This window comes from Frateuria terrea, from assembly GCF_900115705.1.
Lineage (GTDB): Bacteria > Pseudomonadota > Gammaproteobacteria > Xanthomonadales > Rhodanobacteraceae > Frateuria_A > Frateuria_A terrea.
In genome coordinates this window covers 1-113,270 of the sequence record NZ_FOXL01000007.1, presented here as the reverse complement: position 1 = coordinate 113,270, position 113,270 = coordinate 1, and the positions used below count along the sequence as shown (strand labels likewise).

Sequence of the window (113,270 nt, the reverse complement as noted above, 5' to 3'; positions counted from 1 at the left end):
GGCCGCCCGGCTGGATGCCGAGCCGGACCTCAACCTGGCCGACGTCGCCTGGACGCTGGCAGCGGGGCGCAAGGCCTTCGCCCATCGCGTTGCCGTGGTCGCGCGTGGCGTGCCCGAGGCGGTGGCGAAGCTCGCCAGCCTGGAGACCACGGCAGCCGTGGCGCGCAGCCACCCGGCGCGGCCCGGCGACGTGGTATTCCTCTTCCCCGGCCAGGGCGCGCAGTATGCCGGCATGGGGCGCGAGCTGTATGCGCGCGAGCCGGCGTTCCGTTGTGCGTTCGATGCGTGCGCGGAGGCGCTGCGTGGGGAGCTCGGTTTCGACCTGCGCGAGAAAACCTTCGCCGACGACGCCGAGGCCCTGCGCCAGACCGCGGTGACGCAGCCGGCGACATTCGCCCTGGAATACGCCCTGGCGCGCCTGTGGATGGACGCCGGTGTCGTGCCGGCGGCCATGATCGGCCACAGCGTGGGCGAGTTCGTCGCCGCCACGCTGGCCGGCGTGTTCGAACTCGACGACGCGCTGCGCCTGGTCGCGCGACGCGGCGCGTTGATGCAGGCGTTGCCAGCCGGCGGCATGCTGTCGGTGCGGCTGCCGGCGTCCGTGTTGGAGGCACGCCTGCCAGCGGATCTCTCGCTGGCGGCGGAAAACGCGCCGGGTGCCTGCGTGGTCGCCGGCCCGCATGCCGCCATCGCGCGGTTCCAGGCCAGGCTCGAGACCGAAGGTACCGCCTGCCGGCCCCTGCGTACCTCGCACGCATTCCACTCGACCATGATGGATCCGGTGCTCGCGCCGTTCCGCACCGAGGTGGAGAGCGTCGCGCGGCAGGCGCCGCGGCTGCCGCTCGTATCGACCGCCACCGGCGACTGGCTGGGCGCGGAAGAGGCCACGTCCGCCACCTACTGGACCGAGCATCTGCGCCGCGCCGTGCGGTTCTCCACCGCACTGGGCCGCGTGCTCGATGCGCCCTCGCGCGTACTGCTCGAAGTCGGGCCGCGTGCCACGCTGGGCACGCTGGCGCGCCAGCATCCGGGCGCCCAGCGCGGCCACATCGCCACGCTGGCGTCGCTGTCGGATACGCCGGCGACGGAGCTGGCCTCCTTGCGACTCGCTGCCGGCCAGCTGTGGTGCCGCGGCATCGCGATCGATCCGGCGCAGTTCGACCGCCGCACCGCGCGTCGCCGCGTATTGCTGCCGACCTATCCGTTCGAGCGCCAGCGCTACTGGATCGACGCCCGCGCCGCGGAGGCGCCTGCGACGCCCGAGGTTTCCACCGTTCACGCCATCGCACCGCCGCAGCCCGAGGAGCTCTCCATGCCGACCCCTGCAGCCCCCAGTGCCGACCGCCGGCCCGCCCTCGTTGCGCAACTGAAGAGCGCCTTCGAGGACGTGGCGGGCATGGATCTCAGCGATGCCGACGGCAGCACGCATTTCATGGAACTGGGCCTGGACAGCCTGATGCTGACCCAAATGGCGCTGCACCTGTCCAAGGTCTTCCCGGTCAAGGTGACGTTCCGCCAGCTGATGGCCGACTACTCGACGCTCGACCGGCTGGCCGAGCTGGTCGAGGCCCAGCTGCCGGCCGATACGCCGGCGCCGGCTGCCGTCGCGGCAACGGTAGCAGCGGCTGCACCGCATCCGGTGCAGCCGCCGGCGTCCGGTCCGGCGCTGCAGCCGGCGTCCGCGTCCGCGCATGGCGACTACATGCGGCAGGTGATCGAGCAGCAGATGCAGCTGATGGCGCAGCAACTGGCCTTGCTGGCCGGGCAGGGCACGGCTGCCGCCGCGGTGGCGGCGCCGCCGGCCGGCGCTCCCACGCTGGCTGCAGTGGCGGCTTCCACGCCGACCGGCGCCTCGCCGGCGGCCATCGTCACCGACGAGGAGGCCGCGCTTGCGCACACCCGCTACGACGTCAGGAAGGCATTCGGCGCGATCGCCCGCATCGACCACGGCGCGTATGAACTGTCGGCCCACCAGCAGGCGCGGCTCGACCGCTTCGTCGAGCGCTACGTGGCGCGCACGCGCAAGTCGAAGGAGTACACCCAGGCGCACCGCCCGCACATGGCCGACCCGCGCGTGGTCAACGGCTTCCGGCCGATGCTCAAGGAGATCGTGTACCAGATCGTGATCGCCCGCTCCAAGGGTGCGCACCTGTGGGACCTGGACGGCAACCAATACGTCGATGCGCTCAACGGCTTCGGCATGAGTCTGTTCGGGTGGCAGCCGGACTTCGTGCTCGATGCAGTGCGCGAGCAACTGGACCTGGGCTACGAGATCGGCCCGCAACACCCGCTGTCCGGCGAAGTGGCGAAGCTGGTCTGCGAAGTCACCGGGCACGACCGCGCGGCGCTGTGCAACACCGGCTCGGAGGCCGTGCTCGGTGCCCTGCGCATCGCGCGCACGGTGACCGGACGCGAGACGGTGGTGCTGTTCTCCGGCTCCTACCACGGCATCGTCGACGAGGTGATCGTGCGCGGCACGCGCAAGCTCAAGGCGGTGCCAGCGGCGCCGGGGATCCTGCGCAACACCGCCGAACACGTGCTGGTGCTCGACTACGGTACGCCCGAGTCGCTTGAGATCATTCGCGAGCGCGCCCACGAGCTGGCCGCCGTGCTGATCGAGCCGGTGCAGAGCCGCCGCCCGGACTTCCAGCCGGTCGAGTTCCTCAGGGAGGTCCGCGCGATCACCGCGGCCTCCGGCACGCTGTGCATCTTCGACGAGATCGTCACCGGCTTCCGTGCCCATCCAGCCGGGGTGCAGGGCTTGTTCGGCATCCAGGCGGACCTGGCCACCTACGGCAAGGTGGTCGGCGGCGGTTATCCGATCGGCGTGATCGCGGGCAAGCGCCCCTACATGGACGCGCTGGATGGCGGCGCCTGGCAGTTCGGCGACGACTCGCAGCCGACCGTGGGCGTGACCTATTTCGCCGGCACCTTCGTGCGCCATCCGCTGGCGCTGGCCGCGGCCAGGGCGGTGCTGGAACACATCAAGCGCGAAGGGCCGGCGTCGCAGGAACGGTTGAACCAGCGCACCGCAGCGCTGGCCGCCGAACTCAATGCGTTCTGCGAAGAGCGTGGCGCCCCCATCGCGATCAAGCAGTTCGCCTCGGTGTGGAAAACCCAGTTCCTGGAGGAGCACCCGCTGCAGGACCTCCTGTTCGCGATGATGCGCAGCCGCGGCATCCACATCCTGGACAACTTCCCCTGCTTCTTCACCAGTGCGCACAGCGAAGCAGACTTCGTGGCGATCGCGCAGGCCTACAAGGAATCGGTGGTTGAGCTGCAGGAGTGCGATTTCCTGCCGCGCCGCGCGGCGACCTCGCGCACGGTGATGGACGCCGCCCGCCCGCCGGTTCCCGATGCCCGGCTCGGCCGCGACCCGCAGGGCAACCCGTGCTGGTTCGTGCCCAACCCCGAGCAACCCGGCAAATACCTGAAGGTGGGCGTATGAATCCCGACTCGCCCGCACCGGCCGCGCTCACGGCGGTCGACTACGATCCGTTCGCCACGGTCGCGTTGACCCGCGTGGTGCCCAGCACCGAAGCGCAGCGCGAGATCTGGCTTGCCGCGCAGCTGGGCGACGACGCGTCGCTGGCCTTCAACGAATCGGTCAGCCTGCGCCTGCGCGGGCGGCTCGACACGCACGCGTTGCATGGTGCCCTGCGCGACATGCTCGGGAGGCATGACGCCTTGCGGTCCACTTTTGGCCCCGACGGCGAAACGCTCTGCGTGCTGGAGCAGCCCGAACTGCCGCTGCCGCTGGCTGACCTTGGCGGCCTGGACGATGCCGCGCGCGACGCTGCGCTGGCCGGGCGCCTGCGCGCCGTGGTGGAAACGCCGTTCGTGCTCGAGCAAGGCCCGCTGCTGCGTGCCGAACTGCTGCGCCTGGGTCCCGACGATCACCTGCTGCTGCTCACCACACACCACATCGTGTGCGACGGCTGGTCGTGGTGGGTGATGGTGCGCGAACTGGCCGCGCTGTATGGCGCCCGCACGGGCCAGGCGACGGAGCCGCTGGCTCCGGCCGAATCGTTCGCCGACTATGCGCTGACGCTGGCGCGACAGCCCGACGGCAAAACGCTGGCCGCCGATGAGGCCTACTGGCTGGCGCGCTTCGCCGACGCGCCGCCACCGCTGGAACTGCCGACCGACCGCGCTCGCCCGCCGCGACGCAGCTTTGCCTCGGCGCGCATCGATCACGTCCTCGACGCCGCGCTGGTCGGCGCGCTCAAGCGCCTGGGCGCGCAACGCGGCGCCAGCCTGTTCGCTACCCTGCTCGGCGGCTTTGCCGCAGTACTGGCGCGGCTGGCGGGACAGCACGAGGTGGTCGTGGGGATGCCGGCCGCCGCACAGTCGCTGGACGGCCACGACCATCTGGTCGGTCACTGCGTCAACCTGCTGCCGCTGCGCTGCTCGCCCGATCCGGCCGCGCCGCTGGCGCGCCTGCTCGACGACACGCAGGCCACGCTGCTCGATGCGCTCGACCACCAGCGCTACACCTTCGGCACGCTGCTCAAGAAGCTCGGCGTGCCACGCGATCCGGGCCGGCTGCCGCTGGTCAGCGTGATGTTCAACATCGACCAGGCGCTCGACCAGCAGGCCACCGCCTTCCCCGGGCTGGCGATGAGTTTCGCCAGCACGCCGCGCAGCTTCGAGAACTTCGAGCTGTTCATCAACGCCGTGCAGGAACACGGCCAGCTGCGGCTGGAGTGCCAGTACAACCGCGACCTGTTCGACCGGGCCACCGTGGCCCGCTGGCTGGGCGCGTACGAAACCCTGCTGCGCGCCGCCACGGCGCGTCCGGACGCCCTGCTTGGCGAACTGCCGCTGGTCGACGAGGCGGGACGTCGCGCGCTGCTCGCGCTGCAGCCGGCACCCACGCCGGTCGCGCTGCAGCGCATGCACGCGCCGTTCGAGGCACAGGCCGCGCGCACGCCCGGCCGCGTCGCGGTGCGCTGCGGCGACGCCGCGTTGACCTACGCCGAATTCGACGCGCGCGCCAACCGCATCGCGCACCTGCTGCGCGCGCACGGTGCGCGGGCCGGTGCGTTGGTGGGCATCGCGCTCGACCGCGGCATCGACATGCTGGCCGCGGTGCTCGGCACGCTGAAGGCCGGTGCCGGCTACGTGCCGCTCGACCCGGGATTTCCCGCCGAGCGGCTCAACTTCATGGTCAGCGACGCCAGTCTCGCCGTGCTGGTCACCCAGGCCGCCCACGCCGGGCGCTTCGACCTGCGCGGACGTCCCGTGCTGGCGCTGGACCAGGCCAGCGAGTTGCTGGCGGCGCAACCGGCGAGCCGTCCGGACGAGGAAGAGGCCAGCCCGGATGCGGTCGCCTACGTGATCTACACCTCCGGTTCCACGGGCCAGCCCAAGGGCGTGGAGATCCCGCATCGGGCGGCGGTGAACTTTCTCGCCAGCATGGCCGAGCGGCCCGGACTGCTCGCGGACGACCGGCTGCTGGCGGTCACCACGCTGTCATTCGACATCGCGGTGCTGGAGCTGTTGGGCCCGCTCGGCGTGGGCGGCGAGGTGGTCCTTGCGCGGCGCGAGGAGGCGCTGGACGGCCAGGCGCTCAAGGGACTGCTCGCGGGCAGCCACGCCACGCTCATGCAGGCCACGCCCGCCACCTGGCGCATGCTGCTGGAAAGCGGCTGGTCGCCGGCTGCGGGTTTTCGCGCGCTGTGCGGCGGCGAGGCGCTGGCGCCGGACCTGGCCGCGCAACTGCTGGCCCGTTGCACCGAAGTGTGGAACCTGTACGGCCCCACCGAGACCACGGTGTGGTCCACCTGCTGGCGCGTGGAGGATCCGCGCGATGGCATTGCCATCGGCACGCCGATCGCCAACACCACGGTGTGGATCCTCGACGAGCAGCGCCAGCTGTGCTCGTTGGGCGTGCCGGGCGAGATCTGGATCGGCGGCGCGGGCGTCGCGCTGGGCTATCGGCATCGACCGGAACTGAGCGCCGAGCGTTTCGTCGCCGACCCGTTCGCCGGCACGCCGGGCGCGCGGATGTACCGCACCGGCGACCGCGGGCGCTGGCGTGCCGACGGCACGCTCGAGCACCTGGGGCGGCTCGATTTCCAGGTCAAGCTGCGCGGCTTCCGCATCGAGCTGGGCGAGATCGAAGCGCACCTGCTCGGCCGGCCGGAGGTCGCCGATGCGGTCGTGAGCACGCGTGAAATCCATCCCGGCGACGTGCGTCTCATGGCGCATGTCGTGGCGGCCCCGGGGACCGCCATCGACGAGCCGACGCTGCGTGCGCACCTGCGCATGGCTTTGCCCGACTACATGATCCCGCAACACTTCGTCGTGCTGGACGCGATACCTCGGCTGCCCAACGGCAAGACCGACCGCGCACGTCTGCCGGTGCCTGCGCAGGCCCCATCTGCCGCGGAGGTCCAGGCGACTGCGCGCGACGAGCTGGAGGAGCGGATCCTGGCCGCCATGGCCGCGTCGCTCGGTGGACGGCTGGGCCCGGAGGACAATTTCTTCGAGCACGGTGGGCACTCGCTGCTCGCCGCGCAGCTCATGGCCAGGCTCAACCGCGAGTTCGAGCTGGCCCTGCCCATGCGCACGGTGTTCGAGGCGCAGACCCCGGCGCGCCTGGCTGCGGCAATCCGCGCGGCCAGCGAGGCCTCGGCCCGAGCGGATGCGCGGCACATCGCGCGGCTGGCCGATCGCCACCGCGCGCCGCTGTCGCTGATGCAGCAGCGCCTGTGGTACCTGGAGCAGCTGCATCCGGGGCGGGTTGCCTACAACACGCCCTCGGCGCACCGCCTGCGCGGACCGATGAACGCGGCCGCGTTCGAACGCGCGCTGCAGGAAGTGATCGACCGCCAGGCCATCCTGCGTACCTCGATCGGACAGGACGACGATGGCGCCTTCCAGCGCATCCACGACAGCTTGACGGTGCAGCTGCTGCCGGCAGAGATGCTGCCGGGGACGTCGCTGGCCGAACGCGAAGAGGCGCTGCTGGAGCGTCTGACCGCGCTGATCGCCGAGCCCTTCGACCTCACGACGCCGCCGCTGTTCCGCGTGCGGCTGTTCAGGCTCGACGAACAGGACCATGTGTTCTTCTTCATGGCCCACCACATCATCTGGGACGGCTGGTCGTTCGACCTGCTGTACACCGAGCTGTCCTCCGCCTACGCCGCGTTCTGCGCGGGCCAGCCGATGCCGCTGCCGCCGCCGGCGATCGAATACGGTGATTTTGCCGCCTGGCAGCGTGACTGGATGCAGGGCGAGGAACTGGAACGCCAGCTGGCGCATTGGCGCGAACGGCTGGCCGGCACGCTGGAGCCACTGGAACTGCCGGCGGCACGTGCGCGCCCGCCGCGCCCGTCCGGTGCCGGCGCCACCGAATGGATCCGCCTGCCGGCAGCGGGCATGCAGGCGGTGCATGCGCTGGGCCTGCGCACCGGCACCACCGCGTTCATGGTGCTGCTGGCGGCCTACTACGTGTTCCTGCACCGCAGCGGCGGCCAACGCGACCTGGTCGTGGGCGTGCCGGTGCGTGGACGCGACAGCGCCGAGCTCGAGGCGGTCATGGGCTTCTTCGTCAACGCGCTGCCGCTCAGGCTCCAGGTCGACCCGCAGGTGTCGTTCGAGGACGTCCTGCAGCAGGTGCGCGCCGTGGTGCTCGATGCCTTCGCCTGCCCGGACGTGCCGTTCGAACATCTGGTCCGTGCGCTGCGGGTACCGCGCGACGACAGTCGCTCGCCGATCTACCAGGCCAGCTTCTCGTTCCAGGACGTGCGCCAGCGCAACCTGTGCTGGGCCGACCTGAAGCACGAGCACCTGCCGGTGTTCCAGCCCGGTGCCGCGGACGACCTGGGCCTGTGGTTCATCGAGCAGGAGCACGGCCTGCTCGGCGGCCTCACCTACAGCACCGACCTGTTCGACGCGGCGACGGCCAGGCGCCTGCGCAAGAACTACGAGGCGGTACTGGCCTCGGCGCTGGCCGATCCGGCGCAGCCGGTGTCGCGGCTGGCGCTGTTGCCGGCGGACGAGCTGGCGCAGCTGCATCGCTGGAATGCCACCGCGCGGGACGCCGTTGGCCACAGCGTGCACGGCCTGTTCGAGGCGCAGGCACGGCGCACGCCGGAGCGCATCGCTTTGCGCGAGGGCGGCACCACGCTCACTTACGCAGCACTCGATGCGCGCGCCAACCGCATCGCGCATGCGTTGCGCGAGCGCGGCGCCCAGCCGGGGGCGCTGGTCGGCATCGCCCTGGACCGTGGCGCCGACATGGTGGCCGCGCTGCTCGGCGCGCTCAAGACCGGCGCGGGCTACGTGCCGCTCGACCCCGCGTTCCCCGCCGAGCGCCTGGCCTTCATGCTCCAGGATGCCGGGCTGGCCGTGCTGGTCAGCGAGCAACGGCTGCTTTCGCGCCTCCCGGACGGCGAGCACGCCGCGCTGTTGCTGGATGAGGCCGCGGCGCTCGACGGGTGGCCGTCTACACCGCTGCCGGCGGAGGCGGCGCTTGATCCCGATGCGATCGCCTACGTGATCTACACCTCCGGTTCCACCGGCAAGCCCAAGGGCGTGGAGATCCCGCATCGGGCGGCCGTGAACTTTCTCGCCAGCATGGCCGAGCGGCCCGGACTGCGCGCGGACGACCGCTTGCTGGCGGTGACCACGTTGTCCTTCGATATTGCCGTGCTGGAGCTGTTCGGGCCACTGAGCGTGGGCGGCGAGGTGGTGCTCGCACGGCGCGAGGACATGATGGACGGCGACGCGCTGAAGGGCCTGCTCGCAACCAGCCGGGCCACCGTGATGCAGGCCACGCCGGCCACCTGGCAGGTGTTGCTGCAGGCCGGCTGGTGCGGCAGCCCGGGTTTCCGCGCGCTGTGCGGCGGCGAGGCGCTGGCACCGGATCTGGCCGCGCAACTACTGGCCCGTTGCACCGAGGTGTGGAACCTGTACGGCCCCACCGAGACCACGGTGTGGTCCACCTGCTGGCGCGTGGAGCATCCGCGCGATGGCATTGCCATCGGCACGCCGATCGCCAACACCACGGTGTGGATCCTCGACGAGCAGCGCCAGCTGTGCTCGTTGGGCGTGCCGGGCGAGATCTGGATCGGCGGCGCGGGCGTCGCGCTGGGCTATCGGCATCGACCGGAACTGAGCGCCGAGCGTTTCGTCGCCGACCCGTTCGCCGGCACGCCGGGCGCGCGGATGTACCGCACCGGCGACCGCGGCCGCTGGCGTGCCGACGGCACGCTCGAACACCTGGGGCGGCTCGATTTCCAGGTCAAGCTGCGCGGCTTTCGCATCGAGCTGGGCGAAATCGAATCGATCGTGCGCGAAGAGCCCGCCATCGGCGAATGCGTCGCGACCGTCCACGAGGTCGACGCGCAGGACCGGCGGCTGGTGCTGTACGTGGTATCCAGCGAGGCGCAGGACAGCCTGCTGCCGCGCCTGCGCGCCCGCCTCGCCGCACAACTGCCCGGCTACATGCAACCGCAGCACGTGATGCTGCTGCCTGCGCTGCCACGCACGCCCAACGGCAAGATCGACCGCAAGGCGTTGCCTGCGCCGGAGCTCCACACCGGCGTGGCGCCGTCGGAGGACGAGGCGGCCTGGCTAGCCGATGCCGATCCGCACCAGCGCTATCTCGCGGCGCTGTGGTGCGAACTCATCGGCGTGGGGCAGGTGTTGCCCAGCGACAACTTCTTCGACGTCGGCGGGCACTCGCTGCTGGCGATGGAGCTGGCCGCACGCGTGCGCCGCGAAACCGGGGTGCGCATCAATCTGCTGGACATCGCCACAGGCACGCTGGCTTCGCTGGCCGCCGCGCTTCCCGAAGGCCAGGACGCGGCGGCCAAACAGGAATCGCCGGCGTTCGGTGCGCGATTGCGCCGCCTGCTGCGGTTGCGGGGGCGGCACCGGGATCAATGATGGCCAAGGCCGCCGCGGGTGCCGGTCGCCCCGGCGGGGCAAGTACGGCGCGCGGCCGTGCCGCTTGCCGGGCCGTTCGGCTGCAGTGCGTTGAACATCGGGCGACGGCAGCGGCGATGATCGCCGGCAAGGCGGCAAGGCGGCACGGCGGCGTTTTCAAGCGGGCTCGGTCAGCCTCGCTTTTCCGGCGCCGGCTTTGCGGCGTGCTTCGGCAAGCACCTCGGCGCACTGCGCCAGGGTCTCTTCCGCCACGCAGGTCCAGTCGCGCGAGAACCGCGTGCACAGGGCGGCCTCGTCCCAGCGTCGCGCGAGTGCCAGCTCCAGGCCATGCGCGAGGTCCGCGACGTCGCGCGGGCGGATCAGCACGCCGCTGGCGGCATCGACCACCTCGGGAATGCCGCCTACGTCGGAGGCTACGACCGGACGCCCGCAGGCAAGCGCCTCGACCAGCACGTTCGGATGGCCCTCCGAATAGCTCGGCAGGGTCACGACGTCGGCGGCCGCCATCCATTGGGCGACGGCTTCCGGTGCCAGCGGGCCGGCCATCCGGACGTTGCCCCTGCCTGCGGCGAGGGCGTCGAGCTCGTCCCGCATGGGGCCAGCACCGACCAGCGCGAGCTGCAGCCCCGGACGCCGTGCGGCGAGCTGCCCGACCGCGGCGAACAGCTCGCGCAATCCCTTCTCGGGCACCAGTCGACCCACGTAAAGCACCAGCCTAGCGTCCTCTGCGACGCCCAGCGCGCGGCGTGCGGCGGCGCGATCGGCCAGGTGGAAGGTCGCCGCATCGCAGCCGTTGGAAATGACGCGAACCCGCGCGGGATCGGCCCCGTAGCGCTGCACCGCCAGCCGGCCGAGGTCCTGGCTGACTACCAGCAGGCGGCCTGCGGCACGCACCACGTAGCCGGTCAGGCGCCGGCTGATGGCATCACGCACGCGGATGTCCGAACCGCGCGCGCCGGCGACCAGCGGCACTCCTGCGCGCCGTGCCGCCAGCATCGCGCCGTAGGCATCCGGGTAGAGCCAGTAGGACAGCACGACGTCCGGCCGGAAGCGCGCCAGCGCATCGCCGATCGCGCGGGCGCACAGCCAGCCGTTGAGCGGACGGGCCACGCCGGGCAGGGTGGGGTAGCACGGATACTCGACGTCGCCATCCAGCCCGTCCGGCGCGCCCGGTGCATGCGCCACGTAGCTGCCCGGTTGCGCCCAGCGCGGATAGACCGCAATCGGACTGACCACGCGCACGGTCGCCAGTCGCGCCAGCGGCTGCACGGTCTGCACGATCGGCCGGCCGCGCGTGGGTTCGTCGCGGATCGGGAATTGCGAGGTAACGACCAGTACGCGCATGGCAGTTCAGGCGTCCAGGTGGTCGGGTGCGCCGCGCGCCGTGTCGGTGGCGGCGACGGAGAATGTTGCCTCCAGGCCGCGGCGCAATCCGATGCGTGGCATCCAGCCCAGCGTCGCGTGCGCCGCCGTGGTGTCGAAGTTGGCGAGCGGGCGCAGCGAGCGGGCCCGGTAGCGGGTCAGTGGCACGTCGCGCCCCAGCATCCGGCCCAGCAGCTCGACGCCCGCGGCCAACGCCATAAAGATGCTGGCGGGAATCCGGACTAGCCGCAGTTCGCTGCCCAGCCTGGTCTTGGCCATGTCCAGGTAATCGCCCTGGGCCACCGTGTGCGGATCGACCAGGTTGAAGATGCGGCCGGTCGCGTCCGGGCTGCCGGCCGCCAGCAGCAAGCCGTCGACCACGTCGTCGACGTACACCAGCGGCAGCGTCTGCGAGCGCGGCCCCACCGCGATCCAGCGACCGGCGATGGCGAGCGTGCCGTTGGGGGTCACCCGCTCGGCGCCGGGGCCGACGATCTGGCCAGGACGCAGGATCACCGCCGGCAAAGCGCGCTCGCGGATCGCCTCGATCACCATTGTCTCGGCAGCCAGCTTGGTCTGCGTGTAGGCGCCGCGGTCGCCGGGGCGTGGCTCGTAGGCCGATGCCTCGGTCACCGCCACCGCCGGGTCGCGTCCGGCGTGATCGAGCACGCTGAGCGAGCTGACGTAGACCACTCTGCGGACCATGTGGCGGACGCAGGCATCGATCACGTTGCGCGTGCCCCAGAGCGTGCCCGCCTCGAAGTCGCGCGCGTCGCCGCGCATCGCGGCGCCGACGTGGTAGACGGTGCGCACGCCGGCCACCGCGTGCTCGACGATGCGCGGGTCGCCCAGGTCGCCGATCACCACCTGCAGATCCGGCGTCGTGTCGAGCACCGCATGGGGCGAGCGCACCAGTACGCGCACCCGTTCGCCGCGCGCGCGCAGGGCAGCGACCACGCGCCGGCCGAGGAAGCCGCTGGCGCCGGTGACCAGCGCATCGGCCGGGGCCAGTGGAGCCAGGCGGGCGTCGAGTTCGCGGGCGCGTTCGGCATCGGCGCGGACGCAGGCCGCTTCCATCAGGGCGATCGGGCGGCGGCCTTCCTCCGCGCTCACCGGTGGCGGCCGCCCCTCGTGCAGGGCACGGGCGAATGCCTCGGCGCCCTGCTGGATGCCTGGCGAGGCGCGCAGGTGGCCCGTGGCGAATCGCAGCACGTTCCACGGCACGCGGAAGACCTCGCGCAGGCCGTGGGTGAATGCATTGAGCACGATGCCGATGAACTTCGGACCCGGCAGCAGCCGCGCCAAGCGGCAGATCTGCAGGAAGCGGTCGGCCTCGATGGTGCCGCCGGTGCCATGCACGACCAGGCGGTTCTGCATCGGCCGGGCGTTCCACGACAGCAGCAAACGGCCGGTGCCATGGGCACAGGTGGCGGTGGCGTGCCATTCGTCGAACTTGAGGTTGGGCTGGCGGCCGGTGGACCGGTATTGGACGTCCAGGTGGCCGATCGGGCCGAGCAGCGACTCCAGTACGTACAGGCCGTGCACGCCGAGGTCGCGGAAAGGGTAGGAGCCCTGCCGCACCATGGCCGGCATCGGGCCGCCCGCGTAGGCCGGATAGTCGGAGCTGCGCACGATGTCGACCGCGAGCGGCTCGCCGCATGCGCCCGATTGCACCAGCCGGCGCGCTTCCATCACCACCGGATCGAACAGGTCCGAATGGTCCACCGAAAGCACCCGGCCCCTGGCCTGCGCGCGTTCGATCATCGCGTCGCATTCGGCGACCGACTCGGCCATGGGCTTCTCGACGAACACATGGCAGCCCAGGTCGAGCGCTTGCAGGGTCAGCTGGCAGTGGCTGGACGGCGGGGTGAGCACGTGTACCGCGTGTGGCTCGCATGCCGCCACCAGCTCGTCCAGCCCCGGGCCGACGAAGTCGATGTTGTAGACGGCGGCCAGCGCCCGGGCGGCCTCGAGGTTCGGGTCGCAGATGCCGACGATGTCGACGAACTCCAGCCGGCTGAGCGCAGCCAGGTGATAGCGCGCCACGTAGCCGGCGCCGACGATGCCTACGCGCAGTTTTCCCTGGATCGGATTCATCGCGGTTCCTCGCAGCCCTCCCATGCCGACTGGCGCGACGCGAGCGCCGCACTTACCTGGTCCAGTACTTCGCGGACGCGGTTGTCCCATGTCTGGTCCGCCACCGCCGCCATCCGCTCCGCGGCGGCGCCGGCCGGGTCTTCGTGCAACGCCTTTTCGAGCGCGGCGAGGAACATTTCGCGGCCCTCGGCGATATGCACCCACCTGGCGAACTTGTCGATTTCCGCGTTGCCGACGCTGACGACGGGTTTGCCGGTAGCCAGGTACTCCCTGAGCTTCAGCGGATTGGCGTGTTCCACCTGGCGGTTGTGGCGGTAGGGGATGATCGCCACGTCGAACGCCTTGGCCCAGGCCGGCAGATCCCGGTAAGGCTGTGCGCCGACCAGTTTCACGTTGGGCAATGCGCGCAAGGACGACACGTCGGTGGCCGCGTGTCCAACCAGCAGGAACATCCATTGCGGGCGCATCCGTGCGAGCCATTCCAGCATTTCGAGGTCGATCCATTCGTGGATCGAGCCGAAGTAACCGACCACTGGCCCCGGCAGGCCGCTAGCGGCTTCGGGTAATGGTGTGGCCGGATCCATGGCGCGCCCGAACAGCGCCACGTCCACCCCGTGCGGCGAAAAGCGCGTTTGTGCATTGAGGGCCCGTTTCGCGGCGACCAGGGCAGGCGGCGCGACGAAAACCAGGTCCGCGCAACGGGTGAGCGCGTCGTCGCGCAAGCCGATGATGGCCGCGTCCACGCCCGGGTGGGCGGCATAGTCGTCGATGCAGTAATAGACACAGAGCTCTTCGCCGAGCCGGCGTGCGAGAAAACCCGGGTGCGGTACGACGAACCAGGAGATATGCCGGGTGGTGCCCAGTGCGCGCATGGCCCGGCGCACGGCCCAGCGGCCGAAGGCGCGATTGAAGGCATCCACGCCCGGAACGCGGCGGAACGGTAGCTGCGGCACGGTGCAGTGCCAGAGGTTCTTCTCGACCTGGGTAGGCCGGCGCAGTGCCGCGGCGAGCTTGCGCATCGCACGCCGGATATCGCGTCCGCTCGCCTGCGGCGCGCGCATACCCGGCGAATCGACGTAAAGCAGTGGCGTGACCGCGGCCAGGCGGGTGGCTACGTGGTGGCTGCTGGTACGGTTTTCCGCATACCAGTCATTGCCGAAATAGACGATGCCGCAGCCCGCTAGCATGGGAGTGCGGCGGCGCGGGTGGACTGGGGGAGGCACGGGCCATCCGGCCTGGTGGCGTCGGCACGCCGTACGGTCCTGTCTTCCGCAGCCCTGGTTCGCATCGCGGATGATCCTTTTGCCCTAAAGCAACCACCGGAAGCGATTAACTACCAAGCCTGGCGCAATAGCGTCCGGTGCAACCCTGGAGAAAGGTAATCCATGCCCTTTCACGAGTACATAGACCGCGGATGAAAATAAATGGGGATCGGCGGCCTGCAAACTTATCCGCCGATAACGAAGAGTTGCCGCTATTGTGAAGTTTTCGTGCAATTGCTCCCCTGTTTCGAAGGGAGGTGCGATACTCGCCGAACGGGGTGGTATCGCGGCATGCGTGGGGTCCGGCACCTGAGGCCGGCGTAGGCCGTACATCCTGCTGTACTGGTGTGTCAGTTGCGCATGGAGCGTTGCCTTGACTACCGAAGCAGCCAACGATTTCGGACGGGCCGTGCCGCAGCGACCGGGAAAACGGCAACGGCTGGCCGCCTTTTGCAGCGCTGTCGGCGTACTCCCCGGTTTGACGTCTTTGCGGCGCATATTGCGCAAGGACCTTCGCATCCTGGCCTATCACCGGGTGCTGAATATCTCCGATCCGGACGCATTCGCGTTCGACCTGAATGAAGTCAGCGCCTCGCCGGAGCAGTTCCGCCAGCAGATGGAACTGGTCAAGCGGCATTATGACCCGGTCAGCTTCCGCGAGTTGATTGCCGCCATCGAAGGCGGCCAGCCGCTGCCACCCCGGCCGCTCATCGTCACCTTCGATGACGGCTACGACGACAACTACCACATCGCCTTCCCCATCCTGCGCGAGCTGGGCCTGTCGGCGATGTTTTTCGTCTCGACCGGGCACATCGACAGCGGCATGCCGTATGCCTACGACTGGCTGGTGCACATGCTCTGCCGCACCCGCGCGACCCGGCTGAAGGTGGCCGAGCTGGCGTTCGACAAGGCATTGCCCGCCACGCTGGCCGGCCGCCGCGAGCTGGGCAAGGAGTTGCTGTTCCATCTCAAGGGGCTCGATGCGGCCACCCAGGCGGCGATCATCGCCCGCCTGGGAGACGACTGGGGCATGCCGCCGGCCAGGCACCCGCAATGCCGTCCGATGACCTGGGACCAGTTGCGCGAGATGCGCGCGGCGGGCATGGAGGTCGGCTCGCACGGGGTCGACCACAACATCCTCGCCAAGCTCTCGCCGGCCGCCATGGCGGCGGAGGTTCGCCAGTCCATGCGGACGCTCGAGCGCGAGCTCGGCCCACCGATCGAGGTGCTGTCCTACCCGGTCGGCGGCCCCGATTCATACAACGAGCAGGTCATCGAGGCGGCCCGCGAGGCAGGCTTCCGCATGGCATGCAACTACGTGACGGGGGTCAATCGCCTGCCGGTGCCGGCGCACTACGAACTGCAGCGGCTTTCCGTCGAGAGCGAGATGGACATCGACTGGTTCGCCGCCATGACCTCGCTGCCCGAGGTCTTCGCACATCCCAAGCGCGTGCGTGCCGGCTAGGCCCGCGCGGACTCCTGGCAGACGGCGGCCTCCATGTTCCCCATCATCGTGCTGTACATCGCATTGGTGCTGCTCCGGCCGCAGGAATATCCAGCGCTGGAAGACGCCCATCTGCCGCTGCTGCCGGTGACCCTGGTGCTGGCGCTGGGCAGCTGGCTGCTCTCCGGCAGCAAATCGTTCGCGGCGCCCCAGTACGCGCTGCTGGGTTCGTTCCTCGCCGTGATGATGCTGTCCGAAGCGGCCAACGGCTGGTTCGGCGGTGTGCTGGCGCAGTTGCTGGGCTTCGGGCCGGCGCTGGCTGCCTTCGTCATCCTGGCCAACGCCATCACGAGCACGCGGCAGGTGCTGCTGGTGATGGCCATCTTCGTGCTGTGCGCCACCGTGCTGGCCCTGCATGGGATCGAGCAGGCCAAGACCGGCATCGGCTGGACCGGCGTGCCGCTGATCCAGGACGGGCGCATCCAGTACGTGGGGATCTTCAACGATCCCAACGACCTCGGCATGCTGTTCGTGCTGAGCTTGCCGATGGCGGTGTACCTCAGCGGCCGCGGCGGCGCCTTCGGCCTGCGCAGGTTGTTCTGGCTCGGTGCCGGAGCGATGCTGCTCTACGGGATCTACCTGACCGACTCGCGCGGCGCGCTGCTGGCGGTGGCAGCGGTGCTGGGCCTTTGGATGTGGCGCAGGCATGGCATCGTGGCCGCCGCCTTGCTGGGCGGCATCGGCCTGGCCGGATTGCTGCTGCTGCCTTCGCGGCTGAACGACCTCAGCCCCGACGAGGAATCCGCGAGCGGCCGGGTGGATGCCTGGTACGAGGGGTTCCAGATGTTCTTCTCGCACCCGGTGTTTGGCGTCGGCGCCGACAACTTCACCGACTACAACCACCTCACCGCGCACAACTCGCTGGTGCTGGTGCTGGCCGAGACCGGGTTCGTCGGCTTCACCCTGTGGCTGGGCTTCGTCGGCTACTGCTTCCTGATGATGCTGACCGTGCTGCGGCACCAGCCTGAGCTACCCGACGCCAGCGCGACCGCAACCTGGAATACCGAGCGGGCGATCGCCATGACGCTGCTGCTCTCGCTCAGCGGCTGGCTGGCGACGGCGTTCTTCCTGAGCCGCAGCTACACCGTGGTGCTCTATCTGCTCACCGCGCTGGTGGTGGCGGCCTATGCCAATACGCGGCGGCAGTTCTCCTCGCTGCCGGGTTTCGATCTCGGGCGCGACTGGGTGCGCCTGGCAGGCATCGCGGCGATGACCGTGGTCGGGCTGTATGTCGTGGTCCGCGTACTGCTGGCATTCCAATGAACGCTTCCCCGAGCGCCCTGCGCAACACGTTGTTCTCCTCGGCGGGCATCTACACCGAGTACGTGCTCGGCATGCTCACCTCGATCATGATCGCCCGGCACCTGGGCCCGGACAGCTTCGGTCTCTACAGCCTGGTGATCTGGCTGGTCTCGGTGGGCATGACGATGACCAATGCCGGGTCTTCCAGCGCCGCGATCAAGTTCGTGGCGGAGCTTCGGGGCGGCGGGCAGGAGACGTTGATCCGGCCTTTGCTCGCCTACCTGCGGCGCACCCAGCGCACCTGCCTGCTGCTGGTGCTGCTGGCGGCCGGCCTGTTGTCGGCATTGGCCGGCGGCAAGCTGGTGCCGGGTTTCAACCGGCTGCTGCTGTTCGGCCTGCTCGCGCTGACCATCAGCCTGCGCGCGCCCTACATGTTCAACATCTCGCTGGGCAAGGGACTGGAGAATTTCCGCGCCACTGCGACGGTGGCATTGATCGCGACGCCGCTCAACCTGGCCATGGTGGCTGTCGCCTGGTGGCTGGATGCCCCCATGGGCGTCTTCCTGGCGGTGTACGCCATCTCCAGCATGGTGTTCTACGGCGTTTCGCACTACCAGACGGCGCGGCTCGTGCCGGCTTCATCGGTGACGTGCCTGCCGCCGGAACTGAAGCAGCGGATCGTGCGCCACATGCGCTACGTCGCCGTCACCGTGACTGTCAGCTTCGTGGCGGCGAGCGACGTCGAGGTGCTGTTCCTCAACCTGTTCGCCTCGCCCGCGGCCGCCGGCCAGTTCAAGGTGGCGTTCCAGCTGGCCACCGGGGCGGCGCTGCTGCTGCCGGGCGTGGTCGGCGCGCTGATGCTGCCGATGATGGCCAGTGCGCTCAGCCGGGGAATGTCACTGGCCGGGCGGCGTTTTGTCGGCGCCACCACCTACCTGACGCTGCTGGCCGCGCCGCTGGTTGCCTTCGGCTTCGTGTTCGCCCCGGCGGTGATCGGGCTGCTCTATGGCGCCTCGTACGCGGCGGCGGCGCCGGTGTTCGCCATCTGCCTGTTCGGCGGATCGCTTGGCACCGTCTCGCAGGCGGCTTCGAGCCTGTTGATCAGCGCGGACCGGCAACGCAGCATCATGCTGCTGGTGATCGCCAATGCAGCGGTCAAGTTCCTGCTGGACGTGGTGCTGACCCTGCACTTCGGCCTCGCCGGCGCGGTCGCCGCCTGCACGATCGCCAATGTCCTGACCGCCGTCGCGGTGATCGCCCTGGCCATGCGCGTGAGCCGGCTGCAGCCGGACTGGCCACGACTGGCGCGCATCGTGGCCGCGGCCTCCCTGGCGGCCGCAGCGGCATGGCCGCTGCGGGGACTGTCGACGCCGTTGCCGACACTGGTGCTCGGCGGCGCGACGTTCGCGCTGGCCTACGTGCTGCTGACCTTCGCGCTGGGCTGCTGGAGCCGCGGCGACATCGAGCACATGCAGCGGCTGCACCAACGGGTTCCGGCGTTTCCCGCGCTGGTCGCACTGCTCGCGTGGGCCGGCAAGCGAGCCGGCAAGGATGCCTGAGATGGACGTCCATTCCACATTGCGTTCCGAGGCTGCCGTGAACATCACCCACTTTGTCGAATCGCTCGATCGCGGCGGCCTCGAGCGCGTGGTGATCGACCTGGTGCGGGCGCAGCGGGATGCCGGCTACCGCTGCCAGGTGGTCTGCCTGTTCGAGGCCGGTGCGCTGGCGCCCGAACTGGTGGAGCTGGGCATCCCGGTATTGAGCTGCGGCAAGCGCCGCGGGCTGGATCTGCGCGCCATCCTCAGGGCGCGGCAGTGCCTGCGCCGGCATGGCACGCAGATCCTGCATACGCACAACGCGATCTCTCACTACTACGCGGTGCTGGCCTCGCGCGGCCTGCCACTGCACCGGGTGGTCAACACGCGCCATGGCATGGGTGCGACCCGCGCCGCGGCGCAGCGCAGCTCGCGCGGGCGCTCGTGGCGCGACGACCGGCTGGAGTGGCTGTACGGCAAGTCGATGGCGTTCACCCATGCCATCGCCACCGTCTGCGAGACCGCCCGCAGGGAATTTCAGCAGCGCGCGGACCTGCCGGCGCAAAAGATCCTGGCGGTGCCCAACGGCATCCACGTCGACCGCTTCGCGCCGGCGTCGGCGGACGAACGGCAGCGCTTGCGGGAAACACTGGGCGTGCCGGAGGGCACCCGCCTGGCCGGCTTCGTCGGCCGCCTGACCTGGGCCAAGGACCACGCCACGCTGATCCGCGCCTTCGGCCTGGTACGGGAGCGCTGCCCCGATGCCGCGCTGGTGCTGATCGGCGACGGTCCGCTGCGAGGCGAGCTGGAAGCATTGGCCCGGGCCGAGGGCGTCGCCGAACGGGTATTCTTCCTGGGCGATCGCAACGACATCCACGCCCTGCTGCGCGGGCTCGACCTGTTCGTGATGTCCTCGGTCACCGAGGGCTACTCGGTCGCCTTGCTGGAAGCCTGCGCCTCGGCGCTGCCGATCGTGGCCACCAACGTCGGGGGCAACGCCGAAATCGTCCGCGACGGCGCCAACGGCACGCTGGTCGGTGCGGGCGATCCGGCGGCACTGGCCGCAGCCATGACCGGGCTTCTCGCCAACGATGCGCGCGCCCGGGCGATGGGCCGGGCCGGCCGCGACTGGGTGCTGCGGCACGGCTCGTTCCGCACGATGGCGCAGCGCTATTCCGAAATCTACGGGTATGACCCTGGCGAGAGCCAGGCGAACGCGCCCCACGCGCCGGCCTGTCCCGCCGGCATCCCGCGTACTGACGACCGGGTGACCTGATGAACCTACGGCCGGGAAAAATGCAGGTGCTCGGATGGTTGCCAGGGGCACTGATCTCCACCCGAGGCGCCCGCGCGGACAACGCGCTCTACCTCACCTTCGATGACGGCCCGGACGGGGCCTGCACGCCGGCCCTGCTGGATCTCCTGCGCGAGCACCAGGCCTGTGCCAGCTTTTTCCTGGTCGGGCGCAACGTCGAGCGCCACCCGGAGCTGGTGCGGCGGATGGTGGCCGAGGGTCACCGGCTCGGCAACCATTCCTACACGCATCCGTCGTTCGACCAGCTGCCGCTGGCCCGGCAGCTGGACGAAATCGACGCGACCGATCGGTTGCTGGCCGGCTTCGACGGCGTGCGGCGGCACCGCTTCCGGCCGCCGCGCGGCGTGTTTTCGCTGCCGCTGGCGCTGCACTTCGCCGCGCGCGGACGCAATCTGACCTACTGGTCCTACAACAGCATGGACTACCTGCGGCGCCCGCCCGCGGAACTGATCGAGCGGATGCGCGAGGCGCCGCCGCGGCCAGGCGAGGTGATCCTCATGCACGACGACGGCAACTGCGCGATCCGCATGCTGGAGACCTTGCTCGGGGAGTGGAAGGCCGCGGGCTTCAGGTTCTGCGCACTTCCCCAGGCGCGATCGGCGGGCAAGCGCCTGGCGCGCCAGGCCACCTCCTCCTCGGCGAACTGAGCCCGCGCCGTGTCCTCGCCATCCCAGCCAAGGAGTTGTCGATGACCAGCCACGCCGTGGTGCTCGTGCTGTCGTTCGCCGTGGCCGCCGTGCTCGCGCTGGTGGCGGGCTATGCGCTGCTGCGCACGCGCAACATGCATATCTGGCTCGGCGATTACCTGCGCCGCCGGCGTCCGCCCGCCGTGGAAGGGCCGGTGCACGTGATGTTCTGCTTCGTCGACCATTTCGAGCCGATGTGGGGCAAGGTGGACTTGCCTACCCAGCGCCGCCGCGTGGATCGCTGGTGCCAGGACTACCGCACGCTCGCGGCCCGCCACCGCGACGCCGACGGGCGCCCGCCGCAGCACAGCTTCTTCTATCCCGAAGAGGAGTATGCGCAGGAGCACCTGGACAAGCTCGCAGCGCTTTGTGCGGACGGCTTCGGCGAGATCGAGATCCACCTGCACCATGACAACGACACCGAGGCGAACTTCCGCGCCACCCTCGGCCGCTTCTGCGAGACCTTGCACGAGCGCCACGGCGCGTTGTCGCGCGACCCGGCCAGCGGGCAGTTGCGCTTCGGCTTCATCCACGGCAACTGGTGCCTGGACAATGCGCGCGCAGACGGCCGCTGGTGCGGCCTGAACAACGAGCTGATCCTGCTGCGCGAACTGGGTTGCTATGCCGACTTCACGTTACCCTCCGCACCCAGCGATACGCAGACGCGCACGGTCAATGCGATCTACTACGCCACCGACGATCCAGGGCGACCCAGGTCGCACGACTACGGCGCGGCCGTGCGTGCGGGCGGCAGCGCTTCGGGCGATCTGATGATCGTGCAGGGGCCGCTCGGCCTGAACTGGCGCGAGCGCAAGTGGGGCGTGCTTCCGCGCATCGAGAATGCGGATGTCCGCCATTCCTGTCCGCCCACGCCGGCGCGCGTGGATGCCTGGGTACGCACCGGCATCCATGTCGAGGGACGCCCCGACTGGCTGTTCGTCAAGGTGCACACCCATGGCACACAGGAGCGCGACATGGACACGCTGCTTGGCTCCCCGATGGAGGCAATGCATGCGCACCTGGAGCGTGCCTACAACGACGGCCGCCGGTACGTGCTGCACTACGTGACTGCGCGCGAGGCCTACAACATCGTCAAGGCCGCCGAGGCGGGCCACGCGGGCGATCCGGGCCGGTTCCGCGACTTCCAGCTGCCGCCGCCGCCGCACTCGCGCTGGCGCGCAGGCGGTGTGGATGTCCCGGCAGCCCCCGCCGATGCAGGCGTGGCGTAGGAGGACCCGGCATGTCGCCATACCTGGTCAGCGTGGTGATGCCGGTCTACAACGCCGAGCCGTGGATGCGCCGATCGATCGACTCGGTACTGCGGCAGACGCATACGTCGCTGGAACTGATCGCCGTGGACGATGGCTCCAGCGACGGTTCGTGGGCCGTGCTGCAGGATTACGCCGGCGCCGATGACCGGGTCAGGCCGATCCGCCTGGAACGCAACGGTGGCGTCGCGGCCGCCCGCAATGCCGGCATCGCGGCGGCCACAGGCAGCCACGTCGCCTTCCTGGACAGCGATGACTGGTGGCATCCGCGCAAGCTGGAGTGGCAGCTCGCACAGATGATCGCCGCGGGCGTGCAGGTCAGCTACGGCCCGTACGACCGGGTGACGCCGCAGGGGCGGCTGCTCTCGCAGGTGCGGCCGCGCGAGGCGGTGGACTACCGCGACATGCTCAAGAGCAACCACATCGGCCACCTGACCGGCATGTACGAGCGCAGCCTCGGTGCCGCCGGGTTCCGGCGCGTGGGTCACGAGGACTACGTGTTCTGGCTCGAACTGGTGCGGCGCGCGGGCCGGGCCATCTGCATCAGCACGCAGGAGCCCCTGGCCTGGTACCTGGTGCGCGATGGCTCGGTTTCCTCCAACAAGATCCGCGCCGCCGCCTGGCAATGGCGGATCTACCGGCAGATCGAGCGCCTCGGCTGGCTGCCGTCGGCGGTCTACATGTTCCATTACACGTGGCATGCCGTGCGCAAGCGCAATTGATGCGGCGCGGGGCCACCGGCCAAGGGAGGGTGCACTGATGGCGGACTTTCGCTTTCGCGCGGTGGCCATGATCGTGGCGCTTTTCCTGGCGGCCATGCCGGTGGCGCGGGCGAAGGTGAAGCTCGACCTGTCGTACGTGGACAGGCATTCGGCCGAATACCGGCGCTTCCGGGACTTCGTCGATCGCGCCGTGGCGGGCGATCCGGGCTACGGCTTCTCCGCGACGGATGCGGCCTACATGTATCGGCTGACGGGCGAGCGACCCTACGGCGCGCTCGCGGTGAAGATGGTCGATGCGCAGGTACGCGACGCCGAAGCGGCAATCGCCGCTGGCCACGCGCCCCCTGTCGCCGAGGACTCCTACCTTGAAGTGGGCCCGATGCTGCGCGACCTGGCGCTGGCCTACGACTGGTGCGGCGACCTGGCGACGCCCGCCATGAAGGCCCGCTGGAAAGCCTACGCCGACCAGGCGGTGGCCAACGTGTGGCATCCCTACGCAGCCCACTGGGGTAGCCGCTGGATGCCCGGCAATGGCTGGGCCATCGACGATCCGGGCAACAACTATTTCTACAGCTTCCTGCAGGCGACCATGTACTGGGCCCTGGCCAGCGACAACGCCGCGCTGAAGGCCTATCTGCAGGACGACCGGCTGCCGCTGCTGACGGGGTATCTTGCCAGGCTGCCCAAGGGTGGCAGCCGCGAGGGCACCAGCTATGGCGCCTCGCTGCGCACGCTGTTCGGGCTCTACCGGCTCTGGCGCGACGCCACCGGCGTCGACCTGGCCAATGCCAACAGTCACCTGACCGACACCATCCATTACTGGGTGCACGCCACGGTACCGACCCTGGACCGCTTCGCGCCGATCGGCGATCAGCCGCGCGTGTCGGTGCCCGAGCTCTACGACTACGAGCGCCAACTCATGCTGGAGGCGCGCTCGCTGACCCGCGATCCCGCCGCCGCCAGCGTGGCCTCGTGGTGGTTGCACCACATCTCGATCAGCCGGATGACCAACGGCTTCAACGACCGGCACGACCTGCTGCCCGCGGGCGATGCGGGCACGGCACCGCGCGAGCTGGTCTATCACGCAACGGGAGTGGGGCAGTTGTTCGCCCGCACGGACTGGGGCACGGATGCGATGTGGCTCGACTTCACCGCCGGACCTTACGAGCAGAGCCATGCGCATCAGGCACAGGGCGCGTTCACGCTGTTCGCGGGCGACTGGCTCGCCGTCACCGAGAACATCTGGAGCCACAGCGGAATCCAGCAGGGCACCGAAACCAACAACGTGCTGCGCTTCGAACGCAAGGGCGAGCCGGTGCCGCAGGTTGCCCCGAGCACCTCCACGCTGACCCTGGTCGGTACGGGCGCGCGTGGCGAAGTCCACGCGGTCGCCGACCTCACGCCCGCCTACGGCGGCAACCCCGCGGTGCGCACATGGCGGCGCCGTATCGATTTCCTGGATCGGGTGCTCACGGTGGACGACAGCTTCGTGGTCGGTCCTGATACCCAGGCGGTGTTCCAGGTCAACGTACCGGCGCGGCCGACGATCGAGGGCAACACGGCGATCGCCGGCAAGTTGCGCATGACGGTGCTGGCGCCCGCCAACGCGAGCCTGACGGCAGTCGACTGGACCAAGGCGGACCGTGACTACACCAGTGGCTGGCGTATCGATGTGCGTGGCCCGGGGGGGCGGTTCGTCGTACGGCTGGAGCACAGGTAGCGCGCCGGTGGTGTACGGATCGTCAGGTCGCGGCTGCTGCCTGCCGTGCTTCCCGCGCCGGCGCCAGCTGGGGGAAGTGCGTGCACAGCCAGCTTTCGATGTCGTCGAGCAGCCGCCTGCGGTCGCCCACCAGGATGTAGGTGTGGTCGACCTCCCTGCGGAAGCTGACGGTGACGCCCGGGTGGTCGGCCAGCGCCCGCCCATAGCACTCGCCGAACTGTCGGCGGTGATTGAAGTACCAGCTCGATCCGCCGCTGTAGATGAAGTAGAGCTTGAGGCCGCGTTCGAGCATGATCGTGAGTTCGTCGCGCACGCGCGCCTGCGGTGGAAACTCCACCTGGAAGCCCGGTCCGGCGGCCGGCGCGGCGCGCAGCCGCCGCCCGACATGGCGCGCGAGATGGCGCGCCACGCGCGCCGGGTTCAGCAAACGCGGAAGGTAGTGCCGCAGCTTGAAACCGGTGCTGCGGTAGGCATAGCCGTCCAGGAACACCGCGCCAGCCACCGCCTCGCTGCTGTGGGCGACCAGATGGGCGTTCTGCGCACCCGAACACAGGCCGATCAGCACGAACCGGCTGCAGCCAGCCTGCTTGCGCAGCAAGGCCATGGCATCGGCCACGTCGCTGCGCACCTGCTGCTCGCGCGCGAGCGACTCGCCGCTGGCGCCGCTGTCGCCCAGCGTCGACAGATCGAAGCGCAAGGTGGGAAAGCCGCGGGCGTTCAGTTGCCGGGACAGCTCCACGTGCAGGCGGAACGGTCCGATGCGATGGACCAGGCCCGCGTTCAGCACGATCACGCCGGTGCTGCGCGCGTCCGCGGACGGCAGGCCGGTGATGCCGGTAAGGTGGTTGGCGCGGCCGAACCGGGCGGCCTGCTCATGCATGGATGACCTCCTGTACGCGGCGGCTCACGATCTCGATGAGTTCGTGCGACTGGATCGCCGTCTCCAGTCGCGCCAGCTCGTTCCACGGCGTGTGCTGCGACAGCGACGCCACCTCGGCGCCGGCCGCCGCAAAGCGATGGCGATCGGCAGCCGCACCGGCGACTACGGATTGCAGCAGCAGCGTGCGACGGTGCAACGGATCCAGGCACAGCTCCGCCAACTGCTGGCGCAGGCATATGCCGACGGCAAAACCCTGCCACTGGTCGGCCAGCGCCTTGACCGGCCGCGGCGCGACGAAGCGGTCGGCATCGAATCGAAGCGCGGCCTGCAACGCATCCAGAGCGGCGACGTGTGCCGCGCCATCGAGCACCGGATCCCACAGGATCAGCTCGTCCAGCCGCGCGTTGTCGGCGGCGGCGAGGGCAAGGCTGGCGCCGAGGCGCGCACCGAAACCGACGATCCGCTCGCAACCGCTGCGCAGGCGCAACTCTTCTGCTGCGGTGGCGACGTCTTCCAGGCAGCGGAGCCATTCGACCTCCTCACTGCCGCCGGCCGAATCGCCGGTGCCGTAGTAGTCGAAACGCAGCGCGGCCGTTCCCTGGCCGGCCAGGACATGCGCCAGTTGCCGGTAAAGCCGGTGGCAGCGGATCAGGTCCTGTCCCAGCGGCGGGCACAGCAGCACGGCGGTCTTCGCCCCGAATGCGCCGGGATGGTAAAGCCCGAACAGGCCTCCATGAGGCCCGAAGTGGCAGGGGATGTCCGGTTCAGGTCGCCTGGTCATCGGTTGTAGATGACGCCGAAGTAGATCTGGTTCTCGTGGTAGCTCTGGCCGGGCTGGTCGCTGTGCCGACGCTGCCGGAGCAGGGACGCCCGCCAGCCCCAGTGCGGGGTCCGCCGCCCCACCAGGTCCAGTCCGTAGTTGAGGGTGGTGTCGCGGCGCGCGAGCCGGTCGTAGTCGAGCCGCTCGCCTGCGGCGACGACCGACAGCGTGAGCGTGGGACGCAGCCGGTAGTCGAGGTCGATGGTGGCGCCGCGGGTGGTCTGGTCCTGGCTGGGATCATTGACGTAGCCCAGCTTGCGGTACAGCGGCGCAACGGAGACGTCGAAGCGTTCGCTCCTGAAGGCATAGGTCAGCCGTAGCCGGCGTTCCATGTAGACCTGCGAGTCGACGGTGGTGTTTCCCACATCGATGCCCGTGCCGGCGCCCTCGAGAATGCCGGTGGGTTGCAGGAGCATGAGATCCTGCGCCGCGTCGGAGTACTCGCGTGCCGCGGAGAGCGACAGCGTGGTGCGTTCGGTCGCGTGGTAGTCCAGCGCGAGGCGCGCCAGCGGGCTGGAGGCCGTGGGTGTGCCGGCGCGCCTGAAATCCAGCCGCGCCCAGCCCAGGGCGAGGTCGAGGTTCAGGTGCGAAAGCTTGCTGACGTAGCGGCCGAACAGCTCGTCGCGGTCGTAGTCGGGGGTGGCGGCGTCCTGGGCCAGATAGACCCGCTGGGCCTCGAAGTTCGCCGACAGCTGGTCCGTCGGGTTGATGTCCTCGATGATGCCCAGCGAGCCCTGGGTCCGATGGGAGTTGAAGCCCTTGGTCTTCTGCGCGTAGCTGTTGATGTAGCGCAGCTGCGCCTGGCCGCGCGTCGATTCGCCCATGCGGAAATGCAGCGTCGGGCCGAAGGTGAACACGTTGGTCTGTTGCTGGTTGTCCGGCGAGGTGCTGGCAAGGCGATCGATCGGCTGTACGCCGGCGTAATCCTGGACTGCCAGGTCCAGACGCGCCGGCAGGATGGTCCAGTTCGCCTGGCTGGCCAGCTGCAGCTGGGTCTGGTCGGTATAGCGGCTGCCGAGGTAATCGCGGTATGCGAGGTTGCCCACGATGTTCGCCTGCAGGTCCTGCCCTTGTTGCAGGTAGGCGAAGCTTGCGCCGGGGATCAGCACGTTCTGGCTGATGGGGTCGGTGGTGGTCAGCGCGATGTTGTCGCTGTGCTCGATGCCGCCGTAGAGCATGTAGTCGAGTTGGCCGGCGACCGCGGGGAAGCTGACGCCGCCGAGGGCCAGTGCGATGGCGCGCGCGAATGTGGTAGGTGACGACATGGGCTCTTCCTGGAGGTGGAGCGTCGCAAACCGTCTGCTGCAGGAACGTTGGTGCTTGGGAGCTTTGCTGGCTACCCGGCTGCGATGGCGCATGCCGGCGCCGGCAAGTCAGGGCGCGTGGTTGAACACCACCCCCGCGAGCTTGCCGGGGTCGAAGCCCGCCGTGGCCTGGCTGATCGCCTTGGGCGTGTCGCGGCCGTAGCCGGCGACGACCACCACGAAGTCGGCGAGGTCGGACAGGATTCGCGCGTCGGGCGATCCTTCGACCGCCGGCCCATCAAGGAAGATGTAGCGATCCGGATAGCGGTTGCGCAGCTCGTCAAGCGCCGTCCGCATCGGCGCCGAGGAGAAATATTCGGCGCCGTTCTCGCGGGCCTTGCCGGTCGGGATCAGCCGCATGCGGGGGACGCCGGTCTGGTAGATCATCGGCTCGATGCCGCGGTCCGGGGCATCGAGGAAGTCGATCAGGCCGCCGGATGCCGGATCCACGCCAAGCGCCTTGTGCTGTCCGGGGTAGCGCAGGTTGCAGTCGATCAGCAGGCTGGTCTTGGTCTCGTCGAAGGCAAACGCGGCCGCGAGGTTGCGCGCCACGAAACTGCTGCCCGAACCCGGGCTCACCGCCACCATCAGGGCAACAAAGTTCTGGCCGTCGGCCAGGCCCAGCAGGCGGGTCCTGACCTCGCGGAAGGCATCCGATTGCCGACGCACCGATTCGTCCCGGTGGATCAGGCGCCGACGCTCCAGTTGCGCCGGCGCCAGCACGTTGGCCTCGGCCATGCCGGCGATCGCGTGGCTGGATGAGTTCCGATGGGCCAGGCCGGTGGTGTGCGCCGTCGTCGCCGCGCGCTCGTCCAGGCCGGTCGCCGAATCCATGGTGTTCATGCGTGCCCCCGCAGCTTGAGCCAGAAGACCACCAGGTAGGCGGTGAAGACCGCAAGCACGATCAACGCCAGCAGCCCGTTCTGCATGACCTGGCGGCGCCGGTCCTGGAAGGTGGAGTAATAGGGCACCGTCGCCAGCGTGGTCACCCCGGTCAGGTGCTCCAGTTGTTCGGCCGAGCGGATCCTGGGGTCGTAGCGGGCAATGCCGAACAGAAGGCCGAAAGGCACCGCCAGGGCGAGGATCATGCCCGCCAGGCCGAAGTGCATGAAGCGCAATCCGGAAGGCACCAGTGGCATGGCTGCCGGATTCTGCACGACGAACGTCAGGCCACGCTGGCGCGCTTCGAGGTTCATCGAGACGCGCGCGTTTTCCCGTCGCTTGAGCAGGTCCTGGTAGACGTCGCGGTTGACGTCGTAATCGCGGGTTAGCTCGGAGGTGACGTTGGCCGATTCGGCGATGTGCTTGCTGCGCTCCAGTTCGGCACGGAGCATCGCTTCGGTCGCGCCCAGGCGCGCAGAGGTCGCCGCCAGGTCTCCGCGCAGTGCCGACAGGCGGCTCTTCAGTTGCTGATACAGGGGGTTGAACTGGGCATGGCTTTCCAGGGCGGTGGGCGTGCCCGCCGCCTGCCCGGCCTGCTTGCGCTGCTCGGCCTGCGCGAGTTGCTGCTGCACGTCTTCCATCTGGTGGCGGACGCGCACCACATCGGGGTATTCGGCGGTATAGCTAAGCAGCAGTTTGTCCAGCTGCGCCTGCAGTTCGGCCAGCTGGGCGCGGTATACGCCCTCGGTGGTCTGCACGGCGGTAACTTCGGATTCGCCTGACAGCTGCGCCACCAGCGAGGCCTCCTGCGAGCGTTTTTCCATCAGGTCCATGCGGGTGTTCTCGACCTGCGCGCGCAGGTCGTTGATGCGCGAGAGCGTGGCCTGGTCGCTGCCGGGGCGGGCGTCGGCGTTGGCCTCGCGGTAGGCCTTCAGTTTGTTTTCGGCGCCGGTGAGCTTGCGCCGGTAGGCCTCGACCTGGCTGTCGATGAATTCGAATGCTTCGCGGCTCTCGCGCTGCTTGGAGGCGAGGCTTTCGCTGATGAACATCTGGCCGAACTTGCGGGTCACCAGATAGGCACGCCGCGGATCGGAGTCGAAATAGCTGATGGTCAGCAGGTTGTCGCGCGAGAACTGCACGCTCGTCCGCGCCTTGATGTCCTCGATGATGCGTTCCTTCTGCACCGGCGTCGGATGCGTGGCGGCCCATCCGCCGACCTCCAGTACCTGCTCGATGACCTTGTTGCCGAGGATCACCGCGCGGGCGATGCCGGCACGATCGGCGTTGCCGGTGGGCGTGGCGGCGCCCTCCATCAACGGCGTGATGATGCTTTTTTCCTGCACCAGGATGGTGGTGGAGGCAACGTACTTCTTCGGCCAGAGCAATCCCGCCACCAGGGCAGCCAGCGCAATGGCCGCGAATATCCCGCCCAGTGCCAGGCGATGCCGCCCAGCCTCGCGGACCAGTATGGGGACCAGGACCTGCAGGGAGGTGGGTTGCTCGTTCATGGCAGTCCCTGTCGTGATGAACCCGGGTGTATGCCGCCTGTCAGAAGGCTCGCTGCGGCACGGTGACCACGTCGCCTGGCTGGACCGGATAGTTTGTCGCCAGCTCGCCCTTTTGCAGGATCTTGCCAAGCTGCACGGCATACGACTGGGTAGTGCCGTTGCCGCTGTGGCGGTACAGCTCGGTCTTGTCCGGTGCGGCGAATTCCGTGGTGCCCCCGGCAGCCAGGACCGCATCGAGGATGGTCATGCCCTGCCGGTAGGGCAGCGATACGGGGGTGCGTACCGCACCGGTGACCCGCACGCGGGAAAGGTATTCATGGCTGCGCAGCTCGGTGAGGATCACCGCCACCTGCGGGTCACGCACGTACGATTTGAGCTTCCCCTGGATGGTCGCGGCCACCGCTTCGGGCGTCTGGCCGCCGGCCTGGACGTCACCGATCAGCGGCACCGTGATCTTCCCATCCGGGCGGACCGGCACGGTGACGCTGAGATCGGGGTTTTGCCAGACCGAGATCTGCAATTGGTCGTCCACGCCGATGTGGTAGGCGTCCACGGCCATGAGGTCGGGGTTCAACATCGGCGCCGCGTGTGTGCCGCCCGAAGAGGCGCAGCCGGCCAGCACAGAGACAAACAACAACGCGACTAGTCGGCAGCAAGCATTCATGGCAGCGGCCTGGGCGATTGTTTTTGAGACTTTGACGTTAGCATAGGGTAAAGACAGGCGCTGCAACCAGTTCGTGAAAACGCCGTCACGGGTTTTAAGCGTCTTTTTTCACGGTAGTGGAGCATCGAAAGTCCCGTCCGGTGATCCGATAATGGCGGGCCGCTTTCGAGAACGCCGGACGGCGGCATTCGGGCTCAAGCGTCCGGGTAAAGCCGGTCGTTCTTTTCTTTCCGGTCGGGCACGAGCGCGGCGGCGATCGTGCGCCTATACTCCAGCCTGCTGGGGGCAACCTTTCGGTAAATCGGGGTAATGGAATGATCGTCGATTACCTTGAGGGTTCGGCGGCGGCCAGGCTCGATGCCGATATCTGCATCGTGGGCGCCGGCGCCGCAGGCATCGCGATCGCCCGCTCATTCATCGGCACGCCATTGCGGGTATGCCTGCTCGAAAGCGGCGGGTTGGCGGGTGAGCGCCGCAGCCAGGCGCTCTACGAGGGGCATTCGATAGGCGGCTTGCCCATCGATCCGGGTACGTCGCGAATGCGGGCGTTCGGGGGCAGTTGCAACCTGTGGGGTGGCGGCTGCATACCCCTCAGTGCGCTGGACCTGTGTCCCCGCGACTGGGTGATGTACAGCGGATGGCCCATCGCGGCAGCCGAACTGGAGCCTTATTACCAGCGCGCCCGCGCGATTTGCGGCATCGATGCGCATGCGCTCGATGGCAATGGCTTCAATTCATCGCCCGCAACTGCGCCGATACGTTTCGACGCCGACAAGATCACCAACCAGATTTTCATACGTGCGCCGGTGCTGTTCGGCCGCGATTATCTTGGCGAGCTGGAGCGTGCGCCCAATATCATCATGCTCCTGCACGCCAACCTGCTGGAGTTGGACATCGCGCCCGACGGCGAGACCGTGCAATGCGCCCGCATCGGCTCGCTCGGCGGACACCGTGGAGTGGTGTGCGCGCGCCATTACGTGCTCGCCTGCGGCGGGATCGAAAATGCCCGGCTGCTGCTGCTTTCCGACGCGGTGGTGCCCGGCGGGCCGGGAAACGCCTGCGGCCTGGTCGGGCGCTACTTCATGGACCATCCCAGCGGCAAGCTGGGTGCGATCATGGCCGGCGCACCCGATCGGTTGGTGCGTCCCTACGATCGGGAGCGTGTCCGGGGAACCGTGCCGTTGCCGGAAATCTGCTTGTCGGAGCAGTCGCAGAGAGCGTATCGGCTGCTCAATGGACGGGTCCATCCGTTTGCGGTGGAGGGCCCCGTGCCAAGAGGCCTGGGCGCCATGCGGGGGCTACGCAAGGTGATGCGCCCGGCGGCCGGCGACGAAGGAAGCCAGCTGGAGGCCGACCTGCTCGCGGCCACCCGCAACGAGGCACTGCCCGAGGCAGGGGCAGCCACCGGTTCGAGGGCCCGGCTCTTCCTGCAGTTGGGCATGGGCGTGGGCGACCTGGCTCGCGCGCTGGCGCGCAAATGGGCCGACAAGCCGGCGGTGCGCAGTAGTCACGTGGACCTGGTCGGCTATTTCGAACAGGCCCCCAACCCGGACAGCCGTGTCACGCTCGGTCATGACCGCGATGCGCTCGGCCAGCGCAAGGTGTGCGTCGACTGGCGACTCACCGAGCTGGATCGCCACACCTATCGCATCGCAGCCCACCTGTTCGGCGACGAACTGGCGCGCGCCTGCGGCGGACGGTTCCAGCCCGAACCGTGGGTCGACGCCGACGACAGCGCGCCGCCCCGCGTGCAGGGCACCGCGCACCACCTGGGGACCACGCGGATGGCTGATGATCCGCGCCAGGGCGTGGTCGACCGGCACTGCCGCGTGCATGGCATGGACAACCTGCACATTGCCGGCAGCTCGGTGTTCCCCACCGGCGGCTGGGCGTTTCCCACCTTCACCATCGTGGCGCTGAGCCTGCGGCTGGCCGACCGCCTGCAAACCCTTTGTGCGGGGCCCGCGATCACGGCGGCCCTGAGCATCTGAAAGGCTGCCCGGCGAGGCACAGGTGCGGTTACCGCAGGGGTTCGGCTGGCTCGATGCGTCTGCGGCGACCAGGCCGCGCCTGCCCCGTACAATGGCACCATGAGTGCGACCGTCGACCCTGCCGATTTCCGCCTGACCATCGCCCCGATGATGGACTGGACGGACCGGCATTGCCGTTATTTCCACCGCCTGCTGTCACCCCATGCGCGGCTGTACACCGAGATGGTGACCAGCGCCGCGCTGGTGCGCGGCGGCCAGCTGCGTCTGCTCGAGCATAGCCAGCAGGAGCATCCGGTGGCCCTGCAGCTGGGTGGCAGCGAACCGGCAGAGCTCGCACAGGCCGCGCGGCTGGGCGCCCAGGCCGGTTACGACGAGATCAATCTCAACGTGGGATGCCCCTCCGACCGCGTGCAGTCCGGGCGTTTCGGCGCCTGCCTGATGCGCGAGCCGGCATTGGTCGGCGAGTGCGTGCAGGCGATGCGCGCGGCGGTGGACCTGCCGGTGACGGTCAAGTGCCGTATCGGCGTGGACGACCAGGACGAGTACGCCGACTTGCAGCGTTTCACCGGCATGATGGTCGCCGCCGGCGTCGAGGTGCTGGTGGTGCACGCCCGCAAGGCCTGGCTGCAGGGCCTGAGTCCTAAGGAGAACCGCGAGATCCCACCGCTGGACTACCAGCGCGTGTATCGGCTCAAGCGCGAGTTCCCGCAGCTTGTCGTCGTGATCAATGGCGGCATCACCTCGGTGGATGCCGTGCAGGCGCACCTGGCGCAGGTCGACGGCGTGATGCTTGGGCGCGCGGCCTACCACGATCCCTATCTGCTGGCGCAGCTGGAAGCGGCGCTGTACGGCACGCCGATGCCTTCGCGCGAGGGCGTGCTGGCCCACTTGCGCCCCTATGTCGAGGCCGAACTCAAGCGCGGCACCGCGCTCAAGCACATCAGCCGGCACCTGCTGGGCCTGTACCAGGGCGAGCCCGGCGCGCGAGCGTTCCGGCGCGTGCTGAGCGAAGGCGCGCACCTGGCCGGTGCGGGCTGGAGCCTGCTCGAACGGGCCGCCAGCGGCCGTCGGGATGCGGCATGATCCGGCCGGCCATCGTTCAGGCCCGCTTGCCTAGGCTGGCACGTATTTGGCTTCCAGCTGCCGCCTTGCCGACCATGTTCCGACGACTGTTCCTTGCCTGCCTGCCGGCCATGTTGCTGCCCGCCTTCGCGCATGCCGCGCCGCAGGACAAGGCGCCGATGACGCTGGAAGAGGCGGTGGCCAAGGTGCAGCAGGACACCGGCGGTAAGATATTGTCCGCTGACCCGCGCAAGTTCGGCCGGCGAACGGAGTACCGCATCAAGGTGCTCACCCCGGAAGGACACGTGCGGACCGTTTCGATTTCGTCCGATGCCCCGCGCACGGGCGCAGGCAAACACCCGGCCGGCAACGGCGCAGGCAAGAAGGAGAAACACTGATGCGCATCCTTTTGGTGGAGGACGAGGCGCCCTTGCGTGAAACCCTGGCCGCGCGCCTGAAGCGCGATGGCTTCGCGGTCGATGCCGCGCAGGACGGCGAGGAAGGCATCTATCTGGGCCGCGAGGTTCCGTTCGACCTGGCGATCATCGACCTCGGATTACCCAAGATGTCCGGCATGGACCTGGTCAAGGCCCTGCGCGAAGCGGGCCAGCGCTACCCGATCCTGATCCTCACTGCCCGCGGCTCCTGGCAGGACAAGGTCGAGGGCCTCAAGCACGGCGCCGACGACTACCTGGTCAAGCCGTTCCACGTCGAGGAACTGCTGGCGCGTATCAACGCGCTGGTGCGCCGCGCCAGCGGCTGGTCCAAGCCGGTGCTGGCGTGCGGGCCGATCAAGCTCGATACCACGGCGCAGACGGTGATGGTCGAGGGCAAGCCGGTCGACCTCACCAGCTACGAATACAAGGTGCTCGAGTACCTGATGCTGCACGCCGGCGAGCTGGTCTCCAAGGCCGACCTCACCGAGCACATCTACCAGCAGGATTTCGACCGCGACTCGAACGTGCTGGAGGTCTTCATCGGCCGCCTGCGCCGCAAGCTCGATCCGGACAGCACGCTCAAGCCGATCGAAACCGTGCGCGGCCGCGGCTACCGCTTCGCCATTCCCCGCAGCGACGGCGACGACGACTGAGTACCGGCCCATGGTCATGCGGCGGCCATTGAACACGCATGATTTGCGCGGCCGCAGGCCACGGGCGGGCGCCGGATGGTGAACGCGCCGCGCCCGTTCTCGCTGGCTGCGCGCGCGGCGATCGCCACCGGCCTGGTGCTGGCCGGCTTCCTCGGGCTGGTCGGCCTCACGCTGTCGCGCGCCAACCACGAGACCGCGCTGAACAACCTGCACGACCGTCTGCAGAACTACGTGATCGCCTACCTCGCCGGCACCGAGGTGTCCCGCTACGGCAAGGTGCTGCCGCCCGACGCGCCGCCGGATCCGAGTTTTTCGCAGCCCGGCTCCGGGTTGTACGCGGTGGTGCTGGGTGACCAGGGCTTCCGCTGGGAGTCGTCCTCGGCGATCGGTCGCGACTTCAACTTTCTCAAGACGCTGCAGCCGGGCGAGAACCGCTTCGCCGGTCCGGTCGAGACGCGCATGGGCCGGCTCTACTACTACGCCTTCGGCGTGGCCTGGGACGTGCCCGACAGGAAGCCGCTGCGGCTGACCTTCATGGTGGCGCAGACCGAGGGCCAGTTCGAAGGCGAGAACGCCGTCTACCAACGTACCCTCATCGGCATGCTGTCGATCCTGGGCGTGATGCTGATCGTGCTGCAGCTGTTGCTGCTGCGCTGGAGCCTGACGCCGTTGCGCAAGGTGGCCACCGACATGGCGCGGGTCGAGCGCGGCAAGAGCGACCACCTCGACAGCCAGTACCCGCTGGAGCTGACCGCGCTGACCGACCGCATCAATGCCTTCATCGATTCGGAGCGCGAGCAGCGCACGCGCACCCGCAACACCCTGGCCGATCTCGCGCACAGCCTGAAGACGCCGCTGGCGGTGATCCGCTCGAGGCTGGAATCGGCAGACAACGAACCGGGGCTGCGCGGCGACGTGCTCGACCAGGTGCGCCGCATGGACGAACTGGTCGCCTACCAGCTTGCCCGCGCGGCCACCTCCGGGCGCCAGACCTTCGCCAGCGCCGTGCCGGTCGCCGGCCACGCCGAGGACCTGGTGCGCAGCCTGGAGAAGGTCTACGCCGCCAAGAACGTCTTGTGCGAGTTCGAGATGGACGAGGGCGCCGCGTTCTACGGCGAGCAGGGCGATCTGCTGGAGCTGATGGGCAACCTGCTGGAGAACGGCTTCAAGTGGGCCGGCCACCGCGTACTGCTGGTGGTCAAGGCGCAGCCGCAGGCTGGTCGCCAGCGCCCCGGCCTGTGGCTGAGCGTGGAGGACGATGGTCCCGGCATCGCCGAGGACAAGATCGAGAAGGTGCTCCAGCGCGGCGTGCGCGGCGACGAGCGCGTGCAGGGACACGGCATCGGCCTGTCGATCGTGCAGGACATCGTCAAGGCGTACCGCGGGGAGCTGGTGGTCGATCGATCGGCGGAGCTGGGCGGTGCGCGCTTCAGCGTCAACCTGCCGGCAAGCTAGCGACCGAGGCTGTCTCCGCTGCTCTCGTCAAGAGGGTGGAACGCCGATCCGGTTACTGGATTGCCCCCGGCAGCAGCGACTGCCAGCCGAGGCTGCCGTGGTGGCTTGCACGCGGGTGTGGTGTCGCGATGCCACCGCCACCACCGCCGGTATCGGCATCGTCCGTGCCGTTGCCGGCGGGGCCGGGCAGGGTGCAGTCGTGGCTGGAACCGGGCGCGTCGCCGCTGGAACCGCCGCCATCGTGGCTGCCGCTGTCGATGGTGGCATGCGGCGCGGTGGGGTCCTGCGTGGTCACGCCCATGGCCGCAGCGGTGCCCACGCTGGCAAGCGCGAGCAGGCATCCGAGCAGGCAGCGTTTCAGTCCCATGGTGACCAACCCCTTGATCCACCAGCCAAGGGCCGGATCGTCGCAGAAACGTGAGGACGTTGCCAGTGTCCGCCACGGCGCGCGTGCGCGGGGCGTGACGCAGTGCCGTCCGGCTAGAATCCCACCGATGCGCGAGATCTTTCCGTTCCCCGCCCGAGCTGCCGGGCCCGATTTGAGGAGTGTGCGGCTGATGCAGGCACAACAACTGCTGGCCGCCCTGGCCTCGGGCGAGGCGGTCTCGGGGGCCCAGCTCGCCGATCGCACGGGCGTTACCCGCGCGGCGATCTGGAAGCAGGTCGAAGCACTGCGTGCGCGTGGCGTGCCGGTCGAAGCGCGAGGCGCCGCCGGCTACCGGCTGCCATGGCCGGTGCAACTGCTGGATGCAGCGCGCATCCGCGCGGCCCTGCCGCGGAGCTGTGCCTCGCGGCTGGGCGCACTCGAAGTGCACTGGGAACTCGATTCCACCTCCAGCGAACTGCAGCGCCGGCTGGCCGAAGCGGCGGATCTCAGCGTGGTGCTGGCCGAGACGCAGACCGCCGGCCGCGGTCGGCGCGGACGTACCTGGTTGTCGCCGCCCGGGCTCAATCTCTACCTTTCATGCATCAAGCGCTTCGATCGTGGCTTTGCCGCGCTGTCGGGGCTGTCGCTCGCCGTGGGCACGATGGTGCTGCGGGCGATCGACTCGCTGGGCATCGAGGGCGCCGGGCTCAAGTGGCCCAACGACGTACTGGCTGCCGGCGGGAAGCTGGCCGGCGTGCTGGTGGAACTGAGCGGGGAATACCAGGGGCCTTGCGCGGCGGTGATCGGCGTGGGGCTCAACCTGCGCCTGACCGAAGCGCTGCGCACCCAGGCCGGGCAGCCGGCCTGCGACCTCGCCACGCTGGCCGGCGAGCCGCCGGACCGCAACCTCGTGGCGGCGCGGCTGATCGCGGCTCTGGCCGAGGGCCTGCGCGAATTCGAGCGGCACGGCTTTGCGCCCTTCGCGGACGACTACGCCCGCCACGACCTGCTCGCCGGGCGCAGGCTCAAGCTCAGCGGCGCACAGGGCCATGTCGAAGGCACCGGCGAGGGCGTCGACGCGCGCGGCGCATTGCAGGTGCGCCTGCCTGACGGCCAGCTGCGCTCAGTCGACAGTGCCGATGTCACGGTGCGTCGCGCATGAGGTTGCTGCTGGACCTGGGCAACACCCGCCTGAAATGGGCGATGGAAGATGCGGGCCGCTGGGTCGCCCAGGGCGCCGCCGCCTGGAACGACGGCCTGGAGCTGCTCGCGGCCACCTGGCAGGAGCTGCCCGCACCGGCATCGGCTTTTGGTGCGTCCGTGGTCGACGATGCGCGCGAGCAGGCGGTTGCCGCGCAGGTGCAGGCGCTTCATGGGCTCCCGGTCGACTGGTTGCGCACGCCCGCCAGTGCCTGCGGCGTACGCAATGCGTATCCCGAGCCCGGGCGGCTGGGGGTGGACCGCTTCCTCGCCATGGTGGCGGCCCATGCCGCCGGCGCGGGCGATTGTGTCCTGGTCGGTGTCGGCACCGCGCTCACCCTGGATGCACTGGCCGCCGATGGCCGTCACCTGGGCGGCCTGATTGCCCCCGGCCCGCGACTGATGCAGCAGGCGCTGCTCGGCGCCACGGCCCGGGTGCGCCCTCGCAACGACGGCGTGCTGGTGGACGTGGCCGACAACACCTCCGACGCCGTGGTCTCCGGCTGCTGGCAGGCTGCCGCGGCGCTGGTCGAGCGCTTCGTGGCGCGCATGGCCCCGCGGCTGGGCACGGCGCCGTCGGTGCGGCTGGACGGTGGCGACGCAGCCGGGCTGGTGCCGTTGCTGGGCATGCCCGCCAGCATGGTCGAGCACGGCGTGCTGCGCGGCCTGGCGGTGTGGGCGCAGACACAACCGGGCTCCGCCGCCGGCCACTAGAATGGCCGGGCTACAAGGGGGAGTCCGATGTTCCTGCGCCTGCTGTTCGTCCTGCTGGTCGCGCTCAATATCGCGGTAGGCGCCTGGTTGATGCTCGGCCAGGACGACGCGCATGGTCGCAGCGTCACCGATCCGGGCGTGCCGATGCTGCATCTGCTGTCCGAGCAGTCGGCCGCGCCGGTGGCCGGCCGGCCGCCGGTGGCGTCGACGGCCCCGGCACAGGCTGCCAGTGCGGCCGTTGCACTGGAAACCCGTTGCCTGGCGATCGGACCATTCGGCACTCCGCAGGACCTGCGCACGGCCCGCGGTGCGCTGGCCGGGCCGGGCGTGCGCATGCGCTCGCGGCAGGAACAGGCCACCGAAACGGGCGCCTGGTGGGTCTATCTGCCCGCGCCGGGCACCCGCGCCCAGGCGCTCGCGCTGGCGCGCCGGCTGGATGCGGCGCACGTGGGCGACTATTTCGTGATGAGCTCGGGCGACCAATCCAACGCGATTTCGCTGGGTCTGTTCAAGGATCCGGCCAACGCACGCAAGCGCCGCGACGAGGTCGCCGCGGCCGGCTTCGCCGCGCAGATCCAGGAGCGTACCGAGCAGGTGCCCGAATACTGGCTGGACCTGGTCGTGGCCGATGGCGCGCGCTTGGACTGGCGCGGCCGCGTGCGCACGGCCGGCGTGGGCTCGCACAGCACGAGCTGCTTCTAGCCGAGGGCCCCGGTGGGCGGGCCTCCACAACGCCGCCGTCGTGCCCTGCTAGACTGCTCAGCCTTCTCAGGGCCGGCATAGCTCAGTTGGTAGAGCAACTGATTTGTAATCAGTAGGTCGCGGGTTCGACTCCTGCTGCCGGCACCAGTGGAATCAAAGGTCTGCGTCCAACGACCGCGGGCCTAGTTGCTTCAATAGGCAACTCTCAGGCAACCGGCCGAGATTCCGTTATCCACAGAAGCCGAAAAGTTATCCACAGAGCCTGTGCGCAACGTTGTGGATAAGTCAGCTTGTGGCTACTACACTGCTCAATGTATGGGCTTGACGCTGCCACGTGCCGTCTTGAAGCTCGACAGATTTGGCGCGGCTCATCTTCCCGAGGTGAGCAAGGAATGCGATTGGGGAGGTTCGTGCCATCGGGCGCGACCCATGGAGGATGTGCAATGGCCACCATTATCGACGTTGCAAGGTACATCACCGATCGGCTGGGGCCGATGTCGGCAATGAAGCTGCAAAAGCTCGCTTATTACTGCCAAGCCTGGACTTTGGTGTGGGACGAGCAGCCGTTGTTCAACGACGAGTTCGAGGCATGGGCAAACGGTCCCGTGTCTCCGACTTTGTACGCACATCACCGCGGCCAGTTTCAGGTCGATTCCAGCAACTTCCGTTATGCCGATCCCGGTGCTCTGTCGCCTGAGCAGCGCGTAAACATCGACAAAATCATTGGCTTCTACGGTCAACAAACAGCTCAGTGGCTGAGTGATCTCACCCACCAAGAACAACCTTGGTTGCAGGCGAGGGGCAATCTTGCCCCTGGCGCCAATAGCAATGCGTTAATTTCCAAAGCGGCAATTCACGAGTATTACTCGGCGCTTTGAGGTCGCAAACGAATGTCACGGAGTGACGAGCGAAGACGCCGGAAAGCGGAAAAGGTTGCCAAGTTCGAAGCGGGTAAGGCTGCACTGATTGCGAAGGTAGCGCCTGCCCGCGAACCTGTCCTTGCAGCATTACCTCAAGGTGCGAAAGGCCCTCGGGTAGATCCGACTGCCCGCGACACCGTGGACTCTCGGGACACCTTCCGCCCTGACTCCGGGGGGTCTCGCCTCGCCTTGCGTATGAGCTGGTGCATCACCGATGCGGACAGGGATGGCGAATGGTCGTGGAGCGAGCCGAGGGCGTGGTCAGACGATGAATGGGCGAAGATCATCAAGCCTGGGCTCGACAACCAATCGCAGCTTACGTGGAGGGAGATCTATGCGGCTTCGTCGGGTAGTGGCCACAAAATGCATCACGGGCACGAGGTAGGCGACATATGCGCCGAAGCGCAGGCTCGTTGGCTTGAGCGCGGTTTAGAACAGTTCGACACGCTTTTCCGGTTCCGGATTGGTGGTCAGAAAAAACGGGCTTGGGGCTATATCGTCCAAGCTCATTTCCGCCTTGTTTGGTGGGAGCGGAATCACAAGATCTATCCTGTCGACTAGTGCGAGCGTAAACCGACGGCACCTTTCGCTGTAGGTGAAACCCTACGAGACAACGCGGCAAAGCCTGATAGCGTCACACCCCCGAACAGCGCACAACGGCCCGGCCGGCCCTTTGCCGGCGCTCTAGGGGAATCCGATGTTCAAGCGACTCACACTCGCCGCCTTGCTGTGCGCCGCCGCGTTGTCCGTCAACGCCGGCGGCCAGTCTGTTACCTCAGCGTCTGCCAGCCGCGCCACGGCGACCGCAAAGACACAGCAACCGCACCTGATCGAGAGCGGCAGCTACACCAACAGCGCCGGTGTTCGTATCCATAGCCCTGCACACACGGACACCGGGACCGCGCCCGCAGGCGCATCGGCACAGTGCCGTGATGGCTCGTACAGCTTTAGTCAGAGCCACAGGGGCACGTGTTCGCACCATGGCGGCGTTGCTCGCTGGCTCTGAGGGGATCAACCATGGGTCGAATGAGAGCTTTACGCCTGACTGCGTGCGCATCGTTGGCTCTGGCGAGCACCGGCTGCGCGCGCTACGAGACGAAGGTAATGCACCCCTGGCTCGGGGCCTCCCAAACTGAACTGGTTGGTAAGTGGGGGTACCCAACCTCTGCCGGTGACATCGTGAACATTGATGGCGATACCACGGTCTACACGTACCGCTCAGTTCTGGGAGGGTGGGCTGGACCGCCCGGTACTTGCGTGGTGTCGTTCACCATGCGGAACCAGACCGTTATCGCCTGGAAGTACAACGGTGCGAATTGCCCAAACATCCGGCGCGAAGGATAGGTAACCACCTACACGCTGCTGCGGCCACAACCGATTGGCCACCGGCCGCAGCAGCGGCAATCTAGACGAGCCCCGCGAGTCAGGCCCGAGCCGACGGCCGCCCAGGCGCAAGCCGGCAGCACAAGTCAGGTGGAACCGATGACCGGGGCTACCTTGTTGCCTGGGTGTTCCCTATGCGGTTCCTGTACCCCGTCGAAGAAGGCGCGATCGGCTGGCGCGTGCGCCACGGTGCGACGTACCTGGCTGAAAGCCTGACGCTCGGCCAAGCAATCAAGCATGCGCGCCAGGCCGGCCAGGAGCAGCACGAGCGCACCGGTGCCGCAGTGAAGGTTGAGCTGGTGATCCCTGAGAAGTCGCTCCCCCTGGCGGAGTACGCGGGCGCCTCGGTTAGCTCGTGAAGGATATGTGAAGACGTGTGATGTCAGTCACATCGCGAGCGGGACGCGGTCGTTAACCTTTCTGAGTCCAACGGCTCCCGCCCCAAGCCCCCTGAGCCCTTGGACGTAGTGCCCCTGGCGCCCGGCCACCCCCGGGCGCCTTTTCTTTTCGCTTGGCGCCCACGGCGACACGCCCTCCCAAATTGGCCGCTATTCCTTCGGCACTATCTCGTGCTCGTAATACGGACGTTCCCTGTCATCCAAAATGGCCAATTGCGCTGATAGGGCGTTGGGATCCGGGTTGAGCCAAGTGTCTATGTTCCCCTCGCGAATCGGAATGACAAACCGATCATGGCCCGCTGCGGCCACCTCGGGCGGCGGATCGTCAGTGATCGCCGCGAACGTGTAGAAACCTGGCTCATCGCCCACGCCTTCGACGCACGTCCACAGGCACGCGACGTAGAGGTCTTGGCCGGACCTCGGGGTGAACATCAGCTCGACGTTTTGCTCCCGCTCGCCAGGAGCCAGCGCGCGTTGCTGCAGGTCATGCAGATAGACACTCTCATAGAACTGGTTGGCGACCATGATGCCGTGGTTGTATCCGAAGACCCGGCGCCACACGGTCGAGAGTTTGTCGCGGCGTGCGTTGTAGCTTCCAGGCTTCGCCGCTTCGTCGGCTTCGGTCCAGCCAGGCAAACGGCATCGGTAGCGCATCGGGACAATCGTGCGCTCGCCTGTCTTGGGGTCGCGAATCATCACCGGCGCGAACTGTCCAGGCCACATGCGGTCGATGCCATTGGTCGGTGGGGGCGCGGCCATCTCCTCCAGCTTCTTCTTGCCCGCGGCAATCTTGTTGGTGGCAACCCTGCGAGCGTTCTCTGCAGCCTTCGTGGGCTTGGGCGACGCGAGCTTGGCGTTCGCCTCTGCAAGCCGCGCCTCCTGGGCGCCGATTTCTGCCGCGATCAGGGCGATAGCTTCGGCGTCGGCCGCGCGCGCTTCCTCCACGGTATCTATAGGGAGGCGCCCGCTCGTTGCATCCGTCATGGCTTGGCGCAACGCACGGGGAACGGCTTTTACCCACGTGCCTTTTTTTCGGGTCCAGCCGGCGAGCTTGGTGAACTCTTTAACGCTAAGCGTTCCGCCAAGGCGTTCGTATTTGCGGAAATCCGCCCAGATCTGAGCCGAATAGCACATGGGGTGGGGCCTAGCGGTGGGGTCCAGCTGAGCATAGCGTTGGCACCGTCTGCGAGCTGTTGCCGCGGGACGTGTGGCTTACTTCTTCCAGCCCTTCCAGCCCCACCCCGGCCAAGGCGGTGGCGCTTCCCACGTTGGCGCACCCTCCCAGCCTGGTGCACGCTTGAAAATCACCGCGTGTTGCACTTCGATCTGTTCCCACTGCCCTAGCAATTGCACCTCTTGGCCGCCCGCCGCAATGCCGTTCCATCCTTGTTTCCAAGCAAGGGCACCGGTCACGCCGTTGAGCGTGCACGTCCCGTAGTAGACCCACTCGCTGCCATCGGCTGGCGGATCCACGTACGGTCGCCAGTCGGCCAGGAGGTCGAAGGAGAAGGACTTTGCGCGGTGAACTCGTCGGGCCATGCCAGCGAGGGTATGGCGGGTGAGTCTCACCGGTAGGGATTGCCTGACGTCACAAGGCGGCGACGGCCTACGCAGTCGTGCGCACTGCTGGCATACTTTCTAAGAGCGTGATACCGCGCTCAGGAACAGGGGAGCCAGCATGCCGATGTTCATCACGCGGGTGGAACTGCACGACGCAGACGAGTGGGAATATTACGAAACGCTCCACGATGAAATGGAGCAGCGCGGCTTCAAAAGGACTATCAGGGGCAAGAAGGGCATCTATCAGCTTCCAACAGCGGAATACGTGTGCACCATGAGCGCGACCGCGTCGGACGTGCATACGCTGGCGAAGCAGGCAGCAAATGCTACTGGCAAGAAAAGCTCGGTGATCTCATGCGAGTATCTGCGGGCGGCCTTCGACCTGCCGGAAGCTGGCGAATCCTAGGACTACGGCACAGAGCCGCCCACAGCCGTGCTCAGGTTCGGCGCTCGCGAAGGCCACAGCTCACCTGCGTTCCACCAGGACGTTTGATGGTTGCGCGCCATCCTGGCCCGCACACGCGCGTTGTAGCCGGGCGAGAGCTTCTCCATCTGCTGCTGGTAAACCATGTGATTGAACGCGGCCTTCGCGTACCAAAGCCGCGAAAACGGCATCGCGTAGTTGCGCGCGAACTTCAGCAGCTTGGCGCCGTACTGCCCCGGGCGCGTGGTGCTCTCGCCAGACGCCTCGTTCTCGGTGTCGCCGTAGAGGTGAATCAAGTCATCGAGGAACGTGGCGCCGGGGCCGGCCAGCTTCACTAGCCCGCTGTTGCGATGCTCGGTGCTGGTGCCCAGGAAGAAATCGCCATACATGCCCAGGCCGCCGGAGGCAATGGCCACTTTGGCCAACCCCTTGCGGGTCAGAAGGTCCTCCGGGTCCTGCCCCAGCGCGATCGTCTTGGCGGTCAGGGCCAGGGCACCCAGGCTTGCGCTCGCGGCCATGAACCGCGCGCGGTATGCCCACGCCGACTTCCAATCGGCCATGCCGCCCGGCACGTCGATCATGTGCGTGCGGAAGATGCCCAGCGGAGTCTGCTTGAGGAACAACAGCCAGCGGGCCATCTGGCCCATGATCGTGCCGGCGTTGTCCGGGGTGATGTGTAGTGCCAAGTTGTCCCGTACCGTGTTGCCGGCGCCGCCACGGGCGCCAATCTGGCTTTCTGAGAGCACCACGCTAAGGAGGTGCTGCGCCGCCTCGGAGCGAAGCCGGCGGATGTCCTCGGCGATCTGGTCGGGGGTCGCCTTGTCGCCCATGCGCGCGCGAGCAATGGGCTCGAGCTTCGCATCAGGAATGGCGTAGATCGCGTCAGGCGTCAGCATGGAATGCTCGCCCGTGGGTCCGCCCTCCAGCTCTGCTTGCTGCCACGTGGCGTAGTGCTCAACCGTCACCCCGCGCGAGGTGAGGTAGTCGCGATCCTTGGGTGCGAGCGCGGAATAATCGCCCGTGCTGACATGCGACCCGAACAGGTCCATCAGTGAGGCCGCGATGCCATGCGTCTGGCCACGGTCCCACATGCGCAGCAGGGAAAGCACATGCACGCCATGGTTGAGGAAGCGCACAAACTGGTTGGACAGCTCGCCGGCGCCGAAGCGATGCGTGCCCTCCTGCAGCGTCTGCGCAGTGATCCCAAGGCGGCGGATATACGCCAGGTTCTCGGCTGACGGCTTCACGCCCTCGGCCATGTTTCCTAGGATGGTCCGACGCGCGAGCCCGATCTCGCGACCGTAGGCCATGGCCATGGCGGCATCCGGGATGGCAGCCAAAGTGGAGCCGCCTAGGAGGGTGGATCCCACGATGCCGCGAATGGTGTTCGACACCTGTGCCCAAAGCGGCAACGTGCCCGGTGAGCCTGGGCTCCGCAGGGCGTCGTACTCCTTCAGCGTCTGCCGGCGGATGGATTCAAGCTGCTTGATCTGGCCTTCATCCAGGCCCGCCCCAACGTCGGCGGCAAACGCGCGGTCGACCAGTTGGCGCACGAACCGGTCAGCATCACGTCCGTACTCGCGCACCGTCGCGATGTCGCGCGCGAGGCCGTGGAAATGGCTGTCCAGCAGGGATAGGACGTTGTCGCTCGCGCCGAACTCTTCGGCCATGCGAATCTCGGCTTCCGCATCCCGGAACTTCAGCTGCCGGGGCGCGTTACGGGAAGCGCCAACGGTGCCACCGTAACCGACGGACATTTGCTCGCCGCGCTTGTTAGCACCGTTCGTGCCCAGGGTTTCCGCGGCTGCCTCGACGAATCGGCGCAACTGATCCGGCGCCATCTGCGAACCATCGCGATTGACGTAGTCGCTCGGGTTGATTTCCTCCAGGGCGCGCTTCACGAACCGCGCGCGATCGGCGCCGATGCGTTCCCACGCCCAGGCGCGTGGCATGTAGTCGTCCAGGTTGTGAATTGAGATACCGGCGTCGTTGGCCGTGATGCGCGCGCGTTCGATCACTTCGCGTACGTGCTTGCCCAGCGTGTTGAGCTCCGGGTGTCCGGTGTCCTTGCCGAAGATCGCCAGCATGAGGTTTCGTTGTTCGGCCGGGTTTTGGACTAGGCTCCAAAACCGGCCTTTGACCGCACCGCCGTCCAATTCGCGGGTGAAGTCGTGGTGGACGGCTTTGATTTTCTGCTCCAGCGAGATGTCGCCGGCATAGGTATTTCGCATGGTCAGGCGTTGACGCAGCGCAGCCAATCGGCCTTTCAGACCAGGCGCGAAGGAATCGAGCTTCCGCAATTGCGCCGTGCGCGTCTGCATGTCGCGGATCGTTCGCGCCTGCGCGGCCGCGACATCGGCCTTATACCGCTCGCGGGCCAGCTTGGCGCCAGCGATGTACCGTTGATCCTTCGCCATTGCACGCCAGGCCGCCGGATCCTTGCGTGCGATCTCGGTCATGGAAGAAACGAGCCTTTCCTCGACTCCGTCCAGCTCAGCTTTCGAGAGGGGGCGGCCGGCGGCCGTGGTTACGGCTTCAATGCATTGGGCAAGCATGGTCAGTCTCCGTGTTCGAGAAGCGGCCCACGAAAGCCCGCCCATAAAAAAAATTGAGAGCGCGTTCTTTAGCTGGCCCTAGATGGAGCATGCGTGGCACGATCCGACCCCCACCCCCTCCTGGCACCCCCCGGTCGCGGAAAAGGGGGCCCCATTGCCGGGATTTTTCAGGCGGCCACACATCAGTCGCTGAAAAGGCGAGTTGATTCACAATCAACTGAGCCGCGGCCCGCAACGCCAGGCAGTTGCTGAAACTCGCCCTCAATCGTGGCGGCTGGGTCGCAAGGGAGTCGCAGCGCGGCGCGCGCTCGGGCAGCCTCGAGGGCGTCATTGATGTCGACGCGTTGCTCGACGGTCACATCGAGTTTGTCTCGCAGCAAGCCAGCCAGGCGGGCGCGCAATTCCACAGCTTTCACCACGGCGTTTGCCTGCTTGTGTTCCTTGGCGAACGCGATCGCGCTGTCCAACTCAGCCATACAACGTTCGCCGTTGTATTCGGTGGCGGCGGCCAGGTTCTGACGAACCTTGTCCAACTCGGCGCGCACAAGCTCGTTTTGCATCAGGCGGTAGGCTTGGAACTTCGCCGCGTGGGGCGAGTAACCGGCCGCTTTAGCCGCATCGGCGCCGTTGGCGCCCTTCTGCAGTTCGGCAATGAACAACCGCTGTTTCTGGCTCAGCTGACGAGGCATTGCCGCTCAATGCTCCTTGGCCGGCAGGCCGAACTCGGCGCGCTTCTGGTCCAGCAAGCGCTCATAGGCACGAGAGGCCAGCGCCTTGATGACCTGCAGGTCATTGCCCAGGCCAGTGCGCTCCAGGAGCTTGGGGAGGTCGGGGAAGTCGCGGGACATACGCTGCATTTCCTCGCGTGCCAGGTGGCCGATGTGCTCGGCGTCCTCGCCATACTCATTGGCCAGCGCCGTCTCGGCCTCGGCATGGCCCGTGGCCAGCTGGTCCGCGGTAGGGGCCGGGCGCTGCAAGGCCTGCTGCACACGGCTGCCGTAGAACTTCGCCAGGAACGGATCCACGCCCGCGCCGGCCAGGTGAGTCTCCAGGGCGGCGGCGGTCTTGTAGGGGTTGGCGTCCAGGGCAGGGGGCGCGGTCGTGCCCTCGTCGCCCTGCGCCGCGTCGTTTGCGTCGACCACGCCCTGGGAGAGCACGGGCTTGGACTCTGCGGGCGCGTCAGTGGCCGATAACAGCTGGCTGATGGATGGGGCAGCCGTGGGTGCTGCTGCTGGTGCTGCTGGTGCGGAGCTGGCGGCGCCAGCCGGCACGGAACCAGGGAAGTTAGCCAACGTCGACCTCCTGCGCCGCGGCGCGCGCGCGTTCCGCGCACTGCGTGGCGACCTTGTACCGCTCGGCCAGGAGTTGAGGTTCGACGCCCATGAGGAGGGGACCGCCGGGCAGGCCGTGGCGGCTGTACTCGACGCGCACCAGGTTAGGAGCCAGGTCGCCGGCGACGCTGAAATCTTCCGTGTCGCGCGCGGGAAAGCCGGGCGGTAAGGAGTGGTGAACCGTGGCGTTCGCTGCCACAAGCAGCGCGTAGTCTTTCGCGGCCTTTTCCAGGCGGCTCTGGAGCCGCACGGCGATCACTTCACGCTCGCGGCAGGCTTTGATCGTGGCCGCCCATGCGGCGTCCACGGCGGCGGCCTTTTGCGCCTGTGTCTGGTGGCTCTCCGCCAAGTCGGCAGCCTTTGTCAGGAGCCGGCGGTTTGCGCGCGCATCGAGTAGTGCGGCCTTCGCGGTCGCCACGTCATCCCACGACGCTTGACCGGCGACGGCACGTTGCACAGCTGCTTCGAAGGCGTCGTGCGCCTCGTTGACCTTGGCCCGGGCGGCCTCGCGTTGCGCGTTCAGCGCGGCGATCTGGGCCGGGGCGCCATCGCCGGAAAGTGCCGGGCGGAGCTTGGACAGGAGATTGAGCATGGCGTTTCCCGGTGAAAAGTGGCTGGGTGTTGCCTGAAGTTTCCTAGCGTTGCCTTTTGATGGGTAGGCTTTAGTTGCTAAGTGACTGTAGTATAAGGCAAATGGCGGTCCTTGTCCCTGATGGATAACGGCTGTGCCTACCCTCTGGGAAGCAGTAGGTTGTCATTTCGAGGTTGGTGGCCAGGGGCGGAGATCGCGCGGGCGCGCGCACGTGAGGGGTAGGCGACGGTAGCTGGCTTCGCTGGTGCGGAAATGGCACCGCATGGTGATAAAAAACAACATATTGCAATCGCATCAATCTTGTATGTAAGTTGCTCCTGCGGTCACGAGAGGCCGCTAAAAAGGGGGAACAACCATGCAAATCCAAGTCACCATCGCCGCCGGCCTCGCGCTGGTCTTCGAATCGGCGGACACCCACACCTGCGAACGCATGTTTGCGGCTGTGCGCACGCTGCCGGCGCCCGAATACGTCGACGACCTCCAGGGGTACATCGACCGGGTGCGAGCTTCGGCACAGCTGCAGGCCGCCGCATAGTGCGAACGATGAACCTCACGCCGGAGGAAGCGGCGGAACGCCTGCGGATCCCGGCGAAGACGCTGGCCAATTGGCGTCATAAGCGTGTCGGACCACCCTTCCGCAAATTCGGCAGAAGGGTGCTGTATCCACTCGACCAGCTTGAGCAGTGGGAGCGGGATCAGACGATCGAAACCCGGAAGTAACACCTCCCCGGGTCGACCATGGCGACAACAGCTACACCCTATAGGGTTGTAGCTGTCGCTGTCGCCAACATGGCTGGACGACAAAGCTAGTTGTCGCCGCATGTCGCCGTGTCGCCGCATTGCTTGAAACCGTTGCGGCGCAACGCTTCCGGCCGATTCAATCTGTCCAGTCCGTTGTCGCCGCATTGTCGCCGCATTGTCGCCGCAGGCCTTTTTAAGGTGCAGCGGCGACAACTGCTACTTGTCGCCGTTGTCGCCGCTACTGACCAGCCGATAGACCGGCCGTCCGCGTACCTTGGCGACGATCCGTTGGGTGAGCAGCCAGTCGACGCCTCGGCGGAACGTCGTGCCTCGGGACTTCCGGGCGGTGGTCAGCTCCTGGCCTTCTAGATCCTCGCGCAGCGGGTTCAACTCGTCGTAAGCGCGCGCCCAATCGTCGTGGCTGCACTCCTGCGGCGCGTCGAAATCTGCCCCGGTGGGCTGCATCGATTGCACGAGCGCTTGGTAGACGAGTTGACGCGCCGGCGTCATCTCGCGCCGCGTGCTGCGGCCGGCGGCGCCTTCGACCCTGACCACGCCATCCACGACTAGCGAGGAATGGCGCTCACCGGGGTCTGCGCCCGGGTCGAACGCCTGCCGCGGCCCCAGGTCGACCGGCGCAAGCCGGAATTGCCAGGCCACGCCGTCGGCGCCGTCCTTCATCTTGGTGGCGCGCACTTCACGCGCGCCGGTCACCTTGTCGTAGGTGACAGCCAGCTCGGCATCGGCTGCACCCAGAAGGGACGAATGACCGCGCGCGCCGCGGCTGGCATCTTTGCCAGAGTGATGGACCAGGATGCAGAGGCAGTCGAACGCTTGGGAGATCATCCCGGCGCAAGCGATGGCCGCGCTCATATCGGTGGCGCTGTTTTCGTCCTTGCCGGGCAGGGCGCGCGCAAGGGTGTCGATCACCACGACGCGCGGCTCGATGCCGTGCATGTGCAGGTCGGCAATGAACTGCTTGGCGGTGGCCGGCTGGGTCAGGCTCATGGCCTGGCGTTGGATCACATGCAGGCCGGCCAGGTCGGCCGGCCGTAGGCCGTGGTGCTGCAGGTAGGCGGCGACGCGCGCGTTGATCTGCGCCTCTAGGCCGACATACACGGCCGGCCCCTGGCGCACGCGCTGGCCGGCCCACGGTTCGCCCCTGGCGACGGACGCCAGCAGGTCCAGGACAAGGAAGCTCTTGCCGCTTCCGGGCTCGCCATAGAGGACGCACAAGCCTTCCGCCGGCAGAAGGTCGCGGACCAACCAGGCCGGCGGCGGCGCGGCCACCAGGTCGGCCACACTCATGGGCCGATAGACGACCTGCCGCTCCGGCTTCGGGTCTTGGGCGTCTTCTAGCATCCACTCCGGCGCCTCCGCGATTTCTTGCGCGCTGGCGATGAACTGCGGCTCGATCAGGCCGCGCGCCCAAATGAAAATGCCCTCGCCAAGCCGGGCTTGCCTGATGACCTTGGCCGATCGGTAGATGAGGAAGCGTTGTTCCCCGTCGATCACCTCGAGAGTCCGCGGAAAGAGGCCGTCCGCCTTGAACTCTCGGAACTCGTCCTCGCTGGAGGGGACGACCTGGCCGCCCTCCAGCCAGAGGGGCGCGGTTCGAACCGCGACAACCGCCAGGCGTTCATCGTCGCGGTACTTGGCGGTACTCACGCCCGCGAGCGTGCCAGCTTCCGCCCACTGACGGATCACGTCCGGGTCTTGGGTGGTGGCGCGCAGGTCGCGGTTGTTGCCGGCGTGGAAGCCTTTAGCGACGAGGGCGAGCGTGTTGTCGAGCAAAGGGGAAGTTTCGATCGTCACGCGCGACCCTCCTGCGAGATGCGATGAACGGAGACTGTTGCGATTACCGCATCGGCCGGACTGATCGGCAGCCATGTGGCGGGGTCGGCAACGGCGGCGCGGACCTCGTCCGCGACTGAATTGATGGCGCGGCTCGCGCCCGCGAGCGCTTGGGACACCTCGCGCGCGTCCACGCGATCCTTGGCCAAGGTGCGAACCGTCGCCGGGTTGGCGAGATCGCTGGCGGCGTCGTGCGCCGGCGAGGCTGCGGCCTCCACCTGGGCGGCCCAGCGCAGCAGCGCCTCCGAGTCGAGCTGTACGGTGGGCCCGTGCCCGGCGACGTAGAGGAAGAACACGAGGCGCACGGTACCGGGACTTTCCGGCCCTCGGTACACCTCGGGTTTGTCGATCGCCAACGCGATGCGGCGCACGCCGGGCGGAAGCGGTGCGCGTTCGTCCGGCTCCGCGTCCAGGTCGTTCGGCGAGAACATGCGGAGTGAAACGCCAGGGATGGGCGCGCGCATGGCGTCATTGGCTAGCGCGATGAGCTGGGCTAGAGCTTCATCGGTGACGGGGCTGTTTGCGTTGCTCATACGGCCACCTCGCTGCGCGCTGCCGCATGGCTGGCCAGGTATTGCGCTAGCTCGCTCGTGAGCCAGCCCACAGTGCCATGCCCAAGGCATAGGCGGCGCGGGAAGCGGCCGGCCTTTTCTAGACGGGCGAGATGGACTCGGCTAAATCGGATCCCCCAGTCTTTCTTAAGCTCGGGAAAGCTCACGATGCGATCGTGCGCCGGGGTGCCTACGGTTGCTTCGGTGCATGCGGTCATATTGGTGTCCTGAAGTTAATAGGACGCCGTTAAGTCGTATGACGGGACGACGTGTCCCCATGGTCGTCGCGGCCATGACGCAACTGCTCTGTTTCGGCTGGACAGGGTGAAAGCCCTTAGCCCCGTTGCGGGACGTGTCCTTTTAAGGAGCGCCGATTCGCTCCGCGGGTGTTACGGCCCCAGCCCCCTTCGACTCGAATTTTACGCCGTGCTCCACCGATGTACAACAGAAAACACTGTAATGTCAGTGACTTGAGCGCGCGTCAGTGGGCTTGGCCGGGAAATTGTGGGTGCTGCGTGGGAGCGGCCGGGCGGTCGGTTCATTTGATTTTTTCGACAAGCACGCGCCCCAGCTCTGCGTCGAACGCTTCCAGCGCCTGGCGCTTCTCCGGCAAATACAGCTCCGGGTTGTTCCGGTAGTGCGTGCCGGTGACGCCGGCAACGCCGTGGCTCTGCAGCCGGTCGGCTTGCTCATCGGGCACGCCGGCCGCCTGCATCATCTGCGCGCAGGTGCGGCGTAGGTCGCGCGGGGTGAATGGCACGATCTTCTTTCCGTCGAGGGTTCCGTGTTCGGACTCCAGCCAGTTACGCACAGCACTGGCCGGCGAGGCGATGTCGATCGGTCCCTGCTCGGTGGTTGACCACGGCCAGATGCGCGAACCGCTCAAGCGGCGCACGCGTTCCAGGATATCGACCATCCGATCCGACATCGGCACCAGGTGCACGCGAGGCTGACCGCCGCGGCCCTTTCGGTCGACCAGCGATACCCGCCGTTTGTCCACGTCGTAAGAGGTCCACGGCTCGCGCGCAAGCTGGTGGGTGCGCTGGCCACCGCTGGCGATCGTGAAGCGCAGCAGGTCGGCCATAACAGGGCCCACGCGCGGGGCCTTGTCGATGGTTTCCCAGAAGTGCCGCAGCTCCGCCGGCGATAGGGCGCGCGTTCCCGGTGTCGACTTCGCTTCGCGCGGGATGCTGACCACCGGGTTGGACCGGATCGCGTATGTGCGGGTGGTGGCGCGCGCGACCGAATTCTCCGACTGCATCCCGTAGGCGAACGCCGCGCGCAGGAAGGATTGCACCTTGTCCGCGCTGCCCTGGGCACCGTTCTCGCTCTGCCGACCCTTGCTGCCGCGGCCAGTCTTGGGCCTGGCCGTGCCCTCGTGAAAGATCGGGCGCAGTAGGGCCACGACGTGCGCCGGCTCCACGTCCCGAGCCTTCATCGAAAGCAGGGCGGGCGCCTGTTCCTCGAGCTTGGCGGCGATCCTTCGCCATTCACCGAGCTGCCGATCACCGGCCGGCGCGCGCTTCTCGGATCCCTCCTTGCGCCACGCTATGTAGTCCTGCAGCAAGTCCTTGAGTGTGCCGCGCTCGCTGTCGACCGCGCGCAGGTGTTTGGCTCGCTCGCGTTCCTCTACCGGGTTGCGGCCCTCGTTGATGAGTGCGAGCGTCCGCGTTGCTTCGTCCCGCGCCTGCTTCAAGCTCAGCGCGCGCAGGCCACTCGGGAACTGGTCACGAGGTCCCGTGTCTGAAGTTGAAGCGCCGTCACTCTGGCGCACGTAGTGGCCGAGCCTGATGCGCCGGACGCCTTGGCCCGGGATGCGTTTGATGAGCACCCAGGTCATGGCGCCGCCTGGCGACACTCGCATCGCTAAGCCGCGGACGAGCCCGTCCGCGTAGTCGACTTGCTTGTCGGTCGGCTTGATGGCGTCGAGAAACTTTTGGGTCAGGCTGCTACGATCTCGGGTCTTCGGCATGGCGTCCAGTCAACGCTAGGCAACAAAAAGGGGTGTCTCAGCAGGATTTCCCTTGTTGCCTGATGTTACTACGTGAAGCGCCTAAAGCGAGGCGAGTAGCGGACTAGCGACACGCAGAAGACAACAATTTGGGTCGGCAGCAAACACGAACAACGCGTTTGTAATCAGTAGGTCGCGGGTTCGACTCCTGCTGCCGGCACCAGCCACGCGAGCGCGCGGAGGCACCCACCGGACGAGGCCCCATGACCCAGCAGACAGTCAGCTTGATCGGCGCACCCACCGACATCGGCGCAGGCCACCGCGGCGCTTCGATGGGACCCGAGGCACTGCGCGTCGCGGGGCTGGGCGAAAGGCTCTCGGCGCGCGGCCTGAAGGTGATCGACCGCGGCAACCTGCAGGGTCCGCTCAATCCCTGGCTGCCGCCGGAGAACGGCTACCGCCATCTCGACGAAGTGGCGGCCTGGAACATGGCCGTGCACACCGCTGTGCGCCAGGAGCTGCAGGCCGGCCGCATACCAGTGATGCTCGGCGGCGACCACTGCCTGGCGATCGGCTCGATCTCGGCGGTGGCCGACCACTGCCGCGACACCGGCAAGAAGCTGCGCGTGCTGTGGCTGGACGCGCATGCCGACTTCAATACGGCCAATGCGACGCCCTCGGGCAACATCCACGGCATGCCGGTGGCCTGCCTGTGCGGCAACGGCCCGGACGTGCTCACCGGCATCGGCAGCCACCGGCCGTCCACCTCGCCGCAGGTGTTCCGCCAGGTCGGCATCCGTTCGGTCGACGAGGGCGAGAAGAAGCTGGTGCGCGAGGCCGGCATGAAGATCGTGGACATGCGCCACATCGACGAGGTCGGCATGAAGCGCGCCATGGAGGAGGTACTGGCCGACATCGACGAGGACACCCACCTGCACGTGAGCTTCGACGTCGATTTCCTCGACCCGCCCGACGCCCCGGGCGTGGGCACCACCGTGCGCGGTGGCCCGACCTACCGCGAGGCGCAGCTGTGCATGGAGATGATCGCCGACACCGGCCGGCTCGCCTCGCTGGACATCGTCGAGCTCAACCCGGCCTACGACGTGCACAACCAGACCGCCGAGCTGGCGGTGGACCTGGTCGAGTCGCTGTTCGGCAAATCCACGCTGATCCGCTGATCCGCTGATCGGCCGCGCCGGACTGCGGCAGAAGCGCGCATACCCGCGCGCTTCCCGAACGCCTATCATCGACCGGCTGGCGGCCTGCGCCACCGGTGGCGTCCTTCTTCCTCTCGAATCCCAGCCATGAACCGAACCCGCGTCCTCACCGGCATCACCACGACCGGTACCCCGCATTTGGGCAACTACGCCGGCGCGATCCGCCCGGCGATCGCCGCGAGCCGGCGCGAGGACGTCGACGCGTTCTTCTTCATGGCCGACTACCACGCGCTGATCAAGAGCGAAGACCCTGCGCGCATCGCGCGCTCGCGGCTGGAGATCGCCGCCAGCTGGCTGGCCTGCGGGCTGGATCCCGAACGGGTCACCTTCTACCGCCAGTCGGACATCCCCGAGATTCCCGAACTCACCTGGCTGCTCACCTGCGTCACCGCCAAAGGCCTGCTCAACCGTGCGCATGCCTACAAGGCGGCGGTCGACCGCAACGTGGAAACCGGCGAGGACCCGGACGCCGGCGTCACCGCGGGCCTGTACATGTACCCGGTGCTGATGGCCGCCGACATCCTGGCCTTCGACGCGCACAAGGTGCCGGTCGGTCGCGACCAGATCCAGCACCTGGAGATGGCACGCGACATCGCCCAGCGCTTCAACCACATCTACGGCCAGGATTTCTTCGTGCTGCCGGAGGTGCAGATCGAGGAGCAGGTGGCGACCTTGCCCGGCCTGGACGGTCGCAAGATGTCCAAGAGCTACGACAACACCATCCCGCTGTTCGCCGGCGGCGCCAGGGCGCTGCGCGAGGCGGTGATGCGTATCGTCACCGACTCGCGGCTGCCGGGCGAGCCGAAGGATCCCGACAACGCCTCGCTGTTCACGCTCTTTCGCGCCTTTGCCAGCGATGACGAGACCGCTGCGTTCCGTCGCGCGCTCGAGTCCGGGCTGTCCTGGGGCGAAGCCAAGCAGGCGCTGTTCGACCTGCTGGACGGCCAGATCGCGCCGATGCGCGAGCGCTACGAGGCGCTGATCGCCCAGCCCGCGCACATCGAAGAGATCCTGCGCGAGGGCGCGCACAAGGCTCGCGCGATCGCCACGCCGAAGCTGGCGCGACTGCGTGACGCGGTGGGCCTGGGCAGCCATGCGGTCGTGCCCGGCATGGCCGAGGGCGGCAAGCAGCGTGCGGACAAGGCGCCGCGCCTGGCCAGCTTCCGCGACGACGAGGGCCGCTTCCGCTTTCGCCTGTTCGCGGCCGATGGTGAGGAGCTGCTGCTGTCGCGCGCCTTCGATGATCCAAAGGCCGCCGGCGTGGCGCAGAAGCGCCTCAAGCAACTGGGCGCGACCGCCGCCGTGGTGCAGATCAAGCCCGCCAGCCTGCTGCTGGAGCTGGACGGCGAAGCCGTCGGCAGCACACCGGAGTACGCCGACGAGCAGGCGCGCGACCAGGTGCTGGACCGCCTGCGCAGAGCGCTCGACCAACTGGCGGCGATCTGAGAGGGCACGCCGATGCTTCGCTATCTCGCGCTGCTGTTGCTCGCTCCCTGGCTGCTGATCCTGGGCTGGGCGTACTTCAGCTATCCGAAGAGCCTGCCGCGCACGGCCGCACGGCGGCTGTTCGACTGGCTGGCGCTGCTGCTGGCGGTGGTCTCCGCGGCCGGGTGCGCCATGCGCGGTTTCGACGCCGCCCCGCCGCCGGCGATCGACCAGTTCGGCCGCTCCAGCGGCGCGATCTGGCAACAGGTGCTGCCGGTGCTGCTGGGCTATGGCGCCTGCGTCGCCGTGCTGCTGGCGGCGTTGCTGCTGCGCCAGGCTGTCTGGCGCCCCAGGCTCAGGTGAACCATGTCCCCGACTGATCTGCAAACCCGGCTGTTGCGCCTGTTCGAGCGCCACGAGGTGGAACTCGAGCCGGACGAGGACTGGCTGCTGACCGACGGCGACTTTCCCGCCGTCCGCGCCAGCTGGCAGGACGGTACCGCTGGCGGGCCTGGCCGGCTGGATGTCGACGTCGTGCTGGATGAGGAGCGTCAGCTCGAACTGAGCTATGCCGGCAGCGGGGCCGACCCCTGCCGGGATGCGCTCGATCGCTTCGCCCGCGGCGACCTGCCCGTACTGCTTGCTGCCTGCTGGTACGTCACCGACGACCGCCGGCTTGACCTGGCGCAGTGGGAGATCGGGCTGCGCCAGTGGGATGCGTTCATCGGGCGCTTCGTGGTGGAGGGCGCCGACGTCAACGTGCCGCCGGCGGCCCTGCCGGCCGTGGCCGAGGCGCTGAAGAACGAATCGCTCTCGCCCCGCATGCACTGGATCCGGCTGTTCCTGCGCCGGGAGGTCGACGGCTCGCTGGCCAGCGAGCTGTTGCTCGACAACCAGCCTTGGCCCGCCGGCGACCGCGCACTGGCCGGGCTCGCCTGGCCGGAAGGCGGGCAGGCGTACAGCGTGCGCAGCCTGATCGTGCTGGACATGCGCGACTACTGACCGCTACTGCGACTTCCGTAACCACCCGCGCAAACCGCCAGCGCCTAGTCCCAGCTGTTGAGGTGCGGACCGAAGCGTTCACGCTGCCTCTGTACCACGCAGAAGCGATGGCCGGTCGGCGCCTGCATCACCCACCACCGCTCCTTGACGAAGGCGATGGCGCGGGCGCCCAGGTCCTGCAGACGCGCGACTTCCGCATCCAGGTCGTCGGTTTCGATGTCCAGGTGGACACGGCTTTCGTGGGCCACTTTCTGCAGCAGGATCAGCGGCTCGTCCTCGGCTGTTGCAAGCGCGGCGTAACGGCCGTCGCCATCCTGGTCGGCGTCCTCGACCGGTTTGCCGAGCGCGGCGCTCCAGAACCGGATCGCCGGTTGCAGGTCGTCGAGCTGGCAGTCGAGCACGATGGTGCTCAGGCGGCTGTGGTGCATGGGACGCTCCGCGGTCGTGGCAGGAGCCAAGCGTGCGCCCGGTGGCGTGAAAAGAAAAACGGAGCGCCTGGGCGCTCCGTTTTTATGCCCCGGCGAGGTCGGCGGATCGCCATCGACCTCGCAGCCGGCCTTACTGCGGCGAGGCCAGGTCGTCCAGCAGCGCCTTGAGGAAGCGCGCCGCTTCGCCGCCGGTGGCAGCGCGGTGGTCGAAGGTCAGGCTGATCGGCATGCGGCGGTGCACTTCGATGCCTCCCATCACCGCCACGACATCGTGGCTGAGCTTGCCGGCGCCGACGATCGCCACGCACGGCGGCACGACCACCGGGGTGGCATAGCGGCCGGCGAACATGCCGAAGTTCGACAGGCTGATGGTGTAGCCGGACAGTTCCGACGGCGGGATCGAGCGATCCTCGACCTGTGTGCGCAGGCGCTGGATGCCGGCGCGGATGCCGGCGCCGTCGAGCACGTCGGCATTGCGCAGGGCCGGCACGAACAGGCCGTCCTCGGTGTCCACCGCAATGCCGATGTCCACGTGGCGGTGCATCGTGCGGGTAAGGTTCTTGCCGTCGAACCAGGCGTTGAGCGCCGGCACCGCCTTGCAGGCGGCCACGATGGCGCGGATCAGGCGCGCGGTGATGTCCTGCTTGCCGATCCAGGCGTGCAGGTCGGCGTCGTCGACCAGCGTGGTCGGCACGACCTGGGCATGGGCGTCGGACATCACGCGGGCCATGTTGCGGCGCACGCCCTTGAGCTGCTCGGGCTGGCCGGTGGCCGGCTGTGATGGCGGCGCGGTACGCACCGGCTTGCCGGCGAGCGAGACCGGGCCGCGCTGCGGGGCGGGGCCAGGCTCGGGCAGTTCCGGCGCCAGGTGGCGGCCGGCCGAGGCCGGCACCGCGCGCGCCGGCGCACCGCCGATCGGGGCGCTGCCGTTGGCGGCGGCGTCCTTGACGTCCTTCATGGTGACCACGCCATCGGCGCCGGTCGGGCGCACCTTGGCCAGGTCCACCTTGAGCTTCTTCGCCAGCGCGCGCACGGCGGGCACGGCCTTGACGCCGCCGACGCTGGCGACCTGCTCGACGTGCACGTGGTTGCCGCTGATCATCGCGCCGACCACGGTGCCTTCGTCCTCGCGGTCCTTGCCGCCGGTCTCGACTTCACCGCCTTCGTCCGAGGCGACCACCTTGTTGCCGTCGTCCGGGGCCGGGCTGCCGACGCTCTTCTTCGGGCCATGGTGATGGCCGGTCGACTCGGCCTCGGCGCGCTGCTTGGCGTTCGGGTCCGGCTCGAAGTCGGCCAGCGCCGCGCCGGTCTCGATCACGTCGCCGGCGGCGCCGTACAGCTTGGTCACCTTGCCGGTGTAGGGCGAGGGCACCTCGACCACCGCCTTGGCAGTTTCCATCGAGGCCAGCGGGGCGTCGAGCTTGATCGTGTCGCCGACCTTCACGTGCCATTCGACGATGGTCGCATCGGGCAGGCCTTCGCCGAGGTCGGGGAGGTGAAACGTCTTGATGTCAGCCATGGCGTGGTATCCGGAACTTGAGGAATAGGGGACCGGAACGGAGCGGGCGCACGCGCGCCGCCCGTTCCCTTCGATCAGCTGGCCGCCAGCGTACGCTTGGCCGCCTCGACCACGCGCTCGGTGCTGGGCAGGTACTTCATCTCCAGGCGGAACAGCGGGATGTGCGTGTCGAAGCCGGTCACGCGCTCGACCGGCGCGAGCAGGTCGTACATGCATTCCTCGGCCAGGCGCGCGGCGATCTCGGCACCGAAGCCGGCGGTCTTGGGCGCCTCGTGCACGATCACGCAGCGGCCGGTCTTCTGTACCGATTCGGCGATGGTGTCGAAGTCCAGCGGGGTCAGGGTGGCAACGTCGATCACCTCGGCGCTGATGCCTTCGGCGGCGAGCGCGTCGGCGGCTTCCAGCGTCTCCTTCACCTGCGCGCCCCAGGTCACCAGGGTCACGTCGGTGCCGTCGCGCAGCACGAAGCACACGTCCAGCGGCAGCGCCTCGCCGTCGTCGGGCACCTCTTCCTTGTACTGGCGGTAGATGCGCTTGGGCTCGAAGAACATCACCGGATCCGGATCGCGAATTGCCGCCAGCAGCAGGCCGTAGGCACGCGCCGGCGACGAGGGCATCACCACGCGCAGGCCCGGGATGTTGGTGAACAGATGCTCATTCGCCTCGGAGTGATGCTCCGGCGCACGGATGCCGCCGCCCCACGGGGCGCGCCACACCGCCGGCACCGTGATGCGGCCGCGCGTGCGGTTGCGCAGGCGCGCGGCGTGGCAGGCGATCTGCTCCATCATCGGGTAGATGAAGCCCTCGAACTGCGCCTCGGCGACCGGCTTCATGCCCTGCGCGGCCAGGCCCACGGTGACGCCGGCGATGGTGGTCTCGTCCAGCGGCGTGTCGAGCACGCGCAACTCGCCGAACTTCTCCTGCAGGCCCTGGGTGGCGCGGAACACGCCGCCGTTGACGCCCACGTCCTCACCCAGCACCACGACCGATTCGTCGTGGGCCATCTCGTAGGCCAGCGCCTGGGTGACTGCTTCGATAAGGGTGATCTGTGCCATGGGTCAGTGGGCCCTGCTGTTGTTGGGCGTGTTCTCGAGCGAGAGCGCGAGGTCGCGCTGCTTTTCCAGGTCGGCGGGAACTTCCGCGAAGGTGTAGTCGAACATCGCGGTGACCGGCTGGGTCTTGGTCTCCAGGTAGGCGTTCACCTCGTTGTCCATCCAGTCGTCGCACTCGGCCTTCCAGGCCTCTTCCTTCTTGTCGTCCCACACCTTCTTGGCCACCAGCCAGTTCTTCAGGCGCTTGACCGGATCCTTCGCCCAGGCGTCCTTGACCTCCTGCTCGCCGCGGTAGCGCCGCGCGTCGTCGGCGGTGGTGTGGTCGCCCAGACGGTAGGTGACCGCCTCGATGACACTGCCGCCCTGGCCGTTGCGGGCGCGCTCGAGCGCGTCCTCCATCGCCTTGCGCACGGCGATGATGTCGTTGCCGTCGACCTGGATGCAGTACAGGCCCGCGGCGATGCCCTTCTGCGCCAGCGTCGGCGCGCCGGACTGGATCTTGCGCGGTACCGAGATCGCCCACTGGTTGTTCACGATCACCGCCACCATCGGCAGGTTCTGCGCGCCGGCGATGTTGATCGCGCCGTAGAAGTCGCCCTTGGACGAGCCGCCGTCGCCGATGGTGCACACCGCCACGCGCTTCTCGCCGCGGATCTTGAACGCCAGCGCCGAGCCGGCTGCGTGCAGGCACTGCGTGGCGATCGGCACCGACCAGGCGAAGTCGTGGCGGGCCGGCTCGTTCTGGTAGTCGTTGCCGCGCTCGTCGCCGCCCCAGTACATGTACACCTCGCGCGGCTGCACGCCGCGGTAGAGCTGCGCGCCGTATTCGCGGTAGCTCGGCGCCAGCACGTCTTCGGGCTTCATGGCGCTGCCGATGCCCACGTGCGCGGCCTCGTGGCCCAGGCAGCTGGCGTAGGTGCCCAGCTTGCCGGTGCGCTGCAGCGCGATCGACTTGGCGTCGAACACGCGGGTGGAGAGCATCAGCTTGTACAGCTCGACCATCTGGTTCAGGTCCTGCGCGAAGGCAGGCAGGTCGTCACGCACCTGCTTGCCCTCGGCGTCGAGGTATTGCAGGTACTCGATTTCAAACTTGGCGGCGATGGACACGACTCGCTCCCATGGAGGTGGAAGGGGGGATCTGCGTAGGGAGGCGGCGGCCCATCCAGTGGGGCCGGGCACGCGCTTTCGTCCCGGAAAGACCGCGTTTGATAGCAGGCGGGCATGTTGCGCTGCAAGGTACGGTGCAACATGCGCGGGCGTGTGGAAAGGATGCGAGCGCCCGTTGACACGGCCATGACGGCAGATGGCTGTCCTGGATCAGGAACCGCTGCGAAGCGCCGCCATTACCATGTCCACATCGATCGAAAGGAAACGGACGCACCCATGGGCGAGAACCAGCGCGAGCTCGAAACCGGCATCGAGACCGACCTGAACGGCAAGATCACCTACGGCGGCTATCTGCAGCTGGGCACCCTGCTATCGGCACAGCGCCCGCTCACCGGCCACCACGACGAAATGCTGTTCATCGTGCAGCACCATGTCTCGGAGTTGTGGATGAAGCTGGTAATCCACGAGCTCAAGTCCGCGATCGAAGACCTGCGCCGGGACGATGTCGATGCCTGCCTCAAGGTGTTGGCCCGCGTGAAGCAGGTGCAGCGCCAGCTGTTCGAGCAATGGGCGGTGCTGGAGACGCTTACGCCGGCGGAGTACCTGGAATTCCGCGACATGCTGGGCTCGTCATCGGGCTTCCAGTCGCTGCAGTACCGGATGATCGAATTCATGCTCGGCAACAAGCACGCCGACATGCTGGCGGTGTTTGCCCACGATCCCGAGGCGCAGGCTCAGTTGCGCGAGGTGCTGGAGGCGCCGAGCCTGTACGACGAGTTCCTGCGCTACCTCGCCCGCCGCGGCCACGCGGTGCCGGCCGAGCTCATCGAGCGCGACTGGACGCAGCCCTACCACCGCAACGCTGCCTTGCTGCCGGTGCTCAAGCGGATCTACGAGGACCGCGGCGGCTTCTGGCCGGAATACCACCTGTGCGAGCAACTGGTGGACGTGGAGGAAAGTTTCCAGCTCTGGCGCTTCCGGCACATGAAGACCGTCGAGCGGATCATCGGCCACCGGCGCGGCACCGGCGGTTCGTCCGGCGTTTCGTTCCTGAAGAAAGCGCTGGAGCTGGAGTTCTTCCCGGAACTGCTGGACGTGCGCACGGTGCTGGGCACCTGACCGGCGCTCCTGCACGGACCACTATTTGACGTGGCGCCCTCGCGCCGGTTACACGTCAGCGATGGCGCGCGGCCAGCGCGCCTTCCATGCCCAAGGGGAATCCATGCACCAGACCGCCGACGTCGCACCGGCCGCACCCGACTACCCGCAGCTGCTCGGCCATCCGCGCCCGTTGTGGATGCTGTTCATGACCGAGTTCTGGGAGCGCTTCGCCTACTACAGCGTGAGCTGGGCGCTGGTGCTCTACATCGTGGCGCAGTTCTTTCACGGCGATCCGTCGGGGCAGGGCTGGGCCGCCGGCATCTACGGTGCCTACACCGCGCTGATCTATGCCGCGTCCATCTTCGGCGGCTACGTGGCCGACCGGGTGATCGGCTACCAGCGCTCGATCCTGCTCGGCGCGGCGGTAATGGCCGCGGGGCTGTTCACGCTGCTGGTGCCGAGCAAACCACTGATGATGCTGGGGCTGGCGCTGGTGATCGCCGGCGACGGCCTGTTCAAGCCGAACATCTCCACCATGGTCGGCCAGCTCTATGGTCGCGACGACCCGCGCCGCGACCGCGGCTTCACCCTCTTCTACATGGGCATCAATGCCGGCGCTTTCGTGGCGCCGCTGCTCACCGGCTGGATGGCGGCCTATTTCACCGACACCCCGATGCAGCAGAACTACCGCATCGTGTTCGGCGCTGCTGGAGTCGGCATGCTGTTGAGCTTCCTGTGGTTCTGGTTCGGCCGCCGGGGCTTGAAAGGCGTGGGCCGTCCACTCGCGGGTATGGAAAACCGCCTGCGCGTGCTGTGGGTACTGGTCGGCACCGCGGTGGCCGTGCCGCTGATCTATGCGCTGCTGGCCTATGTCGGCGCCGATGGCCTGCAATGGCTGCTCGGCATCCTGTTCATCGGCGTGGCGGCCGCTTTGATCATCGAGGCGCTGCGGCACGACCGGGTGCAGCTGCACCGAGTGATCGCCATGCTGATCGTGTTCGTCTTCAGCGTGGTGTTCTGGACCTTCTACTTCCAGTTCGGCACCTCGCTCAACTTCCTGGCCGAGAATTGGGTGGACCGACAGATGTTCGGTGGCTGGGTGTTCCCGGTCGGCTGGTTCCAGTCGGTGACGCCGCTGTCGATCCTGGTGCTGGCGCCGCTGCTGACCCTGGTCTGGGCGGTGCTCGCGCGCCGCAAGGCGGAGCCGTCGATCCCGCGCAAGTTCAGTTTCGGGCTGATCTTCAACGGCCTGGGATTCATCGTGCTGGTGTACGCGCTCAAGGAGCTGCTCGGTCCGACCGGGCTGATCCCGTTCTGGCCGCTGGTGCTGTGCTACGTGATGCAGACCCTCGGCGAGCTGTGCCTCTCGCCGATCGGATTGTCGATGGTGACCAAGCTCGCGCCGCCGCGTTTCGTCGGCCTGGCGATGGGCGGCTGGTTCCTGTCGCTGGCGGGTGGCGGCGATTTCTCCGGCATCGTCGCCAGCCGCATCAGCGGCGAGCACGGCATGACGGTCGCCTCGGCGCTGTCCGGCTTCAGCTTCTGCTTCTGGGTGCTGGTCGGCTCGGGCGTGTTGCTGCTGTTGATCTCGCCGCTGATCAACAAGCTGATGCACGGGGTGAAATAGCGCCGGCAAGGGATCCTTCCCGCGGGGCAGGGAAGGATCGAGCTAATGCTCCGGCGGCATCAGCTTGCCCAGGATGCGTTCGAGCCAGGCCTGTTCCTCGGCATCGAGCTTCGCCAGCAGCTCGCGCTCGCGCTGGCGTGCCATCGGCGCCACCTGGTCGTGGATCGCCCAGCCGGCTTCACTGAGGTTGAGTACCGAGCGGCGCTTGTCGCCGTCGTGGGTGGCGCGGTCCACCCGGCCGGCTTCGACCAGCCGCGCCAGCGCGCGGCTCACCGCCACCTTGTCCATGGCCGTGCGTTCGGCCACTTCGCGCGCGGAAAGCCCGTCGAAACGCGCCAGCACGGCCATCACCCGCCATTCGGTCACGCCCAGGTCGAAGCGGCGCTGGTAGTCGTCGGCGATCGCCTGGCTGACCGTGTTGGAGACGATCGACAGCTGGTAGGGCAGGAAATGCTCCAGCTCCAGCGGCGCATGTTCGGCGGGCGGGCGGGCGGGTTGGCGCTTGGCTGGCACGGGAGCGCGGCTCCTTGCAAATGGTTTCAACTGTAACTATAACGGGGTTCTCGCCGGAACCTTCGTGGCCACCGCGCATCCTGCGGACAGGCCTCGCCGCCAGCTTACGTCTTCCGCCATTCCAGGAGAGCGCCATGAACGCCCAACCGAACCTCGGCATGCAGGTCACCACTTTCGAGAACCCGATGGGCATCGACGGCTTCGAGTTCGTCGAGTTCGCCGCGCCGGCCGGCCGCGGGCAGGAGCTGCACGAGCTGTTCCGCAAGATGGGCTTCGCCGCGGTGCTCAGGCACAAGGCCCGCCCGATCACCGTGTACCGCCAGAACGGCGTGAACTTCCTGGTCAACGAGGACCCGGACTCGTTCGCGGCCGATTTCGCCGCCAGGCACGGCCCCTGCGCCTGCGGCTTCGCGATCCGATTCAAGATGCCCGCGGACGAGGTGTGCCGCAAGGTGTTGGGCAACGGCGGTGAGGCGGTCGATCACAAGGCCGCCAGCAAGGCGGTGAACGCGCCGGTGGTCAAGGGCATCGGCGACTGCATGCTGTACCTGGTGGACCGCTACGGTGCCCGGGGCGACGTCTACGACGGCGACTATGCGCCGGTCGAGGGCGCCGAACCGAACCCCAGGGGATTCGGCCTGACCTTCATCGACCACCTCACCCACAACCTCTACTTCGGCAACATGCAGAAGTGGTCGGACTACTACGAGCGGCTGTTCAACTTCCGCGAGATCCGCTACTTCGACATCAAGGGCGCCAAGACCGGCCTGGTGTCCAAGGCGATGACCGCGCCGGACGGCATCGTGCGCATCCCGCTCAACGAGTCGAACGACCCGAAGAGCCAGATCAACGAATACCTCGATGCCTACCACGGCGAGGGCATCCAGCACATCGCCTGCTTCACCGACGACATCTATGCGACGGTCGAGGCGATGCGTGCGCAGGGCGTGGAGTTCCTGGACACCCCCGACACCTATTTCGACGTGATCGACCTGCGCATCCCCAACCACGGCGAGGACGTACCGCGCCTGCGCGAGAACAAGATCCTGATCGACGCCGACCCGGAGACCAAGCAGCGCAAGCTGCTGCAGATCTTCACGCAGAACAACATCGGTCCGATCTTCTTCGAGATCATCCAGCGCAAGGGCAACGAGGGGTTCGGCGAGGGCAACTTCCAGGCGCTGTTCGAGTCGATCGAGCGGGACCAGATGAAGCGTGGTGTGCTCTAGGCTTTAGAGCCCCTCTCCCCTCGGGAGAGGGGCTGGGGAACGGGCATGCCAGGACGCATCAACCCGCCGCTGCCGACGGACGCGTGCACAGGCCAGGGCGCCGCGCCGTTGCGGCACGGATGCCGAACAAGCCATGTGGTATCGCTTGCGCGCCGGCCGCCTGGATGGGCTGAAGTTTCTCAGGCAGCACCCAGTTTCGCCCTACGTTGCCGATTTCTATTGTCAGGCCTGCAAGCTCGTCGTTGAACTGGACGGCTCGCAGCATGACCATCAGACCGACCGGCAGCGCACGCGGGTCCTCGAGGAGAGAAGCCTCAAGGTCCTGCGCTTCCGGGACAACGAAGTACTGCAACAGATGGACGCGGTGCTCGAGGTGATCCTCCGCACCGCGCCCGACCGGACCCTCACCCCGACCCCTCTACCGGAGGGAGAAGGGCTCAAGAGCAAAGAGCGATGAGCGCCATGCAATCGAGCGGCTACCAATCCGGCTTCGGCAACGAATTCGCCACCGAGGCGCTTCCCGGCACCCTTCCCGAGGGCCAGAACTCGCCCCAGCGTGTGGCCCACGGCCTCTACGCCGAGCAGCTCTCCGGCACCGCCTTCACCGCGCCGCGGCACGCCAACCGCCGCAGCTGGCTCTATCGCATCCGCCCGGCGGCTGTGCACGAGCCGTTCGAGCCGCTGGCGCACGAGCGCTTCCACAACCGCTTCGACGAGGCGCCCGCCACGCCCAACCAGCTGCGTTGGGATCCACTGCCGATGCCAGCGCAGTCGGCCGACTTCATCGACGGCCTGGTCACCCTCGCCGGCAACGGCGGTCCGGCCGAGCAGGCCGGCATCGGCATCCATCTGTATGCGGCCAACCGCCCGATGCAGGGGCGGTTCTTCTACGACGCCGACGGCGAGTTGCTGATCGTGCCGCAGCAAGGCCGCCTGCGCATCGCCACGGAGCTGGGCGTGCTCGACGTCGAGCCGCAGGAGATCGCGGTGATCCCGCGCGGCGTGCGCTTCCGCGTGGACCTGCCTGACGGCGAGGCGCGCGGCTACGTCTGCGAGAACTTCGGCGCGCTGCTGCGCCTGCCGGAACTGGGCCCGATCGGCTCCAACTGCCTGGCCAACCCGCGCGATTTCCTCACCCCCTGCGCGGCCTACGAGGACGTCGAGGGCGACTTCCGCCTGGTCGCCAAGTTCCAGGGCGCGCTGTGGCAGGCGAAGATCGGCCACTCCCCGCTGGACGTGGTCGGCTGGCACGGCAACTACGTCCCGTACAAGTACGACCTGCGCCGCTTCAACACGATCGGCTCGATCAGCTACGACCACCCCGATCCGTCGATCTTCACCGTGCTCACCTCGCCCAGCGACACGCCCGGTACCGCCAACGTGGACCTGGCGATCTTCCCGCCGCGCTGGCTGGTGGCGCAGCACACCTTCCGCCCGCCGTGGTTCCACCGCAACGTGGCCAGCGAATTCATGGGCCTGGTCACCGGCGTGTACGACGCCAAGGCCGAGGGCTTCGCGCCGGGCGGCGCCAGCCTGCACAATTGCATGAGCGGCCACGGGCCGGATGCGGCCACGTTCGAAAAGGCATCCAACGCGGACCTGTCCAAGCCCGACGTCATCGGCGGCACCATGGCCTTCATGTTCGAGACGCGCAGGGTGATCCGCCCCACGCGCCAGGCGCTGGAATCGCCGCAACTGCAGAAAAAATACTACGCCTGCTGGCAGGGCATCGCGCGGCACTTCGATCCGGAGCGCAAGTGATGCGCCAGCTGGCGGCTCTCGGCTGCATGCTGCTGCTCGCGGCCTGCGGCAGCAGCGAACCGCCAGGCGCGCCGGCATCCCCCGCTAGGGTGGCAAGCGAAGTCGCCGCGGCGACCAGCGTCGCATCGCCCCACGCGCAGGCACCCGCGGCGCTGGCGAGATACGACGGCTACGGCGACCTGCGTTTCGGCATGGACGAGCCGTCCTTCGCCAAGGCCTGGCAGGGTGAGCTCCGGCGCCTGGGCCCGCCGGGCGCAACCTGCTTCTACCTGACGCCCAAATGGGTGAAGACACCTGCGGACTTCGCCTTCATGTTCGAAGGTGGCCGCTTCGTGCGCTACGACGTCGGCACGGCGAAGGAAACCGCGCCTGGCGGCGGCAAGGTCGGCATGGACGCGGCGCGGGTCCGCGCGCTCTACGGTGCCCGGGTAAGCGAGCTGCCGCACAAGTACGTGCCCGGTGCCAGGGTATTGCGCGTGGCCGTGCCGCAGGCCACGGGCGTGCTGGTATTCGAAACCGATGCACAGGGCAGGGTGACGCGCTGGCGCGTCGGCGTGCCGCCGCAGATCGATTACGTGGAAGGCTGTGGCTGAGTTGATGCCGCCCCTTGGCGGCCACCAGCAGACCGCCCTCGATGGCGGACACCCCGGAAGAACTTGATAACGAACTACTCCATTCCGAACGGAGCATGCAATGAAACTGGCAAGTCTCAAGGAAGGCGGCCGCGACGGCACGCTGATCGTGGTCAGCCGCGACCTCACGCAGGCGGTGACCGCAGTCCATATCGCGCGCACGCTGCAGGCGGCGCTGGACGACTGGTCGAACACGGCGCCACGCCTGAACGCCCTGTCGGAGTCGTTGAACGCCGGCCAGGTCGTCGGCGCCTTCGCCCTCGACATGGCCGACCTGGCCGCACCGTTGCCGCGCGCCTACGAGTTCGTCGACGGCTCGGCCTACCTGCCGCACGTCGAGCGCGTGCGCCGGGCCCGCGGCGCCGAGGTGCCGGCGAGCTTCTACACCGACCCGCTGATGTACCAGGCCACCAGCGCGGGTTTCCTCGGGCCGCGTGATCCGGTGGTGGTGCCCAGTGAGGAATTCGGCATCGACCTGGAAGCCGAGGTGATCGTGGTCACCGACGACGTGCCGATGGGCGTCACGCCCGCGCAGGCGTCCGAGCACATCCAGCTCATCGGCCTGGTCAACGACGTTTCGTTGCGCGGGTTGATCCCGGGCGAGCTGGCCAAAGGCTTCGGATTCCTGCAGAGCAAGCCGCGCTCGGCGCTGTCGCCGGTGCTGGTCACGCCCGACGAACTGGGCGAGGCGTGGCACGACGACAAGCTGCACCTGCCGATGCGCACCTGGCTCAACGGTGAGTGGTTCGGCGAGGCCGACTGCGGCGTGGACATGCAGTTCAGCTTCGCCCAGCTGGTGGCGCACGTGGCCAGGACGCGTCCGCTCACCGCCGGCACCATCGTCGGCTCGGGCACGATCGCCAACCAGGACACCGGCAAGGGCGCTTCCTGCCTGGCCGAGCAGCGCACGGTGGAGACCCTGCGCGACGGCAAGCCGAGCACGCCGTTCATGAAATTCGGCGATCGCCTGCGCATCGAAATCACCGATGCGGGCGGTGCGTCGATCTTCGGCGCCATCGAGCAAACCGTCACGCCACCGAAGGCATGATCGGCCCTACCCGGGCGCACTGGCGCCTGGGTGGTTCCGGCCCGCCGGCCGGCCGTCGGTCACAGAAGGAGTCTGTCGATATGCCGCATCCGTTGCCATTGCTCGCCGCTGCCGCCGCCGCGCCCCTGCTCGGCCTGGCCGTGCACGTCGCCTCGATGCACCCGGGCACCGACCCGGTGGCCCACGCCGCATCCGCCTTGCCGCACAACCTGTGTGCCTCCTGCCACAGCAGCGCAAGTCCGGCCTCGCTCGCCAGCGCCGGCGCACTGGATGCACGCGACGTGCTGGCCGAACGCAGCTACCTGCCGGACGTGCCGCAGGGTTGATGCCCGCGCATCGCGGGGCAAGGCGACGCCCCCGCGACGTTCTGTCCACCCGGCGCCGCGCGCCTCTTGATCCGGATCAAGGGCGCGCGGCGCCAGCCCGCCACACTGGCGCCATGAGCCACGCCATCGTCGCCCCTGCCTTCGATCCGGTGCTGATCGAACGCTACGACACCGCCGGTCCCCGCTACACCAGTTATCCGACCGCCCCGCAATTCCACGCCGCCTTCGGCGAGACAGCCCTTCGCGAGGCGATCCGCGCCTCCAACGAGGAGCCGATCCCGCGCCCGCTGTCGCTGTATGTGCACGTGCCCTTCTGCATGAGCCCGTGCTTCTACTGCGGCTGCAACCGCGTGATCACGCGCGATACGGCTAAGGCCGACCGCTACCTCGAACGGCTGTACCGCGAGATCGAGCTGACCGCGGCGTTGTTCGATCGCGACCGCCCCGTGCGCCAGCTGCATTTCGGCGGCGGCACGCCCAACTTCCTCGACCTGCCGCGCATGCGCGAGCTGATGGAATCGCTGGCGCGCCACTTCGGCTTCAGCCGCGACGCCGCGCGCGAGTTCGGCATCGAGATCGATCCACGCTTCGCCGACGGCGCGTACGTGCGTGCCCTCGGGAACCTGGGCTTCAACCGCCTCTCGGTCGGCATCCAGGATTTCGACCCGGCGGTGCAGCAGGCGGTCAACCGCATCCAGAGCGTGGCGCAGACGCGCGAGGTGATCGAAGCCGCCCGCACCGCCGGCTTCGCCTCGGCCAGCGTCGACCTGATCTACGGCCTGCCGAAGCAGACGCTGGCTGGCTTCGACTGCACGCTCGGCGAGGTGATCGCGCTGGCGCCCGACCGCGTGGCGGTCTACGGCTATGCGCACCTGCCGGACCTGTTCAAGGCGCAGCAGCACATCGAGGTGGCGGACCTGCCCGATCCGGCCACGCGCCTGGCCCTGTTCGGCCGCGCGCTGGAACGGCTCGGCGCCGCCGGCTACGTCTACATCGGCATGGACCACTTCGCCCGCGTGGACGACGAACTGGCCCGCGCCCAGCGCGAAGGTACGCTGCAGCGCAACTTCCAGGGCTACTCCACGCATGGCGAGTGCGACATCGTGGGCCTGGGCGTGAGCGCCATCGGCCGCATCGGCGACACCTACAGCCAGAACGCGCGCGACCTCACCGGCTACTACGCCGCGCTGGACGCTGGCCGGCTGCCGGTCGCGCGCGGCCTGCAGCTGGACGAGGACGACCTGATCCGCCGCGCGCTGATCGGCGAGCTGATGTGCCATGGCGAGGTGGACACGCGCCTGTTCGGCGCCCGCCACCGGTTGCTGTTCGACGAATACTTCGCCGCCGAGCTCGGGCGCCTGCGCGTGCTGGTCGACGATGGCCTGGTGACGCGGGAAGGGCGCATGATCCGGGTCACCCCGCGCGGGCGGCTGTTGCTCCGTAGCATCGCCATGTGCTTCGATGCCTATCTGTACGCGAGCGAGGCGCCGAAGCGTTTCTCGCGCACGATCTGATCGGCCACAAGGTCTTGCTGATGCGCTCCGAAAACCAGGCCGGCCGCCTGCCCGCGCCGCCCAGCCCGATCGCCGACGATGGCGACGAAGCTCATTTCTGCCGTACCTGCGCCTTCGCCGGCGCATGCCAGGCGGTGGGCTACGGCAAGCCGGAGCTGCGCGAGCTGCATTGCCTGGTCGAGCACGTCGGCCCCTTCCGCTCGGGCGAGCACGTGTTCCGCACCGGCAACCCGTTCCGGGCCATCTTCGCGGTGCGCTCGGGCACCGTGAAGACCAGCATGGTCGACAAGGAGGGCCGCGAGCAGGTGCTGGGTTTCTACCTGCCCGGCGAGGTGATCGGCCTGAACGCGATCTACCCGGAGCAGTTTCCGTGCGACGCGATTGCGCTGGAAACCTCGCATTTCTGCCGCTTTTCCTTCCCGGCGATGAGCGCGCTGGCCGCGCGCATGCCGGCGGTGCAGAGCCACCTGTTCCGCCTGCTCAGCAAAGAGCTGGGTTCGGCCAGCCTGCTGGCCGGCGACCACAGCGCGGACGAGCGCATGGCCGCGTTCCTCACCGACCTGGGCCAGCGTTACGCAACACGCGGCTTTTCCGGTACCGAGTTCCAGCTCAGCATGTCGCGCGGCGACATCGCCAACTATTTGCGGCTGGCCGCCGAAACGGTGAGCCGCGTGCTCAGCCGCTTCCGCAACCAGGGCCTGATCCAGGTGGAAGGACGCCAGTTGCTGATACGCGACCCGGCCGGCTTGCGCCACATCGGCCGCAGCCTTCTCCCGGACTGACCCGCACCTCCGGCTGCCTCCGGGGGGACGACTGCCCTCGCTGAAGAGCGAGCCTCGATCGTGGGGCGCCCCCAAGGCGCAGCGCGTGTCCGGCACACAACGCTGGCACCACCTGATCCAAGTCACGGCCCGATGCGTCCCTCGCTCCGATAATGAGCGCCGTCTATCGAGATCCGACATGCGCCAGCCCGATTCCTCCGTCCCTCCCTTGGCCGTGCTGCTCGCCGCCGCGCCGCATCGTCCGCTGTTCCTCGCCGGAGCGCTCGCGGTGCTGACCAGCATGGCCTGGTGGGCGCTGGAACTGGCCTCGCTGCGTTTCGGCTGGCACGGCTGGCCGCAGCCGCCAGTGCCGCCGGGCTGGGCGCACGCCATGCTGACCCAATACGGCATGCTGCCGATGTTCATGTTCGGCTTCCTGCTGACCACCTTCCCGCGCTGGCTCAACCGGCCGCCCATACGTCCGTCGCGTTACCTGGCGGTGGCCGGCGCGGTGTTCGCCGGCTACCTGCTTTCGCACGTCGGGCTGCTGGGCCTGCCATGGGTGCTGCGCTTGGGTTTCCTGCTGATGCTCGCGGGCTACCTGGTCGGCATCGCCACGCTGGCCGGCGTATTGCGCGCCGCGGAACAGCGCAGCCAGCACGCATGGTCGTGCCTGGCTGGCTTGTGCCTCGGCGCGATCGGCCTGGCGGCGTTTGTCGCCTTCCTGTTCGGTGCGCCTGCGCCATGGGCGCGCCTGGCCATCAAGCTGGGCACGTTCGGCTTGCTGGTGCCGGTGTATTTTTCGGTGGCACACCGGATGGTCGCCTTCTTCAGCGGCAACGCGGTGAGGGACTACGTGGTGCGCCGCCCGCCCTGGAGCCTGCCGCTGCTGTGGCCTCTGCTGCTGGCGCACCTGGCGCTTGACCTGGCCCATGTTCCGGCCTGGCTGTGGCTGGCCGATGCGCCGCTGGCCGCGCTCTTTGGCTGGCATGCGCTTGCCTGGCAGCCATGGAAGGCGGTGCGACCGGGGCTGCTGGCGGTGCTGCACCTGGCCTTCGCCTGGCTGCCGATCGCGTTCGTCCTGTACGCGGTGCAGAGTCTGTACCTGTTCGCCGGGCATGGCCCCGTGCTGGGGCTGGCGCCGCTGCACGTGCTGACCATCGGCTATTTCGGCTCGATGCTGGTGGCGATGGTCACCCGCGTGACGCAGGGCCATTCCGGCCGGCCATTGCAGATGGGCGCGGTGCCGTGGGCCTGTTTCGCGCTGCTGCAGGGCGTGGTGCTGCTGCGCGCGTGGGCGGAACTGGCGCGCGACAGCTACCTGTGGCTGGTAGTCGCCGCCTGCGGCTGGCTGGTGGCCTTCCTGCCGTGGGTGCTGCGTTCGGCGCGGATCTACCTGACCCCGCGCCTGGACGGCAGACCGGGATGAATTGCAGCTTGCACCGGCGCGCCGCTGTGGCAGGGTGACGCAGCGGGCGCATTCCGGTGGCAGGGGTGACGCAGGTCAAGTGCGCCGGGGACCCGCAACCTAGCCTGTCGTCGGGGAACCACAGGAGATACCCATGTCACGAATGGTGTCCACCGTACTTGCGGCCGCCAGCATGCTTGCGCTGGCTGCCTGCTCGGGCAAGCCGGCTGCCGACGCGGCCTTGTCGGCTACCGCCGCGCCCGCACCGTTGCCCGCCACCGTCGATTTCGGCCCGCCGCAGGGCGCGCCGGTCCACGCGGTGCTCACCAGCCCGCCGAACGTGCCGCCGCCGATCCACCGCAACTACCCGGCCAAGGTGATCGTCGAGCTGGAAGTGATCGAGAAGGAAATGCCCATTTCCGAGGGCGTCACCTACACCTACTGGACCTTCGGCGGCACTGTGCCGGGCAGCTTCATCCGCGTGCGCCAGGGCGACACGGTGGAGTTCCACCTGAAGAACAATCCCGGCAACAAGATGCCGCACAACATCGACCTGCACGGCGTCACCGGTCCCGGTGGCGGCGCGGCGTCGAGTTTCACCGCCCCGGGGCACGAGTCGCAGTTCACCTTCAAGGCGCTCAACCAGGGCGTGTACGTGTACCACTGCGCCACCGCGCCGGTGGGCATGCACATCGCCAACGGCATGTACGGCCTGATCCTGGTCGAGCCGCCGGAGGGCATGCCCAAGGTCGACCACGAGTACTACGTGATGCAGGGCGACTTCTACACCACGGGCAAGTACCGCGAAAAAGGCCACCAGCCGTTCGACATGGACAAGGCGATCGACGAGAAGCCGACCTACGTGCTGTTCAACGGCCACGAAGGCGCGCTCACCGGCGACAAGGCGCTGACCGCGAGGGTCGGCGAGACGGTGCGCCTGTTTGTCGGCAACGGCGGACCGAACCTGGTCTCCAGCTTTCACGTGATCGGCGAGATCTTCGATACCGTGCGCCAGGAAGGCGGCACCGTCGAGCAGCACAACGTGCAGACCACGCTGATCCCTTCCGGCGGTGCGGCGATGGTCGAGTTCCGCACGCAGGTGCCGGGCAGCTACGTGCTGGTCGACCACTCGATCTTCCGTGCCTTCAACAAGGGTGCGATGGCGATACTCAAGGTCTCCGGCCCGGAGGACAAGTCGATCTACTCGGGCAAGGAGGTCGATTCGGTCTACCTGGGCGATCGCGCGGGGCCAAACCTGCACGCGGTGAGCACCGCGGCCAAGGCCAACGCGGCCGGCACGCTCAGCAAGGACGACCAGGTCGCCGCCGGCAGGCAGCTGTTCACCGGCACCTGCTCGGTCTGCCACCAGGCCAACGGCGAAGGCCTGCCCGGCGTATTCCCGCCACTGGCCAAGTCCAGCCTGATCGCGCAGCTGATCAAGGAGGACAGGAACCGGCTCATCGGCATCCCGGTGCACGGCCTGACCGGCAAGGTCACCGTCAACGGCACGGAGTACGACTCCGTGATGCCGCCGATGACCCAGCTCACCGACGATGAGGTGGCCAACCTACTCACTTACGTGCTCAACAGCTGGGGCAACCCGGGCGGCCAGGTGACCAAGGACGAAGTGGCCAAGGTCCGCGCGCAGCCGGCACCGGCGGCTGCCACGGAGCACTGAGCGATGCGCCGGCGACCGGTCCTGCTGCTGCTCGGTCTGCTGCTGGCCGGTCCGGCCCTGGCGGCGGACCGCGCGCCATCGGGTTACCGGCCGCTGCCCGGCGGCCGCTTCGCCAGCGTGGTCCCGGCCGACGACAAGGCGGCGCCGGCCGTGCTCAGGCCCTTCCGCCTGCGTGCCGAGCCGGTGACCAACGCCGAGTTCCTGGCTTTCGTGCGGCGCCACCCCGAGTGGCGGCGCGACCGCGCGCCCTCGGTATTCGCCGACGCCCGCTACCTGTCGCAGTGGGCCGCGCCAGACCGGCTCGGACCCACCGCCCGGCCACGCCAGCCGGTGACGCAGGTGAGCTGGTTCGCCGCGCAGGCCTACTGCGAAAGCGAGCACGCGCGCCTGCCGACCTGGTACGAGTGGGAATACGCCGCGGCCGCCGATGGCACCCGCGCCGATGCGCGTGGCGACCCGGCCTGGCGCGAACGCGTGCTGTCCTGGTATTCGCGTCCCTCCAGCGACGCGCTGCCGCCGGTCGGCGGTGCGCCGGACGTCCACGGCGTGCGCGATCTCAACGGCCTGGTGTGGGAGTGGGTGGAGGACTTCAACGCGATGATGACCAGCGCCGACAGCCGCGAGCAGGACGGTGCCGACAAGCTCAGGTTCTGCGGCGCCGGCGCCATCACCATGGAGCAGAAGGAGAACTACGCCACGCTGATGCGCATTGCCATGCTGTCCTCGCTCAAGGCTACCGATACCACCGCCAACCTGGGCTTCCGCTGCGCCCGGCCCGACTGAGGAAACGCCATGAAACGCCTGCTGCTGCTCCTCGCGCTGCTGCTCGCCGGCACCGCCCACGCCACCTCGCCGCTGCCTGGCGATTCGGTCTACCAGCTCGCGGTGCCGCTCACCGACCAGGACGGGCACACCGCAGCGTTCGCCGCCCGGCGCGGCACGCCGCAGATCGTGAGCATGTTCTATACCTCGTGCACGATGGTCTGCCCGATGATCATCGACACCATGAAGGCCACACGCCGCGCCGCCGGCGAGCCGGCCCGGCTGCACCTGCTGGCGGTGAGTTTCGATCCCGCGCGCGACAGCGTCGACGCGTTGCGGCGCTACGCCGCCGCGCACAAGCTCGACCAGCGCTGGTGGACGCTGGCGCGCACCGCACCGCAGGACACCCGCTCGCTTGCCGCACTACTCGGCGTGCAGTACCGGCCACTGCGCGACGGCGAGTTCAACCATTCCAGCGCACTGCTGCTGCTCGATGGGGAGGGCCGCATCGTTGCGCGCACCGACGTCATCGGCCGCACGGATCCCGCATTCGTCGCCGCCGTGCGCAAGGCCGCCGGATCGAAGTAGTGCGGCTGCCGCACCGCTGCGGTCGTGCGTGACGGCCCGAAACGCCCTGCGCGGGACGGCATTGATGCAGGGCATGGCCGCAGGAGCCGATGCGGCGCAAGCTGCCGCTTCCTCCGAACGAGGCATCGGCGTGACCGCCTGGTATCCTTGGATCCTGCTGCTGCACCTGTCCTGCGCCATCGTCTTCGTCGGCGCGGCTGCCTTCGAGGTGCTGGTGCTCGAAGGCCTGCACCATCGCTTCGACGCGCCGACGATGACCGCCATCGAGCAGGTGGTGATGGCACGCGTGCGGCGCTTCATGCCATTCGTGGTGGCGCTGCTGTTCGCCAGCGGCGGCCTGCTGTTCGACCTGCACTGCGGCGGCATCGCCTGCGTGGGAACGCGCTTCGGGTGGTTCCTGCTGCTCAAGGTGACGCTGGCCTTCGCCGTGCTGGGTGTTTTCGTCAATGCAGTCTGGGCCGGTGCGCGCGGGCGCATGAGCGTGTGCCGCTTCCGCCACACGCACCGGGTGGTGCTCGCGTTGATGATCGGCATCGTGTTCCTGGCCAAGACCATGTTCTACTTGTAGGTCTCACCACCAGGAGAAGCGTCATGTCGCAAGTGAAGTTCAAGGGCGAGCCGGTCGAGGTCACGGGCGCGTTTCCGGCCAGGGGCGCCGCGGCGCCGGCCTTCACGCTGGTCGGCAAGAGCCTGGCCGACGTGGCACTGGCCAGCTATGCCGGGCAGCGCAAGGTGCTCAACATCTTCCCCAGCATCGATACCGGCGTGTGCGCGACCTCGGTGCGCCGCTTCAACGAGCTGGCGGCGAAGCTTTCCAACACCGTGGTGCTGTGCATCTCGGCCGACCTGCCATTCGCACAGGCGCGCTTCTGTGGCGCCGAGGGGCTGGAGCGGGTGGTGACACTCTCGACCATGCGCGGGCGCGAATTCCTCGCCGACTACGGCGTGGCGCTGGCCACCGGGCCGCTGGCAGGCCTGGCGGCGCGGGCGGTGGTGGTGCTGGATGCGGACAACCGCGTGCTGCACGCGCAGCTGGTGGACGAGCTGACCCACGAGCCGGACTACGACGCGGCGCTGGCCGCGCTGGGCTGATGCGCGGGTTCCCGTAGAGCGCGCTGGTGCGCGGCCGTGGGGTTACCGGTCGCGCACGGTGTTCCTGCAAGCGGCTACCGGCTGACGGAAACCAGCGGCACGCCGATGCCGCGGGCGTTCGGATTCAGGCCCAGTCCGTACTTTAGGCTGCGTCCGATGCGTTCGGCGTAGTCGACCATCTGCACCGCGCCGGCCTCGTCCAATTCCTCGGCGCAGGTCGCACGCCACAGGGCCAGCCAGTGATCGAAGTGTTCGGCGCGGATCGGCAGCGGCCGGTGCGCGGCCATCGGGTTACCGCGGTAACTGGCCGCACGAAGCGCTACGGAGCACCAGAACGAGGTGAGAAGGCGCTTGTGTTCGGGCCAGTCGTGCACGACGGCGTTGAATACCGGGCCGATCACCGCATCGGCGGCGACCTTGTCGTAGAAGCGGTCGACCAGGCGGGCGATCGCGGTTTCGGTGAGCGTGGTGTCGGTCATGTCGGTGTCGATAGTGCGCCCGGGAATTCCACCGGCGCGTGCTTGATCTTACTTGGCCCTGTCGGGCTCTTCGTGCGGGCGGTGCGGACTGTTGGGGTCGTCACCGACGGAAGGCTCTTGCGTGGCAAGCGCTTCGTCGGCGTCCGGCGCGGGGACGGCTTCGTCCTCCAGCAGCGGCAGCACGGCGGGGCTGTCCAGGTCGTCGAACTGCTGGTGGTTGGCGGCCCAGAAGAACAAGGCCACGGCGACCAATACGATCATCCCGGTAACCGGGATCAGCACCAGCAGGATATTCATGCGCGCAGCCCCGGGCCGGCGCGACCCACGCGCAGGCCGTTGAGCACCACCACCAGCGAACTCACCGACATGCCGATCGCGGCCAGCCACGGCGGCACCAGGCCGGCGGCGGCGAACGGCACGGCCAGCAGGTTGTAGCCGAGCGACCAGCGCCGACCCTGGCGGACCACATGGGCCAGCTGGCGGGCGATGCAGCGCGCTTGCCACAAGCCCTCCAGGCGGCCCCGCGCGAGCAGCAGGTCGGCGTGTGCCTGGGCGAGGTCGGTGCCGGAGGCGAGCGCCGCGGAGACGTCCGCGGCGGCCAGCGCGGGGGCGTCGTTGCTGCCATCGCCCACGGCCAGCGTGACGTGGCCCTGCGCGCGCGCGGCCTCCAGCAGGGCGAGCTTGTCCGCGGGCGATTGCCGGCCGGCCCAGCGCGTGATGCCCAGCGCGCCGGCGATGGTCGCCGTGCGGGCACGGGTGTCGCCGCTGGCGAGCACGGTCGACACGCCGTCGGCGCACAGCGCCTGCAGCGTGGCGGCAGCGCCATCGCGGGGTGCTTCGCTGGCGTGGAAGGCGGCCAGCGGACCCTCGGCGTCCGCCAGCATCAACGTGCCGGCCGCGCTTGCCGGTGCGCTGCGGCCGCTCGGCGCCAGCGCGAAATCGGGCCGGCCCAGGCGCAGTGCGCGGCCGTCCACCACGGCCTCGATGCCGGCGGTGGCGGTCACCTTCAGACCATGCGCGGGTGGCGTCGCGTCGGGCCAGGCAGCGGCCAGCGCGAGCGCCAGCGGGTGCGTGCTCTCGCGCGCCAGCGCGGCGGCCAGGCGCAGCGCATCGGCCGGCTGCAAGCGCTCGCGCAGCGGCTCGATGGCATCGGCGTCCAGCCACGGCGTGGCCAGCGTGCCGGTCTTGTCGAACAGCGCGTAGTCGACGCGGGCGAGCGCCTCGAGCGCGCGCGGTTCGGTCACCAGCACGCCGCGGTCGGCAAGCACGGCCAGCGCGCGGGTGAGCGCAGCCGGGCGGGTCAGCGCGAAGGCGCACGGGCAGGCGACCACCAGCACGGCGACGGCAGCATCGAAGGCGCGCGCGCGGTCGAGCCACAGCCAGGCGAGCGCGGTCAGCACGGTAAGCACGAGCACGCGCAGCACGAAGCGGGCCGCCTCGCGGTCGGCCGGATCGTCGGCGCCGCGGCCCTGGCGCGCCCGTCCGGCCAACCGGCCCAGGCGTGCGACGGCGGTGTCCTCGCCGCTGTGCTCCACGCGCAGCTCGGCCGGGCTGCCGAGCAGCACGCTGCCGGCGACCAGCCGTTCGCCGCGCTGGCGCTGGCACGGGCGCGATTCGCCGGAGAGCAGGGCCTCGTCCACCTCGACCGCGTCGCTTTCCAGCACGCCATCGGCCGGCACCGTGCCGCCTTCGGCGATGCGCACGCGGTCGCCGGGCAGCAGCTCGAGCGCCGGTACGCTCTCCAGGCCGCCATCGGCGCGGCGGCGCTCGGCCAGCAGCGGGGTGGCGTCCTGCGCGGCCTCGCCCAGCGACCCGCTGGCGTGGCGGGCGCTCAGTTCCACGTGGCGCGCGGCCAGCAGCAGGAACACGAACATGCTGACCGAGTCGAAATACACCTCGCCATGGCCGCGCACGGTGCTCCACACGCTGGCGCCGAAGGTCAGCAGCACCGCCAGCGACACGGTGAGGTTCACGCCCGCCCGGCGCGTGCGCAGCTCACGCCATGCGCGGAGGAGGAACGGTTGCGCGGAGTAGGCGACCACCGGTGCGGTGGTGAGCAGGCTGAGCCAGCGGAACAGTCCGCGCGTGGTGAAGTCGACGAAGTCGACCACGCCGATGTACATGACGAAGGCGTAGGTCATCACCTGCATCGCGCACATGCCCGCCACCAGCAGGCGCTTGAGCGCGTCGTTGGCTTCGGCGCTGCGTGCATCGTCCACGTGCTCGCGGCGCAGTGGCCGCGCGCTGCAGCCGGCGGCCGCGAAGGCGTCGAGCAGCTGCGGCAGGGCGAGCCGCTCCGGATTCCACACGATGCGCGCGCGCTTTGCACGGACATCGATCGCCACGCGCGCCACGCCTGGCAGCGCATGCAGGCGTTCGTCCAGGCGCAGCACCTGGCGTGGATCGCCAAGGCCTTCGACGCGCAATGCGATTTCGGCACGGCCGTCGCGGCGCGGCCGGATCACCTGTGCGGCCAGGCGCGGATGCAGCCAGGCGGCATGCGCGCCGAGCGCGTTCACGGCCTGCGGTCCGTGTCGCGGGCGTCGTGCGTGGCGGGCTTGTCCTGCGCGGAGCGGGCATCGTGCGCGTGCACGGGCATGTCCAGCAGCGTGTGCGGATGGGCATCCTCAAGCGGCAGGTCGGCGTGGCGGGCGCCGAGCACGATCATCCACACGCAGCCGGCCAGCGATGCGACGAGGATCGTCGCGCCGAGCCACAACACGGGCTGGCGGTACCAGGCGCCGGCGTGCGCCGGCGCCGCCTCAGCGGGCCGCCTGTGCTGCTGCATCGCCCTGGTGCGAAAGGTGATAGACGTAGGCGGCCAGCACGCGCATCTGGTCTTCGGTCAGGCGCTTGCTCCACGCCGGCATGTGGCCCTGGCGGCCGCCGCCGATGGTGCGCACGATGTCCTCGTACTTGCCGCCGTGCAGCCAGATGTGGTCGGTCAGGTTGGGCGCGCCCAGCGCCGGGTTGCCCTTGCCCTGTTCGCCATGGCAGGCCGCGCAGGTGGTGAACAGCGGCTTGCCGGCGGCGGCGCGCGCCGCGTCGTGCGGCGCGCCGGACAGGCTCAGCACGTAGTTGGCCAGGTTCTTCACGTTGTCCTCGCCCAGGCTCGCCCACGGCGGCATCAGGCCGCTGCGGCCATCGTGGATCGAGGACAGGATGTCCTTGCCGCTGCCGCCGTAGAGCCAGTCGTCGTCGATCAGGCTCGGCGCGCCGACCTTGACGTTGCCGTAGCCGCCGCGGCCGTGGCAGGCGGCGCAATTGTCCACGAACAGGCGCCCGCCCATCTGCAGGGCGGCCGGGTCATTGGCCAGCTGCTCGATCGGGTATTCGCGGAAGCGCAATACCAGTTCGTCGAGCTTGGCATTGTTGATCGACTCGGCCCGGGCCAGCTCGCCGTGGGCGGTCCAGCCCAGGATCCCCTTGTGGCTGCCGAAGCCGGGATAGAGCACCAGGTAGGTGAAGCCGGCGACGAACATCGCGCCGGACAGCAGCAGCCACCACAGCGGCAGGTTGCGCACGCCCTCGCGGATGGTGCCGTGCGCCCACACGTGACCGGAGGTCTGGTCCGGCTGCGTGGGGATCTTCGCGCGCGGGCCCCACAGGAAAAGGAACAGCGTGATGCCCAGGTTGAGCACCACCAGGAACATCACCCACAACGACCAACCCGTGCTCACGGCTGTTCACCCTTGTTGTTGTTCTTGCCGGTGCGCGGCTGACCGGGCACCGGGCCCTCAGGCTTGTCTTCCATGGGCAGCTCGCTCATCCGCTTGAAGGTCGAGCGGTGGCGCTTGCGCCAGGCCCACACCCAGATGCCGATGAAGATCAGCATCAGCACCACGGTGACGGCGCCGGTCAGGTGGCCCCAGAAGGAATCCATCATGGGGTGGCTCATGGCATGCCTCCGTGCCCGGCGGGAACCGGTACCTTGTTGGCCGGTTCGTTCTGTATCCCCAGGCCCTGCAGGTAGGCGATCAGCGCGTCCATCTCGGTCTTGCCGGCGAGCGCCTGCTTCGCGCCGGCGATGTCCGCGTCGGTGTAGGGATCGCCCAGCTTGCGCAGGACGCGCATGCGCGCCTGGATATCTTCGGCGTTGATCTTGTTGTTCTCGAGCCAGTTGTAGCGCGGCATGTTCGAGTCGGGCACGACCTGGCGCGGGTCTTCCAGGTGCAGTCGCTGCCACTGGTCGGTGTACTTGCCGCCCACGCGCGCCAGGTCCGGACCGGTGCGCTTGGAGCCCCACTGGAACGGCCGGTCGTACACCGATTCCTCGGCGGTGGAGTAGTGGCCGTAGCGCTGGGTCTCGGCGCGCAGCGCGCGGATCATCTGCGAGTGGCACAGGTAGCAGCCCTCGCGCACGTAGACGTCCTTGCCGGCCAGGCGCAGCGGGTCGTACGGCCTCACGCCGAGCGGCGCCTTGACCGCGTGCGCTTCCATGAACAGCGGGGTGATCTCCGCCAGGCCGCCGATGGACACCATGATCGCCGTGAGGATGCCCAGCAGCGCGGCATTCTTCTCGATGATTTCGAAATGCTTGTAAGCCATGGGATGGTGTTCTTATTTGAAGAGTGCGGCCATGGATGGCCGCTTTTGGAGCGGCAGGATCACGCTGCCTTCCCGACGCGGTAGCTCTACCGAAGCGGCGATCACGGACGATCGCATCAGTTGGTCACCGGCAGCGGTTCGGGCACCTGGTGCGGATCGGGTTCGGGGATCGGCACCGGGATCGGCTTGATCAGCCGCGCACGTGCGTCGGCCGCGGTGTGCCACAGGTTCCAGGCCATCAGCACCATGCCCGCAAGGATCACCACGCCGGCGAACCAGCGCGTCCAGTACATCGGCTTGATCGCCAGCAGGCTGTCGATGAAGGGATAGGTGAGCGAGCCGTCGGGCAGCGTGGCGCGCCACATCAGCCCCTCGGTGACGCCGGCGACCCACATCGAGCCGACGTACAGCACCACGCCGAACACATGCAGCCAGAAGTGCCACTCCATCGCCTTGTGCGAATACATCTTCTCCTGGCCCAGCGCGCGCGGCGCCATCGCGTAGAGCGAGCCGATGGTGATCATCGCCACCCAGCCGAGCGCGCCGTTGTGCACGTGGGCGATGGTCCAGTCGGTGTAGTGCGAGAGCGAGTTGACGGTCTTGACCGCCATCATCGAGCCCTCGAAGGTGGAGCCGGCATAGAACACCAGCGCCATCACCATGAATTTGGCGGCCGGGTCGGTCCTGAGCTTGGGCCAGGAGCCGTTGAAGGTCATCAGGCCGTTGGCGGCCGAGCCCCAGCTGGGCATCAACAGCACCAGCGAGAAGGCCATGCCGACCGACTGCACCCAGTCCGGCAGCGCGGTGTACATCAGGTGGTGCGCGCCGGCCCACATGTACACCGAGATCAGCGCCCAGAAATTGACGATGGAGAAGCGGTAGCTCCACAGCGGCTGCTGCGCCTGGCGCGGCACGAAGTAGTACATCATTCCGAGGAAGCCGGCGGTCAAGAAGAACGCCACCGCATTGTGGCCGTACCACCACTGCACCATCGCATCGACCACGCCCGAATAGATCGGGTAGGACTTCGACAGCGACACCGGGATCACCAGGTTGTTGACGATGTGCAGCAGGCCCACTGCGATGATCCACGCGCCGTAGTACCAGTTGGCCACGTAGATGTGGCGGATGCGCCGGCGCGCCAGCGTGCCGAAGAACACCACGCCCAGGCTCACCCACACCACCGCGATGATGATGTCGACCCACCACTCCGGCTCGGCGTATTCCTTGCTCTGGGTCAGGCCCAGCGGCATGGTCACCATCGCCGCGAGGCACGCCACTTGCCAGCCCCAGAAGGTGAACGCGGCCAGCCGCGGATAGGCCAGCCGTGTGTGGCCGGTACGCTGCACCACGTAGTAGCACGTGCCCATCAGCGCCGAGCCGCCGAAGGCGAAGATCACGCCGAAGGTGTGGTCGGGGCGGATGTGGCTGAAGGTCAGCCACGACGTATCGAAGTTGAACATCGGCCACGCCAGCTGCGCGGCGGCGAGCACGCCGACCGACATGCCGACGATGCCCCACACGGCCGCCGCCAGCAGGAACTGGCGCACGACCTTGTCGTTGTAATACTCGGTGTTGGGCATGGATGGATTCCAGTGGGGATGCAATATTGTCCCGCGCGGCCCGTCGCTGCGGTTGACCTGGGTCACGGCCGTGCGGCAACGCGCCGCTCTTTCGGCCGCGGTCGGTTGTCGCACGCGGAGCCTATCCTGCGGCGCGCCGGCGCGCCGGCGCGCTTGCGCGAATGACTGCAACGGCGTTTGGCCCGATGGTGCGCCGTGGGTGTCGGTGTGGAGTGAACCGCCCAGGTGGATGACCTGGGTCAGGGCGCGCCGCGATCGGCGGAGGCATGCTGGCGACATCGCATACGGCCAGCCCATGACCCACGTCGTCACCGAAAACTGCATCAACTGCAAGCACACCGACTGCGTGGAGGTGTGCCCCGTGGATGCCTTCCACGAGGGCCCGAACTTCCTCGTCATAAATCCGGACGAGTGCATCGATTGCACGCTCTGCGTGGAGGAGTGCCCGGTGGGCGCGATCTATCCGGAACTCGATATCCCGGTCGGCCAGGAAGGCTTCCTGGCCCTCAATGCCGAACTGGCGCGCGAGTGGCCGGTGATCGTCACGAAGATTCCAGCGATGGAGGACGCCGATCGCTGGGACGGCGTGCCGGACAAGCTGGCGCTGCTCGAGCGTTGATGCCATCGGACATGCCCCCTCTCCCCGCCGGGAAGAGGGGTTGGGGTGAGGGGCCAAGGCTGGCCCCGAACGTCGGGCAGGCAAGGGCGCTGGGAGGATTTTCCTCGCCTCTCCCGCCAATCCCCGGCCTGGGCAGGGACGGCCAGGACCAGGCCTTAATCCTGCTGCGGTATCCGCCGCAGGTCGAGCGAGTAGCCGACGGCCAGCACCAACGCGACGACCGCTTGCGCCACCACCGACTGCCAGGTCGGATAAATCCCCAGCAGCTCGATCCGCGGCAGCGGCGCCACGTGCACGCCGATCCAGCCAGCTTCCTGCAACGCGGCGATGCCCTTGCCGGTGAGCACGATCGCCAGCAGCGCGATCAGCATGGAACTGGCCGAGAAGAACTTGCCCAGCGGCAGCCGCCGGCTGGTGCGCAGCAGCAGCCAGGCGATCACCGCCAGCGTCAGCGCGCCGCTGCCGACGCCGGCCAGCAGCCACGCGCGGGGGCCTTCGTTCCACATCGCCACGTAGAACAGGATGGTTTCGAACACCTCGCGGTAGACCGAGATGAAGGCCAGCCCGAACAGGAACCACGCCGAACGATCCAGCGTCGCGGCCATCTTCGCCTTGAGGTACGCCTGCCAGCGCCCGCCCACGCTCTTGCGGTGCATCCACAGGCCCACGCACAGCAGCACGGCAGCCGCGAACAGCGAGGACAAGCCTTCGGTCAGCTCGCGACCGGCGCCGCTGATCGCCACGGCGTAGCTTGCGAACGCCCAGGTAGCCAGGCCCGCGAGCAGGGCCAGGCTCCAGCCGGCGTGCACGTAGCGCAGCATCGCCGGTCGCTCGGCCTTGCGCAGGAAGGCCAGCAGGGCGACCACGACGAGCAGCGCTTCCAGCCCCTCGCGCACCAGGATGGTCCAGGCGCCGAGAAAGGCCGAGGCCGCATCGGCCGAACCGCCGGCGAGCGTCGCCTGGGCGCGTTGCAGCAGGGCGTCGGCCGTCTGCTGCCTGGTCACGACGTCGGTGCCGTGGCCGGTGACCGCGGTGCGGTAGGCGCCCATCGCCGTTTCCAGTTGCGCCCGCAGTGCGCTGTCGCGGGCGTCCAGCTGCGGCTCGACCGGTTCGACGCCGTCGAGGTAGGCGGACAAGGCGAGGCGTTGTGCTTCCTCGGCCTGGCCCTGTTGCCAGGCGGCGAAGCTCGCGGCGAGCTTCGCGCGCGCCAGCGGCAGGCCGGCGGACGCCTCCGGCAGCGCGCCGGGGTGCGCGCGCAGGTAGCCCAGGATTGCCCGTGCCTGTGCCTCGCCGAGTTCCGGCGCGAGCTGCGCCACGCGGGCGCGGGAGAGTTCCTGCAGGTTGCCCAGCTGCGCGTGCGCGGTGGCGTTGTCCTTCCATGCCCGTGCGCCTTCGCCCGCTTGCCGCGCGTAGGCCAGCGAGCCGACGTAGTAGGCGAGCGACCAGCGGTCCTCGACCGGCAACTGGTCGGCATAGCCGGCCATCGCGGTGCCCTTTACGCCCTGGCCGATCGCCTCGAACAGCGACAGCACGCTGCGCTGGTCGGCACGCGTGCGGTCGGTGAAATCGATGGGCGGCGGATCGAGCGTCGCCGCGGCGGGACCGTCGCCCTGGCCGTGGGCACCGTGGCAGGCGGCGCAGGTCTGCTGGTAGAGCCGGGCACCGCGCGCCAGGTGGGGCGGGTGCGCCGGCGCCGTGGGCATCGGATAGGCGGCGAGCAGGGCGTCGGCAAGAACGTGGGCCTGGCGGGCGACGTCGGGGCTGGCGGCCCTGGCATCGATCAGCTGCACCAGGCGCGTGGCCTGGCCGCGCAGCGCCGGGGTGGCGGGCGCCGCCGGCAACCGCGCGATGCGCTGGCGGGCGGTGCCGGCGAACTCGCGCATCTCGGCGTACTCGGACGGGCTGGTCACCTCGCCGTCGCGCACCGCGCCGGCATAGTCGGTGGCAAGGTAGTCGAGCATCTGCCAGGTCTGGCTGACGTCGGGGGCTGCGCCGGCGTTATCCGGAGCGGCCGGTGCGGAAGCCGCCGGCGGTACCTGGGCGAAGGCAGGACACCCGCCCACCAGTAGGGCGAAGGCCAGCATCCGGGTCGCCCACTTGTTGAGAATGCCTATCATTGCCTGAGTATAGGCCGTAACCACGCGAGCGGCGGCGGGCGTGTCCGGATGCCGCAGTGGAGCGGACTGCGGGGGCGTTTCTTCGGTCTTCCCACGGACCCCGGGGCCAAAAAAAAGCCGGAACCTTCAACCGGTCCCGGCCTCTTCGTCCGTGCCGGCCTCCGCGAGGAAAGCCGGCCTGACGCTTCTACTTCGCCACCACCCGCACCATTTCAAGGCACTTGTTCGAGTAGCCCCACTCGTTGTCGTACCAGCTGACCAGCTTGACGAAGGTGGGATCGAGCGCGATGCCGGCGTCAGCGTCGAAGATCGAGGTGCGCGCGTCGCCGCGGAAGTCGGTGGCGACCACCTTGTCCTCGGTGTAGCCCAGCACGCCCTTGAGCGCGCCTTCGGACTGCGCCTTCATCTCGGCGCAGATCTCGGCGTAGGTCGCGGGCTTCTCGAGCTCGACGGTGAGGTCGACGACGGACACGTCCGAGGTCGGCACGCGGAAGGACATGCCGGTGAGCTTCTTGTTGAGCTCGGGAATCACCACGCCCACCGCTTTCGCCGCGCCGGTGGAAGAAGGGATGATGTTCTCCAGGATGCCGCGGCCGCCGCGCCAGTCCTTGTTGCTCGGGCCGTCCACGGTCTTCTGGGTGGCGGTGGCGGCGTGCACGGTGGTCATCAGGCCGCGCTTGATGCCCCACTTGTCGTTGAGCACCTTGGCCAGCGGCGCCAGGCAGTTGGTGGTGCACGAGGCGTTCGAGATGATCGCCTCGCCGGCATACTTCTGGTGGTTCACGCCGTAGACGAACATCGGCGTGTCGTCCTTCGACGGTGCCGACTGGATGACCTTCTTCGCGCCCGCGTCGAGGTGCTTCTGGCAGGTTTCCTTGGTAAGGAACAGGCCGGTCGATTCGATCACGACGTCGGCGCCCACCTCGCCCCATTTCAGGTTGGCCGGATCGCGTTCCTGAGTCAGGCGGATGCGCTTGCCGTTGACCACCAGCTGCCCGTCCACGATCGACACCTCGCCCCTGAAGCGGCCATGCACCGAGTCGTAGCGCAGCATGTAGGCCAGGTAGTCAGGCTCCAGCAGATCGTTGATGGCGACGATTTCGATGTCCGCGAAGTTCTGCACGGCGGCGCGCAGCACGTTGCGGCCGATGCGGCCGAAGCCGTTGATGCCGACCTTGATGGCCATGGGCGATGCTTCCTCTGGTTCGGTGAAGGCAGTTGGCGTGCGGTTGGCCGCCACGAACGCACATTTTAGCCGGAAGCGGTGCGGGGCTTGTTGGCCTGGCGATAGCTGCCCAGGCAGGTGAGCCCTCCGGCGCGACGGCTGGCTGAGGATTTCCCCGGTTTCCCGTGCTTGTCCGTCGTGGCTTCGGCCCGTCTGCGCACCGTTCCGTAACTCCACGCGTGCGACGATCCAGCCACGGCCCTACCGGGAGCGACCGATGCAGCCTCACGTCACGCCGTTCTTCCAAGCGTCCACGTCGACCTGGAGCTACCTGGTGCGCGACCCGGCCAGCGGCGAGGCGGCGGTGATCGATGCACCGCTCGACTTCGAGCCGGTCACCGGCGAGGTCGGCCACGCAAGCGCAGCGGCGATCCTGCAGGCGGCTGACCGCGATGGCGCCCGCGTGCGCTGGATCCTGGAAACGCATGCGCATGCCGACCACCTGTCCGCCGCCGCCTGGCTGAAGGAGCGCACCGGCGCGCCGACCGCGATCGGCGCCGGTATCGTACAGGTGCAGGAAACCTTCAAGCAGCGGTTGGGCCTGGACGGCGGCGAGCCATACCTGGACGGCAACGCGTTCGACCGCCTGCTGCAGGATGGCGACGCGTTGCCGCTGGGTCAGCTGACCATCCAGGTGGTTGCCACGCCCGGGCATACGGCGGACAGCATGAGCTACCTGATTGGCGATGCGGTCTTCGTCGGCGACACGCTGTTCTCGCCGGCTGCCGGCTCCGCACGCTGCGATTTTCCCGGCGGCGATGCGCATGCGCTGTTCCGTTCCGTGTGGCGTATCTACCGGCTGCCGGCCACGCGGATGTACCTGGCGCACGACTATCCGCCAGCGGGTATCGAGCCGCGCGCCGAAGTGCCGGTGGCCGAGCAGCGTGCCGACAACAGGCACATCCGCGAGGGCGTCGGGGAAGCCGATTTCGTCGCCATGCGCCAGCAGCGCGATGCGGGCCTGCCGCCGCCGCGGCTGCTCTGGCCGGCGCTGCAGGTGAACATCCGCGGCGGACGCCTGCCGCCGCCGGAGGCCAATGGCCAACGTTATCTCAAGCTGCCTCTGCAGTTGCGCCCGGAGTGAGGCAAACTGGGCGGCTCGTTCCCACGCGTTGTCCCCCGTGATGTCCCTGCGCCGTTTCGCTGTCCTCCTGCTTGCCTGTTTCCTGCTGGTCCCCGATGCCCGCGCCTGGGGCCCGGAAGGCCACCGCATCGTCGCCGACCTGGCGCAGCGCCACCTGAGTCCCACCGCCGAGGCGCAGGTCGAACGCCTGCTCGCGCCGGAACATACCCGGCGGCTGGCCGACGTGGCCAACTGGGCCGACGACATCCAGGACGACCCTTCGCAGCAGGCGCTATGGAAAGCTACCCGCGGCCTGCACTACATCAACTTCCGCGACCGCCGCTGCGACTACCAGCCGCCGCGCGACTGCCGTAACGACCGCTGCGTGGTCGGCGGCCTGCAGCACTATGTCGCGCTGCTCGGCGACCGCAGCCAGAGCGACGCGGTGCGCCGCGAGGCGCTGAAGTTCGTGGTCCATTTCATCGGCGACGTGCACCAGCCGCTGCATGCCGGCTACCGCGACGACAAGGGCGGCAACACCTATCAGGTGCAGTTCCAGGACCAGGGCAGCAACCTGCACCGCGTGTGGGATTCGGGCATGCTGCGCACCCGCGGCCTGGACTGGCGCGATTACGCGCAGCAGCTCGATGCACGCGGGCCGGTAGCGCTGCCGCCGGCGGCCGACAAGCCTTTCGTCGCCTGGGCCGAGGAGTCGTGCCGGCTCAGCCGTGACATCTATCCGGACGGCCATACGGTGGACGCCGGCTACGTCCGGGCACAGCTGCCGCTGGCCGAGCGGCGGCTGCGCGAGGCAGGCCGGCGGCTGGCGGAGGTGCTCAACCGCACGCTCGGTTGAGCCTGGGGCCAAGCCCGTCACACTGCATACGATTGCAGCCCGTCGCGGTGGCGCCTCCATCTGCTAGCCTCGCCGGCATGAATGCCGAAAATCACCTGCGCCGTACCAAGATCGTCGCCACCCTGGGTCCCGCCACCGACGCGCCGGGCATGCTCGCGCGGCTGATCGCCGAAGGCGTGGACGTGGTCCGCCTCAACCTCTCGCATGGCCAGCCGCAGGACCACCGCGCGCGCGCGACGGCGGTGCGTGATGCGGCGCAGGCGGCCGGGCGCGAAGTCGGCATTCTGGCCGACCTGCAGGGCCCGAAGATCCGCATCGAGAAGTTCGCCCACGGACCGATCGAGCTGCAGCCGGGCGATCCGTTCGTGCTCGACTGCTCGCCCGACGCACCGCCCGGTGACCGCACCCGCGTCGGCGTCAGCTACCACCAGTTGCCGCAGGACGTGGCCGCCGGCGACGTGCTGCTGCTCGACGATGGCCTGGTCGCGCTTCGCGTGGTCGCCGTCGAGGGCGCGCAGGTGCGCTGCGAGGTGCTGATCGGCGGCCGCCTGTCCGACCGCAAGGGGCTCAACCGGCAGGGCGGCGGCCTCTCCGTGTCCGCGCTGTCGGACAAGGACCGCGCAGACATCAAGCTCGCCGCCGAGATCGGTGCCGACTTTCTCGCCGTGTCGTTCGTGCGTTCGGCTGCCGATATGGAGCAGGCCCGCCGCCTGCTGCGCGAGGCCGACGGCCACGGTGCCCTGGTGGCCAAGATCGAGCGCGCCGATGCGATTCCGGTGCTGGGCGAGATCATCGATGCCTCCGACGCGGTGATGGTGGCGCGCGGCGACCTGGGCGTGGAGATCGGCGACGCCGAACTGCCCGGCCTGCAGAAGAAGATCATCCGCGAAGCGGTCGCGCGCAACCGTGCCGTGATCACCGCCACGCAGATGCTGCAGTCGATGGTGACCGCGCCCATTCCGACCCGCGCCGAGGTCCTGGACGTCGCCAATGCGGTGATCGATGGCACCGACGCGGTGATGCTGTCGCAGGAGACCGCCGCCGGTGCGCACCCGGACGTTGCGGTGGCCGCCATGCGCCGCATCTGCCTTGGCGCCGAGCGGCAGTTCGAGCCAAAGGAAGACCTGGCCACCGCGGTCCATCGGCTCGACCGCGCCGACCAGGCGATTGCGCTGGCGGCGATGGTGCTGGCCGGGCAATTGGGCGTGCGTGCGCTGATCGCGCTGACCGATTCGGGCGCGACTGCCCAGTGGCTCTCGCGGTACCGCAGCGCGGTGCCTATCTTCGCGCTCTCGCCCAGCGCCGATTCGCGACGGCGCATGCTGCTGCTGCGCGATGTACAGCCGGTGGCCTTCAACGAAGTGAGCCAGAGTTCCGCGGCCAACGCGCGCGAGGCGGTGCGGCAACTGTTTGCGCAGGGCAAGCTGGCCGAGGGCGACCGCGTGGTGCTGACTCAGGGCGACCGCGTCGGCGCCGGCGGCGGCACCAACACGCTCAAGCTGTTGCTGGTCGGCGCCGAGGGCATCGTCGAGAGCCTGCGGGATCTCTAGCTTGCACCCTCTGGCTGGGTGAGGGGCCGGGGGTCGCGGGAACCCCCGGCCCCTCACCCAGCCCTTTCCCCGCAGGGGAGAGGGAGCAATGGCACGGCCGTGACCACGACGGCGCTACACTGCGACCCCCCATGTCCCAGGAGGTTGCCATGAACCCGACCGTCCGCCGTCTCGCCCTCGCGACGCTGCTCGTCGTCGGCCTGCCCGCCATGGCGCAGTCGCAGCAGAGGGTCGACCCGCAGCACCTGTTCGACTACTGGATCCTGCTCAACCACTCGGTCGATATCGACATCCCCAACAGCGCCAGCGGCGTGACCAAGCCCGGCTGCGCGGCGGTAAGCTACATGATCGGTTCCGACGGCGTGCCGCGTGAGCTGAAGGTCGAAAAGGTCGTGCCCAAGGGCGACTTCGGCCAGATCGCGCTGAGCGCGGTTTCCAACTTCCGCTACGGCCCCTCGCTATCGAACAAAAACCACGACCCGGTGGCTACCTATTACGTGGTGCCCTTCAATGCGCCGTCGGACCCTGCCGGGCAGCAGCAGGTGATGGCGCCGTGCCGCCTGGCCGGCTACGCGGGCTGAGTCTTGCCGGATCGTCACGACGGCCTTGACGCCAAGTCGTTATAATCGGCGGTTCTTTGACTCGCCGCCCCGTTCCGGGGTGGCGCAAATCCATTGCGGTGACCCCGCCTCGTCTGCACGGAGTCGTTCATGAGCATCGAAGATCTTGAAAGCATCGCCCAGGCGATGGTCGCCCCCGGCAAGGGCATCATCGCGATCGACGAATCGACCAACACGATCAAGAAGCGCTTCGAGGCCGTCGGCATCGAGAACAACGAGGAGAACCGCCGCGCCTATCGCGAGCTGCTGCTGACCGCCCCGGGCCTCAACGAGCATATCTCCGGCGCGATCCTGTACGACGAGACGATCCGCCAGAAGACCAAGGACGGCGTGCCGTTCACTCAGGTGATGAAGAAGAACGGCATCATCCCGGGCATCAAGGTCGACAAGGGCCCCGTGCCGCTGGCTGGTTTCCCCGGCGACGTGGTGACCGAGGGCCTGGACGGCCTGCGCGACCGCCTGGCCGAGTACGTCAAGCTAGGTGCGCAGTTCGCCAAATGGCGCGCGGTGATCAACATCTCCGACGACAATCCCAGCTCCACCGCGATCGAAGCCAACTGCCACGCGTTGGCCCGCTACGCCGCGCTGTGCCAGGAAGCCGGTCTGGTGCCGATGGTCGAGCCCGAAGTGATCATGGACGGCGACCATTCGATCGAGGTCAGCTACGAAGTGCACGAGGCCGTGCTGCGCAGCCTGTTCAACGCGCTGTACGAGCAGAACGTGATGCTCGAAGGCACCATCCTGAAGGTCAGCATGGTCATTCCCGGCAAGGACTGCGACGAGCAGGCCGAGGTCGAGGAAGTGGCCGACGCCACCGTGCGCGTGCTCAAGAGCACCGTACCGGCCTCGCTGCCGGGCATCGTGTTCCTCTCCGGCGGCCAGACCGACGAGCAGTCGACCGCGCATCTCAATGCCATGAACCGCATCGGACCGCATCCGTGGCCGCTGTCGTTCTCCTACGGCCGCGCGATGCAGCAGGCGGCGCTCAAGCTCTGGTCGAAGGACATGAAGGGCAACTACGTCGAGGCGCAGAAGACCGTCGCCGCGCGCGCCAAGGAGAATGGCATGGCCGCGCTGGGGCAGTGGAACGGCTGAGTTCCAGCGATGCGCTGATTCCCAGTCATGCTTGTAGAAAAGGGCGCCGCAAGGCGCCCTTTTTTGCTGCTGCTTCGTGCCCTTTTCGGGGGAGAGGAGCAAGGCCGGGGCTCGGGGGAATGTCGTATGCGGGCATGCCCTGTTTCTCGTCTTGCCGGATTCTCCGCGATGTGGCTCGCCCTAACCAAAAAAACGGCCTGGTTCGGCCCGGGGTGGCGTAAGAGCTAGGTGCCATGGCGCCTTGTCGAGTGCGTCTCTTGCTCCTAGAGGAGCTGCAGCCGCTATGCCGCGGGCGCTCGGAAGTTGAGGCAGGAGTCTGCGCGAATCTTCCGGAGGGCGGGGCAGAAAGAAGGGCGCCCGAGGGCGCCCTTCTTTCATGACGGCGTCCCTGCGCCAGGTGCATCAGAACCGGTATTCGGCGCTGACCGAGACCATGTTGGTGTCGAGGTTGACGTTGTTCTTCGAGGCGTCGTAGTGGTCGTAGTTCAGGCCTACGCTCGTGTTGTTGCTGAAGTCGTAGCCCACGCCCGCGCCGGCGTACCAGCTGGTGTCGTCCAGGCTCTTGCGCACCGGGTTGACGTCGTTGCTCAGGCCGTGGCCCTTCCAGCTGTACAGGCCCGTGCGCGCGCTGACGTACCAGTTCTGCCCGACGTTGAAGTGACCATTCACGCCGGCAGTCCAGCCATGCAGCTGCGAGCGGCCATGCTCGACCACGTCGTTGCTGTTGAAGATGTTCTTGACGTGGATGTTGCCCAGGTCGTTGTAGCCGGCTTCCACGCCGATCGCCACGAACGGATCGACCGACCAGCGATAACCGCCACCAATCGCATAACCGGTGTCGTGGCTGTCGTACGGGCCCTTGTTGATCGAGGTGCGGCCCACGTTGCCGTTGACGAACCAGCCATCGGTATGGGTCGGCGCACTCTGCGCGAATGCGGCGGGAACGGCCAGCAGGCCGGCGGAAGCAAAGGCGAGGGCAAGCAGCGTGTTTTTCATGGGAGATTCTCCTGTTGTTGTGGCGATCGCGGGGACTCGATCGCCGCGCGCGCCTTGAAGGGGAAGGCGACGCGTGGTCCTTGGATGCGGCCGGCAGGCGAAAGATTCAATCCGCATGAGCGTGCCGGTAATTTGCCGTTAAGCTGCGCGGCTCAGGGCAGATGGACGCCTAGGCGTCCATCTGCCAATGGCTTGCATCAGAAGCGGTACTCGCCGACCAGCGAGACGATGCCGGTAGAGCGCTTCAGTCCGGTGATCCGTTCACCCGTCGTCGGATTGGTAAAGTGGCCCGCGTTGGCGTGGAAGTAGTCGTAGCCCACCCCGATGCCGAAGTGGTCGTTGACGTCCCAGCCGGTGCCGATGCCGGCGTACCAGCTGCCGCGTCCCGGCCGGTTGCCGTCGGAAAAGCCGAGTGCCTGGCCGACCGTGTCGTAGTAGCGGTTGCTGTTGTCGTTGGCCCAGAACCAGCCGGCATGTGCGCCCACGTACCACTGGGGCGTCAGGTTGATGCGGCCGTTGGCGCCGAGCAGCCAGCCACGCAGTGCATTGGTGGTCGAGCGCTGGTTCACCGGGCTGGAGTTGAATACGTTGCGCACGCGGAAGTTGCCCAGATCCGTGTAGCCGGCTTCGATGCCCAGGCCCAGGTCCTGGCCGGCCTTCCAGCGGTAGCCGCCGAGCAGGCCGTAGCCGGTCCGACGGCCGCGATGGCCACTGAAGAAGTTGAAGGCGCTGGCGTTGCTGCCGAAACCGCCGTCGCTGTTGCCGTTGGTGCGGCCCACGTTGGCGTCGATGAACCAGTTGCCGCTACCGACCGGCTGGCTGGGCAGGTAGTTGCCACCGCTCGTAGAGCTGGTGTCCTGCGGTGGCATGTCGTTGCCCTGTTCCTGGGCGAAGGCGGGGGTGGCCAGCAAGCCGGCCGAAGCGAGAGCGAAAGCAAACAGCGTATTTTTCATGAGGTATCTCCTGATTTCGAGGTCAGGCCGTCCGAACCGCGGGGAAAGATCCGGACGGGGCGCACGGGGCATGCGCTCGGGGCATTGAACCCAGCCGCGCCTGAAGGTCGGCGATATCCATGCCGCGCCGATTAAGGCTGAATTAATGGCCTTCCCGTCGGCCAGGGCTGCCGTGACGCGACAGTAACCGTGCGATCGGCGACAATTGGCGCTTTGCCGATTGCCCGGAGACCCGACCGATGACCACCCGCCGCGAACTCGCCAACGCCGTGCGCGCACTCGCCATGGACGCCGTCGAGGCGGCCAAGTCCGGCCATCCGGGTATGCCGATGGGCATGGCCGACATCGCCGAGGTGCTGTGGAACGATTTCCTGAAGCACAACCCGGCCGATCCGAAGTGGCCCAACCGGGACCGGTTCGTGCTCTCCAACGGCCACGGCTCGATGCTGCAGTACGCGCTGCTGCACCTGGCCGGCTACGACCTGCCGATGGCCGAACTCAAGCGCTTCCGCCAGCTGCATTCGAAGACTGCCGGCCACCCCGAATACGGCCACACGCCCGGCGTGGAAACGACCACCGGTCCGCTGGGGCAGGGTCTTGCCAATGCGGTCGGCTTCGCGCTCGCCGAGAAGGTGCTGGCGGCGCACTTCAACCGTCCCGGCCACACCGTCGTCGATCACCACACCTACGTGTTCCTGGGGGATGGCTGCCTGATGGAAGGCATCTCGCACGAAGCCAGCTCGCTGGCCGGCACCTGGGGCCTGGGCAAGCTGGTGGCGATCTACGACGACAACGGCATCTCCATCGATGGCGAGGTCGAGGGCTGGTTCACCGACGATACGGCCAAGCGCTTCGAAGCCTATGGCTGGAACGTGATCCGCGGCGTCGACGGCCATGACGCCGAGGCGATCAAGCGCGCCATCACGCAGGCCACCGCGCAGACCGACAAGCCCACGCTGATCTGCGCCAAGACCGTCATCGGTTTCGGCGCGCCACACAAGCAGGGCAAGGAAGAAAGCCACGGCGCGCCGCTGGGCAAGGACGAAGTAGCCGCTGCGCGCGAGCAACTGGGCTGGAACCATCCGCCGTTCGAGATCCCCGCCGAGATCTACGCCGGCTGGGACGCCAAGTCCAAGGGCGCCAAGCGCGAGCAGGATTGGAATGCCACGCTCGATGCCTACGCCAAGGCGCACCCGGACCTGGCCGCCGAGTTCAAGCGCCGCCTTGCCGGCGAACTGCCGCCCGACTGGGCCGACAAGGCGCAGGCGTACATCGCCAGGATGCAGGCCGAGGGTCCTGAAGTGGCCTCGCGCAAGGCGTCGCAGATGGCGCTGGACGCGTTCGGCCCGCTGCTGCCCGAGTTGATCGGCGGCTCGGCCGACCTGGCCGGTTCCAACCTCACCAAGTGGAAGGGCAGCAAGGACGCCGGCAACGGCAACGGCAGCGAAGGACAAGGCAACTACGTCTACTACGGCGTGCGCGAGTTCGGCATGACCGCGATCGCCAATGGCCTCGCGCTGCATGGCGGCTTCATTCCGTACGACGCCACGTTCCTGGTGTTCTCCGACTATGCGCGCAACGCCGTGCGCATGAGCGCGCTGATTCCGGCGCACGCCATCCACGTCTACACGCACGACTCGATCGGCCTGGGCGAAGACGGCCCGACCCACCAGCCGGTCGAGCACCTGGCGAGCCTTCGCTACATTCCGAACAACCAGGTGTGGCGCCCGTGCGACGCAGTGGAATCGGCGGTGTCGTGGAAGGCGGCCATCGAACGCAAGGGCAACCCGGCCTGCCTGGTGTTCTCGCGGCAGAACCTGAAGCACCAGCAGCGCAGCGAGCGGCAGGTGGCCGATATCGCTCGCGGCGCCTATGTGCTGTCCGATCCGGCCGACACGAAGTTCAAGGCGATCCTCATCGCGACCGGCTCCGAAGTGGAGCTGGCGATGGAGGCAGCGCGCACGCTGGCCCAGCAGGGCGTGCCGGTGCGCGTGGTTTCGATGCCGTGCACCGAGGTGTTCGACGAGCAGCCGCAGGAATACCGCGAAGGCATCCTGCCCTCGTGGTGCCGCGCGCGCGTGGCGGTGGAAGCCGCCACGGCCGACTACTGGCGCAAGTATGTGGGCCTGGACGGCGAAGTGATCGGCATGACCAGCTTCGGCGCCTCCGCCCCCGCCCCGCAACTGTTCGAGCACTTCGGCTTCACCGTCACCCACGTGGTGGACGCGGTCAAGCGCACGATCGGCTGACCGGATGCCTCCCGCTGTGGCAAGCCATGGCGGATGGCCGCCGGCTTCCGGACGGAGCGCGCGGGCGGGCTACTCCCGTCCGGCGATCAGGCCGTCGAGCGTGTCCAGAGCGGCTTTGCCGTGTTCCTTTGCCGGGGCCATCTCCGTCCTGGCACACGTGCCGTCAATCACGTTCGCCTAGGCCGTATGCTCCCGGCGGCGCGCGTCGGCATCGCCAAGCAACGCTTGCCGGAGCGAGTGGCCGGCATCGTCCGGTGCCGGCCAGATCGCGCTCACATCGCGGTAGTGTCTTGCCACGCATGCCAGCGAAAGGCGCCACGGGACGGCAGCCTTTAAGGCTGCGTCGCGCGTCGGTTTCGCCCTTTCCGGGTATCGGGTTTTCAGCCGATCAGTGCGTCGAGATCGGCCGGCGTGGCGGCGATCGCCGCCGCGCCGGCCTGTTCCAGTTCGACACGGCTGCCGAAGCCCCACAGCACGCCGATGCCGCGCACGCCGTTGGCCACGGCGCCCTCGATGTCGAAGTGGCGGTCGCCGATCATGACGGTTTCTTCCGCGGTGGCACCGAAGTCCGCCATGGCGGCGGCGATCATGTCCGCCTTTTCGCTCCGCGCACTGGATGGGTCGGGTCCGTACAGCCGCAGGAAGGCGCGACCGAACGGCAACTGCGCCAGGATCGGTTCGGCATGCCGGTGCGGCTTGCCGGTGACGATGGCCAGCTGGTGGCCGGCATCGAGCAGGCGGCCGATCAGCGGCTCGATGCCCGGGTAGACCGAGTGCTCGCGCCAGCCGTGCGTGTCGAAGCGCTCGTGGTAGTGCTCCACGGCCGCCTCGACCTGCGCCGCGTCGTGGCCGAGCAGCGGCCCGAAGCTGTGGCGCAGCGGCGGGCCGATCCAGCTGCGCAGCTCCTCCGCCGTCGGGATAGCCACGCGCAGGCGCTCCAGCGCATGCTTCACGCACGCGGTGATTCCATGCTCGGAATCGATCAGCGTTCCGTCCAGGTCGAACAGGCAGAGCATCAGCTGTTTGCGCGCGCCTTGAGGGCGGCCACCGCCGGCAGTTCCTTGCCTTCGAGGAATTCCAGGAACGCGCCGCCGCCGGTGGAGATGTAGGAGATCTTGTCGGCGATGCCGTACTTGTCCACCGCAGCCAGCGTGTCGCCACCACCGGCGATCGAGAAAGCCTTGGAATCGGCGATTGCGTGCGCCAGCGTTTCAGTGCCCTTGCCGAAGGCGTCGAACTCGAACACGCCGACCGGACCGTTCCACACCACCGTGCCGGCCCCGGCGATCAGTTCGGCGTAGCGGCGTGCGGTTTCAGGGCCGATGTCCAGGATCATCTCGCCGTCCTTGACCGCATCGACCGGCTTGACCGTAGCCGACGCGTTGGCGGAGAACTCCGGCGCCACCACTACGTCCACCGGCAGCGGCACTTCCGCGCCGCGGCGCCTGGCCTCGGTCATGACCTTCCTTGCCGCTTCGACCAGGTCGGGCTCGTACAGCGAGTTGCCCACGCCGTAACCGGCCGCCGCGATGAAGGTGTTGGCAATGCCGCCGCCGACGATCAACTGGTCGACCTTGGCCGTAAGGTTGTCCAGCAGGGTGAGCTTGGTCGAAACCTTGGAGCCGGCCACGATCGCCAGCAGCGGGTGCGCCGGCTGTTCTAGTGCCTTGCCCAGCGCGTCCAGCTCGGCCCAGAGCAGCGGGCCGGCGGCGACCTGCGGGGCGAAGCGGATGACACCGTGGGTGGAGGCCTGCGCGCGGTGCGCGGTGCCAAAGGCGTCCATGACGAACACGTCGCAAAGGGCGGCGTACTTCTTCGAAAGCGCTTCGTCGTCCTTGCCCTCGCCGACATTCATGCGGCAGTTTTCCAGCACCACCACTTCGCCTTCGGCGACGTCCACCCCGCCCAGGTAATCGGCGACCAGGCGCACCGGCGCGCCGAGCTTGCCACCGAGCCACTTGGCCACCGGGGCGAGCGAGGACTCGGCGTCGAACTGGCCTTCCTTCGGGCGGCCCAGGTGCGAAAGCACCATCACCTTCGCCCCGGCGTCGCGCGCGGCCTTGATGGTGGGCAGGGCGGCATCCAGGCGCTGGGTCGAGGTGATGCGGCCGTCCTCGATCGGTACGTTCAGGTCTTCACGGATCAGTACGCGCTTGCCACGCAGCTCCAGATCGCTCATGCGGGTGATGGACACGGCGGCACTCCTCGGGAATGGAAATTCGGTAAAGGGTCCGAAATCAATCGGATGCGCCATCGGTCCGGCGCGAACCGCCTATTGTCCGGTTCAGGTTCCGAGGATGCAACGCCGCTGCCGGCCGGTGCACCGCACGGCGCCGGACGCGCGTGGTGGCGCCCGCTCGGTTTATCCTGCCGGCCACTACCGGCAGGGAGAATCTCCATGGCAGCGGAACTGTTGGCGTTGTACGGCTATTGGCGCTCCAGCGCGGTCTACCGAGTGCGCATCGCGCTCAACCTCAAGGGACTGCACTACGAAACGCGGCCGGTGCACTTGTTGCGCGATGGCGGCGAGCAGCATGGCGAGGCCTACCGCGCGCTCAACCCGCAGCAGCTGATTCCCTGCCTGCGCGACGGCGAGCGGGTGATCACCCAGTCCATGGCCATCATGGAATACCTGGAAGAGACCGTTCCCGAACCGCCGCTGCTGCCGGCCGATGCGCGCAGCCGCGCCCGGGTGCGCGCGCTGGCACTGGCGGTGGCCTGCGACATCCATCCGCTGGGCAACCTGCGCGTGCTGCAGTACCTGGAGGGCCGGTTGGGCGCGGGCGAGGCGCAGAAGCTTGCCTGGTCGCGGCACTGGATCGAGACCGGTTTCGATGCGTTGGAGGCGATGCTCGAGGGCAACAGCGCCACTGGACGCTACTGCCACGGCGACACGCCCGGCCTGGCCGATGCCTGCCTGGTGCCGCAGGTCTACAACGCGTTGCGGTGGCAACTGCCGATGGATCGCTGGCCGACCATCGCGCGCATCCACGCGGCGTGCAACGAGCTGGAGGCATTCCAGGAGGCAATGCCCGAGCGCCAGCCGGACGCGCCGTAGCGCCCACCTCCGCGAGGCACTACCTGACGCGCTTCCTCTCCCCGGGGGAGAGGGGGGCAAAGAAAAGGGCGCATTGCTGCGCCCTTTTGAACCTGGTTCGCGACCTCAGAACCCCAACCCATAAGGGTCGTTCCCGACCAGCTCCGTCGCCTCCGCGCCGCCGCCTTCCGACAGGCGGATCTTCAGCGCCAGGCCATCGCGCGAATCGGCCTTGGCCAAGGCTTCCTCCAGTTCGATGCGCCCGCTCTTGTAGAGCTTGTACAGCGACTGGTCGAAGGTCTGCATGCCTTCCTGCAGGCTGCGGTCCATCGCTTCCTTGATCTCGTGGATCTGGCCGCGGCGGATCATGTCGCGGATCAGTGGCGTGTTGAGCAGCACCTCCACCGCCGGCACGCGGCGGCCGTCCTTGCCGATCACCAGGCGCTGGCTGATCACCGCGCGCAGGTTGAGCGCCAGGTTCATCAGCACGTTCTTGTGCGCCGACTCGGGGAAGAAGTTGAGGATGCGCTCCAGCGTCTGGTCGGCGTTGTTCGAATGCAGCGTGGCCAGGCACAGGTGGCCGGTCTCGGAGAAGGCGACCGCCGCCTCCATCGTGTCGGTGTCGCGGATCTCGCCGATCATGATCACGTCGGGAGCTTCACGCATCGCGTTCTTCAGCGCCTCGTGGTAGCTGTGCGTGTCCAGCCCGACTTCGCGCTGGTTGATGATCGACTTCTTGTGCCGGTGCAGGTACTCGATCGGGTCCTCGATGGTGAGGATGTGGCCCGGCGAATTGGAATTGCGGTGATCGAGCATCGCCGCCAGCGTGGTCGACTTGCCCGAACCGGTCGCGCCGACCACCAGGATCAGGCCGCGCTGTTCCATGATCAGGTCGCGGAAGATGGTCGGCAGCTGCAGCTGGTCGATCGACGGGATCTCGCTCTTGATCGCGCGGATCACCATGCCCACTTCGCCGCGCTGCTTGAACACGTTGATGCGGAAGCGGCCAGCTTCCTTCACCGCCAGCGCCATGTTGAGCTCCAGGTCGCGCTCGAACTGCGGTACCTGGCCCTCGTCCATCAGCGAGTAGGCGATTTTCTTGACCATGCCGCTGGGCAGGCCCGTGTTGCCCAGCGGGTAGAGCTTGCCCTCGACCTTGATGTTCACCGGGGCGCCGGTGGTCAGGAACATGTCCGACGCGCCCTTGTCTACCATCAGCTTGAGGAAGTAACCGATATCCACGAAGGACCCCTGGGGTGATCGCGCTTTCTTGTGGCGCGTTGCAAAGCAGGATTATGCCTGCCCACAATACGCGGCGACACTGCGCGAGGAATGAGTGATGGTGCACATCTTTTCCCGGCTGCCCCGGCGCTTGAAGCGTATCGGCAGGGCGTCGGGCGGCTTGACCCTGGTAGTGGCGCTGCTGGCGCTGGCCGGCTGCGCCAGCGTCCCGCCGCCGGATGCTTCGATGAACCAGGCGCAGGCCTTGCTGCAGTCCGCCCGCGACGCCGGCGCGGCCGACTACGACCCGGTCGACCTCGGCTTCGCCCAGGCTAAGTTCCAGCAGGCGCAGGCGGCCATGGCCACGCGCAAGTACGCCGATGCCGCCAACCTGGCCGAAGAGGCCCGCGCCGACGCCGAGCTGGCCCGCACCCGCGCCCAGTTGGGCAGCGCGCGGGCGCAGATCCAGGCCAAGGTCGACGAGAACACCCGCCTGCGCCAGCAGACCGAGCAGGCGCCGGCCCAGCCGGCCCCGGCCGCGGCGCCGGCTCCGGCCAGCAGTGCGCCGCAGACCCTCCAGGACATGCCGGCCCCGTCTTCTTCGGTGCTGTCCGCGCCGCTGCCGCAGGATGGTGGCTTCCAGCCCATGCCCGCGCCGTCCCAAAGCACCCACCAGGGAGGCCAGCGATGAAGCGCCTTGCCACCACCGCGTTGATCGGCCTGCTGGCGCTGGCCGGTGCCGCCCACGCGAGCCAGGACGACATGGACGTCAACCGCCTGAACGCAAGCCTCAACCAGCTGGCCAACGACCCGAGCCTCGGCACCTACGCCCAGGCTGAGCAGGCGCTGGCCCACGCCGCCATCGCGCGGCTGGAGCAGGCCGGTCGCAGCGAGCGCCCGCATGCGCTGTACCTGGCCGAACGCCGGGTCGACCTGGCCAAGGCCGCCGCCCAGTTGCAGGACGCTCAGGGCAAGCTGGCCCAGCTCGACCGCGAGCACGACCAGATCCTGCTGGAAGCCAGCCAGCGCGAAGCCGAAGCCGCCCGCATGGAGCTGGAGCGCCAGCGCATGCAATACCAGATGGCGCAGGAAGAAGCCGCCCGCCTGCAGCAGCAGGGCATGGCGGCCTCGCAGGAGGCCGAGCAGGCGCGCGCCGAGGCCGAGCACGCCAAGAAGCTGGCGGCCGCGCAAAGTCGCGTCGCCCGCGCCGCCCGCCGCGAAGCCGAGCTGGCCGCACAGGCCGCGCGCGCCATGCGCTCGCAGATGCAGGGCGACCAGTCGACCTCGCCCGAGGCCGAGAAACCGGCGCAGGCCAGGAAAAAGAAGACCTCCAAGGGACATTGAGCAAGCGCCGGGCTCGCTTGCCGGCGCAAACCTGTGCCTGCGCCGAAAGTCCCTCCGGGCAGGCGGGCTCGGCCGTGGAAAACACGGCCTGCCGCGGCTTCCAGCGGTGGCTTGCGTGGTCCAGGGGGCGGGAGTAGGGTCGGGGTTGCCAAGGAGCACCCGCTCCATGGCTCACTGACCTGAAACATGCGCCCATATCCCCCCGCACTTTGGTCCTGTTCCGCGTTCACGCGTACGGGACGTGGGCGCGCGCGCTTCATCCGCCCGCGGGCGTGCCGATCACGCGCCCGCTCATCTCGCGAGGAGGTCGGATCATGTTCGAAAACCAGCAGCGTGACGATGTCGAAGCATTCATGAAGGCCGACGCCGAGTTCCGTCGGCTCTATCAGCACCACCGCGAACTCAAGAGCAAGGTCCACGACGCCGAGATCGGCGTGCTCCCCCTGGACGATTTCACCTTGGCCGGCATGAAGAAGGAAAAGCTGTACGCCAAGGAACGCCTGCAACGCATGTGGGATGCACGCGTCCCGCAGATGCACTGAACCCCCGTTTCCCATCGCGGCCCCGGCCCTTCCGAACGAAGCGCCGGGGCCGCGCGCTTTCCGCAGTAGCCCATTCCCGACGCAAGGCGCTCGCCGGCTTGCGCGGCGCCTCGGTTATCATCCGTCCCCCAGCCAGCGCCCTGTGCGCGGCCTTTCGACGGAGACGCCATGACGGTTCACCAAAGCGTGCTGGAACTGATCGGGCGCACCCCGATGGTGCAGGCCCAGCGCCTCGACACGGGTGTGTGCGAGTTGTTCCTCAAGCTCGAAAGCGCCAACCCCGGCGGTTCGATCAAGGACCGCATCGGCCTGTCGATGATCGAGGGTGCCGAGCGCGCCGGGAAGATCAAGCCCGGCGCCACGCTGGTCGAGGGCACCGCCGGCAACACCGGCCTGGGGCTGGCGCTGGTGGCGCAGGCCAAGGGCTACCGGCTGATCCTGGTGGTGCCGGACAAGATGAGCCGCGAGAAGATCTTCAACCTCAAGGCGATGGGTGCCGAAGTGGTGCTGACCCGTTCGGATGTCGCCAAGGGCCATCCGGAGTACTACCAGGACATGGCCGAGCGGATCGCCCGCGAGACCCCCGGCGCCTACTTCATCAACCAGTTCGGCAACCCGGACAACCCGCGCGCGCACATCCAGACGACCGGACCGGAAATCCTCGAGCAGATGGACGGGCGCGTCGATGCGGTGGTGGTCGGCTGCGGTTCCTCCGGCACCATGACCGGCCTGTCGCAGTTCTTCGCCGAGCATTCGCCGCATACCGAGATCGTGCTCGCCGATCCGGTCGGCTCGATCCTGGCGCAATACATCAACGAGGGCACCTTGTCGGACAAGTCGGCCAGCTGGATGGTCGAGGGCATCGGCGAGGACTTCCTGCCGACCATCAGCGACTTCTCGCGGGTGAAGAAGGCCTACGCCATCTCCGATCGCGAGAGCTTCCTGACCGCCCGCGAACTGCTGGCCAAGGAGGGCGTGCTGGGCGGCTCCTCCACCGGCACGCTGGTCGCCGCGGCGCTCAAGTACTGCCGCGAGCAGGCGTCGCCCAAGCGCGTGGTGACGCTGGTCTGCGACACCGGCAACAAGTACCTGTCTAAGATGTACAACGACTACTGGATGCTCGACAACGGCTTCATCAAGCGCGAGCAGCACGGCGACCTGCGCGACCTGCTGCTGCGCCCGTTCGCCCAGCGCGACACCGTGGTGGTCGGCCCGAACGAGCTGCTGATGACGGCCTACACGCGCATGAAGCTGTACGACGTCTCGCAGTTGCCGGTGATGGACGGCACTCAGCTGGTCGGCATCCTGGACGAGTCGGACGTGCTGATGCACGTGCACGCCAACGAAGTGCGTTTCCGCGACCCGGTTTCCACCGCGATGATCACCTCGCTCAACAAGCTCGACGTGCATTCGCCGATCGAGGCGCTGCTGCCGGTGTTCGAGCGCGGGCACGTGGCGATCGTGGTCGACGGCGAGCAGTTCCTCGGCCTGATCACCCGCATCGACCTGTTGAACTACCTGCGCCGCAAGGTGCACTAAGCGCAGTCGCGACGCCGTCTTCGCGAAACCGTAACTACCCTCCATCCTCGCTCCGAAGGAAGCCTGACCCATGTGTGGAATCGTTGCCGCCACCGCCCAGCGCGACGTCGCGCCGCTGCTGATCGCGGGCCTGAAGGCGCTCGAATACCGCGGCTACGATTCGGCCGGGCTGGCCGTGCTCGATGACGACGCCATCCGCCGCGTACGCGCCAAGGGCAAGGTGCGCGAGATGGAGGCGCTCTACCTGGCCGACCCGCTGCGCGGCGGCACCGGCATCGCGCACACCCGCTGGGCCACCCATGGCGTGCCGAACGAAGCCAATGCGCACCCGCACATGGTCGGGCGCGTGGCGCTGGTGCACAACGGCATCATCGAGAACTACGCCAGCCTGCGCGAACAGTTGCAGTCGCGTGGCCACGTATTCACCTCCGAGACCGACACCGAGGTCATGGCCGCGCTGATCGAGGAGCGCATCGCCGGGGGCGTGGGGCTGCGCGAAGCGGTGCTTGCCACCGCGCGTTCGCTCGAAGGCGCCTATGCCATCGCGGTGATCAGCCGCGACGAGCCCGGCCACGTCGTCGGTGCCCGCCGCGGCGCGCCGCTGCTGGTTGGCGTCGGCATTGGCGAGAACTTCCTCGGTTCCGATGCCCAGGCGCTGATCCAGGTGACCAACCGCATGGTCTACCTGGACGAGGACGACGTAGTGGAGATCACCCGCGACAGCGTGCAGGTCTACGGCCTGGACGGCGCGCCGGTGGAGCGCGCGGTGCACCAGAGCGAGCTGTCGACCGACGCGGTCGAGCGCGGCGAATACCGCCACTACATGCAGAAGGAAATCCACGAGCAGCCGCGCGCGGTCAATGACACGCTGGAGGCGCGCATCGGCCCGCACGGCGTGCTGCCGAACATCTTCGGTGTGGGCGGCGACGAGCTGCTGGCCAAGGCCCGGGGCATCCACATCATCGCCTGCGGCACCAGCTACCACGCCGGCCTGGTCGCCAGGTACTGGATCGAGGAGTACGCGCGGCTGCCGGTCAGCGTCGAGGTGGCGAGCGAATACCGCTACCGGGACACGGTGGTGCCCGACGGCACCCTGTTCGTGGCCATCTCGCAGTCCGGCGAAACCGCCGACACGTTGGCGGCGATGCGCGAAGCGCGCCGGCGCGGCTATCTCGCCACGCTGGCGATCTGCAACGTGCCCGAATCCTCGGTGGTGCGCGAGGCCGACCTCAAGCTGATGACCCGCGCCGGCCCGGAGATCGGCGTGGCCTCGACCAAGGCCTTCACCACCCAGCTCGCTGCGCTTGCCCTGTTGTGCCTCAGGCTCGCCGAGCAGCGCGGACTGGAGCGGGACCGCTACGCCGACCTGTGCGCACAGCTGGCGCACCTGCCGCGTGCGATCGAGGAAGCCCTCAAGCTGGAGCCGCAGATCGCCGAACTGGCGGCGTTGTTCGTGCCGCTGGAGCATGCGCTGTTCCTCGGCCGCGGCGCGCAGTATCCGGTCGCGCTGGAAGGCTCGCTCAAGCTCAAGGAAATCTCCTACATCCATGCCGAGGCGTACCCGGCCGGCGAACTCAAGCACGGTCCGCTGGCGCTGGTCGACGAGGCCATGCCGGTGGTCGCGGTGGCGCCCAACGGGCCGCTGCTGGACAAGCTCAAGTCCAACCTGCAGGAAGTGCGAGCCCGCGGCGGGCGCCTGATCGTCTTCGCCGACGAAAGCGCGCCGATGGACACCGGCAACGCCACCGGCACGACACTTCGCATCGAAAGCGGCGGTACCTTCATCGCCCCGGCGGTGTTCACCGTCCCGCTGCAATTGCTCGCCTACCACGTCGCCGTGCTGCGCGGCACGGACGTCGACCAGCCGCGCAACCTGGCCAAGTCGGTGACGGTGGAATAGTTTCCAACGGGGGTGTCCTGCGATACTGCGTGGAGATCATCACCCCACAGCTTTGGCAGCCCCAAATTTCATGTCAGCATCGAGAGCTCGCCGCGGCGATCGTTAGAAATAGAGATGAATTGGGACACAGCTTCAAAGCTATCGCCGAGGAGTTAAACCAAGCGGGTCTAGTAAGTCCTAGGGGAGTGCCCTTCTACGCTACGTTAGTCCACTCGATATATCGAAAATGGCGCGCCAAGGACGTGCGCGAGCGCAGGAAGGCTCGGTTCTCGATCACGTACGTAACGGTGCATAAAGAATCCATGCACCATGAAATTTCAAAGGACAGGGGTTGATGTATTACGAAACCGCCAAGCTGCCAGAAAAGCCGGCTGAGGCATCGGCGAAGTTCACCGTATACCTGGTCGGAGATAGCGAGGAGCGGTATGTTTACTGCCCTGTCCGCGGGCGGGCCTATAAGGTCGATGGCAAACCGGAGGAAATTGTCCGCCAATGGTGGCTCTATCGCCTGCGCGACCATTACGGCTACCAGTTTAGCCAGATTGGCGTCGAGGTGCCCGTCAAGGTCGGTGCTACGGAAGCAAAAAAGAAGGCCGACATAGTTGTATACAAAGACTCGACAAAACGGATTCCTCGGATTTTCGTCGAAGTAAAGAAGCCAGATCGCAAGGACGGTGTAGACCAGCTAGAGGTCTATATGAATGCGACTGGCTGCAGGTTGGGGCTCTGGAGTAATGGCGCCCCGCCCCATGTATATTTACTCCGAGTCGAACCAAAGGAGGGGGAGGAGGAAGCTAGTTGGCGCGAGTTAAGGAACATCCCTTCTGCTGGCGAAGACATTTCGTCTGTAGACAAACCAATAACTCGTAAGCAACTGGAGCCGGTAAGCGATTTTCTGAGCATTCTTCGTGAATGCGAGGATCATATTAAGGCGCATGAGGGCATCAATGTATTTGACGAGATATTCAAGCTCATTTTTGCAAAGCTATACGACGAGCGACGAAATTTAAAGAATGACAACTCGCCTGCAAAGTTTCGCGTGGGCGCGCTTGAGTCGGCTGCGGATGCTCGAGTTCGTATAAACAAGCTGTTTGTTGATGCCAGGGCTCAATGGCAAGGGGTATTTGCTCCCGGTGAGGAGCTCAATCTGAGCGATGAGACGCTAGCTTTTTGCGTCTCTGCTTTACAAAAAGCCTATCTCCTGAAATCAGACGCCGATGTTCTAGGTGCTGCATTCGAAGTAATGGTTAACCCAACCATGAAGGGAGACAAAGGACAGTATTTCACTCCCAGGCACGTCATCAATCTGTGCATCGACGTCCTTGATCCGACGGAAACAGAGACGATATTCGACCCCGCTTGTGGTAGCGGTGGCTTTCTAGTGTCTGCAATGGACCACGTCTTCAAGCAAATCCGATCGGAACGAGATGACGAGAGTGAAATTCTCGAAAATCAAAAGGATTACGCGACCAATAACGTCTTCGGCATGGACTATGACCCGATGATCGCTAAGGTCGCCAAAGCATACATGCTGATATGGGGTGACGGGAGGTCCAATATCAGCGTGGGCGATGGCCTGAATGATAATAATTGGTCAGATGACGCGCGGGCCAAATTCCAGGTACTCAACGGCGTTCGACGCGAACACCGCAAGTTCGACATCATTGCCACGAACCCACCATTTGCCGGTGATATTTCCGCTGATGATACTCTGTCCCGCTACAGGCTCGCCTTCAAGACTGATGCTAGTGGCAGAACAAAACGCCTAAAAAAGGTATCGCGTGACGTGCTGTTTTTAGAACGTTGCTTGGACTCGCTCGCGCCTGGAGGGCGAATGGCGATTGTGTTACCGAGAGGCATCTTCAAGAATTATACCGATGAGAGAGTTCGGCGCTTTCTAATGGAGCGTGCGAAGGTTAAGGCGGTTGTGAGTCTTACCGGTTCGATGTTCAAACCTTTTACCAACACGAAAACGTGCGTTCTATTCATTGAGCGTCGACAACACGATATCGTTGATGTCTCGAAGGCAAAAAAAGATGGGCCAATCCTATTTGCAGTGTCCGAGATACCCGGCAAGGACCAAAGCGGAAAGCTAGTGCGGAACGCAAAGGGTGAGATCATTTCTGACTTGGGCGAAATTGCTAAGTACTTGAAGAAAAACTTGGCCTGGGGAGGTAAGTGATGGCCCTTGTTACTAAACGCCCATTTGTCGATACGCTCCTTGATCTCAAGAGCGACGAGGACGGTGTTGTATTACAGAACCATATTCTTGAGCCTGAATATCATCAGGACTTGTACCGCCTTGCCTGTGAAAACGCGAAAGCTAGCAGTGGTGCTTTCCAACTCGGGGACACCGCGAGAGTGCAGCGTGCGCCGAATAGAGGACGCCAGCCTGATTATGTCGACGACGAGACCGACCCTGAAACGCTGAAGTTTCAGGGTATGCTGGATCATTACGGACATATTGTTGATGGCTCCCAAACAACGAACGTTTGCGCGCTCAAATCAGTTTCCGTTAGATGGGGGTATGTTGACTTCGGTGTTGCTCGGGCAGTTTCCAAGGACTTTTTCGATAAGCACAAAGATAAATGTGGCGTAAGGAAGCACGACCTGCTGATTAATTCCACGGGAGATGGAACTATAGGTAGGGTGGCTATTTACAATAAAGAATTCCCGGCGCTCGTGGACGGGCACATAACGATTGTGCGCTTCAAGCAGCCTCACTATGCCTGGTATGCGGCGGCCTATCTGCTGAGCGAGCAGGGGCAGCGCCAAATTTATCGGTACATCAATGGATCCAGTGGACAGGTGGAAATTTATCCACAGGATATTTCTCGTCTATGGATACCGGCGAAAACGGAACCTGTAGTGAAGGAAATTGCGAAAAAGTTCCAGAAGGCCATCAGCAAATACGAGGAGTTCGAAGTCGAGATGACCTCAATGCTGGCGATGGCGTGATGCCGGAGGACGATGCACTTCAGTCGAGCGCGCTCTTGGCATCGTCGTGTAGCATCATCTCGATGGTCGTTCAGTTTTCAAGCATCCGTCTCCGCGCGGTGGCTTGAAGGTACCTCCTAAGCATCTTTTGCCGACCGACCGTAGTCGGCACGTCCTGCGAATCGCTCGGACCAGTGGGGATGGAGCGAAGCCGACCGTGAATCAGACCGAGGTACGGTTACGATTGATGAAGCTGAGGGAGATATTCGACCTTAGCGTCGGGGCATACGCTCTGCTCACAGAAGAGCCTGCTCGCAGTGAACTATCGAAATACACCGTTAGGTACAACGATCTTGGGGCCTTCCAGGCCACGAAAAGTGATCCGACGCCCGAAGGGTGGAGGTTGACCTATCAGATTCAATTCCGTGACGCCGACTATCGCCAGGCGGCCCAGGCATTGGTCGAACGTTCAAAGCGGCAGGCGATCATCGAGAGCTTCGCCCTCATTCGCGAGTACTCCAAGGACACACCGGCGTGGGCAGAGATGTCGCAAGAGGCGTGGTTCTACTTCACGATGTTCTATCGCAACGCGGTGGCGCACAACGGTCGGTGGCAGTTTTCCGCCAAAGATAGAGCAAAGCTTCCAATTACCTTCATGAACATTCGGATCGAAGAATCCATGGACGGCGAGAGCATCGATGGGTTTCTAAATCTATGGAAAGCTCGGCAGCTGCTGGCGAAGATGGAACGCTTCGTCATTGGCGATCGCAATTTGACCTAGCTGCAACCTAACGGATTGCCTGGGACGATCAGACAACGAGGTCAGGTTTCGGCATCTTTGAGGACCTCCCAAATCTTGCACTCGAGCCCGGAGCAAATGCGTTCCAGCGTATCCAGCTGCAAGTTCTTCTCTCCTCGCTCGATCGCGCTGTAGTAGGTGCGGTGCATTTGGATGTGATCGGCGTAGCTTTCCTGGCTGAAGCCGGCTGCTTTCCGGCGTACGCGCAGCGCTTCCCCTAGTTGCTTCAGCAGGTGGTCGGTCATCCTCCCACCGTAGGTTTCCGCCCCTTTTAGCACTACAGATCTATAGGTAGACTACTTATAGATTCCATAGGGGCATGGCTATGCGTAGGTGTGCGGCAAGTTTGGCGGTCCTTTTCCTAGCCTTGAGCGGCGTTGGCGGATGTACGAACAACGGCGACTCGGAAGCTAAGACTGCAAGCCACGAATCGGAACACCCCGAAGCAGTGGATGCCCAAGCCGCTGCGGACGGAGCAGCTATGGCAGCGCGTGGCGCCATCGATAGTCAAACCGCCAGCGACCAGGATGTGCCCGCCGTAGGGAAATGGATCACCGACGAGGGCTCGGGATCGCTAGATGTTGCCGCCGAGAGCGGGCTATACAGCGCAACAATCACGGTGGCCTCCGACGAAGGAGCCACGGCTGACCTAACCGGACCGTTAAGCAGGCAAAGGGATGGGACCTATCTGCTCAAGAACGAGGATGGAACCTGCTCAGCCTCCATTCGCTTTGCGGACGCAACCACGGCTGTCGTGAGCGGCGATAACGGCGGCTGCGATGGCGCCGGAACTACGCTGAATGGCACGTATTACAAGGGACCACATGCGAAGCCGTCTGCGGTAGCACGTGCGGTTGACAACGACGCTGCCAGCGAACCAGTCGCCACCGAATCAGCCGCAGATGAGGTCGGCCCAACAATCAAAGGTGTCCGACTCGGGCAGGCAGCCGCTTCCGTCCAGGCTTCCGTACTGAAAGCGATAGAGGCGGACGAGTCGAGCCTGCCCGAAGCCAAGCGTCTCAGCCACTCCATACAGGACGACAGCACGTTGCGTGCAGCTGCCTACACGGGAGGGGCCATGTCGGCGGAACAACTGGATGCCGCCAACGCTGCTCACCAAAAGGCGATCGGGGCGTTTGGTTGCGACCCCCAGCCAATCTTGGATCGCAACCGCGATATTTCAGGCGGGCGCTGGATGTTGTTCGGCGCCCCGGATACCGGACGTTGCGTGGTCGCCATCCACTTTGGATCCAACCAAACCGTTGATTGGTACCGGATAGACCAGGACGCAGCCGATTTGCTATTCGGAGCCGGACGAACGTCCGTCGACCAGTTCTACCAGGCCCTCATCGACAACTATTCGATCCCGTCGCTCGACGTGAGCAAGAAGCCGATCTTCTCCGAGCAGAACGGCGATCTTCTCGCCACGGATGAATCAGCCTCGTACGAAAGCCCGGACGGGTGGCGGATCGAGCTTGCAGGGAAGACGCTTACCGTCATCTCGCTTGCGCCAGCCTCCAAGCGCTTCAACTAGGTTGCGGGCATCCGGAAGGGCAAGCGAATGACCGCACTCCACTTGCGCGTCTTCAGGCCAGCGCTACTTACGCGCCAGCTCCTTCGTCAAGTCGATCAGCGCGAAGCACCCCTTGCCGTCGTAAACAACGGGTACTTCCTTGCCGGGGAGCTTCTTCAAGAGCGCGACGAGCTTTTCGGTCGAAATGGTCGCTCCGGTACTGGACGCGGCTTTGAAGTGATCAGAAAGCTTCATGCGATCCATCCACACGCCTTGCGGCTTCTGCTACAAGCTGACGGATCAACTCCGAAGGGCTGACCGACCGAGCCAGGCTCAGCCGCATAAGCTCGACATCTAGCTGCTGATCCAGGCGGAAGTGCCTCGTCTTCACCAGTCGCTGGACACTTGCTTTTTCCATAGTGGGTACGTCTCGCTTGATGGCAGATAGTCGGGTGTCTTAGTTAGGTACCGTGCGATCGCATCCACGCTGCCGTCTGGGCGGATTGGTTCAATGCGGAAGGAGTTCAAGCGTAGAGGACGGTACTGACCAGCCCGCCGGAAAGAGTTCAAGTCTCGGCGAAGCCACTTGCTTCGTATCCCCTCGCATAGCCAATCCCCATAGGGCTGTGGCAACGCCAGTAGGCCGTGGTAGTGATAGTGACCACCAGGCGAGCGCTCGACGACGTAGTCGTAGTCGATCTTCGGATGCACATGGTACGGAAGGCAGCGTTGCACTCGGTGCATGAAGTGCTGGTCCCAGAACACGCGCATACAGTCCGAGCTTGCGAACTTGGCGCTGCGCACGTACGTCGATAGGGTGACGGCGAGGACAGCGTTGCCGTCTGCCAGATAGGCGTTGTACTTCGTGCTCAACAGTTCTCTTGTTTTCATTTGGTTCTTTCCTTTCTTTTTTTTAGGCAGCACTTCGCTTTAAGCGGTTGGCACCCAACCGCTTGGGTTATCGACCATGGGACTTACACACCCAACAAAGGCAACGCCGTGGTGATTCTTCTAGTTGTCCGGAACGCCCACGTATTTAGGTGGCGCGTTACGGCACGGGCGGCTGTTCATCCGGGGGCGCGGGAGGGGGTTATCTAGCCGCCAACACAGGTTATGCGTCCCGGGACCCAAAGTGGGGCAGGGCGAGGCAGGGCGAGGCAGGGCGAGGCAGGGCGAGGCA

Annotated in this window: 104 protein-coding genes and 1 tRNA gene (1 of these 105 running past the window's edge); 63 read left to right on the top strand and 42 right to left on the bottom strand. The window is 67.5% G+C overall.

Features of this window, described 5'->3' with window-relative positions; translation table 11 throughout:
- Positions 1–3,448, top strand: partial view of a hybrid non-ribosomal peptide synthetase/type I polyketide synthase gene (locus BMZ38_RS13530; protein WP_245747242.1) — the 3' end only. Its footprint begins 3,830 nt before the window's first position; 3,448 of the gene's 7,278 nt are visible here — the last part of the coding sequence; its start codon lies off the left edge, out of view; the stop codon is at positions 3,446–3,448.
- Complete coding sequence (locus tag BMZ38_RS13525; protein ID WP_091338669.1) at positions 3,445–9,900, top strand: non-ribosomal peptide synthetase; 6,456 nt, start codon at positions 3,445–3,447, stop codon at positions 9,898–9,900. Before BMZ38_RS13530 ends, BMZ38_RS13525 begins: the two co-directional genes overlap by 4 nt.
- A gap of 156 nt (positions 9,901–10,056) precedes the next feature.
- Here BMZ38_RS13525 and BMZ38_RS13520 read toward each other — a convergent pair whose 3' ends face one another.
- Genes BMZ38_RS13520 through BMZ38_RS13510 form a run of 3 tightly spaced genes read right to left on the bottom strand, consistent with a single transcriptional unit; the run spans position 10,057 to position 14,546 of the window.
- Positions 10,057–11,244, bottom strand: a complete 1,188-nt coding sequence (locus BMZ38_RS13520) for a glycosyltransferase (RefSeq protein ID WP_091338666.1) — start codon at positions 11,242–11,244, stop codon at positions 10,057–10,059.
- Between the two features lie 6 nt (positions 11,245–11,250).
- Entirely contained in the window at positions 11,251–13,359 is a 2,109-nt protein-coding gene (locus BMZ38_RS13515) for an NAD-dependent epimerase/dehydratase family protein (RefSeq protein ID WP_175483742.1), read from the bottom strand.
- On the bottom strand, positions 13,356–14,546 hold the full coding sequence (locus tag BMZ38_RS13510) for a glycosyltransferase (protein ID WP_091338661.1): 1,191 nt from the start codon (positions 14,544–14,546) through the stop codon (positions 13,356–13,358). The genes BMZ38_RS13515 and BMZ38_RS13510 overlap by 4 nt, the downstream gene beginning before the upstream one ends.
- Positions 14,547–15,120: 574 nt before the next feature.
- Here BMZ38_RS13510 and BMZ38_RS13505 point away from each other — a divergent pair.
- The 8 genes from BMZ38_RS13505 to BMZ38_RS13470 are packed head-to-tail and all read left to right on the top strand — an operon-like array spanning position 15,121 to position 24,616.
- The gene (locus BMZ38_RS13505; protein WP_245747243.1) at positions 15,121–16,086 is read left to right on the top strand and encodes a polysaccharide deacetylase family protein; all 966 of its coding nucleotides are present in this window, start codon (positions 15,121–15,123) and stop codon (positions 16,084–16,086) included.
- 33 nt (positions 16,087–16,119) lie between these two features.
- Positions 16,120–17,388 carry an O-antigen ligase family protein gene (locus BMZ38_RS13500; RefSeq protein ID WP_091338656.1) on the top strand — a complete coding sequence of 423 codons (1,269 nt, stop codon included), beginning with the start codon at positions 16,120–16,122 and terminating at the stop codon, positions 17,386–17,388.
- Entirely contained in the window at positions 17,385–18,926 is a 1,542-nt protein-coding gene (locus tag BMZ38_RS13495) for an oligosaccharide flippase family protein (RefSeq protein ID WP_091338653.1), read from the top strand. Before BMZ38_RS13500 ends, BMZ38_RS13495 begins: the two co-directional genes overlap by 4 nt.
- A gap of 1 nt (position 18,927) precedes the next feature.
- On the top strand, positions 18,928–20,181 hold the full coding sequence (locus BMZ38_RS13490; RefSeq protein WP_245747244.1) for a glycosyltransferase: 1,254 nt from the start codon (positions 18,928–18,930) through the stop codon (positions 20,179–20,181).
- A complete protein-coding gene (locus BMZ38_RS13485; protein WP_091338651.1) occupies positions 20,181–20,867 on the top strand; it encodes a polysaccharide deacetylase family protein in 687 nt (228 codons plus the stop codon). Before BMZ38_RS13490 ends, BMZ38_RS13485 begins: the two co-directional genes overlap by 1 nt.
- 41 nt (positions 20,868–20,908) lie before the next feature.
- Positions 20,909–22,135, top strand: a complete 1,227-nt coding sequence (locus BMZ38_RS13480; RefSeq protein ID WP_091338648.1) for a hypothetical protein — start codon at positions 20,909–20,911, stop codon at positions 22,133–22,135.
- Positions 22,136–22,146: 11 nt separating this feature from the next.
- Positions 22,147–22,896, top strand: a complete 750-nt coding sequence (locus BMZ38_RS13475) for a glycosyltransferase family 2 protein (RefSeq protein WP_091338644.1) — start codon at positions 22,147–22,149, stop codon at positions 22,894–22,896.
- Positions 22,897–22,933: 37 nt separating this feature from the next.
- Positions 22,934–24,616: a hypothetical protein gene (locus BMZ38_RS13470; RefSeq protein WP_091338640.1), complete on the top strand. Its 1,683-nt coding sequence runs from the start codon at positions 22,934–22,936 to the stop codon at positions 24,614–24,616.
- Between the two features lie 22 nt (positions 24,617–24,638).
- On the opposite strand, the gene BMZ38_RS13465 is transcribed toward BMZ38_RS13470, so the two are convergent.
- From BMZ38_RS13465 to BMZ38_RS13440, 6 genes are all read right to left on the bottom strand, one after another.
- Positions 24,639–25,496 carry an alpha/beta hydrolase family protein gene (locus BMZ38_RS13465; protein WP_091338637.1) on the bottom strand — a complete coding sequence of 286 codons (858 nt, stop codon included), beginning with the start codon at positions 25,494–25,496 and terminating at the stop codon, positions 24,639–24,641.
- Positions 25,489–26,178, bottom strand: coding sequence for a serine aminopeptidase domain-containing protein (locus BMZ38_RS13460; RefSeq protein ID WP_175483743.1), 690 nt, complete (start codon positions 26,176–26,178; stop codon positions 25,489–25,491). The genes BMZ38_RS13465 and BMZ38_RS13460 overlap by 8 nt, the downstream gene beginning before the upstream one ends.
- A 95-nt stretch (positions 26,179–26,273) precedes the next feature.
- The gene (locus tag BMZ38_RS13455; protein ID WP_175483744.1) at positions 26,274–27,581 is read right to left on the bottom strand and encodes a surface lipoprotein assembly modifier; all 1,308 of its coding nucleotides are present in this window, start codon (positions 27,579–27,581) and stop codon (positions 26,274–26,276) included.
- 108 nt (positions 27,582–27,689) lie between these two features.
- A complete protein-coding gene (locus tag BMZ38_RS13450) occupies positions 27,690–28,463 on the bottom strand; it encodes a P-loop NTPase family protein (RefSeq protein WP_245747245.1) in 774 nt (257 codons plus the stop codon).
- Positions 28,460–30,010 carry an XrtA system polysaccharide chain length determinant gene (locus BMZ38_RS13445; RefSeq protein ID WP_091338628.1) on the bottom strand — a complete coding sequence of 517 codons (1,551 nt, stop codon included), beginning with the start codon at positions 30,008–30,010 and terminating at the stop codon, positions 28,460–28,462. The genes BMZ38_RS13450 and BMZ38_RS13445 overlap by 4 nt, the downstream gene beginning before the upstream one ends.
- Positions 30,011–30,050: 40 nt before the next feature.
- Entirely contained in the window at positions 30,051–30,587 is a 537-nt protein-coding gene (locus BMZ38_RS13440) for an XrtA/PEP-CTERM system exopolysaccharide export protein (protein ID WP_091338625.1), read from the bottom strand.
- Positions 30,588–30,988: 401 nt separating this feature from the next.
- Between BMZ38_RS13440 and BMZ38_RS13435 the strand changes: the two genes are divergently transcribed.
- From BMZ38_RS13435 to BMZ38_RS13415, 5 genes are all read left to right on the top strand, one after another.
- The gene (locus tag BMZ38_RS13435) at positions 30,989–32,665 is read left to right on the top strand and encodes a GMC oxidoreductase (protein WP_091338624.1); all 1,677 of its coding nucleotides are present in this window, start codon (positions 30,989–30,991) and stop codon (positions 32,663–32,665) included.
- 99 nt (positions 32,666–32,764) lie between these two features.
- Positions 32,765–33,748: a tRNA dihydrouridine(20/20a) synthase DusA gene (gene dusA, locus BMZ38_RS13430; protein WP_091338622.1), complete on the top strand. Its 984-nt coding sequence runs from the start codon at positions 32,765–32,767 to the stop codon at positions 33,746–33,748.
- A complete protein-coding gene (locus BMZ38_RS13425) occupies positions 33,745–34,125 on the top strand; it encodes a PepSY domain-containing protein (protein WP_139202432.1) in 381 nt (126 codons plus the stop codon). The genes dusA and BMZ38_RS13425 overlap by 4 nt, the downstream gene beginning before the upstream one ends.
- Positions 34,125–34,817 carry a response regulator transcription factor gene (locus tag BMZ38_RS13420; RefSeq protein WP_091338616.1) on the top strand — a complete coding sequence of 231 codons (693 nt, stop codon included), beginning with the start codon at positions 34,125–34,127 and terminating at the stop codon, positions 34,815–34,817. The genes BMZ38_RS13425 and BMZ38_RS13420 overlap by 1 nt, the downstream gene beginning before the upstream one ends.
- Positions 34,818–34,895: 78 nt before the next feature.
- The gene (locus BMZ38_RS13415) at positions 34,896–36,272 is read left to right on the top strand and encodes an ATP-binding protein (RefSeq protein ID WP_245747246.1); all 1,377 of its coding nucleotides are present in this window, start codon (positions 34,896–34,898) and stop codon (positions 36,270–36,272) included.
- Between the two features lie 52 nt (positions 36,273–36,324).
- Here the strand turns inward: BMZ38_RS13415 and BMZ38_RS13410 are convergent, their stop codons facing one another.
- Positions 36,325–36,639, bottom strand: coding sequence for a hypothetical protein (locus BMZ38_RS13410; RefSeq protein ID WP_091462083.1), 315 nt, complete (start codon positions 36,637–36,639; stop codon positions 36,325–36,327).
- A 190-nt stretch (positions 36,640–36,829) separates the two neighbouring features.
- Here BMZ38_RS13410 and BMZ38_RS13405 point away from each other — a divergent pair, with 190 nt between their 5' ends.
- The 8 genes from BMZ38_RS13405 to BMZ38_RS13370 all read left to right on the top strand — a co-directional run bounded on the left by BMZ38_RS13405 (position 36,830) and on the right by BMZ38_RS13370 (position 41,917).
- Positions 36,830–37,801: a biotin--[acetyl-CoA-carboxylase] ligase gene (locus BMZ38_RS13405; protein ID WP_091338606.1), complete on the top strand. Its 972-nt coding sequence runs from the start codon at positions 36,830–36,832 to the stop codon at positions 37,799–37,801.
- Positions 37,798–38,553 (top strand): type III pantothenate kinase, encoded by a 756-nt coding sequence (locus BMZ38_RS13400; RefSeq protein ID WP_091338602.1) that lies wholly within the window; start codon positions 37,798–37,800, stop codon positions 38,551–38,553. Before BMZ38_RS13405 ends, BMZ38_RS13400 begins: the two co-directional genes overlap by 4 nt.
- A 27-nt stretch (positions 38,554–38,580) precedes the next feature.
- Positions 38,581–39,255 (top strand): SPOR domain-containing protein, encoded by a 675-nt coding sequence (locus BMZ38_RS13395; protein ID WP_091338599.1) that lies wholly within the window; start codon positions 38,581–38,583, stop codon positions 39,253–39,255.
- Between the two features lie 71 nt (positions 39,256–39,326).
- A tRNA-Thr gene (locus BMZ38_RS13390) sits at positions 39,327–39,402 on the top strand.
- A 296-nt stretch (positions 39,403–39,698) separates the two neighbouring features.
- Positions 39,699–40,133: a Panacea domain-containing protein gene (locus BMZ38_RS13385; RefSeq protein WP_091338596.1), complete on the top strand. Its 435-nt coding sequence runs from the start codon at positions 39,699–39,701 to the stop codon at positions 40,131–40,133.
- A gap of 237 nt (positions 40,134–40,370) precedes the next feature.
- On the top strand, positions 40,371–40,736 hold the full coding sequence (locus tag BMZ38_RS13380) for a hypothetical protein (protein WP_091338592.1): 366 nt from the start codon (positions 40,371–40,373) through the stop codon (positions 40,734–40,736).
- A 136-nt stretch (positions 40,737–40,872) separates the two neighbouring features.
- Complete coding sequence (locus BMZ38_RS18145; RefSeq protein WP_091338590.1) at positions 40,873–41,181, top strand: DUF3761 domain-containing protein; 309 nt, start codon at positions 40,873–40,875, stop codon at positions 41,179–41,181.
- 511 nt (positions 41,182–41,692) lie between these two features.
- Positions 41,693–41,917, top strand: a complete 225-nt coding sequence (locus BMZ38_RS13370) for a hypothetical protein (protein WP_091338587.1) — start codon at positions 41,693–41,695, stop codon at positions 41,915–41,917.
- 189 nt (positions 41,918–42,106) lie between these two features.
- On the opposite strand, the gene BMZ38_RS13365 is transcribed toward BMZ38_RS13370, so the two are convergent.
- Positions 42,107–43,090: an SOS response-associated peptidase family protein gene (locus BMZ38_RS13365; RefSeq protein WP_091338584.1), complete on the bottom strand. Its 984-nt coding sequence runs from the start codon at positions 43,088–43,090 to the stop codon at positions 42,107–42,109.
- A gap of 544 nt (positions 43,091–43,634) precedes the next feature.
- Between BMZ38_RS13365 and BMZ38_RS13360 the strand changes: the two genes are divergently transcribed.
- On the top strand, positions 43,635–43,922 hold the full coding sequence (locus tag BMZ38_RS13360) for a hypothetical protein (RefSeq protein ID WP_091338580.1): 288 nt from the start codon (positions 43,635–43,637) through the stop codon (positions 43,920–43,922).
- 2 nt (positions 43,923–43,924) lie between these two features.
- Here the strand turns inward: BMZ38_RS13360 and BMZ38_RS13355 are convergent, their stop codons facing one another.
- The 4 genes from BMZ38_RS13355 to BMZ38_RS13340 all read right to left on the bottom strand — a co-directional run bounded on the left by BMZ38_RS13355 (position 43,925) and on the right by BMZ38_RS13340 (position 48,418).
- Complete coding sequence (locus tag BMZ38_RS13355) at positions 43,925–46,495, bottom strand: hypothetical protein (protein WP_091338576.1); 2,571 nt, start codon at positions 46,493–46,495, stop codon at positions 43,925–43,927.
- A gap of 182 nt (positions 46,496–46,677) precedes the next feature.
- Positions 46,678–47,184 carry a terminase small subunit gene (locus tag BMZ38_RS13350; RefSeq protein WP_091338572.1) on the bottom strand — a complete coding sequence of 169 codons (507 nt, stop codon included), beginning with the start codon at positions 47,182–47,184 and terminating at the stop codon, positions 46,678–46,680.
- Between the two features lie 6 nt (positions 47,185–47,190).
- Positions 47,191–47,652 carry a hypothetical protein gene (locus BMZ38_RS13345; protein ID WP_091338569.1) on the bottom strand — a complete coding sequence of 154 codons (462 nt, stop codon included), beginning with the start codon at positions 47,650–47,652 and terminating at the stop codon, positions 47,191–47,193.
- 127 nt (positions 47,653–47,779) lie between these two features.
- Positions 47,780–48,418, bottom strand: a complete 639-nt coding sequence (locus BMZ38_RS13340; protein ID WP_091338566.1) for a hypothetical protein — start codon at positions 48,416–48,418, stop codon at positions 47,780–47,782.
- Between the two features lie 355 nt (positions 48,419–48,773).
- Between BMZ38_RS13340 and BMZ38_RS13335 the strand changes: the two genes are divergently transcribed.
- On the top strand, positions 48,774–48,953 hold the full coding sequence (locus BMZ38_RS13335; RefSeq protein ID WP_091338564.1) for a hypothetical protein: 180 nt from the start codon (positions 48,774–48,776) through the stop codon (positions 48,951–48,953).
- Positions 48,954–48,961: 8 nt separating this feature from the next.
- Entirely contained in the window at positions 48,962–49,138 is a 177-nt protein-coding gene (locus tag BMZ38_RS13330) for a helix-turn-helix domain-containing protein (protein WP_091338958.1), read from the top strand.
- A 237-nt stretch (positions 49,139–49,375) separates the two neighbouring features.
- Here BMZ38_RS13330 and BMZ38_RS13325 read toward each other — a convergent pair whose 3' ends face one another.
- The 4 genes from BMZ38_RS13325 to BMZ38_RS13315 form a co-directional block, all read right to left on the bottom strand.
- Entirely contained in the window at positions 49,376–50,974 is a 1,599-nt protein-coding gene (locus BMZ38_RS13325) for an AAA family ATPase (RefSeq protein WP_175483745.1), read from the bottom strand.
- Positions 50,971–51,546, bottom strand: a complete 576-nt coding sequence (locus tag BMZ38_RS17620) for a hypothetical protein (protein ID WP_139202433.1) — start codon at positions 51,544–51,546, stop codon at positions 50,971–50,973. Before BMZ38_RS17620 ends, BMZ38_RS13325 begins: the two co-directional genes overlap by 4 nt.
- On the bottom strand, positions 51,543–51,782 hold the full coding sequence (locus BMZ38_RS18210; protein ID WP_091338557.1) for a helix-turn-helix transcriptional regulator: 240 nt from the start codon (positions 51,780–51,782) through the stop codon (positions 51,543–51,545). Before BMZ38_RS18210 ends, BMZ38_RS17620 begins: the two co-directional genes overlap by 4 nt.
- A gap of 320 nt (positions 51,783–52,102) precedes the next feature.
- Complete coding sequence (locus BMZ38_RS13315) at positions 52,103–53,536, bottom strand: site-specific integrase (protein ID WP_091338554.1); 1,434 nt, start codon at positions 53,534–53,536, stop codon at positions 52,103–52,105.
- Positions 53,537–53,778: 242 nt separating this feature from the next.
- Between BMZ38_RS13315 and rocF the strand changes: the two genes are divergently transcribed.
- From rocF to BMZ38_RS13295, 4 genes are all read left to right on the top strand, one after another.
- Positions 53,779–54,693 (top strand): arginase, encoded by a 915-nt coding sequence (gene rocF / locus BMZ38_RS13310; protein ID WP_091338551.1) that lies wholly within the window; start codon positions 53,779–53,781, stop codon positions 54,691–54,693.
- Positions 54,694–54,819: 126 nt separating this feature from the next.
- Positions 54,820–56,178 (top strand): tryptophan--tRNA ligase, encoded by a 1,359-nt coding sequence (locus BMZ38_RS13305; RefSeq protein ID WP_091338548.1) that lies wholly within the window; start codon positions 54,820–54,822, stop codon positions 56,176–56,178.
- A gap of 12 nt (positions 56,179–56,190) precedes the next feature.
- On the top strand, positions 56,191–56,520 hold the full coding sequence (locus BMZ38_RS13300; protein WP_091338546.1) for a hypothetical protein: 330 nt from the start codon (positions 56,191–56,193) through the stop codon (positions 56,518–56,520).
- Positions 56,521–56,523: 3 nt separating this feature from the next.
- A complete protein-coding gene (locus BMZ38_RS13295) occupies positions 56,524–57,159 on the top strand; it encodes a DUF6348 family protein (RefSeq protein WP_091338543.1) in 636 nt (211 codons plus the stop codon).
- A 44-nt stretch (positions 57,160–57,203) separates the two neighbouring features.
- Here the strand turns inward: BMZ38_RS13295 and BMZ38_RS13290 are convergent, their stop codons facing one another.
- The 4 genes from BMZ38_RS13290 to pdhA all read right to left on the bottom strand — a co-directional run bounded on the left by BMZ38_RS13290 (position 57,204) and on the right by pdhA (position 61,265).
- Positions 57,204–57,587, bottom strand: a complete 384-nt coding sequence (locus tag BMZ38_RS13290) for a VOC family protein (RefSeq protein WP_091338541.1) — start codon at positions 57,585–57,587, stop codon at positions 57,204–57,206.
- A 130-nt stretch (positions 57,588–57,717) separates the two neighbouring features.
- Positions 57,718–59,106 (bottom strand): dihydrolipoamide acetyltransferase family protein, encoded by a 1,389-nt coding sequence (locus BMZ38_RS13285; RefSeq protein WP_091338538.1) that lies wholly within the window; start codon positions 59,104–59,106, stop codon positions 57,718–57,720.
- Positions 59,107–59,180: 74 nt separating this feature from the next.
- Positions 59,181–60,161, bottom strand: coding sequence for an alpha-ketoacid dehydrogenase subunit beta (locus BMZ38_RS13280; RefSeq protein WP_091338535.1), 981 nt, complete (start codon positions 60,159–60,161; stop codon positions 59,181–59,183).
- Between the two features lie 3 nt (positions 60,162–60,164).
- Complete coding sequence (pdhA, locus tag BMZ38_RS13275; protein WP_091338532.1) at positions 60,165–61,265, bottom strand: pyruvate dehydrogenase (acetyl-transferring) E1 component subunit alpha; 1,101 nt, start codon at positions 61,263–61,265, stop codon at positions 60,165–60,167.
- A 276-nt stretch (positions 61,266–61,541) separates the two neighbouring features.
- Here pdhA and BMZ38_RS13270 point away from each other — a divergent pair, with 276 nt between their 5' ends.
- Positions 61,542–62,384: a tryptophan 2,3-dioxygenase gene (locus tag BMZ38_RS13270; RefSeq protein WP_091338530.1), complete on the top strand. Its 843-nt coding sequence runs from the start codon at positions 61,542–61,544 to the stop codon at positions 62,382–62,384.
- Positions 62,385–62,487: 103 nt separating this feature from the next.
- Positions 62,488–63,993, top strand: coding sequence for a peptide MFS transporter (locus tag BMZ38_RS13265; RefSeq protein WP_091338955.1), 1,506 nt, complete (start codon positions 62,488–62,490; stop codon positions 63,991–63,993).
- Positions 63,994–64,035: 42 nt separating this feature from the next.
- Here BMZ38_RS13265 and BMZ38_RS13260 read toward each other — a convergent pair whose 3' ends face one another.
- Complete coding sequence (locus tag BMZ38_RS13260; protein WP_091338528.1) at positions 64,036–64,506, bottom strand: MarR family winged helix-turn-helix transcriptional regulator; 471 nt, start codon at positions 64,504–64,506, stop codon at positions 64,036–64,038.
- A gap of 134 nt (positions 64,507–64,640) precedes the next feature.
- Between BMZ38_RS13260 and hppD the strand changes: the two genes are divergently transcribed.
- The 14 genes from hppD to tpx all read left to right on the top strand — a co-directional run bounded on the left by hppD (position 64,641) and on the right by tpx (position 77,305).
- Positions 64,641–65,735 (top strand): 4-hydroxyphenylpyruvate dioxygenase, encoded by a 1,095-nt coding sequence (gene hppD / locus BMZ38_RS13255; protein WP_091338525.1) that lies wholly within the window; start codon positions 64,641–64,643, stop codon positions 65,733–65,735.
- A gap of 133 nt (positions 65,736–65,868) precedes the next feature.
- The gene (locus BMZ38_RS13250) at positions 65,869–66,192 is read left to right on the top strand and encodes an endonuclease domain-containing protein (RefSeq protein WP_245747247.1); all 324 of its coding nucleotides are present in this window, start codon (positions 65,869–65,871) and stop codon (positions 66,190–66,192) included.
- Positions 66,193–66,197: 5 nt separating this feature from the next.
- A complete protein-coding gene (gene hmgA / locus BMZ38_RS13245; RefSeq protein WP_425431877.1) occupies positions 66,198–67,496 on the top strand; it encodes a homogentisate 1,2-dioxygenase in 1,299 nt (432 codons plus the stop codon).
- Positions 67,496–68,089 carry a lectin gene (locus BMZ38_RS13240; RefSeq protein WP_091338519.1) on the top strand — a complete coding sequence of 198 codons (594 nt, stop codon included), beginning with the start codon at positions 67,496–67,498 and terminating at the stop codon, positions 68,087–68,089. The genes hmgA and BMZ38_RS13240 overlap by 1 nt, the downstream gene beginning before the upstream one ends.
- 100 nt (positions 68,090–68,189) lie before the next feature.
- The gene (locus BMZ38_RS13235; protein WP_091338517.1) at positions 68,190–69,176 is read left to right on the top strand and encodes a fumarylacetoacetate hydrolase family protein; all 987 of its coding nucleotides are present in this window, start codon (positions 68,190–68,192) and stop codon (positions 69,174–69,176) included.
- Between the two features lie 80 nt (positions 69,177–69,256).
- Positions 69,257–69,502 carry a hypothetical protein gene (locus BMZ38_RS13230; protein WP_091338515.1) on the top strand — a complete coding sequence of 82 codons (246 nt, stop codon included), beginning with the start codon at positions 69,257–69,259 and terminating at the stop codon, positions 69,500–69,502.
- Between the two features lie 113 nt (positions 69,503–69,615).
- Complete coding sequence (gene hemN, locus BMZ38_RS13225) at positions 69,616–71,016, top strand: oxygen-independent coproporphyrinogen III oxidase (RefSeq protein WP_091338513.1); 1,401 nt, start codon at positions 69,616–69,618, stop codon at positions 71,014–71,016.
- A 20-nt stretch (positions 71,017–71,036) separates the two neighbouring features.
- Positions 71,037–71,798: a helix-turn-helix domain-containing protein gene (locus tag BMZ38_RS13220; protein ID WP_091338511.1), complete on the top strand. Its 762-nt coding sequence runs from the start codon at positions 71,037–71,039 to the stop codon at positions 71,796–71,798.
- Positions 71,799–71,976: 178 nt separating this feature from the next.
- Positions 71,977–73,206 (top strand): NnrS family protein, encoded by a 1,230-nt coding sequence (locus BMZ38_RS13215; protein ID WP_091338509.1) that lies wholly within the window; start codon positions 71,977–71,979, stop codon positions 73,204–73,206.
- A 133-nt stretch (positions 73,207–73,339) separates the two neighbouring features.
- Positions 73,340–74,863 (top strand): copper-containing nitrite reductase, encoded by a 1,524-nt coding sequence (gene nirK / locus BMZ38_RS13210; protein WP_091338507.1) that lies wholly within the window; start codon positions 73,340–73,342, stop codon positions 74,861–74,863.
- 3 nt (positions 74,864–74,866) lie between these two features.
- Entirely contained in the window at positions 74,867–75,646 is a 780-nt protein-coding gene (locus BMZ38_RS13205) for a formylglycine-generating enzyme family protein (protein WP_091338505.1), read from the top strand.
- 9 nt (positions 75,647–75,655) lie between these two features.
- Entirely contained in the window at positions 75,656–76,213 is a 558-nt protein-coding gene (locus BMZ38_RS13200) for an SCO family protein (RefSeq protein ID WP_091338503.1), read from the top strand.
- A 73-nt stretch (positions 76,214–76,286) separates the two neighbouring features.
- Entirely contained in the window at positions 76,287–76,781 is a 495-nt protein-coding gene (locus tag BMZ38_RS13195) for a CopD family copper resistance protein (RefSeq protein ID WP_245747248.1), read from the top strand.
- A gap of 23 nt (positions 76,782–76,804) precedes the next feature.
- Entirely contained in the window at positions 76,805–77,305 is a 501-nt protein-coding gene (tpx, locus tag BMZ38_RS13190; RefSeq protein ID WP_091338502.1) for a thiol peroxidase, read from the top strand.
- Between the two features lie 74 nt (positions 77,306–77,379).
- On the opposite strand, the gene BMZ38_RS13185 is transcribed toward tpx, so the two are convergent.
- The 8 genes from BMZ38_RS13185 to ccoN form a co-directional block, all read right to left on the bottom strand.
- Positions 77,380–77,784, bottom strand: a complete 405-nt coding sequence (locus BMZ38_RS13185) for a group III truncated hemoglobin (protein ID WP_091338500.1) — start codon at positions 77,782–77,784, stop codon at positions 77,380–77,382.
- Positions 77,785–77,832: 48 nt separating this feature from the next.
- Positions 77,833–78,081 (bottom strand): cbb3-type cytochrome oxidase assembly protein CcoS, encoded by a 249-nt coding sequence (gene ccoS / locus BMZ38_RS13180; RefSeq protein ID WP_091338497.1) that lies wholly within the window; start codon positions 78,079–78,081, stop codon positions 77,833–77,835.
- The gene (locus BMZ38_RS13175; RefSeq protein ID WP_091338496.1) at positions 78,078–80,303 is read right to left on the bottom strand and encodes a heavy metal translocating P-type ATPase; all 2,226 of its coding nucleotides are present in this window, start codon (positions 80,301–80,303) and stop codon (positions 78,078–78,080) included. Before BMZ38_RS13175 ends, ccoS begins: the two co-directional genes overlap by 4 nt.
- Entirely contained in the window at positions 80,300–80,572 is a 273-nt protein-coding gene (locus tag BMZ38_RS13170; protein WP_091338494.1) for a hypothetical protein, read from the bottom strand. Before BMZ38_RS13170 ends, BMZ38_RS13175 begins: the two co-directional genes overlap by 4 nt.
- Complete coding sequence (ccoP, locus tag BMZ38_RS13165; RefSeq protein WP_091338492.1) at positions 80,547–81,464, bottom strand: cytochrome-c oxidase, cbb3-type subunit III; 918 nt, start codon at positions 81,462–81,464, stop codon at positions 80,547–80,549. Before ccoP ends, BMZ38_RS13170 begins: the two co-directional genes overlap by 26 nt.
- Positions 81,461–81,682, bottom strand: a complete 222-nt coding sequence (locus BMZ38_RS13160; protein WP_245747249.1) for a cbb3-type cytochrome oxidase subunit 3 — start codon at positions 81,680–81,682, stop codon at positions 81,461–81,463. The genes ccoP and BMZ38_RS13160 overlap by 4 nt, the downstream gene beginning before the upstream one ends.
- Entirely contained in the window at positions 81,679–82,332 is a 654-nt protein-coding gene (gene ccoO, locus BMZ38_RS13155) for a cytochrome-c oxidase, cbb3-type subunit II (RefSeq protein ID WP_091338490.1), read from the bottom strand. The genes BMZ38_RS13160 and ccoO overlap by 4 nt, the downstream gene beginning before the upstream one ends.
- Positions 82,333–82,448: 116 nt before the next feature.
- Positions 82,449–83,915 carry a cytochrome-c oxidase, cbb3-type subunit I gene (gene ccoN, locus BMZ38_RS13150; RefSeq protein WP_091338488.1) on the bottom strand — a complete coding sequence of 489 codons (1,467 nt, stop codon included), beginning with the start codon at positions 83,913–83,915 and terminating at the stop codon, positions 82,449–82,451.
- Between the two features lie 295 nt (positions 83,916–84,210).
- On the opposite strand from ccoN, the gene fdxA reads away from it, so the two are divergent.
- Positions 84,211–84,534 (top strand): ferredoxin FdxA, encoded by a 324-nt coding sequence (gene fdxA / locus BMZ38_RS13145; protein WP_091338485.1) that lies wholly within the window; start codon positions 84,211–84,213, stop codon positions 84,532–84,534.
- Positions 84,535–84,689: 155 nt separating this feature from the next.
- Here fdxA and BMZ38_RS13140 read toward each other — a convergent pair whose 3' ends face one another.
- Positions 84,690–86,618: an FTR1 family protein gene (locus BMZ38_RS13140; protein ID WP_342707642.1), complete on the bottom strand. Its 1,929-nt coding sequence runs from the start codon at positions 86,616–86,618 to the stop codon at positions 84,690–84,692.
- 220 nt (positions 86,619–86,838) lie between these two features.
- Complete coding sequence (gap, locus tag BMZ38_RS13135; RefSeq protein WP_091338479.1) at positions 86,839–87,837, bottom strand: type I glyceraldehyde-3-phosphate dehydrogenase; 999 nt, start codon at positions 87,835–87,837, stop codon at positions 86,839–86,841.
- Positions 87,838–88,093: 256 nt separating this feature from the next.
- On the opposite strand from gap, the gene BMZ38_RS13130 reads away from it, so the two are divergent.
- From BMZ38_RS13130 to BMZ38_RS13110, 5 genes are all read left to right on the top strand, one after another.
- A complete protein-coding gene (locus BMZ38_RS13130; RefSeq protein WP_091338476.1) occupies positions 88,094–88,960 on the top strand; it encodes an MBL fold metallo-hydrolase in 867 nt (288 codons plus the stop codon).
- 40 nt (positions 88,961–89,000) lie between these two features.
- On the top strand, positions 89,001–89,795 hold the full coding sequence (locus BMZ38_RS13125; protein WP_091338473.1) for a S1/P1 nuclease: 795 nt from the start codon (positions 89,001–89,003) through the stop codon (positions 89,793–89,795).
- Positions 89,796–89,872: 77 nt separating this feature from the next.
- A complete protein-coding gene (gene pyk, locus BMZ38_RS13120) occupies positions 89,873–91,345 on the top strand; it encodes a pyruvate kinase (RefSeq protein WP_091338470.1) in 1,473 nt (490 codons plus the stop codon).
- A 149-nt stretch (positions 91,346–91,494) separates the two neighbouring features.
- Positions 91,495–91,926 (top strand): energy transducer TonB, encoded by a 432-nt coding sequence (locus BMZ38_RS13115; protein WP_091338469.1) that lies wholly within the window; start codon positions 91,495–91,497, stop codon positions 91,924–91,926.
- Positions 91,927–92,055: 129 nt separating this feature from the next.
- Positions 92,056–93,060, top strand: coding sequence for a class I fructose-bisphosphate aldolase (locus tag BMZ38_RS13110; RefSeq protein WP_091338466.1), 1,005 nt, complete (start codon positions 92,056–92,058; stop codon positions 93,058–93,060).
- Between the two features lie 402 nt (positions 93,061–93,462).
- Here BMZ38_RS13110 and BMZ38_RS13105 read toward each other — a convergent pair whose 3' ends face one another.
- Both BMZ38_RS13105 and BMZ38_RS13100 read right to left on the bottom strand, forming a co-directional pair.
- The gene (locus tag BMZ38_RS13105; protein WP_091338463.1) at positions 93,463–94,056 is read right to left on the bottom strand and encodes a porin family protein; all 594 of its coding nucleotides are present in this window, start codon (positions 94,054–94,056) and stop codon (positions 93,463–93,465) included.
- 197 nt (positions 94,057–94,253) lie between these two features.
- Positions 94,254–95,009: an outer membrane protein gene (locus tag BMZ38_RS13100; protein ID WP_091338461.1), complete on the bottom strand. Its 756-nt coding sequence runs from the start codon at positions 95,007–95,009 to the stop codon at positions 94,254–94,256.
- A 239-nt stretch (positions 95,010–95,248) separates the two neighbouring features.
- On the opposite strand from BMZ38_RS13100, the gene tkt reads away from it, so the two are divergent.
- A complete protein-coding gene (gene tkt, locus BMZ38_RS13095) occupies positions 95,249–97,258 on the top strand; it encodes a transketolase (protein ID WP_091338460.1) in 2,010 nt (669 codons plus the stop codon).
- Positions 97,259–97,638: 380 nt separating this feature from the next.
- On the opposite strand, the gene BMZ38_RS13090 is transcribed toward tkt, so the two are convergent.
- Both BMZ38_RS13090 and BMZ38_RS13085 read right to left on the bottom strand, forming a co-directional pair.
- Entirely contained in the window at positions 97,639–98,274 is a 636-nt protein-coding gene (locus BMZ38_RS13090; protein WP_091338457.1) for an HAD hydrolase-like protein, read from the bottom strand.
- The gene (locus BMZ38_RS13085; protein WP_091338456.1) at positions 98,274–99,452 is read right to left on the bottom strand and encodes a phosphoglycerate kinase; all 1,179 of its coding nucleotides are present in this window, start codon (positions 99,450–99,452) and stop codon (positions 98,274–98,276) included. The genes BMZ38_RS13090 and BMZ38_RS13085 overlap by 1 nt, the downstream gene beginning before the upstream one ends.
- A gap of 204 nt (positions 99,453–99,656) precedes the next feature.
- Here BMZ38_RS13085 and maiA point away from each other — a divergent pair, with 204 nt between their 5' ends.
- Positions 99,657–100,316 (top strand): maleylacetoacetate isomerase, encoded by a 660-nt coding sequence (gene maiA / locus BMZ38_RS13080; RefSeq protein ID WP_091338453.1) that lies wholly within the window; start codon positions 99,657–99,659, stop codon positions 100,314–100,316.
- Between the two features lie 105 nt (positions 100,317–100,421).
- On the opposite strand, the gene BMZ38_RS13075 is transcribed toward maiA, so the two are convergent.
- Entirely contained in the window at positions 100,422–101,537 is a 1,116-nt protein-coding gene (locus BMZ38_RS13075; RefSeq protein WP_175483746.1) for a PilT/PilU family type 4a pilus ATPase, read from the bottom strand.
- Between the two features lie 97 nt (positions 101,538–101,634).
- On the opposite strand from BMZ38_RS13075, the gene BMZ38_RS13070 reads away from it, so the two are divergent.
- The 8 genes from BMZ38_RS13070 to BMZ38_RS13035 all read left to right on the top strand — a co-directional run bounded on the left by BMZ38_RS13070 (position 101,635) and on the right by BMZ38_RS13035 (position 110,559).
- Positions 101,635–102,207: a DUF4398 domain-containing protein gene (locus BMZ38_RS13070; RefSeq protein ID WP_091338450.1), complete on the top strand. Its 573-nt coding sequence runs from the start codon at positions 101,635–101,637 to the stop codon at positions 102,205–102,207.
- On the top strand, positions 102,204–102,860 hold the full coding sequence (locus tag BMZ38_RS13065) for a hypothetical protein (RefSeq protein ID WP_091338448.1): 657 nt from the start codon (positions 102,204–102,206) through the stop codon (positions 102,858–102,860). The genes BMZ38_RS13070 and BMZ38_RS13065 overlap by 4 nt, the downstream gene beginning before the upstream one ends.
- A 314-nt stretch (positions 102,861–103,174) precedes the next feature.
- A complete protein-coding gene (locus BMZ38_RS13060) occupies positions 103,175–103,402 on the top strand; it encodes an HP1242/YdcH family protein (protein ID WP_091338447.1) in 228 nt (75 codons plus the stop codon).
- Between the two features lie 168 nt (positions 103,403–103,570).
- A complete protein-coding gene (locus tag BMZ38_RS13055; RefSeq protein ID WP_091338444.1) occupies positions 103,571–104,941 on the top strand; it encodes a pyridoxal-phosphate dependent enzyme in 1,371 nt (456 codons plus the stop codon).
- Positions 104,942–105,011: 70 nt separating this feature from the next.
- Entirely contained in the window at positions 105,012–106,841 is a 1,830-nt protein-coding gene (gene glmS, locus BMZ38_RS13050) for a glutamine--fructose-6-phosphate transaminase (isomerizing) (protein ID WP_091338441.1), read from the top strand.
- 334 nt (positions 106,842–107,175) lie between these two features.
- Entirely contained in the window at positions 107,176–109,023 is a 1,848-nt protein-coding gene (locus BMZ38_RS13045) for a type I restriction-modification system subunit M (protein WP_091338439.1), read from the top strand.
- On the top strand, positions 109,023–109,799 hold the full coding sequence (locus BMZ38_RS17615; protein ID WP_139202434.1) for a restriction endonuclease subunit S domain-containing protein: 777 nt from the start codon (positions 109,023–109,025) through the stop codon (positions 109,797–109,799). Before BMZ38_RS13045 ends, BMZ38_RS17615 begins: the two co-directional genes overlap by 1 nt.
- A 196-nt stretch (positions 109,800–109,995) precedes the next feature.
- On the top strand, positions 109,996–110,559 hold the full coding sequence (locus BMZ38_RS13035) for a hypothetical protein (protein WP_139202435.1): 564 nt from the start codon (positions 109,996–109,998) through the stop codon (positions 110,557–110,559).
- Between the two features lie 41 nt (positions 110,560–110,600).
- Here BMZ38_RS13035 and BMZ38_RS13030 read toward each other — a convergent pair whose 3' ends face one another.
- Complete coding sequence (locus BMZ38_RS13030) at positions 110,601–110,822, bottom strand: helix-turn-helix domain-containing protein (RefSeq protein WP_091338431.1); 222 nt, start codon at positions 110,820–110,822, stop codon at positions 110,601–110,603.
- Positions 110,823–111,058: 236 nt separating this feature from the next.
- Here BMZ38_RS13030 and BMZ38_RS13025 point away from each other — a divergent pair, with 236 nt between their 5' ends.
- A complete protein-coding gene (locus tag BMZ38_RS13025) occupies positions 111,059–112,111 on the top strand; it encodes a hypothetical protein (RefSeq protein ID WP_091338429.1) in 1,053 nt (350 codons plus the stop codon).
- A gap of 63 nt (positions 112,112–112,174) precedes the next feature.
- Here the strand turns inward: BMZ38_RS13025 and BMZ38_RS17815 are convergent, their stop codons facing one another.
- Complete coding sequence (locus BMZ38_RS17815; RefSeq protein WP_175483747.1) at positions 112,175–112,345, bottom strand: hypothetical protein; 171 nt, start codon at positions 112,343–112,345, stop codon at positions 112,175–112,177.
- Between the two features lie 132 nt (positions 112,346–112,477).
- Entirely contained in the window at positions 112,478–112,981 is a 504-nt protein-coding gene (locus BMZ38_RS13015; protein ID WP_091338425.1) for a hypothetical protein, read from the bottom strand.
- Positions 112,982–113,270 lie beyond the last annotated feature (289 nt).

Coding starts and splice junctions, on each gene's coding strand:
- BMZ38_RS13525 (WP_091338669.1), top strand. CDS start 3,445: ATGAATCCCGACTCGCCCGCACCGGCCGCGCTCACGGCGGTCGACTAC.
- BMZ38_RS13520 (WP_091338666.1), bottom strand. CDS start 11,244: ATGCGCGTACTGGTCGTTACCTCGCAATTCCCGATCCGCGACGAACCC.
- BMZ38_RS13515 (WP_175483742.1), bottom strand. CDS start 13,359: ATGAATCCGATCCAGGGAAAACTGCGCGTAGGCATCGTCGGCGCCGGC.
- BMZ38_RS13510 (WP_091338661.1), bottom strand. CDS start 14,546: ATGCTAGCGGGCTGCGGCATCGTCTATTTCGGCAATGACTGGTATGCG.
- BMZ38_RS13500 (WP_091338656.1), top strand. CDS start 16,120: ATGTTCCCCATCATCGTGCTGTACATCGCATTGGTGCTGCTCCGGCCG.
- BMZ38_RS13495 (WP_091338653.1), top strand. CDS start 17,385: ATGAACGCTTCCCCGAGCGCCCTGCGCAACACGTTGTTCTCCTCGGCG.
- BMZ38_RS13490 (WP_245747244.1), top strand. CDS start 18,928: ATGGACGTCCATTCCACATTGCGTTCCGAGGCTGCCGTGAACATCACC.
- BMZ38_RS13485 (WP_091338651.1), top strand. CDS start 20,181: ATGAACCTACGGCCGGGAAAAATGCAGGTGCTCGGATGGTTGCCAGGG.
- BMZ38_RS13480 (WP_091338648.1), top strand. CDS start 20,909: ATGACCAGCCACGCCGTGGTGCTCGTGCTGTCGTTCGCCGTGGCCGCC.
- BMZ38_RS13475 (WP_091338644.1), top strand. CDS start 22,147: ATGTCGCCATACCTGGTCAGCGTGGTGATGCCGGTCTACAACGCCGAG.
- BMZ38_RS13470 (WP_091338640.1), top strand. CDS start 22,934: ATGGCGGACTTTCGCTTTCGCGCGGTGGCCATGATCGTGGCGCTTTTC.
- BMZ38_RS13465 (WP_091338637.1), bottom strand. CDS start 25,496: ATGCATGAGCAGGCCGCCCGGTTCGGCCGCGCCAACCACCTTACCGGC.
- BMZ38_RS13455 (WP_175483744.1), bottom strand. CDS start 27,581: ATGTCGTCACCTACCACATTCGCGCGCGCCATCGCACTGGCCCTCGGC.
- BMZ38_RS13450 (WP_245747245.1), bottom strand. CDS start 28,463: ATGAACACCATGGATTCGGCGACCGGCCTGGACGAGCGCGCGGCGACG.
- BMZ38_RS13445 (WP_091338628.1), bottom strand. CDS start 30,010: ATGAACGAGCAACCCACCTCCCTGCAGGTCCTGGTCCCCATACTGGTC.
- BMZ38_RS13440 (WP_091338625.1), bottom strand. CDS start 30,587: ATGTTGAACCCCGACCTCATGGCCGTGGACGCCTACCACATCGGCGTG.
- BMZ38_RS13435 (WP_091338624.1), top strand. CDS start 30,989: ATGATCGTCGATTACCTTGAGGGTTCGGCGGCGGCCAGGCTCGATGCC.
- dusA (WP_091338622.1), top strand. CDS start 32,765: ATGAGTGCGACCGTCGACCCTGCCGATTTCCGCCTGACCATCGCCCCG.
- BMZ38_RS13425 (WP_139202432.1), top strand. CDS start 33,745: ATGATCCGGCCGGCCATCGTTCAGGCCCGCTTGCCTAGGCTGGCACGT.
- BMZ38_RS13420 (WP_091338616.1), top strand. CDS start 34,125: ATGCGCATCCTTTTGGTGGAGGACGAGGCGCCCTTGCGTGAAACCCTG.
- BMZ38_RS13410 (WP_091462083.1), bottom strand. CDS start 36,639: ATGGGACTGAAACGCTGCCTGCTCGGATGCCTGCTCGCGCTTGCCAGC.
- BMZ38_RS13405 (WP_091338606.1), top strand. CDS start 36,830: ATGCAGGCACAACAACTGCTGGCCGCCCTGGCCTCGGGCGAGGCGGTC.
- BMZ38_RS13400 (WP_091338602.1), top strand. CDS start 37,798: ATGAGGTTGCTGCTGGACCTGGGCAACACCCGCCTGAAATGGGCGATG.
- BMZ38_RS13395 (WP_091338599.1), top strand. CDS start 38,581: ATGTTCCTGCGCCTGCTGTTCGTCCTGCTGGTCGCGCTCAATATCGCG.
- BMZ38_RS13385 (WP_091338596.1), top strand. CDS start 39,699: ATGGCCACCATTATCGACGTTGCAAGGTACATCACCGATCGGCTGGGG.
- BMZ38_RS13380 (WP_091338592.1), top strand. CDS start 40,371: ATGAGCTGGTGCATCACCGATGCGGACAGGGATGGCGAATGGTCGTGG.
- BMZ38_RS18145 (WP_091338590.1), top strand. CDS start 40,873: ATGTTCAAGCGACTCACACTCGCCGCCTTGCTGTGCGCCGCCGCGTTG.
- BMZ38_RS13370 (WP_091338587.1), top strand. CDS start 41,693: ATGCGGTTCCTGTACCCCGTCGAAGAAGGCGCGATCGGCTGGCGCGTG.
- BMZ38_RS13365 (WP_091338584.1), bottom strand. CDS start 43,090: ATGTGCTATTCGGCTCAGATCTGGGCGGATTTCCGCAAATACGAACGC.
- BMZ38_RS13360 (WP_091338580.1), top strand. CDS start 43,635: ATGCCGATGTTCATCACGCGGGTGGAACTGCACGACGCAGACGAGTGG.
- BMZ38_RS13355 (WP_091338576.1), bottom strand. CDS start 46,495: ATGCTTGCCCAATGCATTGAAGCCGTAACCACGGCCGCCGGCCGCCCC.
- BMZ38_RS13350 (WP_091338572.1), bottom strand. CDS start 47,184: ATGCCTCGTCAGCTGAGCCAGAAACAGCGGTTGTTCATTGCCGAACTG.
- BMZ38_RS13340 (WP_091338566.1), bottom strand. CDS start 48,418: ATGCTCAATCTCCTGTCCAAGCTCCGCCCGGCACTTTCCGGCGATGGC.
- BMZ38_RS13335 (WP_091338564.1), top strand. CDS start 48,774: ATGCAAATCCAAGTCACCATCGCCGCCGGCCTCGCGCTGGTCTTCGAA.
- BMZ38_RS13330 (WP_091338958.1), top strand. CDS start 48,962: ATGAACCTCACGCCGGAGGAAGCGGCGGAACGCCTGCGGATCCCGGCG.
- BMZ38_RS17620 (WP_139202433.1), bottom strand. CDS start 51,546: ATGAGCAACGCAAACAGCCCCGTCACCGATGAAGCTCTAGCCCAGCTC.
- BMZ38_RS18210 (WP_091338557.1), bottom strand. CDS start 51,782: ATGACCGCATGCACCGAAGCAACCGTAGGCACCCCGGCGCACGATCGC.
- BMZ38_RS13315 (WP_091338554.1), bottom strand. CDS start 53,536: ATGCCGAAGACCCGAGATCGTAGCAGCCTGACCCAAAAGTTTCTCGAC.
- rocF (WP_091338551.1), top strand. CDS start 53,779: ATGACCCAGCAGACAGTCAGCTTGATCGGCGCACCCACCGACATCGGC.
- BMZ38_RS13305 (WP_091338548.1), top strand. CDS start 54,820: ATGAACCGAACCCGCGTCCTCACCGGCATCACCACGACCGGTACCCCG.
- BMZ38_RS13300 (WP_091338546.1), top strand. CDS start 56,191: ATGCTTCGCTATCTCGCGCTGCTGTTGCTCGCTCCCTGGCTGCTGATC.
- BMZ38_RS13295 (WP_091338543.1), top strand. CDS start 56,524: ATGTCCCCGACTGATCTGCAAACCCGGCTGTTGCGCCTGTTCGAGCGC.
- BMZ38_RS13290 (WP_091338541.1), bottom strand. CDS start 57,587: ATGCACCACAGCCGCCTGAGCACCATCGTGCTCGACTGCCAGCTCGAC.
- BMZ38_RS13285 (WP_091338538.1), bottom strand. CDS start 59,106: ATGGCTGACATCAAGACGTTTCACCTCCCCGACCTCGGCGAAGGCCTG.
- BMZ38_RS13280 (WP_091338535.1), bottom strand. CDS start 60,161: ATGGCACAGATCACCCTTATCGAAGCAGTCACCCAGGCGCTGGCCTAC.
- BMZ38_RS13270 (WP_091338530.1), top strand. CDS start 61,542: ATGGGCGAGAACCAGCGCGAGCTCGAAACCGGCATCGAGACCGACCTG.
- BMZ38_RS13265 (WP_091338955.1), top strand. CDS start 62,488: ATGCACCAGACCGCCGACGTCGCACCGGCCGCACCCGACTACCCGCAG.
- hppD (WP_091338525.1), top strand. CDS start 64,641: ATGAACGCCCAACCGAACCTCGGCATGCAGGTCACCACTTTCGAGAAC.
- BMZ38_RS13250 (WP_245747247.1), top strand. CDS start 65,869: ATGTGGTATCGCTTGCGCGCCGGCCGCCTGGATGGGCTGAAGTTTCTC.
- hmgA (WP_425431877.1), top strand. CDS start 66,198: ATGCAATCGAGCGGCTACCAATCCGGCTTCGGCAACGAATTCGCCACC.
- BMZ38_RS13240 (WP_091338519.1), top strand. CDS start 67,496: ATGCGCCAGCTGGCGGCTCTCGGCTGCATGCTGCTGCTCGCGGCCTGC.
- BMZ38_RS13235 (WP_091338517.1), top strand. CDS start 68,190: ATGAAACTGGCAAGTCTCAAGGAAGGCGGCCGCGACGGCACGCTGATC.
- BMZ38_RS13230 (WP_091338515.1), top strand. CDS start 69,257: ATGCCGCATCCGTTGCCATTGCTCGCCGCTGCCGCCGCCGCGCCCCTG.
- hemN (WP_091338513.1), top strand. CDS start 69,616: ATGAGCCACGCCATCGTCGCCCCTGCCTTCGATCCGGTGCTGATCGAA.
- BMZ38_RS13220 (WP_091338511.1), top strand. CDS start 71,037: ATGCGCTCCGAAAACCAGGCCGGCCGCCTGCCCGCGCCGCCCAGCCCG.
- BMZ38_RS13215 (WP_091338509.1), top strand. CDS start 71,977: ATGCGCCAGCCCGATTCCTCCGTCCCTCCCTTGGCCGTGCTGCTCGCC.
- nirK (WP_091338507.1), top strand. CDS start 73,340: ATGTCACGAATGGTGTCCACCGTACTTGCGGCCGCCAGCATGCTTGCG.
- BMZ38_RS13205 (WP_091338505.1), top strand. CDS start 74,867: ATGCGCCGGCGACCGGTCCTGCTGCTGCTCGGTCTGCTGCTGGCCGGT.
- BMZ38_RS13200 (WP_091338503.1), top strand. CDS start 75,656: ATGAAACGCCTGCTGCTGCTCCTCGCGCTGCTGCTCGCCGGCACCGCC.
- BMZ38_RS13195 (WP_245747248.1), top strand. CDS start 76,287: ATGGCCGCAGGAGCCGATGCGGCGCAAGCTGCCGCTTCCTCCGAACGA.
- tpx (WP_091338502.1), top strand. CDS start 76,805: ATGTCGCAAGTGAAGTTCAAGGGCGAGCCGGTCGAGGTCACGGGCGCG.
- BMZ38_RS13185 (WP_091338500.1), bottom strand. CDS start 77,784: ATGACCGACACCACGCTCACCGAAACCGCGATCGCCCGCCTGGTCGAC.
- ccoS (WP_091338497.1), bottom strand. CDS start 78,081: ATGAATATCCTGCTGGTGCTGATCCCGGTTACCGGGATGATCGTATTG.
- BMZ38_RS13170 (WP_091338494.1), bottom strand. CDS start 80,572: ATGCAGCAGCACAGGCGGCCCGCTGAGGCGGCGCCGGCGCACGCCGGC.
- BMZ38_RS13160 (WP_245747249.1), bottom strand. CDS start 81,682: ATGAGCCACCCCATGATGGATTCCTTCTGGGGCCACCTGACCGGCGCC.
- ccoO (WP_091338490.1), bottom strand. CDS start 82,332: ATGGCTTACAAGCATTTCGAAATCATCGAGAAGAATGCCGCGCTGCTG.
- ccoN (WP_091338488.1), bottom strand. CDS start 83,915: ATGCCCAACACCGAGTATTACAACGACAAGGTCGTGCGCCAGTTCCTG.
- fdxA (WP_091338485.1), top strand. CDS start 84,211: ATGACCCACGTCGTCACCGAAAACTGCATCAACTGCAAGCACACCGAC.
- BMZ38_RS13140 (WP_342707642.1), bottom strand. CDS start 86,618: ATGCTGGCCTTCGCCCTACTGGTGGGCGGGTGTCCTGCCTTCGCCCAG.
- gap (WP_091338479.1), bottom strand. CDS start 87,837: ATGGCCATCAAGGTCGGCATCAACGGCTTCGGCCGCATCGGCCGCAAC.
- BMZ38_RS13130 (WP_091338476.1), top strand. CDS start 88,094: ATGCAGCCTCACGTCACGCCGTTCTTCCAAGCGTCCACGTCGACCTGG.
- BMZ38_RS13125 (WP_091338473.1), top strand. CDS start 89,001: ATGTCCCTGCGCCGTTTCGCTGTCCTCCTGCTTGCCTGTTTCCTGCTG.
- pyk (WP_091338470.1), top strand. CDS start 89,873: ATGAATGCCGAAAATCACCTGCGCCGTACCAAGATCGTCGCCACCCTG.
- BMZ38_RS13115 (WP_091338469.1), top strand. CDS start 91,495: ATGAACCCGACCGTCCGCCGTCTCGCCCTCGCGACGCTGCTCGTCGTC.
- BMZ38_RS13110 (WP_091338466.1), top strand. CDS start 92,056: ATGAGCATCGAAGATCTTGAAAGCATCGCCCAGGCGATGGTCGCCCCC.
- BMZ38_RS13105 (WP_091338463.1), bottom strand. CDS start 94,056: ATGAAAAACACGCTGCTTGCCCTCGCCTTTGCTTCCGCCGGCCTGCTG.
- BMZ38_RS13100 (WP_091338461.1), bottom strand. CDS start 95,009: ATGAAAAATACGCTGTTTGCTTTCGCTCTCGCTTCGGCCGGCTTGCTG.
- tkt (WP_091338460.1), top strand. CDS start 95,249: ATGACCACCCGCCGCGAACTCGCCAACGCCGTGCGCGCACTCGCCATG.
- BMZ38_RS13090 (WP_091338457.1), bottom strand. CDS start 98,274: ATGCTCTGCCTGTTCGACCTGGACGGAACGCTGATCGATTCCGAGCAT.
- maiA (WP_091338453.1), top strand. CDS start 99,657: ATGGCAGCGGAACTGTTGGCGTTGTACGGCTATTGGCGCTCCAGCGCG.
- BMZ38_RS13070 (WP_091338450.1), top strand. CDS start 101,635: ATGGTGCACATCTTTTCCCGGCTGCCCCGGCGCTTGAAGCGTATCGGC.
- BMZ38_RS13065 (WP_091338448.1), top strand. CDS start 102,204: ATGAAGCGCCTTGCCACCACCGCGTTGATCGGCCTGCTGGCGCTGGCC.
- BMZ38_RS13060 (WP_091338447.1), top strand. CDS start 103,175: ATGTTCGAAAACCAGCAGCGTGACGATGTCGAAGCATTCATGAAGGCC.
- BMZ38_RS13055 (WP_091338444.1), top strand. CDS start 103,571: ATGACGGTTCACCAAAGCGTGCTGGAACTGATCGGGCGCACCCCGATG.
- glmS (WP_091338441.1), top strand. CDS start 105,012: ATGTGTGGAATCGTTGCCGCCACCGCCCAGCGCGACGTCGCGCCGCTG.
- BMZ38_RS13045 (WP_091338439.1), top strand. CDS start 107,176: ATGTATTACGAAACCGCCAAGCTGCCAGAAAAGCCGGCTGAGGCATCG.
- BMZ38_RS17615 (WP_139202434.1), top strand. CDS start 109,023: ATGGCCCTTGTTACTAAACGCCCATTTGTCGATACGCTCCTTGATCTC.
- BMZ38_RS13030 (WP_091338431.1), bottom strand. CDS start 110,822: ATGACCGACCACCTGCTGAAGCAACTAGGGGAAGCGCTGCGCGTACGC.
- BMZ38_RS13025 (WP_091338429.1), top strand. CDS start 111,059: ATGGCAGCGCGTGGCGCCATCGATAGTCAAACCGCCAGCGACCAGGAT.
- BMZ38_RS17815 (WP_175483747.1), bottom strand. CDS start 112,345: ATGAAGCTTTCTGATCACTTCAAAGCCGCGTCCAGTACCGGAGCGACC.
- BMZ38_RS13015 (WP_091338425.1), bottom strand. CDS start 112,981: ATGAAAACAAGAGAACTGTTGAGCACGAAGTACAACGCCTATCTGGCA.